Below are 115,343 nucleotides of genomic sequence, written 5' to 3'. Positions count from 1 at the left end.
TAAACAAATTTCAAGCCTTATGAAATATATCCACAAATCAATGCCGAGACTGTAAAACCTTAACTATGTCTTGAAGCTTAAAGCCTTTTGCCTGAAGCAATATTAGGTAGTGGAACAAAAGATCGGCGCTTTCATCCTTAAATAGTTGGTCGTTATTGTCTTTGGCCTCAATTACGACCTCTACGGCCTCTTCGCCAACCTTCTGGGCAACTTTATTGATGCCACTCTTAAATAGGGAGGAAACATAGCTTGGCTTTACGCCTTCAGGAATCTCCATCTTTCCTTCCGCTTGTTCTTTTCTGTTTTGAATAATATTTTCCAGTTCAGAAATAAATCCAAAGGAAGTACTGTTTTCTTCACCCCAGCAGGTACCTGTACCTTTGTGACATGTTGGCCCAACAGGGTCTACCATGACCAGTAGGGTGTCATTGTCACAATCCAGTTTAATATCCACTAGATTCAAAAAATTTCCACTTTCCTCGCCCTTGGTCCAAAGTCTTTTTTTAGTGCGACTAAAGAAGGTTACTTTACGGCTATCCACTGTTTTATTGTAGGCCTCTTGGTTCATATACCCGAGCATAAGTACATTTTTGGTAATTGCATCCTGTACTATGGCCGGTACTAGTCCATCGTTATTTTTGTTGAAGTCTATATTCATGATTTTGGATTCCATAATGGTTTTATAATCTTACAGGTATATTATTTCTTTTTAACTCTTCCTTTAAGTCCTTTATTTCGATTTCCTTAAAGTGAAAAACGCTAGCTGCCAAAGCTGCATCGGCTTTTCCTTCAATAAAGGTGTCCGTGAAATGTTGCATATTTCCTGCGCCTCCCGACGCTATTATGGGAATATTCAATTCGGTGGATAATTTTGCCAAAGCTTCATTGGCAAATCCGTCTTTAGTACCATCGTGGTTCATGGAAGTAAACAGGATTTCTCCGGCCCCACGTTCCTCCACTTCCTTAGCCCAGGTAAAGAGATTTAAGGTTGTAGGTACTTTTCCGCCTACCAGGTGAACAATCCATTCCCCATCTATTTGTTTGGCATCTATGGCTACAACAATACATTGCGAGCCAAATTTGGCAACCAGATCGTTGATCAATTGAGGGTTTTTTACGGCAGATGAATTTATGGATACCTTATCAGCTCCGTTATGCAATAATATATCCACATCTTCCACGGAAGAAATACCACCGCCTACGGTAAATGGAATATTGACTTTTTCGGCAACACGTAGGACTAAATCGGCCAATGTTCGCCTCCTTTCCTCTGTAGCGGAAATATCTAAAAAAACAAGCTCGTCCGCTCCGGTTTTAGCATATATTTCGGCTAGTTCCACAGGGTCACCAGCGTCTCGCAGATCTACAAAATTTATCCCCTTTACCGTTCTACCGTTTTTAATATCCAAACAAGGGATTATTCTCTTTGTTAACATTGGGTACTTTTATTTTTTCTTTGGAGATAAATCCAGTTTATAATTTTACTTCAATTACTGGCTTGTCGCCAGTAGACAGCATCAGTTTTATTGGTTAAATGTCAAGAATAAATTTTTCCAATTGTTTAAGACTAATTCTATTTTCATAAATGGCCTTACCAATTATGGTTCCTTCACAGCCCAACTCGGCCAATTTAGGGAGTTCATCAAAAGTTGAAATACCACCACTGGCAATAAGCAGTAGTTTTGGCCCACATTCCTCCAAAATCTTGCGGTACAAATCAAAAGAAGGGCCTTCCAACATGCCATCTTTACTAATATCGGTACAGATAACACCTCTAATTCCTTCTTTTTGATAACCCTGAATAAAGGGTATTAATTCCTCCTGGGATTCTTCCATCCATCCGGATACAGCAACCATTTCATCTTTGGCATCCGCTCCTAGAATTATCTTCTCGGGACTGTATTTGTTGATCCAGGAAATAAAGGTTTCCCTATCTTTTACGGCAATACTTCCTCCTGTAATTTGATTGGCCCCACTTTCAAACGCTATCCTAAGATCTTCATCTGTCTTGAGTCCGCCCCCGAAATCTATTTTTAAGTTGGTATTGGAGGCTATTTTTTCCAGCACTTTATGATTTACGATGTGTTTGGATTTGGCACCGTCAAGATCTACCAAATGAAGGTATTCTATACCGTGGGCTTCAAACTCTTTTGCCACCTCCAAAGGATTCTCGTTATATATTTTCTTGGTATCATAGTCCCCCTTGGAAAGTCTGACACATTTTCCTTCAATGATATCTATTGCCGGTATTATTCTCATTATTGTTTTTAATTAAATCCCGATTGGTATTTATTTGTATAGGGTCTATATAGTTTCGATAAAATTTCTAAGAATCTGCTCCCCTACCTCACTGCTTTTTTCCGGGTGAAATTGGGTTCCATAGAAATTGTTCTTTTTTAAAGCGGCACTATATCCCAAACCATATTCCGCTTCGGCTATGGTTTCCTCGCATAAAGGGGCATAAAAACTGTGAACCAGATAAATATGCTCTTTTTCTTTGACGTTCTTGAATAAATCGGACTTTAAATTGGTAATTTGATTCCATCCAATTTGTGGAACTTTTACGTCCTTGGAAAATCTAACCACATCTACATCAAAAATACCAAGGCCCTGTGTATCTCCTTCTTCCGAGGAATGACACATTAATTGCATTCCCAGGCATATCCCCAATACGGGCTGTTTTAAGGTGGGAATAATTTGGTCCAATTTACTTTCGCGTAATTTTTTCATGGCACTGCTGGCTTCCCCTACACCTGGAAAAATAACTTTATCCGCTGCCATGATCTCTTCTGCATCCTTGCTCAGTATAGCTTCGTATCCCAAGCGTTGAAAGGCAAATTTAATGCTCTGTATATTTCCCGCTCCGTAATCTATTATTACTATATTCATCTTCTTTGTCCTTCGGACATTTTTTTAACCCACTAAGTGGGATTTGAATCCTCCACGATCTCTTGCCCGTTCCATTCAGGCGGGCCTGCCCGTTCCGTTCAGGCGGGCGTCGAAATGTTATCGTTACTTTTCTTGCGATACCTCAATTGCCTACCGATGAAGGCAGGCTTGCCCTGGGGTAATCCACTATTATAATACTCCTTTGGTACTTGGTAGTACCATTTTTTCTACATCGCGTTTAACAGCCATCTTAATGGCCTTGGCAAATGCCTTAAAAATGGCCTCGATCTTATGGTGTTCGTTCGTGCCTTCTGCCTTGATATTTAGGTTGGCCTTTGCCCCATCGGTAAACGATTTAAAGAAATGATAAAACATTTCCGTGGGCATTTTGCCTATCATTTCCCTTTTAAATTCTGTTTCCCATACCAACCAGTTTCGTCCTCCGAAATCTATGGCGGCCTGTGCCAAACAGTCGTCCATGGGCAAACAGAAACCATATCGCTCTATGCCCAATTTATTGCCCAAGGCTTTGTGGAATACCTCTCCCAGCGCTATGGCAGTATCTTCAATGGTATGGTGCTCATCCACCTCCAAATCTCCCTTAACCTTTATTTCCAGATCCATTTGCCCATGACGTGCCAATTGGTCCAGCATATGATCAAAGAAGTCCAATCCCGTGCTGATATCACTTTTGCCCGTACCGTCTAGGTTGAGTCTTATAAAAATATCGGTTTCATTGGTTTTGCGAGTTATTTCAGATACCCGGTCTTTCAGCTTCAAAAATTCGTAAATTTTCTCCCAGTCATTGCTTTCCAGAGCTATGTAATTATCCAATTCCTCCCTCTTAACGGATATTTCCCCAGTGCCCAAATTGGTGTTGTCATTTATAAAGATGCCTTTGGCCCCTAAATTCTTGGCAAGTTCCACATCGGTCAAGCGATCCCCTATTACAAAGGAATTGGCCAGGTCGTATTCTTCTGAAAAATATTCGGTAAGCAATCCGGTTCCCGGTTTTCTGGTATTGGCATTTTCGTGGGGGAATGTCCTGTCCAGAAATACCTTGTCAAAAACTACACCCTCATTTTCAAATGATTTCATTATAAAATTATGTACCGGCCAAAAGGTGTCCTCTGGAAAAATATCGGTCCCCAATCCATCCTGATTGGTAATCATCACCAATTCATAATCCAATTCCTTGGCAATCTTGCCCAAATAGGTAAAGGCTTTGGGGTAAAAAACCATTTTTTCAAAGGCGTCTATCTGCTCATCTATAGTCTCTTTAATGATGGTTCCGTCCCTATCTATAAAGAGCACTTTTTTCGCCTTTTGCTTCTCTTGTGAAGAATTTGTATTTGTATCCGGACTCATAGTATTATATGGTTGTTATATTCTGCAATGCACTTATTAATATCTTGTTTTCCTCCTTGGTCCCAACGGTAAATCTCAAGGTATTTTCACAAAGGGGCTGGGTCGTCCGGTTGCGGACAACGATACCTTTTTTTAGAAGTTGATTATATCTTTTGGTAGCATCATCTACTTTGGCCAATATAAAATTGGCGTCGGAAGGATATATTTTTTCCACGAAATCAATTTGGCTCAATACAGCAATAAGCGCCTCACGTTCCGTTAAAATATCCGACACCTCCCCATTCACCGCATTTACGTCCAAAACCCTTTTCAAAGCTCTTTGTTGGGTTAATTCATTTACGTTGTACGGGGGTTTGATTTTGTTCAATACCGAGATTATTTCTTCTGAAGCGTAACAAATCCCCAATCTTATCCCGGCCATTCCATAGGCTTTGGACAAGGTTTGGGTCACCACAAGATTGGGATAGTTGGGTAATTCGGTAATCCAACTCTTCTCACTTGAAAAGTCGATATAGGCCTCATCTATGACCACCAATCCATTAAAATTGTCCAATAACTCCCTTATACTGGCATTTGAGAAACTATTGCCTGTGGGGTTATTTGGGGAACACAGAAACAGCAACTTGCTATGGTCGTCCGCTATCCCAAGTATTTCGGACACATTGGGCTCAAAATCCTTAGTCAAAAGAACCTCCCTATTCTCTATGTTGTTAATACCGGCAAGTACCTTGTACATGCCATAGGTTGGAGGTAAGCTAATAATGTTGTCCTCTTTAGGTTCACAAAAGGCCCTAAAGATTAAATCCAGTACTTCGTCACTACCGTTGCCCAATAGAAGTTGTTGGGAAGAAACTCCTTTTCTTTCCGCCAAAACCTCTTTTAAACGTCTTTGGTGCGGATCGGGATATCTATTTACCCCAGTTTCAAAAGGATTTTCATTGGCATCCAAAAATACCATTTTGGATCCGTCCGAAACATATTCGTCCCTTGCAGAAGAATAGGGGCTCAATCCCTTTACGTTTTCCCGTACTATATTGTTGATATTGAATATTTTCGTTTTCATTCTTTTTATGCTTTTCGCCATCTGGCACCACTTGTAAAAAGGTGATTTACCTTAATACATGGGTCCCCTTATTTTAAACTGTCCAATCTCAGGGTTACTGCATTTTTATGTGCCTGTAGCCCCTCGGCTTCGGCCATCAGCTCTATGGTACTGCCAATTTCCTGAATTCCTTTTTTGGATATTTTTTGAAAGGTCATGCTCTTCATAAAACTATCCAAGTTTACTCCACTGTACTGCTTGGCGTATCCATTGGTGGGCAAGGTATGATTGGTGCCCGATGCATAATCCCCGGCACTTTCAGGGGTGTAATTTCCTATAAAAACAGATCCGGCATTGTAGGTCTGCCCTAAATAAAACTCTTCGTTTTGGACACATAAAATGTAATGTTCCGGTCCGTATTCATTTATGAGATCTACGGCCGTCTGTTCGTCTTCCACAAAGATCAGCTTACTATTGGCAATGGCCTTAATCGCTATTTCCTTTCTGGGCAGGTCCTGAATCTGCTTGGCAACCTCCACTTCCACCGCATCTATTAGGGTTTTTGAAGTAGATACCAAAATGACCTGACTATCCACTCCGTGTTCGGCCTGACTCAATAGATCCGAAGCTACAAATGCGGCATTGGCAGTATCATCTGCCATAACCAAGAGCTCACTTGGGCCGGCAGGCATATCTATGGCTATTCCGTATTTAGTGGCAATCTGTTTGGCAACGGTTACAAATTGGTTTCCCGGGCCGAATATTTTATACACAGGAGGAATGGTTTCCGTTCCAAATGTCATACTGGCAATAGCTTGGATGCCCCCCACCTTGAATATTTTGGTAACCCCGCATAGGTTGGCTGCATATAATATGGCCGGGTGTACTTTCCCTTCCTTATTGGGAGGGGTACAAAGAATAATTTCCTTACATCCGGCAATATTGGCAGGAATGGCCAACATTAAAATGGTCGAAAACAAAGGGGCGGTACCTCCTGGAATATATAATCCTACTTTCTGTATAGGCCTTTTTTCTTGCCAGCAAAGTACGCCATCTGCAGTCTCTACCGTAATTTTTTCGGTTTTTTGGGCCTTGTGAAATTTTTCAATATTGTTTTTAGCTTGTTGAATAGCTAATTTTAAATCATTGGAAATCAATTTAATGGATTCCTCTATCTCTTTGGATGATACCAAAGCGTCCAGCAAGTCCACACCATCAAATTTTTTGGTGTAATTGCTCACCACGCTATCCCCACCGGCCTTAATTTCACTAAAAACGGCATTGACAATATCCTCGACATCGGAGACAGATTGTGTTGGCCGTTTTAAAACGGTCTTCCATTGTGATCTTTCCGGATTGTATATCTTGTTCATTACTATAATACTTTTTGCATGTGGTAACCTATGGTCTTGTATCCTTGGTTGTTCCAAAACTGAATTCCTTTCGTATTATTTATATAGCAGTTGATCTCTGTGGCATCGCATCCAATTTCCAAAGCATAGTTCAAAACATGGTCCAACATTAATTTTCCAACCCCAGCACTTCTATATTCCGGCAATACGAATACATTGTCCGGTTCCAGATGTTTGCCTACATATAATTTATTTAAAACCCAAATGCCACAAATACCGATTAATTCTTCTTTTTTATATGCGCCTAAACATTGATATCCGTCCAAAAGCATATCCTGCAATCGTTTTTTAAGGGTTTCGACAGGAACTTTATAGTTGTTGAGCATTTGTACCAAAGGCAAAATATCATTCATATTCTCCTTTGGAATGAACCCTATTTGAAATTCATTGTCCATAGCACTATTACAATACCATTTTTTCTATGGGGCAAACCAGTATTCCCTCTGCTCCTGCTTTTTTGAGCTCCTGGATAACTTCCCAAAACTTGTCCTTATTAATTACGGTATGTACGGAACTCCAGCCTTCTTCGGCCAAAGGAAGTACGGTTGGACTCCTCATACCCGGCAATAATCCAATAATCTCGTTTAGCTTTTCGTTTGGTGCGTTTAAAAGCACATATTTGGACTGTCTGGCACGTAATACGGACTGTATCCTAAATCTTAAGTCTTCCAATAAGACCGTTCTTTCTTGGGAAATTTGTGGAGAAACGGCCAGTACGGCTTCACTGGTCAACATTACCTCAACTTCCTTTAAATTGTTTTTGAAGAGTGTACTGCCGCTGGAAACAATATCGCATATGGCATCTGCCAATCCAATATTTGGGGCTATTTCTACGGAACCATTTATAATGTGAAGATCTGCTTTTACGCCCTTGCTATCCAAATAATTCTTTACGGTATTGGGATAGGAGGTAGCAATCCTTTTACCTTCAAAATCTGTCACCGATTTGTACTTGACCGATTTGGGGACCGCTAGGGAAACCTTGCATTTGGAAAAGCCCAATTTCTCGGCTATGGAGATATCCTCACCTTTTTCTATAAGGACATTTTCGCCAATAATGGCAATATCTACTACCCCATCCCTGAGATATTGGGGAATATCCCCATTTCTTAGATAGAAAACTTCTAAGGGAAAATTTCTGGAAGAAGCCTTAAGTTGGTCTTTTCCGTTGTCTATGGAAATACCACAGTCCTTTAGTATTTGAAGAGAGTCTTCATTTAAACGGCCGCTTTTTTGAATCGCGATTCTAATTTTTTTCATTTTTGGTATTTTGTTTTTGGCCTGAACAAATCTAACAGGTTGTTAAATACAAAACCCGTTTGATTGCTCAAACGGGTTAGAATATAGTTTAGATACAACAATACATTCCTAGCTCGCTTGATTGCAAGTGAAGAAATGATGATGATGTGTCCTGTTATTTTTCATGATAAGGCAAAATTAAAACTATTTTTCAACCTTGGAAAATTTATACGGAACAATTTATTTTAAAATTGTTAAATTATTATTGATTCCCTAGTATAATTGGCATTCCTGATTCCCCACTTCCAATAACGATTACCTTGGCATTAGGGGATTCCGATAATTTGATAGTAGCATCAATACCCTTGTCCTGCAATATTTTGTCGGTCAGGGAAGCACTTAAAATGCTATTGGCATCAGCTTTACCCTGTGCTTCAATACGCACCTTTTCAGCTTCTTTTTGCGCGGTAACCAACCTAAATTCATACTCAAGAGATTCTTGTTCCTGTTTAAGTTTACGCTCAATGGCTTCCTTAATAGTTGGAGGCAAGGTTACGTCCCTAACCAAAATTTCATTGAGCTGAATGTATTGGCCGTCAACAATTTTCTGGGTTTCTTCATAAATCTCCTGTTGAATGGCATCCCTTTTACTGGAATAAAGTTGTTCCGGGGTGTATCTTCCTACAACACTTCTTGCTGCCGATCTGATAGTTGGCAATAATACACGTTGTATATAGTCCGTACCTTTTTCCTGATGTAATTTTCCTAGAAATTCTCTTTTAGGCTCAAACCAGGCCGAAGCTTCCAACTTTATCTCAAGACCGTTTGAGGATAATACCTGCATTTTTTCCAAAACTTCCTGTTGACGTACTTCGTAGATGAATACCTTGTTCCAAGGAGCTACTAGATGAAACCCTTCACCTAGTGGTGCTTCTTCGGTGACCACCCCACCAGAAAAAGTTTTGTAAAGCACTCCCGCTTCACCTGAGCCAATGGTAACGGCCGATTTAGAAATTAATATTACAAGTACTATTAGGGCGAATATGGCCGGTAATGCAATTTTTGGTAATTTGTCCATTTATTATATTTATTATTTATTAAGTTAATCCGTTATATTTTCTGATAAACCACTCCAGCGATAGCGCTGCAATGATAATACCCAGAAGAAATTTAAAATCGATTAAAGGTACGACAATTTGTTTGCTTTTTTGAACTGGGACAAACTTAGGATCGTTTTCCAGAGCCATTATCAAGGAGTCTATTTGATCAGGAAAGTAAAGTTTTCCTGCAGTATTGTTAGCAAGTCGATCCATTTTATCATAATTGCTGGAGGTAAATTGTTTTTCGGCATCAAAATCCAATATGGAAAAGCTACCAGACCTGCTAAGATTCTCTTTGGTTACGGTAGCAACAAAATCATATTTGCCCGGGGATAAATTGCTAAGGTCCACCTCGTAGTATCCGTCTTTTAACAACATTGGAACTTCCATGGAGTTATTGGTGGATTTATTCACCACTTTTAGGTTGATGGATGCATTGGAGTCAAAGGCAAAGGCCTCATCAAAATAAGTGGCCTTAATTTTTGTTTCGCTACTATTGTTGTAAATGGGGCTATAATCCAATACAAATCTATTTTTGCCTTTGGTGGTCGATAGATAAAGGATCAGTTTTCCGAGAAAAGCATCAAAATTCTTAAATGTTTGATTGTTTCGGTAATCTTGAACCCTCCATTTCCATATATTTTCCCCGACCAATATGGCATGTTTTGCGCTCTCTTCCTCTACGGTGGTCATTAAGGGTTGATCCATGTCAACCCCTCGTATACGCATTTTTAACAGGGGTTCTCCCCTGCCCAAAACATTCACCGGACCAGCATCGGATACCAGGGGCGGAAAACCTTCCAAGGAGAATTCTGAAATATCGAACTTTGAAAATGCTGCATTCTGGATTGCAAATAATTCCTGTACCGGATAACCCGTTTCTATTAGGAAGTTATTTTGAATTTTGTTCAAAAAATTCAAGTCCGTATAAGTTCCCAATATGGCAAAGGTATTGGAATTTCGTAATTGAATTTGTTGGTATACCTTATCAAAAGAGGCATCGGGCTGATAAAGTATGTACATGTCCACCTCCTGTAATTTGCCCAAATCGGTATCGGGCTTATAAATGGTCACTAACCTTTGCTCATTGCTCTCTATGGATTTCTTAAGAGCTCCAATGTCCGGGTGTTGGACAGCAGAAATAATGGCTACATTCGTTTTTTCGTCCAATACTTCCAAGGCCATCAATTTTTCATTGTTCGCCGTATTTTTTTCATTCGGCAATGGGGATATAACCACCTTAATATTTTTCATTCCTACCGTACTGGCCTCTATCTGCGTATTGACAATCTTGGTGTTGGAAACATTGGACAGCGATATTTTTTCTTTGTATACCAAATTGTCGTCCATAAAAACCTTTAATTCCGAGGAAATTTCTTCCTTACCGTCATAAGAAATAAAAACTTCCAAGGGGAATTTGTTCTTTAGAAAGGCATATCTGTTGGCATTTATTTGGCCTATTACCAAATCATCGTATTTGGTGGTGTCGCCAAGAACCACTGGGTAAATAGCAAATTTTTGTCGCTTTCCGTAAAATTCATAGTCTTCCCCTATGGTCTGATTGCCATCTGTAAGCAATACTACTGCAGTATTTGTGCCTGTAAATATTTCGTTTAAACCTGCCAAGGCCTTAGTAATATTGGTGCTTTTTTCTGTAAGGCTAAGGGTGTCGGAATTGGATAAATCCGATCCAAATCTGTAATTGAGTATATTGAATTTTTCCGATAATGCTTCGGTTTTTTTTCTTAATGAGGAAAGGTCGGAGATTACTTGGGCCTTATCTTTGGGCATCATTGAAGTTGAATTGTCCGCAAGTAGCACCAAATTGGTCTTTTCCAGGGTATATTCGTTCTTCTTAAATTTTGGATTGATAATGAGTAATAAGGTTCCGAATATGGCCAAAAAACGCAAAAAGGAAAGGATTACCTGAAGTTTCCCCCTCCTTTTGCTTTTATAATAATATTGAAACAGTACGAGTGCCAGTGCCACAATGGCTGCGAGCAATAAAAAAAGTACTGTCTGTATTTGCATCATAAATGGTTGTTGGAATTAATGCCCTGTAGTAGCTACTTTATATACTTGGTATGCAACATATAGCCGGGTCGGCACGCTGCCAAGTTGTACCTATAATAAGTATTTTTTACAGCTAGTTCAAGGCTTATCTGGCTCAAAATAAAACCTAGGTGAGCATCCCTCCATCCACATTTAAAACTTGTCCTGTGATATAGGCCGAAAGATCCGAAGCTAAAAACAGACAGGCATTGGCTACATCTTCGGGTTGACCCCCTCTTTTTAATGGAATTCCATCCCTCCATCCCTGTACTACCTTTGCATCCAACTTATCTGTCATTTCTGTTTCAATAAAGCCGGGTGCAATAGCATTACATCTTATATTTCTAGAACCAAGTTCCAAGGCTATGGATTTGGTAAACCCGATCATTCCGGCCTTGGAAGCGGCATAATTTGCCTGGCCCGCGTTACCTTTTACCCCTACTACACTACTCATGTTTATTATGGAGCCACTTCTTTGTTTTAGCATGGTTCGCTGAACGGCCTTTGTCATGTTAAAAACCGATTTTAAATTTATTTCTATTACAGAATCAAAATCATCTTCGCCCATTCTCATTAAAAGATTGTCTTTGGTGATACCGGCATTATTGATCAGAATATCGATTACGCCCCCAAAATCTTCCAATACTTGGGCCACCAATTTTTCCGAATCCTCAAAACTGGCGGCATTGCTCTTATATGCCTTAGCTTTTACACCGTAGGCACTTAACTCTTTTTCCAAGGCCAAAGCCGGGGCTTCACTGGAACTATATGTAAAGGCAACATTGGCACCGTGCTTGGCGAAGACTTGTGCTATTCCAGTTCCGATCCCCCTGCTTGCTCCGGTGATTATTGCATTTTTTCCTTCTAGTAACTTCATCTGTCTTTAGTTTCTTAGTTGATAATCAAATATAAGTTATGTTTTAGCTGTTTTAAAATTTTTACCTTAAATGCTGGTATAAAATTTTAAGGTCCCGGTATTTCCAGGCAAAAAAAATCCCGTTTATCCTGAAGAATTCCGAAATAATCGGCACAGTATAAACGGAATAAAATTTATTGAACGGGAGTTATCCCAATACTTGCTTTACTTTTAAACCAATTTCGGCAGGTGAATCCACAACGTGGATTCCACATTCCCTCATAATTCTTTTTTTGGCCTGGGCCGTATCATCACTACCCCCAACTATGGCACCTGCATGCCCCATAGTTCTACCTGCTGGAGCTGTTTCACCGGCAATAAATCCAACTATTGGCTTCTTACTGCCACTTGCCTTATACCATTGTGCGGCATCAGCTTCCAATTGTCCACCTATTTCACCAATCATAACCACACAAGTGGTTTCTGGATCATTGATCAATAATTCTACCGCTTCTTTTGTGGTTGTGCCAATTATTGGATCCCCGCCTATTCCAATGGCAGTGGTAATCCCAAGACCCTGGCGTACAACTTGATCTGCAGCTTCATAGGTTAAAGTTCCGGATTTGGAAACAATTCCTACATTACCCTTTTTAAAGACGAAGCCGGGCATAATGCCTACTTTGGCTTCCCCTGGGGTAATTACTCCAGGACAGTTTGGACCTACCAATCGGCAGTCCATATGTTTAATATAGTCATATACCTTCACCATATCGGCTACGGGAATACCTTCTGTAATCGTAATTATAACTTTAATTCCAGCGCTAGCAGCTTCCATAATTGCATCTGCAGCAAAAGCCGGTGGAACAAAAATGATGGTGGTATCGGCCCCAACTTTTTGAACGGCTTCTTCAACTGTATTGAACACAGGTTTTCCCAAATGCTCTTGTCCACCTTTCCCCGGTGTTACCCCACCAACCACATTGGTGCCATATTCGATCATCTGTTCAGCATGAAAAGTACCTTCACTACCTGTAAAACCTTGAACAATAATTTTGGAATCTTTATTTACTAAAACGCTCATTATATATTTGGTTTAATTGATTCTTGCAAAAATAAAGTTTTGAAAAGGAATTCTAAACTATTCTCCTGCATATTTATTTTTCTAATTTTTTTAATATAAAAGGGATTTGCTTAACATAGGCCAGCTGTTTTAATTTTTCCCTTGATTCCTCTGCTGGACTCCCGAAATAATACGCTCCACCTTCCAAGGATTTGGAAACCCCTGTTTGTGCCAGAACAACGGCCTTTTTTCCAATGGTGACGGCACTTGTTATCCCCACTTGTCCCCATAAGGTAACTTCATCTTCTATGATGACACAACCAGCAATGCCGGTTTGGGAGGCTATTAGGCATTTCTCCCCAATTACGGTATCATGGCCTACCTGGACTTGGTTGTCCAACTTTGTTCCTTTTTTAATGGTCGTATCTCCAGTAACCCCGTTGTCTATAGTGCAAAGCGCACCAATGTCAACGTTATCACCAATGACTACCCTTCCTCCCGAGATTAGTTTATCGTATCCTTCCGGCCTTTTTTTGTAATAAAAGGCGTCCGATCCCAATACCGACCCCGAATGAATGGTAACATTGTTACCTATTACGCAATTATCATATATCGATACATTGGAATGGATAAGGCAGTTATCGCCAATTACTACATTGTTTCCAATAAAGCAATTGGGTTGTATCACAGTTTCCTTACCAATTCTGGCAGAGCTGGAGATGTTGTTTTGGGCCTTGATAAAAGGCTTAAAAAAAAGAGTTAGGATGTTGAAATCTCTAAAGGGATCATCGGAGATCAATAATGCCTTCCCTTCCGGGCAATCCACTTTTTTGTTGATCAAGACAATGGAAGCTGCACAGTTTAGGGCCTTGTCATAGTATTTAGGATGATCCACAAATACGATATCACCTTTTTCCACAACATGGATTTCGTTCATGCCCAACACGGGAAAATCATCATGACCTACATATTCGGCATTGATTATGGTCGCAATCTGGTTAAGCGTATAAGGAGATGGAAATTTCATAGTAAGGTTCTTATGCCATTATGCAGCAAAAAGCGTGGTGAAAACTGTTTTATTCCTTAACACGCTCCATATAAGCGCCTTTTTCCGTGTCAATTTTTATTTTATCGCCTTCATTGATAAACAAGGGAACATTTACGGTCGCTCCAGTTTCAACCTTGGCAGGTTTGGTTGCATTGGTCGCCGTATTGCCTTTAACTCCTGGTTCAGCATAGGTAACCTCCAAAATAACACTTGCCGGCATATCCACTGAAAGCGGCATACTGTCCTCTGTGTTGAAAAGTATGGTTACCACTTCGCCTTCCTTCAATAAATTAGGCGCATCCAAAGAACTTTCTTGAAGTGTAATCTGGTTGTAGTCGTCCGTGTTCATAAAATGGTAGTTTTCCCCTTCTGCGTATAAAAATTGATAGGAGCGGGTTTCTACACGTACATCCTCAATTTTTGAACCACCGGAAAATGTATTGTCCAATACTTTTCCAGTACTTACACTTTTAAGTTTGGTCCGTACAAAAGCAGGACCCTTCCCCGGTTTTACATGGAGAAATTCAATTATTTTGTAAATGTCGTTGTTGTACCTAATGCACAATCCTTTTCTAATATCTGATGTTGATGCCATAAAATTCTAATTAGTACTGAAATAACCTTTCATGATTCCTCTTTGGGAATCCCTTATAAATTGTAAAATTTCATCCCTTTCCGGAGTAGCCTCCATTTCTGCCTCTATAATTTGAACAGCTTGGGTATTGTTGTAATTCTTTTGATATAGTATTCGGTAAATGTTCTGTATCTCCCGAATTTTATCGGACTCAAAGTTTCGTCTTCTTAGTCCCACGGAATTGATACCGACGTAAGATAAGGGTTCCCTTGCTGCTTTTACAAAAGGAGGCACATCCTTTCTCACCAAGGAACCGCCCGTTACAAAGGCGTGGCGACCAATGGATACAAATTGATGTACGGCCACCAAGCCGGCCAATATTACATTATCCCCAATGGTTACATGTCCGGCCAAGGTGGAATTGTTGGAAAAAATACAATTGTTGCCTACCAGACAATCATGCGCAACATGGCAATAGGCCATTATTAGACAATTATCGCCAATAACCGTTTTCATCCTATCGGAAGTGCCCTTGTGTATGGTGGCACATTCCCTTATAGTGGTGTTGTTGCCGATTATGACCGTGGTGTCTTCGCCTTCATACTTTAAATCCTGTGGTGGTGCAGATATGACGGCGCCAGGGAAAATATTACAGTTTTTTCCAATTCGTGCCCCTTCCATTATGGTAACATTGGAACCAATCCATGTGCCATCCCCAATTACTACGTTATTGTGAATGGTTGTAAATGGTTCTACTACAACATTTTTGGAAATTTTAGCTCCAGGGTGAATGTAAGCCAGTGGTTGATTCATCCTTCTTATTTCTTTTTAACAATTTGAGCCATCATTTCAGCTTCGCATACCAATTTACCATTGGCATAGGCATAGGCCTGCATGTGACATATACCTCGTCTTATGGGTGTAATTAAACTACAGTGGAAAATTAAGGTGTCTCCGGGAAGAACCTTTTGCTTAAACTTTACATTATCGATCTTCATGAAAAGTGTAAGGTAATTTTCGGGGTCCGGAACAGTACTCAGAACCAAAATGCCTCCAGTTTGCGCCATTGCTTCAACCTGAAGTACTCCGGGCATTACCGGGGCGCCGGGGAAGTGACCTACAAAAAAAGGTTCGTTCATGGTCACATTCTTCATTCCTACCACATGTTCGTCGGACAGTTCCAGGATCCGATCTATGAGCAGGAAAGGAGGTCTGTGTGGCAACATGTCCATAATCTGATGGATATCCATCAATGGAGGTTTGTTTAAATCATATTGGGGTACATGGTTCCTCTTTTCCATTTTAATGATTTTGGACAATTTTTTAGCGAACTGTGTATTCACAAAATGTCCGGGCTTATTGGCAATAACCTTCCCTCTGATCCTTGTTCCGGTCAAGGCAAGATCGCCAATAACATCCAATAACTTATGTCGGGCAGCTTCATTGGGTTGGTGCAGTGTTAGGTTATCCAAAATCCCGTTGGGCTTTACCGATAATTTCTTTTTATTAAAAGCCTTTTCTAGCTTTTTCATGGTTGAATCGGAAATCTCCTTGTCTACATAAACAATGGCATTATTTAAATCGCCACCCTTTATCAAGCCGTTTTCCAACAACATTTCAAGTTCGTGCAAGAAACTAAATGTTCTGGCATCCGCTATTTCAGATTTAAACTCGCTCAAACTCTCTAAGGTGGCATTTTGGGTACCAAGTACTTTGGTGCCAAAATCTACCATGGTAGTTACCTGATATGTGTCTGATGGGATAATAGTGATTTCACTACCGGTTTCCTCATCTTTATAAGATATAACATCTTTTACAATAAACTCATCCCGTAAGGCATTCTGCTCTACGATTCCTGCTTCTTCCAGTGCTTCTACGAAATACTTGGAAGACCCGTCCATTATTGGAGGTTCCGGGGCATTCAACTCTATAAGGACATTATCTATTTCCAGACCTACCAAGGCGGCCAAAACATGTTCCGAGGTTTGGATCTTTACCCCTCGTTTCTCCAAATTGGTACCCCGTTGGGTATTCACTACATAATTGGCGTCGGCTTCTATTACGGGTTCACCTTCCAGATCCACACGCTTAAAAGCATAACCAAAATTTTCAGGGGCAGGAACAAACTTTAATGTTACATTTTCCCCTGTGTGCAATCCTACACCCTTAAGTGTAATTTCCTTTGCAATTGTCCGTTGTTTTGTAGTTGTATTACTCACCGTCAATCCTTTTTTTCAATGTGTTCTAATCTATTTATTATTTTGGGCAGATTTTTAAAATGTACATAGGATTTATTGTAATCCCCATAATTCAATGCCGGGGAGCCCTGTAATATTTCATCGTCCTTGACATTTCTTCCAATACCGGACTGTGCCTGTATTTTTACCCTGTCCCCTATTATAATATGACCAACAATACCTACCTGCCCCCCTATCTTGCAATACTTGCCAATTTTAGTGGATCCGGCTATCCCCGTCTGCGCGGCGATTACGGTATGTTCCCCAATTTCAACATTGTGGGCTATCTGAATTTGATTATCCAATTTTACGCCCTTTCTGAGAATGGTAGAGCCCAAGGTGGCGCGATCGATCGTTGTTCCCGCCCCAATGTCAACATTGTCCTCAAGAATAACGTTTCCGGTCTGTGGTACCGTTATATATTCTCCATTTTCACTTGGAGCAAATCCAAAGCCATCGGCTCCCAAAACTACTCCGCTATGCACCACGCAGTTGTTGCCAATAAGTGTTTCTGAATATATTTTGGCACCTGCAAAGATGACCACATTATTGCCTATGGTAACGTTGTCACCTATATAGACATTGGGATAAATTTTTACATTGTCCCCTATCTTGACGTTATTGCCCAAATAGGAAAAAGCTCCCAAATAAAAATCCTTCCCATGGGTAGCGGTATCCGCTCTAAAAACGGGTTCCTCAATGCCAACTTTGTTATTTTTTACCTGGTTGTAATATTCCAAAAGTTTGGAAAAGGATTTGTAGGCATCATCCACTTTTATCAAAGTGGTCTCTAAATGGTGATCTGGAACAAAGTCCCTGTTTACAATGGTTACAGATGCTTTTGTAGTATAAATAAACGAAGTGTATTTTGGGTTTGCCAGAAACGTAAGTGCTCCTTTTTCACCTTCTTCTATCTTCGCCAATTTATGTACAGCTATCTCTGGATTGCCCTCCACATCCCCTTCCAATATACCCGCGATTTGGCTTGCTGTAAATATCATGGAGACAAAAGTAAGAAAAATAGTTAAACGGAAACTTTAGGATAGCACATATAATATTTGGTAACGGTCTTGGAAAGCGTTTTCAAATATTGTTGATCTGAGGCCTTGGCTACATCCGTAGTTCTACCGTTACTCCGCAGAATGTTTATATTCTGACTTTTGGAGTTGTAGGCCTGGTTTTCAATTTTTCCTGAAAACACAAAATAGGCCGTTTCTTCATCTGTTAATTGATGTTCGTTTTTGAAACTTAAAAAGTGTTTGTTCAGTTTAGCTTCGTTAATAGGTTTATTCTTTAGTTTTACGTGTAACAACCTACGGTTAATGATCATCTTACATAGTTTTGACAATACAAAATCGTCATGATCCTGCCAGCTTTTAATGGCCCACAAAATATCTACATCATCCAATTGGGCAAACAAATCCAACTTATCCTGGGAAAATTCTTCTTTCGGAATTTTGTTTTCCATAAAGAATTTAAGGGCACCGTTAAATGGAACGTTTTCACCCTTGCCCAACAATTCCTTGGCCCTTTGCAATATTTTTATCAAAAGCTGTTCGGCTACCAATCCGGTTTTGTGCAAATAAACCTGCCAGTACATAAACCGCCTTGCCATTAGGAATTTTTCAACCGAGTATATTCCCTTTTCCTCTATCACCAATTCGCCATTTAGAACATTCAACATGGTAAGGAGCCTTTCGGAATTTATATTTCCTTCCGCCACCCCAGTGTAGAAACTATCCCTCTTTAAATAATCCATCCTGTCCATATCCAGTTGACTGGAGACCAATTGGTTTAAAAACTTCTTGGGATATTGCCCTTTAAAAATGGCAATGGCCGTGCTCAACTTTCCTTTATATTTTTCATTTAGGGCTTCCATGAACAATAGGGATATATGTTCATGATTTACCCCTTCCACTATACTGTGTTCCATGGCGTGGGAAAAAGGGCCGTGTCCAATATCATGTAATAATATGGCGCATAGGAGTCCGTCCTCCTCTTCCTTTGTAATTTCGATGGACTTGAACCTTAGGACCTGAATGGCCTGTTGCATTAAGTGCATACTGCCCAGAGCATGGTGGAAACGGGTATGATGTGCCCCTGGATAAACCAGATAGGACAACCCCATTTGGGAGATTCTCCTTAACCGCTGAAAATAGGGTTCAGCAATTAGATTAAAGATTAGTGCATTGGGTATTCCCATAAATCCGTAAATTGGATCATTGAAAATTTTGAGCTTATTTGATTTTATCAAAACCAGAATTCTTTACGCAGGCAAATATAAGGACTAAATGAACAAGATTACAATACTTTGGGTAGATGATGAAATAGATTTATTAAAACCCCACATCTTATTTTTAGAGGGCAAGAATTATAAAGTTATAACTTGTCTAAGTGGTCGGGAGGCTTTGGATGAATTAAAGGAAACACATGTCGATATTGTTTTTTTGGATGAAAACATGCCCGGTATTTCCGGCTTGGAGACATTGAACGAAATAAAGGTGATCAATAATTCCCTTCCAGTGGTTATGATAACCAAAAGTGAAGAGGAATTGATTATGGAGGAGGCCATTGGTTCTAAAATAGCGGATTATTTAATTAAGCCGGTAAACCCCAATCAAATTCTGTTGTCCCTTAAAAAGAATCTGGACCATTCCCGATTGGTCTCGGAAAAGACCACGGCCAACTATCAACAGGAATTCCGGAAAATTGCCATGGAATTGGCTATGGTGAATAGCCATGAAGAATGGGCAGAACTATATAAAAAACTTATTTCCTGGGAATTGCGATTGGAGGAAATAGAAGATTCCGGAATGTTCGAAATACTGGAGTCCCAGAAAACAGAGGCGAACCAACAGTTTGGAAAATTTGTGGAAAAAAATTATCCCAGTTGGTTTAATGATAAGGATGGTCCCATAATGTCCCACACCCTCTTTGGACAGTTGGTTAAACCAGAATTGAAGGATAACAAAACATTATTGGTGGTCATAGACAATTTAAGATATGATCAGTGGTTGGCTTTTGAAGATACCTTAAACTCTTTCTATAGGAAACGTAAGGAAGTTCCGTATTTCAGTATTTTGCCCACGGCCACCCAGTATGCAAGGAATGCTATATTCTCTGGGCTTACGCCATTGGATATGGAAAAAAAATACCCGCAATGGTGGAGAAATGATACAGAGGAAGGGGGCAAGAATCTTTTTGAAGCGGAGTTTCTTGAAGCACAAATAAAGCGTTTGGGACTGGAATTGAAGTGGGAATACCATAAAATAAGCAGTTTGAAACAGGGGAAGCACCTTTCCCAAAATTTTAGGTCCCAGAAGGAAAACGACCTTACGGTTATAGTTTACAACTTTGTGGATATGCTTTCGCATTCCAAAACAGAAATGGATGTTGTGAAGGAATTGGCCGCTAACGATAAAGCTTACCGTTCCTTAACACAGAGTTGGTTTAAAAACTCTCCTTTACTGGAAATAATACAGCAGGCACAGGGTCTAGGTCTAAAATTGATCATTACTACAGATCATGGTACTATTAATGTAAAACAGCCTTCCAAGGTAATTGGTGATAAGGAAACAAGTTTAAACCTTCGTTACAAGACTGGACGCAGCCTAACCTATGAAGAAAAGGATGTGTTGGAAGCAAAAGATCCTAAGAAAATATTCTTGCCCAATATTAATGTGAGCAGTTCTTACATATTTGCCAAAAATGATCTGTTCTTTGCCTATCCCAATAATTACAATCACTATGTTAGTTATTATAGGAATACCTATCAGCATGGCGGGGTTTCCATGGAGGAAATGATAATTCCCTTTGTCGTTTTGGAACCAAGGTGATCGTAGTATTATGGCATTAATGAAATTTGTATTTTAATAAATGGGGAATAGGATTTAACTTGCGCAAATTTTAATGTTTTAAAATGACTATTTCCTATACTATTTCCCAAATTTCCGACGTGGCCCAACAGCTGATTGCTAAAGTCCCTAATAAAACGCTATGCTTTTATGGGGAGATGGGGGCCGGAAAGACTACCCTAATAAAAGCTTTGGTAAAAGAGTTGAAAGGTAGTGGCTCTACAGGCAGTCCAACTTTTGGTATTGTAAACGAATATCATAGAGAGAATGGGGAGTTGCTGGGGTATCATTTTGACTTTTACCGTTTAAATGATGAATCGGAAGCCTGGGATCTTGGCATGGAAGAATACCTAAGTAGCGATACATGGATTTTTATGGAATGGCCAGAAAAAATAGAAGGATTACTTCCGCCTGACAGAGCCGAAATTAGAATAGAAATTTTGGATGAAAAAACCCGGCAGCTTTCAATGATGTAGTTGCTATTTGGTTTCATTTTTACAATCTAGGAATTGGGCCATGGTAAATTTCAGAAATTATGTTGGCCCAGCTGAATATCAGGGCTAAGCGGCAGGTTATATTTTTCCGATGAAATGTATAATTTTATCGATGTAATACATGTTATGTGGTTTTTTTTAATATTTTTGTTTTTACATAAACCCTTTATCGAACTTAAATTTAAAAAACCATGAACATCAAAAAAGTTACCCTAGGCTTTGCTCTTGCGGCATGTATTTCATTAATGAGTATCTCCTGTACCCCTAACACTGCTGCTGAAGACGATTCATTATATGAGCAAAATATTGATATATTAAAAATTAAGGTACCGGCGAATGGTATAGACATTTTAAAGGTAAAAGTGCCTAAGAACGGTTAAGGCATACTTTTCATATTTAGATGGGCTTCTATATACTAGAAGCCCATTTTTTTTGTTATAATAGGAGTAAAACAATTACCCACTTGACCAATATGTTCAAACCGTTCCGCAAACTCGACCAAAGCAACAAAACAAAGAAGTCGAGAAGTCTTCTCATAGGAAGTATTGTAGCGGTCATCATTGCCTTGACGCCCTTAATATTTTACTCTTACAAGTTCTTCCCTTCCGGAAGTACATTGGACCTCTATTTTTATACCTATGAAAGTAAATATCAGTTAAGTATAATTACCGTCATGTGGCTGTTTATGGCCAAATTTGTGCCCTTGGTGCTCTTGATATTATGGTTCTTTACCTGTAAGCACTGGTGGTATCACGTGTTGTTAATTCCGATAGCCATGTACGTCTTTCAGGTTGTTTCTTTAATTTACGAAGATCGGTTTATAGATGAGGTCGAAATATTTTGGTTGTTGCCTATTATGATAGTGGTAATACCCTTTGTTTATTTTATTCGCTTAAAATTGTTCGACAAGCATGTTCTTGGCATTGATTTGGAGGCAATGGACCGCGAATTAAAGGCCTACAAGGAAAAAGAACTTAAAGAAAAAGAGCGACTTCAAAAAGACGAAATGGCAAAAGAAAAATTATTGTAATTTTGATTTTGGATAGTTCCGATACATATCGGTATATATCCGACAGATTTACAGCATATGAGCCAACATTCCTCACCGTTTAGCAAGCAGCAATTACTGCCCCAAGAAGAAACTTTGGAAATCCTGAGACAAAAAGGAGAGCTTTTTATTGGGATTCCAAAAGAAAACCAATATCAGGAAAAGAGAATTTGCCTTACCCCTGACGCCGTAAATGCAATAACGGCCAATGGACACAGAATTCTAATTGAATCCGGAGCTGGAGATGGTGCCAATTATTCCGATGTGGATTATACCAATGCCGGGGGCGAAATAACAAGGGATACCAAGAAAGTTTTTGCCTGTCCAATAATTTTAAAGGTGGAGCCTGCTACCTTACAGGAAATCCAGTTGATCAACCCGCAATCCACCATCATTTCTGCCCTGCAGATCAAGACCCAAAGTAAGAAGTATTTTGAGGAACTTGCCAAAAAGCGGATTACTGCCATTGCCTTCGAATATATTAGGGACGACGATGGTAAATATCCGGCGGTGCGTTCGTTGAGTGAAATAGCAGGTATATCTTCGGTATTGATCGCTTCGGAAATTATGGCAGCTACAAACAAAGGTAATGGCCTTATGTTTGGAAATATAAGTGGTGTCCCCCCAGTTGAGGTGGTCATTATAGGAGCGGGCACTGTGGGTGAATTTGCGGCCAGATCGGCCATAGGACTAGGGGCCAATGTAAAGGTTTTTGACAATTCCATTACCAAATTACGGAGTATCCAGACCAATTTAAGACAGACTGTTTACACCTCCACCATACAGCCCAAAAACTTATTGAAGGCATTAAAGCGTTGCGATGTGGCCATTGGTGCTACCCGGGGAAAAGACCGATCGCCCGTTGTTGTAAGTACTACCATGATGGAACAAATGAAGAAAGGTGCGGTAATTATCGACGTGAGTATCGATATGGGTGGCTGTTTCGAGTCTAGTGAGGTTACTACCCATGACAAACCAATAAAGGTTAAAAATGGGGTATTGCATTATGGAGTCCCCAATATACCTTCAAGATATCCAAAAACAGCTTCCATTTCCATTAGTAATATTTTTACCCCCTATTTACTGAAGATTGGGGAAGATGGTGGTTTTGAGAATGCCTTGCGATTTGATAAGGGCCTGCGCAACGGTCTATATCTATATCATGGTATTCTGACCAATAAATCCGTTGGAGAGTGGTTCGACCTCTCATACAGCGATATTAATTTTCTTATTTTTTAATTTATGGCATTTTTAAAGCGTTTGGGCTTCTTTCTTTTTGGATTATCTATTGGCTTGGTTTTTTTGACGATTTTTTTAAAGAAAAAATCACAGGAAACCGGTACCGAATTCTGCTACTTTCCAAATTGTAGGACCTTAAAGGATATCAGGACCAAGCAAATTTCCTATTCGGACGCCATTGTTCAATTAATTCAACAAAAGGAATTGGACAGTACCGATATTAACGGTTTTTTATATAATGGTGATGTAGACTTTGGCAAAAGCGAAACCAAGACCAAACCTTGCAAAACTTATTTTATTGAGGGCATGGTGAAGGAAAAAACGGCTATCTTGAAAGTGAAAAATTGTTCCGAAAAGGCCATCATAGAAAGTGTTGCCTTTTAGATTTTTCTTCGCTTCCGTTCTTTTTTCAATAAGGTGAGTTCCCGGCTGGTTTGGCCCGCTACAGAGGTGTTTTCCTCCGCCCGTCGTATTAAATAGGGCATTACGTCCTTCACTGGTCCAAAAGGCAGGTATTTGGCTACATTGTATCCTTCTTTCGCCAAGTTAAAGGATATATGGTCGCTCATGCCATAAAGTTGTCCAAACCAAATTCTAGGGTCGTTGTGTTCAATATTCTTGGCCTCCATTTGTTCCATCAACCGGTAGCTGCTTATCTCATTATGTGTTCCTGCGAAAAGGGACATGGTATCCAGATTTTCCACCATGTAGGCTACTACATTATCAAAATTTTCGTCGGTTGCTTTTTTGGATTCACAGATCGGGGATGGATAACCTTTTTCCTCGGCCCTGTCATTTTCTTTTTCCATATAGGCCCCACGGACCACTTTCATTCCAATAAAATAATTGTTTTCTAGGGCATCCTTATGGAGTCTTTTTAAATAATCAAGGCGGTCCCATCTATAGGTTTGCAGGGTATTGAAAACGATAGCTTTCTTTTGGTTGTATTTCCGCATCATTGCTTCCGCCAGTTCATCTGCTGCCCCTTGCATCCAGCTTTCCTCCCCATCTATCAAAATAGAAACTTCTAGGTCATGGGCTTTTTTACAGACCTTGTCGTACCTATTAACAACGCGTTGCCATTCTTCTTTTTCATCTTTGTGAAGGCTGTGGCCCTCCGTAATCTTTTGATAAAGTTTAAAACGTCCAAAACCGGTTGGTTTGAAGACTATGAAAGGTATAGCCGCATATTCTTTAACAAAATCGAGGGTTTTTAAGGCTTTTTCATAGCAGGAATCCAGCTGATTTTCCACTTCTTGCCCTTCTACCGAATAATCTAAAATGGTGCTTACTCCCTTTTCGAACATTTTATCGGCTACCACCAAACATTCTTCCTCGTTTACTCCTCCACAGAAATGATCAAAAACACTGGCCCTGATAAGTTTTTCAACTGGTAAGTGTGCCTTTATAGCAAAGTTGGTTACGGCAGTGCCTATTTTAACCAAAGGTTCGTTGGCAATGAGTTTGAATAAAAAATATGCCCTTTCTAATTCTGAGTCCGTTTTAAGTGCAAATGCGGTTGCCGTGTCCTCAAAAATTTCCTTCATTCCTATGAATTTATTAAGGATTCAAATATAAGTACAGATTTTATATTCTTATCATTTAAAATAATGTTTATTTTGCCGTAAATAAATCAATAATGAATTCTATTACAACACCCTCCTACTCTGTACATTTTAATGAAACGGCCTATGTGGCCCTTAATAATCATTTGGCAAAATCCAATTACTCCAAAATATTTATTCTGGTAGATGAAAACACCCATAATTGCTGTCTGCCTATTTTTATGTCGAAAATTGAAGGCGAATACGATTTTGAGATTATCGAAATAGAAGAAGGGGAAATCAATAAAAACATAGCCACCTGTACACAAGTTTGGGAAGTTTTGTCCGAATTGGATGCAGACCGAAAAAGTGCAATGATAAACCTTGGCGGCGGTGTAGTCACGGATCTTGGAGGCTTTGTGGCTTCCTGTTTTAAACGGGGTATAGAATTTATAAATGTGCCCACTACCCTCTTGTCTATGGTGGATGCCTCCGTTGGGGGAAAAACCGGGGTGGATCTAGGCCCCTTAAAAAATCAGGTTGGGGTTATTAATCAGCCCCAATTAGTGTTGGTGGATACCGACTTTCTAAATACTTTGGACCAAAGACAATTGAATAGTGGTTTTGCCGAAATGCTTAAGCATGGCCTTATTAGCGATGCCGCCTATTGGGAAACCTTAAAAGGCCTTGCTGGTTTTGATAATTTGGATGAATATATCCTTAGATCGGTGGCCATAAAAAATGAAGTGGTACAACAGGACCCCACGGAACAGCATCTAAGAAAGATCCTGAATTACGGACATACCTTGGGACACGCCGTAGAATCCTATTTCTTGGAAAGCAAAGAACACGAGCTACTATTGCATGGCGAAGCCATTGCCGTTGGAATGATACTGGAAGGTTATCTATCACGTAAACTGACAGGGCTAGGCAAGAGTGCTTTGGAGGATATTAAGGCAACTTTTCTTGGGAGGTACAAAAAGGTAGAATTTGAAAGAAAGGATATCGATACCATTCTTACCTTGTTGAAATTTGATAAGAAAAATTCCCATGGTAATATCAATTTTGTTTTGTTGAAAAAAATAGGTGAACCCGCGATTGACATAAAAGTAACCCCAGATTTACTGGAAGAAGCCTTTGCTTACTACGCTGAATAAAGGATACGTATACTATAATTGGCGCTTTTACAACTCTTTATAGGGTTGATTGATAAAATTATATAGTTTAGGTAGTGTAATAACCGCCCTTATTTTTTGGGAATAAACCACCTGCTATGTTACGTAAACTTGTAGATTACAAAAAACTGAGTCATGAAGTGGCTGCACGCCTAATTGAAATGTATCCCTATGGCTATGGCGATGAAGACATCATTATGTTCAAAAACGTCCATGGTGAAATTATTGAAGCCGTGGAAGTAAAAACAGATGATACCATTTATCTTGTAAAAATCAGTAAAAGCCTGGCCAGTTTTATTTCAAATTTTGAGGATAATATGGAAAGGGAATTGGACGATCAGTCGGAATCCGAAACATTCGAATCTCCTTCGGGTGAAATGGAACTGGAATTAAACCATGAAGAAGAGGAATCCAAATTGGATTAGGTTTGTAGGTATTTATAGGTAATAATCTGTTGATGGTGTTTTAAATGACCACAGATTACGAATCCTAAAGTCCCTACGGTCCATTCAATATTACTGGCTATCCCGGTACGGGAAAGTTCTTCATTCTCCAAATTATTGAATAGGGTTATGGATGCCTCCCTAACGGCTTTAAATTCGGCTATAAGGCTATCCTTATCTCTAGTGTTGGCATTGGATTGTTTTACAAACAAGTCCTGATCAAAACCAGGCAAAGGAGTTTTGTCATTTCGTAGGAAACGCAGGGCCCTATACTGAAAAACACGTTCTGCATCAATAATATGTAAAATTACTTCCGCTATGGTCCATTTGCCCATTTCGTAGGTGCCATACAATTTTTTGTCCGGAATATTTTTAATAAACTTTGCAAACTCAGTTTTACCATTGGCCAATAAGACCTTTAATTCGCTTTCGTCCAATACGGATAAATAAGTTCCGTAAAACTGATCGTATGCCTCCTTGGGTAAATCGGATTTTATCATTTGGTAAATATTAAAAGTTTGCTTTGGGCAAAATATGCCTTATTTATTCCAACCTGCTTAAAAACAAAAAAATCCCAAACAAAAACTGCTTGGGACCTTTTACATTTTTTGTCTTTAAAAATCAATTACATTTCGTTGAAGATCGTGTGCATTAGACGTTTTTTGTCGTTGATGCTTTCTTCCAATGAAATCATTGTCTCTGTTCTATCGATACCATCAATATCATCTATCTTAAAAATAATATTTTTGGCATGATTGGTGTCCTTGGCTCGTATTTTACAGAAGATATTAAATTTCCCTGTAGTAATATGGGCAACAGTAACATTTGGAATTTGATTTAATCGCTCCAACACAAACTTGGTCTGATGCGTTTTTTCCAAAAATATACCCACATAGGCAATAAAAGCATATCCAAGTTTAACATAATCCAATGTTAGGGATGATCCTTTGATAATGCCTGCTTCCTCCATTTTCTTTACACGAACATGAACCGTTCCTGCGGAAATCAGAAGCTTTTTTGCTATATCGGTAAATGGTGTTCTGGTATTGTCAATTAACATGTCCAGAATTTGGTGGTCTATTTCGTCTAATTTTACTTTACCCATTAGTGTTTAATTTAAATGCAAAAATAATAAAATATAGAATTAAATGTAATGAATACATCATTTTTTTATGAAAACCGTAACTTTTTTAGATTTTTTGAAAAAATATTCCATTGGCGCGGAGTAAGTCGAGAAGTTCTGGATTGTCCTGAAGCTCTTTTAAGTCCTTAGAATATAGACAATTATATGTTCTGTGGCCAAATTTACCTTGTAAATCCCCTATTTCTTCCAGTTTCCCTTTGAATTCAATCTTCCCATTAATCAAGGTTTCTACAAATTGGATGGCAGCACTACTGCCTAATTCATACTTGGGTTCAAGAATGTGGATATTCTTTATTATTACATCAAAAAATAATTTGTTGTTGTCAGGGATATTGAAATAGGAATCCATATGGTATTGATCAATGGTCCCCTTTGAAATTACCTCAATGGCTTTTAGCATGGCGGTAAAAATATACTTCCTTGTCTCTTCCCTATCATAATCTCCAGGAAAATGGCCCGACTCAAATAATATGGTGGGTATATTCAACATTTGGAAGGTATCGCCAACACAGTTGCTGTTAAATCCATCATCATATCTCCCCACTTGACCAGGAATAAACTTTTGCAGTTCTTGGTTCATGGCTACAATCAATTGCATGCTAATACCCCTGGTTTTGGAAATACTGCGTTCGGGGTCATGGGCAGGTGCCAAAAAAGAAACCGTTGCGGGTTTTGGAGTATTTCCCACATTAAAAATAGTACGTTGGTCGTGAAGGTTAAAACAATAGTTGGGTTTAAAATCCTCGTATATTTTTCTTAAAACGATACTTTCCGGCTGGGTTCTATCCTGGGCATCCCGGTTTAGATCCACTCCGTTGGCGTTGACCCTAGTGTAGGCCATGGCTCCATCCGGATTTAATATGGGAACAATTTTAAGGGTACAGTTTTTTAAAATGCTACTGGCCAGATCTGAACCCGACTTTAAAAAATTTATTAAATCCAAAACAGCTTTTGTTGTGGTGGACTCGTTTCCATGCATTTGGGACCACATCAAAATTTTTAATTTCCCCTTTCCCAGCACTATACTTTTTATAGCCCGTTCTTCAACAGATAATCCCTCGATTTGGATAATAAAATCTTTGGCGACAGTATTTAGAAATGGGTCAATGTCCTTATCTGTAACGTATCTGCCTTTTATCGTTTCTTCCTTTATAGCATTATAATTTAACGGCATGCGCAAGACTATGGTTTTAATTGAACCGTGCAAAGGTAGCATCAAAATAATTTACATTTGTAAATTACATTAGTTACAAATATAAACTAATAAATCATGCTGAAAACTGAAGTTATTAGTTCTAATTTTTGCTATTGACCAAAAAATATGCTTTATCTATATTGTAAATACATATTATTATCAGTCAATTTGATTGGGTTAGTTATCTAAAGCATTAGATTAATATTCATTGCCTTAAAATAGGGTGCACCTTATGAGAATTAGATTGGTTTTAATTACTTTTGTAAATATAAATTTACAATTGTGAACACTACAGAATTTATAAATAGAATAGATCAGATTTTGAAGTTCCATGATCTGTCGGCTTCCGTGTTTGCCGATACCATAGGTGTTCAGAGATCTAGTATCTCCCATCTTTTAGCGGGCAGAAATAAACCCAGTCTGGAGTTTGTTCTGAAGGTTGTTACTTCTTTTCCGGATGTTGATCTGTATTGGCTGTTGTTCGGTGAGGGTTCTTTTCCCAAGAAAGCCAAAGCTGCTCCTATTGAGGAACCCGAGTCCAAAGAGGTTGTAAAGAATGAGGTGTCCCATGCAGACTTCCCACGTTCCGAGGCAATAGATAAAATAGTTATTTTTTATTCCGACGGAAGTTTTAAATCCTATTCGGAAAAAGGAAGTTGAATTATTCGTTTTTTGACTGTTTTCAGCATCAAATTTCTTTATTTTGTGTCATGACTAAAAACATGACTTTTGGGGTGCTGCTTCTCTTGATTGTGGTATGCTCTTGTTATCAGCCTGAGCGCAATTGCGCCGACTTTAAAAATGGAAAATTTTCCTTTACCGCAGAGATCAATGGTGAAAAGCTAACTACGACATTTGTCCGGAAAGACAGTATTGAATTGGATTATTTTCAGGGGAAAGTGGATACCTCTTCCATTAGATGGATAAATGATTGTGAGTATATCGTAAAAAAACTTCATCCCAAGAACATGTCCGAAGAGAAATCAATTCATATGAAGATATTGTCTACAAGCGATAATTCGTATACATTTGAATACAACGTTGTGGGTAGTACCAAAAAATCCAAGGGAACCGCAATTAAAATACAATAACTATGTTTGAAATCTTATCTACTCCCGATGCATGGGTGGCTTTGGTTACCCTTACCTTTTTGGAGATCGTCCTAGGAATAGACAATATTATCTTCATCTCCATAATCGCTAACAAACTGCCCAGAAAACTACAGGCCAAAGCAACGAATCTAGGGCTGCTTTTGGCTATGGTGCAAAGGATTATATTGTTGTTTGCCGTTTCCTTCTTAATTGGGCTTAAAAATCCGTTTTTCTATATAGAAAGCTCGTGGGTTTATATGGGAATTAGCGGTCAGGCTTTGATCTTGTTTTTTGGAGGGCTGTTCCTGTTGTACAAAAGTACCTCCGAAATTCATGAAAAAATAGAAATGCCCGAGCATGATGAGAACCAAGTGAGCGCCAAGGGTATTACCAGTTTGTCCAGCGCCATAGTGCAGATAATTCTGATCGACTTTATTTTTTCAATAGATTCCATCCTTACTGCTGTTGGTATGACCAATGGTATAGGCAACAAACCTGGTGATGCATTATTGCTTATGATCATTGCCGTTGTTATTTCCATCATTATCATGATGGTCTTTGCCAATCCAATAAGACAATTTATAAGCGCCCATCCTTCCATGCAGATTCTGGCTCTTTCCTTTTTAATACTTATCGGATTTATGTTGATCATGGAAGCTGCACATTTAAGTCACGCCAAATTCTTCGGCAATGAAGTGGGGGCAATTCCTAAAGGCTACCTTTATTTTGCTATTGCCTTCTCCTTATTTGTGGAATTTCTCAATATACGGATGCAAAAGAACAAGGAAAAGCCTTCAGAAGTCAAGAAATAAGGGCTTGTTTTAGGTGGGTTCTTTTTTTTTGCCATACCTGTTTTCTTTGCAGCTTGGTTTAAGAACAATTATTTAGGGCCTGGCTTTGGCTGAATAAAATGAATTATTGTTGATAAAGGGCTTATTGTTGTGGTGGACGTATGTATTGACTTGTGGTAATTCTATAGGCGTTGCAAGAAGGCCATAATGTTGTCCAGAAGTTATTGTTCCTCTGCAAGGTATCGCACCGATAGTTCTCTAGCTCGGGTTTTTTGGGTCATGGGCTTTAAGGTTTGTTCTTTAAATCAATTGTGAAATCATTGACCTAAAGAACGAACGAAGTTTGTTTGAAATGATGGAATGTGCTAATTGGGTCGACTAAAGGCTACTTCTGGATTTGAGCTCTTTTGTTTCTTAAATAGTCGCTGTTGTTGTTTCACGGTAAGCGTGCTCCCGTCCGGACTCCATCCTGGGGGGCCAAAAATATACATCAGGGCATGCGATAATTTCTTCGATTTCTTTACATCATTGTAAATATCCTTAAACTCGTGTGTTAGGATAACTACGGGATTGTGGGAGTTGGGTGCGTGAATAACCCCATACTTGACATCAATATCGTCATCAAGCTCCTTCCAAGTTCCGAACATTTTATCAAAAATATTTAAGAAACCACCGTGGTTTTTATCCAGATATTCCACATTTTGGGCGTGATGCACTTGGTGCATGGTGTGGGTGTTGAATATTTTTTCAATGAATCCCATCTTTGGGATGTATACAGAGTGTAGTTGAAATTGCCATAAAGCTTCGATTCCTAAGCATACAACGACCATTTCTGGTGGAAAGCCAATGGCGGGGAGCCACATGTAAAAGAGGGGCTTGTATAAAATGGTGAACCACCCGTTACGAACGGCTGTCCCTAAATTAAAGTTGTCAGAGGAATGGTGTACTATGTGGGCGGCCCATAAAATACGCACCTCATGATTGGCCCTGTGGAACCAGTAGTACGTAAAATCGTCCGCTAGCTGGCAAAGAAGCCAAACGTACCAAGCGTATCCGAAAGATTCATATCCAAGAATATTGGTCCTGACCCCATCGGTAATGGGGTTGAATAGATCATAGGTAAATTCAAATATTACAATGGCGGATATCACCTTGATCAAAGGTGCAATTATGGCCGATCCAACACCCATAAATCCGCTTGCGGCCAAATCTTTCCAATCATATAAATGATCGTCGCCATGTGTCTTGCTATAAGTAAGTTCCAATAAAATGAAAGCTATAAAACAAGGAACTCCGTATACCAGGGGGTTGGTAAAATCCATAAAAAAATCAATTTGTGCAAATATAGGCTAATATTAGGGTATTTCCTTTAGGAATTATCCCAATTAACCATTAATTAATATAATTAAAAGGGGTGCCAGCTTTTTTATTATAAAGCAGATACCCTTGTAAAGTCCTAGAAAAGAGCTGTCTGTCCGTCGTCATCCTCTTTATTCGGTTTTTTTCCTTTCTTGGATTCCTCTGTACTTGTGCCGCTATTTGAGGAATCAGATTTTTGATCAGCCTCTATGTTTTCTTCGTCTACAACCTCAATCTCACTGGTTTCGTTTTCTTGGGGTTCTTCAAAGGGAAGTGGTTCTAGGGCGTTTATATTTTTCACCTTGTCCGAAGTTAGTTGATTGCCTAAAGCTTTTATTCCTTTAATCGATATAAAATCTTCTAAATCAATAACTTGATTAGGTTTTGCGTCTTTACCTCTTGGTTTTGAAAATTCAATTTCCACTACTGGTCGCCAATCTGTAGAAACGAGTTCCAGGAACGATTTTGGGTGTTCTGAAATAAACAATTCCTCCTTGTTTTCGTTCTCTATCATAAAGCGTTTTACGTAGTAGCGGTCTTTTTCCCCTTCATAGTAAATGGCGGACAATGGTTTGTTGGGGTTCCATTTTTCCAAAACAACCATGTCTTCATCGAAATGGGTGGATAGGTTGGGGATAAAAGTTTTTGCCACCCCTTTTTGGGTGACGACCAATAGCATTTCATCCCCCTTGAATTCCCCAAGCAGTTCTCCGCGGCCATCAACATTGAGTCGTCTGACTATTTCGTCGAACCATATTTTTCTCGGCTTTAGGGTGGAAACTCCTTTTTCTTTTAACTCTATTCGCTTTACGGAATATTTGGTGACGATATTTCCTTTGGAGGCTCTTCCTTTTATTAGTACATCGGCGAAATCTATGTCCCACTTCAGTTTTTTAATGCTGCCTACTTGTCTTAAGTGGACGGTGATTACTTCGGCCTCCCCATTGGGGTTGGCGGAAAAATAAAGGACTTCGGATTGGGGTTTGCCGTTGGTAAGGTCGTACGGCTTGTCCCGGGTAACCCCTGTTACGTTAAATCGCTTAATATAGCTGGCACCACCCTTCCCGTCTTTATAGATCATGTTGTAGATGGTCCGTTTGTCTTTTTTCTTGAATACGGCCACGTGAATAATATTCTTGCCTATAAAGATTTTGGAATCCACCTTGGCAATCATCATTTTCCCTTCTTTGGTGAAAACGATAATATCATCAATATCACTACAATCGGTTACGTATTCATCACGTTTTAAGGATGTTCCAACAAATCCCTCTTCGCGGTTTACGTATAATTTTGTGTTTCTTATAACTACTTTGGTAGCTTCAATGTCATCAAAAATTCGGATTTCCGATTTTCTTTCCCGGCCCTTTCCGTATTTTTCCTTTAGGGATTTGAAATAGCTGATGGCAAAGTCGATCAGGTTAGCCAAATGATGTTTTACTTCGGCAATCTTTTCTTCAAGACTATCTAGATATTGTTGGGCCTTGTCCAAATCGAACTTGGAGATCCTTTTGATCCTAATTTCGGTCAAACGAACAATATCATCTTCGGTGACTTTTCTTTTTAAATGGGTTGTGTGTGGAGCAAGGCCTTTGTCTATGGCAGCTATGACTCCCTCCCAGGTCTCTTCTTCCTCAATGTCCCGATAAATCCTATTTTCAATAAAGATACGCTCAAGGGAAGCAAAATGCCATTGTTCCTCAAGTTCTCCCAATTGTATTTCCAATTCGGCCTTTAATAGTTCTACGGTGTAATCCGTAGAGCGCTGCAACATTTCGGTCACTCCAATAAAGAGTGGTTTGTTGTCTTCGATGATACAGCCCAATGGGGATATGGAAGATTCGCAGGAGGTAAATGCATAAAGGGCATCTATGGTTTTGTCTGGTGACAATCCTGATGGTAGGTGCACCAATATTTCTACTTCTGCAGCGGTATTGTCCTCAATTTTTTTAATTTTTATCTTCCCTTTTTCGTTGGCTTTTAGGATGGAATCTATTAAAGAAGAGGTGTTGGTACCATATGGTATTTCCCTGATTACCAACGTGTTCTTGTCTAATTGCTGTATCTTCGCTCTAACCCTGATCTTGCCTCCTCTTAATCCGTCATTGTAATTGCTGACGTCAATGATACCGGAGGTAGGGAAGTCTGGGTAAATGGTAAATTTTTGTCCTTTAAGATGTTTTATGGAAGCATCTATAAGCTCAATAAAATTGTGTGGAAGCACCTTTGTGGAGAGTCCCACCGCGATGCCTTCTGCGCCCTGCGCCAGTAAAAGCGGGAATTTAACAGGGAGATTTACCGGTTCTTTTTTTCTTCCGTCGTAAGAGAGCTGCCATTCAGTGATTTTGGGGCTAAATACGACTTCAAGGGCAAACTTGGTTAAACGGGCCTCAATATAACGGGATGCGGCGGCACTATCGCCGGTCAATATGTTTCCCCAGTTACCTTGGGTGTCTATCAAAAGGTCTTTTTGGCCAATTTGCACCATGGCATCCGCTATACTAGCATCACCGTGAGGGTGGTACTGCATGGTATGTCCCACAACATTGGCTACTTTGTTGTATCGGCCGTCATCCAATTCCTTTAAGGCGTGCATTATCCTTCGCTGAACGGGTTTGAATCCGTCCTCTATTGCGGGTACTGCACGCTCCAAAATAACATAGGAAGCGTAATCTAAAAACCAGTCTTTGTACATCCCCGTAACCTTGGTAAGGGTATCCTGGGTATCTTCTTGATTTTCTTTAGGTACTTCGTTCAGTTCTTCATTCTCTTCCATAAAGAAAGATTCGTATTAGTTTGGCCCGCCTGCCGGCAGGCAGGTTTATAATTGGTTTTCCTCTACTAGGTCTACCTCTACTTTAAGGTTGTTTATTATAAATTCCTGACGGTCAGGGGTGTTTTTGCCCATGTAAAACTCCAAAAGGTTTTCTATGGACATTGCTTTGTCCAGCATTACCGGTTCCAATCTAATGTCTTCGCCAATAAAATGTTGAAACTCATCCGGTGAGATTTCGCCCAATCCCTTAAATCGGGTTATTTCGGGTTTCCCCGTTAACTTTTCAATGGCCTGTAATTTCTCCTCATGGCTGTAACAGTAATAGGTGTCCTTTTTGTTACGAACCCTGAACAGTGGTGTCTGAAGTATATATAGGTGATTTTCCTTTATGAGTTCCGGGAAAAATTGTAGAAAGAAAGTTATCAATAATAGTCGAATGTGCATACCATCCACATCGGCATCCGTAGCAATTACTATTTTATTGTACCTTAAATCCTCCATGGATTCCTCTATGTTCAAGGCAGCCTGTAAAAGGTTGAACTCCTCGTTTTCGTACACAATTTTTTTGGACATGCCATAGGAGTTCAAAGGCTTACCCCTTAAGCTGAATACGGCTTGGGTGTTTACGTCCCTTGATTTTGTTATGGAACCCGAAGCTGAATCCCCCTCCGTGATAAATAAGGTGCTTTCCAGGCAACGATCGTTTTTGGAATCTGCCAAGTGTACCCTGCAGTCCCTTAATTTCTTATTGTGCAGGCTGGCTTTCTTGGCTCTGTCCTTGGCCAATTTTCTAATCCCGGAGAGTTCCTTTCGCTCCCGCTCTGCCTGCATAATTTTGCGCTGGAGCTTTTCTGCAGTATCCGGGTTTTTATGCAAGTAATTGTTGAGCTGGGTCCCAACAAAATCGTTGATATAGGTTCGCACCGTTGGTAGGTCGCCTCCCATGTCCGTAGAGCCCAATTTGGTCTTGGTCTGACTCTCAAAAACCGGTTCCATTACCTTAATGGCTATAGCGGAAATAATTGATTTTCTAACATCGGATGGATCATAATTTTTGCCGTAGAACTCCCTTACGGTTTTTACTATGGCTTCCCTGAATGCTGTTTGATGTGTTCCGCCCTGGGTGGTGTTTTGTCCATTGACAAAAGAATGGTATTCTTCGCTATATTGCGTTTTGCTGTGTGTTAATGCAATTTCTATATCGTTACCCTTTAGGTGTATAATTGGGTAAGTCATGTCCTCAATATTGTTATTGTCCTCCAAAAGGTCCTTTAATCCGTTTTCGGAATGGAATTTCTCCCCATTGTATATTATGGTGAGACCGGGATTGAGGTATACATAATTTTTGAGCATGCGTTCCACATACTCGTTCCTGTACTTGTATTTTTTAAAGATAATTTCGTCCGGAGTAAAGGATACCTTGGTTCCTTTTCTCTTTGAGGTGTCTTCCGGGCCTACTTCCGCTACAAGGTTTCCTTGTTGAAATTCTGCGGTTTTCAGCATATTATCCCTAGAGGACTCCACTTTGAAAAAGCTCGATAGAGCGTTTACGGCCTTGGTACCAACCCCGTTAAGGCCAACAGATTTTTTAAAGGCCCTTGAGTCGTACTTACCACCGGTGTTCATTTTGGATACAACGTCCACAACCTTTCCCAAAGGTATACCCCGGCCATAATCCCTCACATTGACCATATTATCCTTTATAACGATGTCTATGGTCTTACCTGCCCCCATTACAAACTCATCTATACAGTTGTCTATAACCTCTTTTAGGAGGATGTAGATACCGTCATCGGCAGAGGATCCATCGCCCAATTTGCCAATGTACATTCCTGGACGCATCCGGATATGTTCTTTCCAATCTAATGAGCGAATGTTGTCTTCTGTGTATTGGGCGTTATCTGACATGGTCTAGGGCTTTATCCAAAGTGTTGCTAATATAGCAAGTGTTATAAAAAGATGAAACCCCTAAGCGTTAAAGTAATTAACAAAGGAAACCAACGATTTGTTGATAGTAAGGGGTTGTTTGTATACTAAATTCTTAACTATAAGAAGAATAGCAATGGCAAAAGTATAAAAATTTATTGATTCTTTGGGGCAGCACCAAAGCATATCAATAATTGCCCTGCTTAAAGGAGTCTAATGGATATAGGGCTAAAAAATGCCCTGCTACCTTAAAGAGGACTTTTTAAGGTTCCGTATATTTTGGCTTAAAACTGTATTGTTTCTTATACGTTAAACCTAAAATGCATTACATCCCCATCCTTAACAATGTATTCCTTTCCTTCTACCCGCATTTTTCCTGCTTCCTTGACCTTGGCTTCACTACCATAGGAAACAAAATCGTTGTAAGCAATAACTTCTGCCCGAATAAACCCCTTTTCAAAATCGGTATGTATTACCCCTGCAGCTTGTGGTGCCGTAGCGCCCACAGGAATGGTCCAAGCTCTAACTTCTTTCACCCCAGCGGTAAAATAGGTCTCCAGATCCAATAGTTTATAAGCTCCCCTTATCAATTTGGCAGAACCAGGTTCGGTAAGGCCCAAATCTTCCAAGAACATTTGTCGTTCCTCGTAACTCTCCAATTCCGTAATATCGGCTTCGGTCCCTACGGCCAAAAAGATTACCTCAGCATTTTCATTGGCAACAGCTGCCTTAACTTGCTCCACGTATGCATTGCCTGTGGTAGCTGCGTCTTCATCCACATTGCAGACATACATTACCGGCTTATCCGTAATGAATTGTAAAGGCCTAACAAATTCCGCACGATCTTCCTTGTTAATATCCAAGGCACGTACAGAGGTGCCTGTTTCAAGGCCCTGTTTTATCTTCAATAAAACAGCCTCTTCTTTTTGGGCTTCCTTGTTTCCAGTCTTGGCCGCACGCTTTACTTTTTCAAGTTTTTTGTCCACGGTCTCCAAATCCTTTAATTGAAGTTCTATATCGATGGTCTCTTTGTCCCTGACCGGATTTACGGAACCATCCACGTGCACAATGTTCTCGTTATCAAAACAGCGCAGTACATGCAAAATAGCATCTGTCTCGCGAATATTACCTAAAAATTGGTTGCCAAGGCCTTCGCCCTTGCTGGCTCCCTTTACCAATCCCGCGATATCTACGATCTCTACAGTGGCAGGTAAAACTCTTTCAGGGTTTACCAGTTCCTCCAATTTTTGTAATCGTGTATCCGGTACATTGACCACTCCAATATTGGGTTCAATGGTACAAAAAGGAAAATTGGCACTTTGGGCCTTAGCGTTGGACAAACAATTAAAAAGAGTGGACTTTCCTACATTTGGCAATCCTACAATACCTGCTTTCATGGTCGAGATCTATATTAAACGGGAAACATAATTTTAAGTCTATTTCCCAGCCTTTTTTTAAAACAGCTGCAAAGATACTATTTATGTGCATTTAAGAACATACAATGACAATCTTAATTATGTAAAAATAAAATACCTAAATTAGAAGTTGAAACACTTAAAACCATTAATATGAAAAAAATCTTCCTTTTTACGGCATTTATGCTGGGCAATTTTATCTTGGCATTTGCCCAAAATTCGGTATCCGGTAACATAACGGATGACAGTGGCGAACCCTTGGTTGGGGTAAACATTGTGGAAAAAGGTACTACCAACGGCACAACCACCGATTTCGATGGAAATTATCAAATTTCGGTCATGGAAAATGCTACCCTTGTCTTTAGTTATATTGGATATGATACCAAGGAGGAGATGGTCTCCGGAAAATCAGTTGTTAATGTTACCTTATCCGGTGGAATGATGCTGGACGAGGTGCAGTTAGTGGGTTCCAGAAGCCCTAAACGTACTTCTACCGATACTGCGGTACCGGTAGATGTTATTGATATTGCGGAGGTTTCCACCCAAACTGGCCGGGTAGAAGTAAATGAGCTATTACAATATGCGGCCCCTTCTTTCAACGCCAATAAACAATCAGGCTCAGATGGTGCCGACCATATAGATCCCGCTACCCTGAGAGGACTGGGTCCCGATCAGACCTTGGTACTTATCAATGGAAAACGAAGGCATCAATCCTCTTTGATCAATATCTTCGGAACTAGGGGGCGCGGCAATACAGGTACCGATCTGAACGCTATTCCATCATCGGCCATTAAGCGAATAGAAATATTGCGCGATGGAGCCGCTGCCCAATACGGTTCGGATGCCATTGCTGGGGTCATCAATATTGTTTTAAAAGATCAGACCAATAAGGTTTCGGGCTTTGTGAATTATGGTGCATATAGCACCAATGCGCAAGGCGATTTTCCTGCGGGTACACCCAATACCGATGGTAACCGCTTGGATACGGAAAGGGATGGAAATGCCATTGGAAGTGACAAGAGTTTTGACGGGGGTTCTCTAAAAGCGGGAGTTAATTTTGGTGCCGCTATAGGCAATGATGGTGGTTTTGTAAATGTTACAACAGAATATATCAGCAAGAACAAGACCTTAAGACCTGGGTTCGATTTTAGGAGGGGTTTCGGGGAGGCAGCCATTGACGGTTTTAATTTAATGTTGAATGCCTCGGTTCCCTTATCCGATGATTCGGAATTATATGCGTTTGGAGGGAGGAACTATAGGGATACGGATGCCTATGCCTTTACAAGAAATGGAGGAAATAGGGTAATTCCTTCCATCTATCCCAATGGGTTTACCCCTAGGATTACGTCCAATATCATTGATAATTCCTTTTCGGCAGGTTTTAGAACGGAATTGGAAAATGGCTGGAAACTGGATATTAGCAATACTTATGGCAAGAATAATTTTCATTATTACATAAAAGGAACCCTTAACGCTTCTTTGGAAGATGTATCCCCCACCGATTTTGATGCAGGAGGGCACAGCCTTACACAAAATACCGTGAATTTGGATTTTTCCAAGTATTATGAAGATGTTCTGGAAGGTATGAACTTGGCTTTTGGTGCCGAATATAGAACGGAAAATTTTATCATTTTTGCTGGCGAGGAGGGATCTTGGGGTACTTATGACGTTAATGGTCTTTTAATTACGGATCCGGCCAACCAAACCCAGCCCATCGATCCGGATTCGGGTGATCCCCGTCCGGGAGGCTCCCAAGGTTTTCCTGGATACAGTCCCAAGAACGAAGTGGATAGAAGTAGGAGCAACTTTTCCCTATATGCGGATGGGGAGTTTGATCTCTCTGAGACCTTTCTATTGAGTGCCGCAGCGCGATTCGAAAATTTTAGCGATTTCGGAAGCACCCTAAACGGAAAATTGGCGGCAAGGTTAAAGGCATCGGACAATGTTAACATAAGAGGTTCTGTAAGTACGGGCTTTAGAGCTCCTTCCTTGGCCCAAAAATATTATAATCTACAGTTTACCAATTTTGTTGGTGGGGCGGCCTTGGAATCCTTGTTGTCTCCCAATAACAGTCCTGTAACAGCTTCCTTTGGGATAGATCAGTTAACGGAGGAAAAGGCCCTTAATGCTGGCCTTGGATTTACGGCAACTTTTGGTGATTTTACAGCAACTGTTGACGGTTATTATATTAAGGTGGACGATCGTATAGTGCTCACTGGTAATTTTGATGCACCCCAAATTCCCAATGTAGAGGCGGCACAATTCTTTGTAAATGGTGTGGATACCAAGACCACAGGTTTGGATATAGTTCTGGCTTGGAAGAGGAGTTTTGACGACAATAGGTTATCTGCCACTTTTACAGGCAATATTAATGATATGAAAATAGACAAGGTTAATAATGGCAGTCTGGATGCGGAAACCTTTTTTGGGGAAAGGGATAAGGGGTTTCTCTTGGCTTCGGCCCCAAAAAGCAAATTCACTCTAAATATGAATTACAATAGGGACAAGTTTGATGCAGGCCTGGCCTTTACCCATTTCAGTAAGGTGGAGTTGTTGGATTACCAAATGTATGAGCCTACCTCCGATTATGACAGTTTTGAGGACCAGATCAATCAGGCAACGGATACCTACGGCGCCAGACTGGTAACCGATCTGGTCTTTGGATATCAATTGTGTGAAGGTCTTAAATTAAATGTAGGTGTCAATAACCTATTTAATGTTTACCCAGACCAACAGGACGACTGGGTAGAAGGAGGAGGTTATTGGGACTCCGTGCAAATGGGCTTTGGTGGAGCCTATTACTACGCCAAAATAGGGTTTACATTTTAAAGGATTTAAATTCAAATTGAAAAAGGCTGCATAATAGCAGCCTTTTTTTATATTTAAACATGGACAAGTACCCTATCTGTAACTAGGGAAGCCATAAAATAGTTGGAAAAATTAAAGCACCTCCAATGATACTAAAATTTGGAAATGCCCATATGTCCTAAAATAGGATCTATTCAGGATGCATAAAACGTTGTTTGCCCAAAAGCTCTTCTTCTGTCTCAACGTGGCTGTCATCAGGTACACAGCAATCTACTGGACACACGGCGGCACACTGTGGCTCGTCATGGAATCCTTTACATTCCGTACACTTATCTGGAACAATAAAATATATCTCGTCGCTTACCGGCTCCTGGGATTCGTCCGCATTAACGGCCTTCCCGTTGGGCAGCACAACATCACCTTTTAAAAGGGTTCCGTCGCTATAGCGCCAATCATCCGCACCTTCATAAATTGCAGTATTTGGGCATTCAGGTTCGCAAGCTCCACAATTTATGCACTCATCTGTTATTATAATTGCCATATTTTATATTTCTTTTATGCTGATTTAATTTCAGTATCAATACTTTTGTACAAAGGTAAAGCCTAATAAAATCTTTTACAAATATAATGACTGACCTTAGACATAGACTTAATGCTTTTGTTAAACTTGGTAGTTTTTTTAAAGAATACTGCAAATATGCTAAAAACAAAACTCAAATAGATGATATTCAGTATGCATGGTTTGTAAAATTCGATGAAATACTTATACTGGCCGGACATAGAAATGGCTGGTTTACTCCAGAAAATATTTTATTTAGTTTAGAAAGTTGGGCAGATTTACTTACCCCTTCACAACTTGAAAATTGGTTATCCTCCTATGATTTGAATAAAAACAAGCCTAAGACCGTAGCCCTGATCATGGCGGGAAATATCCCTTTGGTAGGTTTCCATGACTTCCTAAGTGCTCTGATAACAGGAAACAAAGTCTTGGTGAAACTATCCTCCAACGATAAAATTTTATTGCCTTTTATTGCTCAATATTTAATTGAATTGGTGCCTTCTTTAAAAGATCAAATTTCTTTTTCAGAAGGTAAACTGGAAAATTTTGATGCCGTTATTGCCACGGGAAGCGACAATACGTCTCGCTATTTTGAACATTATTTTGGAAAAAAACCTAATATCATTAGGAGAAATAGGAATTCGGTGGCCATCCTTAGCGGGAATGAAACCAATGATGAGTTGGCCGCACTGGGCGAGGATATTTTTAGGTATTACGGATTGGGCTGCAGAAGTGTTTCCAAATTATTTGTTCCGGTAAATTATAATTTTGATGCACTGTTTAAGGCCCTTTACCCTTATAATACCATTATTGAACAACATAAGTACGCCAACAATTATGACTATAACAAGGCCGTGTACCTAATGAGTTTATATAAAATTTTGGAAAATGGTTTCCTTATGCTGAAGGAGGATAAAAATTATGCTTCGCCCATTGCGACCGTTTTTTACGAGTTCTATGAATCCCCGGAGGAATTAAAAATTAGGCTGACCAATGAAAAGGATAGGATTCAATGTTTCGTGGCCAAAGGATTTATAGAAGATGAGGTGGCATTTGGACAAACCCAAAAACCATCTTTAACGGATTATGCGGATAATATTGATACTGTTGATTTTTTGTTGAAAACATAATACAATAATTTAGCTAGCCACTACCCTATTTCCTAAAATATTTATGACCTTTATCCTTTGAAAAAAGTGTAACCAAAATTAAAAATAACCCAATAACCGGTGTAGTACGAACAATGGATGAAAATAATTAAGTTCCTTGCTACTTGGAAATTGCAATATTTTTTTAACCTCTCGGAGATGCAATGCAATCTTTGAATAACCCTAATTAGTGATAAATGAAGAAACATAATTTTAGTGCCGGACCTTGTATCCTGCCACAGGAAGTAATCATAAAAGCTTCTGAGGCCGTGTTGGATTTTAATGGATTGGGACTTTCCCTAATCGAAATTTCACATAGAAGTAAGGATTTTGTCGCTGTAATGGATAAAGCCAGATCCTTGGCCCTGGAGCTGTTGGATTTGGAAGGCAAAGGCTATCAAGCTTTGTTCCTACAAGGCGGTGCTAGCATGGAGTTTTTAATGGTAGCCTATAATTTATTGGAAAAGAAGGCCGGATATCTTAATACTGGTACCTGGGCCGATAAAGCGCTAAAGGAAGCTAAGCTTTTTGGAGAGGTCATTGAAGTGGGTTCATCCAAAGATGAGAATTTTAGCTATATCCCCAAGGGTTATTCTATTCCAAGCGACTTGGACTACCTGCATCTTACTTCCAATAATACCATTTTTGGAACACAGATAAAGAAATTTCCAAAAACGGAAGCTACTTTGGTATGTGATATGAGTTCCGATATATTTTCCAGACAATTGGATTTTTCACAATTCGACCTAATTTATGCAGGTGCCCAAAAAAATATGGGTCCCGCCGGGACCACTCTAGTAGTGGTGAAAGAGGAAATCCTAGGCAGGGTAAGCCGAAAAATACCGTCTATGTTGGATTATAAGGTGCATATAGAGAAGGAAAGTATGTTCAATACCCCTGCTGTATTTCCAGTTTATGTATCCATGCTTACGCTGGAGTGGCTCCAAAAGTTGGGAGGAATCGCTGCTATTGAAGAGGTAAATGAAAAGAAAGCCCAGCTATTGTATTCGGAGATAGATTTGAATCCGTTGTTCAACGGCTATGCCCATAAAGAAGACCGTTCCAATATGAACGCAACCTTTACCTTGGCAGAGGAAAAGCTGAAGGATGTATTTGAAGGAATGTGCAAGGAGGCTGGAATAAGCGGGATAAACGGACATCGTTCCGTTGGAGGATATAGGGCTTCCATGTACAATGCCCTTCCTTTGGAGAGTGTGGGAACCTTGGTAGATGTTATGAGCGAATTGGAGCGAAAAGCCTAAAAGTTCAGTTGTGGGGCTTGGGCCTGTTGTTGTGGAACGGCATTTTGCCTACACCAATAACAATGCAATACAACAAAATATTCCTTAAATAAACTGGATGGATCAGTTATGTTCCAATTCTAACTTTAAAGTATAATAATTAATATTTAGCATGAAAATTTTAGCAAACGACGGAATATCAAAAAGTGGCAAACAGACCCTGGAAAATGCCGGTTTTGAGGTTTTGGCGGTGAATGTGGCACAAGAACAGCTTATATCTTACATTAATCAAAATAAGGTTTCAGTGCTGCTGGTCAGAAGCTCCACTAAAGTTTTTAAAGATGTTATAGATGGTTGCCCTGCCTTGAAAATTATTGGCCGGGGTGGCGTGGGAATGGACAATATAGATGTGGAATATGCCAAATCCAAAGGCATACATGTCATCAATACCCCGGAAGCCTCATCTTCCTCTGTGGCCGAATTGGTTTTTGCCCATTTGTTCAGTGGAGTAAGATTCTTGCACGATGCCAACAGAAATATGCCATTGGAAGGAGATAGTAATTTTAAGAAACTTAAAAATGCCTATGCCAAGGGAATTGAACTGCGAGGTAAGACTTTGGGAATTATAGGGTTTGGAAGAATTGGAGTGGCAACTGCCAGAATAGCTTTGGGGATTGGTATGAAGGTTATTTTTACCGACCCTTTTTTGGATGAGGCCACTGTGACCGTTCCCTTTTTTGATAACCGATCAATTTCTTTTGATCTTAGAAGCACGCCCCTGGAAAACTTATTGAAAACGGCTGATTTTATTAGCCTCCACGTTCCTGCCCAAAAATCCTATATTATAGGTCAAAGGGAATTTGGTTTAATGAAAGACGGTGTTGGCATTGTAAACGCTGCCCGTGGGGGTATTTTGGATGAGGTGGCCCTGGTTGATGCTTTGGAAAGTGGGAAAGTGGCCTTTGCAGGTTTGGATGTCTATGAATCCGAACCCATTCCGGAACTAAGGATTTTAATGCATCCGGATATTTCCCTTAGTCCACATATTGGTGCGGCAACCGAAGAGGCCCAGGATAGGATAGGAATGGAACTGGCCACACAGATCATTGATCTTTATAAATAATGTGGTCGCGGAAAAAAATCGATCTGTTCAAACACTTTTTTGTATATTAAGGCATAATAAATATTAATTATAACACTAATAAAAATGTCAGGATTATTGGATCTTTTAAGTAGCCCAATGGGCAAACAATTAATTAGCGGGGTTGCAAGCCAAACTGGACAACCGGAAAACAAAACGGCAGACGTGTTGAGCATGGCTATGCCACTTTTATTGGGTGCCATGAAGAAGAACGTTTCTTCCCCAAAAGGGGCTGAAGGTCTAATGAACGCCCTTTCTTCCAAACATGATGGTGGACTGTTGGATAATCTTGGTGGTTTGTTTGGTGGTGGTGTGGATCAATCCGTTATAAATGATGGTGCCGGTATTTTAGGCCATGTTTTTGGAGGAAAACAGGCCAATGTTGAGAATGCCCTAAGTCAGAAATCTGGATTGGATGCAGGGACGGTTGCCCAAATCCTTAAAATTGCTGCACCTTTGGTAATGGCCTACTTGGGCAAACAAAAGGCACAAAGCAATGTAAATGATGCCAATGGGTTAAATAGCTTGTTGGGCAGTATGCTTGGCGGACAACCAGAACAGAATCAGAGCTTAATTACAACTTTGTTGGATGCGGACGGCGATGGCAGTGTACTGGACGATGTTGCTGGTATGGTTATGGGAACAAGCAAAAAGAAAAGTGGATTGGGAGGTTTGCTCGGCGGACTTTTTGGTAAGTAATAGTTTTAACATAATATAAGGAAAGCCATTTGTAACATAAATGGCTTTTTTTGTATCTTATAGGTAGGAATTGGAGAAATGGTTTACACTGTTCATCCAAGGCATTAGGCCTAAAAAAACTGTGTAATGAAACATTATATCCATGACCGTTTAAACATATACGCGATGAAAAAGATTTTATTTACCATAGGGGTTGTAACCCTGTTTGTTTTATCATTGGCCAATTGTACCAGTAGCAAGCAGGCTATTTCTGTGACGGACGAAGAGAAGGCAGCATTTTCCCAAACGGAGGGAGACACTATAACCATTAGGGATGATAAAACGGAATATGAAATAATCATAATAGAACCGGGCTTCGATTTTTGGCTTCAAAGTATCGCCAGGCCTGAAGGCTATTATTCCCAATCCTTTTTGGAAAATAGGAATAGGATTATGGTTATAGAATGGAACCAGAGGGTAATGCAACCCTTTAGATATAATTCCAATCTTTATGAGCTCCGAATAGATTATGACCCTAATATAGATTACGGGTACGAAGTAAATTATAAATTGTACAATTACTTTATTTATTTTCAGCGCAAATACAATCAAAGATTGGGACCATTTGTTCCCCGCGTATAAAAAGTTATCTTTGTAATGATTTTTTAAGGTATGAAGAAATTAAAACAACGTTGGGGAGTAAGCTCCAATTTCCAGCTCGCAATAATTTTTATAGTATTCTCCATTACTGGTTCATCTGCGGTTTATGCTGCAAAGCCCTTTCTAAATTGGATAGGACTGAATAGGGAGAATTTTTCCCCTGATTTTCTTTGGGGAGGCCTTATCTATTTAATCTTTAGAATATTGTTGATTTTTCCCATTTATCAATTCCTCTTGGTTATTTATGGATGGTTGTTCGGTCAGTTCAAATTCTTTTGGGAATTCGAAAAAAAGATGTTGAGCCGTATGGGCCTTGGCTTCATTCTTAAGTGAATGGAGCAATATCATAGGAGAAACCATTCATTCTACGGAAATACAGATCAAATAGTTCCGGGAAATTGTTTAATATCCAAGGTTTGTTAAAGCCACTAATTGGTTTTTAGCTTGGGCTTATGATAATAGTAGCAAAATCACAAATTATATTTTTCTTAACAATCATTTTGTTGGGATACAACTAGATTTGAAGGGTGAAGATATATTTCAGAAATATAACCTTTTCTTTTATTGCCGTCCTCTTGGTCGGTTTAATAGCCCTACCTTCCGTTTTAAAATTAAAACATGCCATCTTTGAGCACCATACCTTTGTTTGTAAAGAAAAAGGTAAGTTGCATATACATGAAGTAGAATTGGATTGTGATTACCATAAATTTAACCTTACCCATTATTACACGCATTCTCAACAGGAATTTACTACAATTACGGTCAAAAAGAAATCAGAGAAAATTATAAACTTTTATAATTTTTTAAATAAATATCAGAAACTTCATTTCTCCAGAAGGGGACCTCCATCCACTTTGTAAATTTATTCACCGGACTTATATAATCTCGGACATGCTTTCTTTATGTCCGTGAAACACTATATTAATTAAGAGCCGGCCCAGACATGTGGTATTGTATCTAAACCTCATTAGGTCTTAAACTAGGGCATTTTGGAGGATTTAAGGACTTACCATATAAGTACACCAAGCAATTTTAAACAATACTTTGGAGGTGATTCGCCACTAGGCAGTTCTCACCCTTACTTATAAAAAAAAATAAATGAAAAATTCAATTCTGTCATTGCTGTGCATTTTGACATATATATCCGTGAATTCCCAAAACACCTTAGCCGGGAAAATAAGCAATAAGGAGAACCAAGAGGGTCTGGAACAGGTCTCCATTTATTTTCCGCAAATGGAAAAGGGGGCTGTTACCGATAATGCAGGGGAATACAAAATTGAAGGTTTACCCACTGGTACCTATAAAATTGTAGCCTCATATATCGGTTTTCAAACGTTTTCCGGAAATATCACCATAGAAAAAGGCAGTAATACCTTGGATATTTCATTGCTTCCTAGTGCCATTGAAATGGAAGAAGTTATTGTATCTACCCCATTTCATAAATTACAGCGAGAAAACGTTATGAAGGTAGAGTATGCTAAACTTTCATCGCTTAAGAACCAAGGGGCCCCAACGCTTGTGGAAGGTATAGGCGCCATTCCCGGGGTGGATGTGGTTTCTACCGGTGTGGGTATAGGAAAACCAGTAATCCGCGGGCTTACATCAAACCGTGTTTTGGTTTATACGCAAGGTATTCGCTTGGAAAACCAACAGTTTGGGGCAGAACATGGTCTAGGGGTAAACGAGGCGGGAATAGAAAGTGTTGAGGTAATAAAGGGTCCCGCTTCCCTTTTATATGGATCCGATGCCATGGGGGGAGTACTTTATTTAAACCCTGAAAAATTTGCATCCCCTAACAGCACGGAGGGCGATATAAATTTCAACTACAATAGCAATACCCTGGGTATAAGCAGTGGTGCTGGAATAAGAACCTCAGGAGAAAAATTTAAATATCTTTTGCGTTTGGCAACCAATAACCATGTTGATTATTTAGGTGGGGATGGCAATAGGGTTACCAACTCCCGGTTCAATGAGAAAGATTTAAAAGCGGGATTGGGGTATCAGGCAACCTCCTTTAAAAGTGATATCAGATACAATTACAACCAATCCAATTTGGGGATTCCGGAAGAGGTGGGTTTGCAAACCACCTCCAGAACACCTGATCTGCCTTATCAAAAATTGGATAACCACATTTTGAGCTCCAACACCAAGATATTTTTCAACAACACCAATTTGGACATCACCTTAGGTTATATTGGAAATAACCGAAAGGAGTTTGAAGACCACGATCACCATGAGGAAGAGGAAGAGGACCACGAGGAAGAGGAAGAAGACCATGCGGAAGAAGAAGGTCATGAAGAAGCTGCTTTGGATATGAAGCTTAACACCTTTAATTATAACCTTCAGTACCATCTCCCTAAATCGGGCAAGTTTGAAACTGTTGTTGGCGTGCAAGGAATTTATCAAACCAATAAAAATTATGGGGAAGAGATTTTAATTCCGGATGCCACTACCCAAGATATAGGATTTTTGGGGACAACCCATTTCCACCTCGATCAAAACAACGATTTTCAAGTGGGACTGCGCTATGATCATAGGCAAATAGATGCCAAGGCCTATGGGAGTAGCTTGGAAGAAGGATATATTGCTCCTTTAAAACGTAACTTTAATAGCTTTAATGGCGCCTTTGGATACAAGAACAATATTTCCGAGCAATTTACTGGTAGGATCAATGTGGCTACTGGGTTTAGGGCTCCCAATTTGGCAGAACTTACTTCCTATGGTACCCATGAGGGTACCAATAGGTTTGAAATTGGAAATAGGGACCTAAAGAACGAGCAAAACCTTCAAATTGATCTGGCATTGGAATTTCAAAATGAACATTATGAATTTTTTCTAAATGGTTTTCACAACAGTATAAGGGATTATATCTACATAGCACCAAGTGGAACCGTTATGGATGAAACCCCTGTTTACAACTACCTACAACAAGATGCCATATTATACGGAGGGGAAATTGGATTTCATTTGCACCCCCATCCATACGATTGGTTGCATATAGAGAGTAGTTATCAAACGGTGTTCGGTGAATTGCAGTCCGGTGAAGCATTACCTTTGATACCCGCTAATAAATTGACCAATACTTTGAGGGTAGAGTTCAACAATGCCAAGGGATGGTGGCTAAGATCCAATGCGTTCGTTTCCTTGAATACCACCTTTAAGCAGGGGAAAGTGAGTGCTTTTGAAACAGTTACCCCTGGGTACTCCCTTTTAAATGCTGGTATTGGAGGGGATATTCAATTTTTGAAAAAATCTATGAATATCAATATTAGTGCTAACAACCTATTGGATAAAAAATACATTGCCCATCTATCCCGTCTGAAAAGTGATGGTATTTTGAATATGGGAAGATCAGTTGTGGTTGGTCTAAACATTCTACTGTAAAAGACTTCTGCAAATAGGGGTCTTTATTTTAAATAGGACCCCACAATTATTCCAAAATAAGAAATACCTACGGCTTAGACTTTTTTAGGCCGTAGGTTATTTGTTTCCAAAAAGAATTTGGAATTTTCTCATCCCCTTCAAAGCCCAGTTCAATGGTGCCACTATCTTCGGGGATATAATTGGTCTTAAAGATATAATCCCAGAGACTGAGGCTAATTCCAAAATTTACCCCATATTTTCCATCGGGCAAATCATGGGCGTGATGATATAAATGCATCACTGGATTATTTAGAATGTATTTTAAAGGACCCCAGGTAATTTTAATATTGGCGTGGTTGAAATGCCCAATGGCTATAGCAAAGAAATGGACAATATAGGCTTGTTCGGGTTCAAAACCTCCCAAGATCATTACACCAAAGGTTTTTAAGGGCTTATAGAATACATTTTCCATCCAATGATAGCGCAAGTGGGCTGCAAACCCCATCTCTTTTACGCTGTGGTGTATTTGATGGAATTTCCATAAAAATGGGTATTTGTGGAGCAAAATATGCGTAAACCACTGTACAAAGTCCAAAATAAGGAAAAAGATCAATAATTGAAGCCAACTGGGAAATTGGGACATATCGATAAGGGCAAGACTACTTTGCCTTATCCCCAAATCGCTGAAAAGAAGGCCCAATAACTTGTAAAACCCACTTATGGCAATGGCGAAAAGGAAAAAATTGAAGAACATATAAAAGCCGTCCAACCAAAAATCCCTTCTAAAAATAGATTGTTCCTTGCGCCAAGGAAACAAAATTTCCAGCATCCATACCAAAAGGGAAATAATTATAAGCCCCCAAAAATAATTGGTATACCAGGGAACCTCGAATATTATGGATTTCCATGTCCAGTTCGCAGTTCCTACAATCGCATTGATGAAACCTTCAAAATATTTTTCCACGATTTTTTTCCTTTACCTTTTGCCCACCATCCATTACTCTTCCAATGGGTACCATTCTATATTAGTCAGCGCTTCCCTCCTTCCCTTACTTTTGGGCGGATAATTGGTGACCAAATAATTCACAATAACCTTTTCGTTATCTCCTAGATCCCACAGGTTCTGAGTTTTTTGCATCCAGCGAATGGTCTCTATCCATCGCTCCTCGTTCATTCTATTCTGTATGACCAATTGGGCGGAATGACAATTGGTGCAGTTGTTGACCACCGTCATTAAGCCCTCCCCTTCCTTAAATCCCGTTCTTAGGTGGATACCGTTTTCTATTTTATCCCAGTCATCATCAGGGTTTACATCAACAACTTCTGAATTTGGGGTATCTTTTTTGGATGAAAATACGGACGGATCCATCATATAAATAACGCCCAAAACACCTATAAGCAATACCATAGCAAAGGAAACCACCAAAATGCTATAGAAAGACTTTACCTGTTTTCTAAAATTATCCTGTTTGCTCATTTAACTTACTTTTACGGCAATCCTATGGCATGCGTTATTCAAGTATCCTTTAGGGTTCCATCCTGGTAAAAGCATGGGTTGACTTACTCCATTGGAATCTGTAGCCCGCGCCCATACTTCGTAATATCCAGATTTTGGAAAACCTATACTCGCCTTAAAATGCTGCCAAGCCAATCGGTTTACAGGTTTTTCCAAAGAGCATTCGGACCAAGTGGCTCCAAAGTCGATGGAATAGGATACTTTGGAAATTTCCAATTCCCCGGCCCAGGCATGCCCCCTAATATTAAGTTTTTTCCCCTTGGGGATCATGGCGCCGGATTTGGGGTAGGTAATTAAGGATTTCACGGGCATGGATTCTATAATGCACATGTCCTCATCCTTTACCTCCGCACCCGGGGCAACGGGATTACAGGGCACTTTATAGGAGGATCCTGTCATTTTTTCCCCATCATGGACTATGTTTCGCACGCTGATCCTATTTACCCATTTTCCTGAAGTCGAGGCCGGCCATCCCCCGCAAACCAGGCGCAATGGATAACCGTGTACTAAAGGGATATCTTCTCCGTTCATTTTAAAGGCCAACAAGGTTTCATCCATCATGGCCTTGGAAATGGGAACCCCCCTTGAGATAGGTTCTTTGTTTGGATCTCGACTTAGGTGTTGGTCTGCGGCATGATAGCCTATATAAACGGCATCGTCCTTAATTCCAACTTCTTTAAGTACATCCTTTAGGCGAACCCCTGTCCAAGAGGCACAACCTACAGCACCAATGGTCCATTGGTTTCCCTTTGCAGGCGGATCAAATTCGCTTCTTCCATTGCCTCCGCATTCTATTGTTAGTTGATAGGTATGATTGGCGAATTTGGATTTTAATTCTTCCAAGGTGAAGGTTTTCTTTTCTTTTACGGATTCACCATCAAAAGTTATGGTCCATTCCTTTACATCGATATTTTCCGGAACCAGGCCATTGTTTCGGATAAACATATATTTATTGGGGGTAATCCTATCGTCCAACAAATGGGCCACTGCCTCCATATTCCAAGGTTTGCTGTTTAGGACCACCATTTCCTTATCCTTATCGAACATTTGAAATGGGTCTGGATCCTGAAGTCCCAACAGGGTGTAATTTTCCGGAATTTTAGCGCCATAGACAATATCCAAACCCAGTATTCCTGCCAAAGAACCCAAGCCGGTTTTTTTGACAAAATTTCTTCTTTTCATTTATTTAATATTATAATACTAGATAAATCTAAGAAAGATATCGGAAAACTTGAGTAACATAGGTCACTTAATAAGTTATTACCTATTAGTAGGGGACTTTAAAAACTTGATAATCAAATTACTTGGCCGATATAATTTTTTCGTTTTTAGAGGACTTAAAAACATAAGTATAAAGCCACATGATCGTAAAGGTTGGAATAATGTCCAAGCCAGGCAGCATTTCTTCAATAAAGGTTATCACCCCAGCAGCACGTCCTATCTTACCCTTGTACAATCTGGTCATTAGCCAACCGGCCACTGGAGCCCAGATAACGTCCGAAAACTCGCCGATTCCAGGAATAACGAAAGAAAGCATTCCTATCCCGTCAAAAAGTAACCCCAAAAATAGGTTTCTTAATTTATGGTCTTTCAATGTAGATATATTTACTAATTAATTTACAGTAGCTTCAAATCAAATAAGATGCCAAAATTTGGCATCTTATGTCGTACAAGGTCCTATGATAATTTTGAACTTATCAATTTCAAAAATTCGTTTCGAGTTTCTATTTTTTCAAACTGACCCCTAAATCCAGAAGTAGTAGTTACGGAATTTTGCTTTTGCACCCCCCTCATCATCATACACATATGCGAGGCCTCTATGACCACGGCCACACCCTGTGGTTTTAAAGTGTTGTTTAGGCACTCTAGGATATCATTGGTGAGTCGCTCTTGCACCTGTAATCGCCTTGCAAAAACATCTACCACCCTGGGTATTTTACTTAGGCCAACGATATGGCCATTGGGAATATAGGCTATATGGGCCTTGCCAAAAAAGGGCAGCATATGGTGCTCGCACAAAGAATACACCTCAATATCCTTAATGATCACCATTTCGTCATAGGACTCCTTAAACATGGCTCCTTTTAAAATTTCTACCGCATCCTGTTTGTAACCTTGGGTTAAAAAAAGCATTGCCTTCGCTGCTCTTTCAGGAGTCTTTAAGAGTCCGTCCCTGTTAAGGTCCTCCCCTATTTCATTGATAATAGATGAGTATCTGGACTTGACCTCATCGGTAATTTCCAGATTGTATTCTTCCAAATTTCTATATTGTGTCATAAAAGCCTTGTCCTAAAATTTATCTAATTGTCGCCTTCACAATATAATCATTACCGTATTATTAAAAAAAGAATATCTTATCGGAATTTCCTATAACTGGATGTGACAGGACGACTACTAAGTAAATTGGACAAGAAAAGGGCTTGTACCCAATAACTATTTTGTATTCTTCTAGGTAATGTTTACTTTCAACCCATAATTTATAATAATGATCAAGGCTACAAACATCAATAAGTTTTACGGCAATCTCCAAGTACTCAAAGGAGTTGATTTGCACATTAAAAAAGGAGAGGTGGTATCTATTGTAGGCCCTTCTGGAGCTGGTAAAACTACTCTCTTGCAAATACTGGGCACTTTGGATACCCTAAGCAATAAGAATGACAGTAGTTTGTTGATTAATGATGAGGACATAACTAAATTGTCGGATAAGGCCATGGCCAAATTTCGAAATAGCCATATTGGTTTTATTTTTCAATTCCATCAGTTGTTGCCGGAGTTTACGGCCTTGGAAAATGTCTGTATCCCAGCATTTATAAAAGGTACAAAAAAGGAAAAGGCAGAATTAAGGGCTGCAGAACTTCTGGAGTTCCTAGGGCTTTCCCATAGATTACAGCACAAACCCAATGAACTTTCTGGCGGAGAGCAACAGCGGGTGGCAGTAGCTAGGGCTTTGGTGAACAACCCTTCTGTTATTTTTGCGGATGAACCCAGTGGCAATTTGGATTCGGAGAGTGCCGATAATCTTCATAAATTGTTTTTTGATCTTCGCGATGCCTTTGGACAAACTTTTGTCATTGTAACCCATAATGAGGAACTTGCCAATATGGCCGATAGAAAGCTGACTATGGTGGATGGCTCCATTACGCGATGAAAATACTTGCCAAGGTCTGGAAATTTACAAAGGTTCCTGATTATAAGAGCTTGGACCATGTTCCAAACCCCTTAAAATTAAGGATTGTTGTAGCACTTCTGCAGTGGGGTATTGTTATAGGAGTCACAGTTGGTATAATTAATCAATGGTTGATAGGTCTTTTGAAAATGGATCTAGGCGAACATGCCATTGAAAAATTTTTGGAGAACTATTCTATTTTTACTCTTTTTCTTATGGCGGTAGTTATTGCTCCGGCCATTGAGGAAATTTTGTTTCGGGGCCCCTTGATCTGGTTCAAGAATAAGACCTATTTCAGATATATTTTTTATGCTTCTGTTTTATTATTTGCGGCCGTTCATTTGAACAATTTTGAAATGTCCGGGCAAGTATTATATTTAGCTCCGCTATTGGTTGCGCCACAATTGATTTTAGGTGTATTTTTAGGCTATGTGCGGGTTAAATTAGGACTATTGTGGTCTATATGCTTGCACTCTTTATATAACGGTATATTGATTACTCCTATGCTTCTCTATAAATTTTTAAATTTCCCATTGGCATGACACAGGAAGAATTGAAAGAATTTTTGGATGCGAAGGTAGAACAATACAATCGGCCGGATTTTTTATCCACAGATCCTCTCCGGATTCCGCATGGATTTACGAAAAAGGAAGATATTGAGATCAGTGGATTCTTAACCTCTACTATTGCCTGGGGCAATAGAAAAAGTATCATCAACAATTCGGAAAGAATGATGGAATTGTTGGAAAATTCCCCTTTCGACTTTGTAATGAACCACCAAACAAAAGATCTGGAAAAACTTCAAGGGTTTGTACATAGAACTTTTAATGGGGTGGATCTAATGTATTTTATACGGAGTTTAAAAAATATTTACAGGCAACATGGGGGATTGGAGAACACATTCGCCTTGAAAGGGGATATAACATCCCTACAAATGTCCATTTCCCAATTCAAGACCGTTTTCTTTGAGCTGGACCATCTGCCACGAACCACAAAACATGTTTCCGACCCTCAAAAAGGCTCCGCAGCCAAAAGAATCAACATGTTCTTAAGGTGGATGGTAAGAAACAATAACAACGGAGTGGATTTTGGAATCTGGAAAAAAATTTCACCTTCCCAACTGTCTTGCCCTTTAGATGTTCATTCGGGCAATGTGGCCCGCAAATTGGGGTTGATCCAACGCAAACAGAACGACGGCAAGGCCCTGGCCGAATTGGATGCCAATCTAAGACGATTGGATCCCCACGATCCGGTAAAATATGATTTTGCCTTATTTGGTCTGGGTGTTTTCGAGAAATTTTAGTTCCGATCAAAATTAATTATCCCCTCTCCTTTAAAGGATTGCCTTTTGTATGTAATTTGCCAACTACATCATTTTTCGTGGTCCTGTAGGGATTCCAAAATTTCCATTTCACTGTGTTTTTTGGAGAAATTCATAGCACATTCTATTAGCGCCAAGTGCGAATAGGCTTGTGGGAAGTTCCCCAGTAACCTTTTGGTCTTAAAATCTATATCCTCACTGAACAAGCCCAAATGGTTGCTGTAACTTAACAATTGATCAAAATGTTTCATGGCCTTCTGTTCATGACCTATCTTAAAGAGGCTATTTATAAACCAAAAGGTACATATGGTAAAAGATGAGGATGGCAATCCAAAGTCATCTTCGTTTTTATACCTATATAATAACCCGTCATTGCACAGTTCTTTTTCAATGGCCAGTACCGTGCTTACATATTTTGGGTCTTTGGGGTCAATAAAGCCGTAGGATTCCATCAATAATACCGAAGCGTCCAAATGCGGCGAACCATAGGATTGTGTAAATGCCTGTTTTTCTTCATTCCATGCATGCTGATGGATATCTTCCCTGATCTGTTGTTCCAGGGTACGCCATTTATCCACTTTTCTCTGTTTCCCAAAAAGTTCGGCCACTTTAATGGCCCTATCAATAGCCGTCCAGCACAGAATTTTGGAAAACGTAAAATGCCTATCTTCAGTACGGAATTCCCATATTCCCTTATCGGCTTCTTGCCAATGTTTGTTTACTATCCACACGATTCCCTTGGTAATTCCCCAAAGCTCTTCCCCATTTTCTATTTCCGTGTCGAACTTTTCCAATTGGGTATAGATGACGTCCATTAGGATACCATAAATATCATTTTGTCGCTGTTTGTAAGCGGCATTACCTATTCTTACAGGTTTGGATCCCTTGTACCCTTGCAAATGGTCCAAAGTTTCTTCGGTCAATTTTTTTTCTTTGTTGATACCGTACATGATCTGCAATTTCTCATCCTTGTCGGGGATGAGGTCAATTATAAATTGTAAATAACGTTTGGCAATATTTTTATGTCCTAATTGTCCAACAACCTTGATTACCATTGAAGCATCCCTGATCCAACAAAAGCGATAGTCCCAGTTTCTAACTTCTCCTATGGTTTCCGGAAGTGAGGTGGTGGCGGCAGCGAGAACCGCCCCGGACTTATCGTAACTCAACATTTTCAGGGTTAGGGCACTTCTTTTTATCTCGGCGTCATATTTCTTATAAGTGGGTGTCTTGCTGGACCAATTTAACCAGTAGACTTTGGTACGTTCCAGTTCCAGATACACCCTATCCAAGGTTGGTTCCAATATCTTTTCATTATAACCCAAGAGAAAATAGGCGTCGCTTTCCAGAACTATTTCACTTTGGGACATGATATCCTCCTTGTTCAATGAAGTATATAGAAAAAAGGTGTCGAACTTAACCTCATGAGTTAAACTGGCAATAAAATTTTCCTTGACATAGGTATTTGTTTTCCCCATGGCATACTCCAATTTTGGGTCGTACAAAACCTTGAACACAGGTTTGCCGGAAAGGTGTTTTACATACCTAACAATTTCAGGTGGTGCATTGTAGCCTCCGCTAGGTTTGTAATAACGGGGCATAAAATCCTGTATCTCAAAACTATTTTCACCATCGGAAAATTTGGTGACCAAGATTGCAGTAAGGGGAATATATTTTTGTTCTATGGTATAGGTATCATCAACCAAGATTTCAAAGCTACCCCCTATTTCATCATCTAGAATTTTTGCAAAAATAGAGGAGGAATCAAATTCTGGTAAACAGCACCAGTCCAATGAGCCCTTCTTGGAAATCAACGCCGCACTTCTACAATTCCCTATTATACCGTAGTCTAAATTATCCATATATCATTTTATTCTTTAAATAAACCTAATTAGTAGGTTTTACACATCATTTTACCGAAATTTAAGGAAATTTAATGCGAATAACCTTTAAAAAAAGCAAATTATGGACAAAACTATCATAATCTCAAATAGACTACCCGTACAATTACAAATTGACAATGGAAGTATTACTGCAATACCAAGTGTAGGCGGTTTGGCTACGGGTATGAAATCCGTTCACTCGGGAGGTGATAGTTTATGGATTGGTTGGAGTGGTTTAACGGATGAAGAGATTCCGGACGGACTTGCTCCTGAAATTGATAAGGCATTGGCAAAACATGGTTCGTCCAAAGTAAATCTAACTTCTGAGGAAGTGGACGGGTTTTATTATGGATTTAGCAACCGTACCATATGGCCTCTTTTTCATTATTTTTTGGAATATTCAGAGTTTGAGCTGCAAAGTTGGGAAACCTATAAAGCCGTTAATCAAAAATTTGCAGATGCCATTCTGAAGGAAGCTGGGGAAAACGATACTATTTGGGTACATGACTATCAATTAATGTTGGTGCCACAAATGGTAAGGGAAAAGCGCCCCAATATTTCCATTGGCTTCTTTTTACATATTCCCTTTCCATCCTATGAAATCTTCAGAACCATGCCTTGGCGTAAGGAAGTTCTAATGGGGTTGTTGGGATCGGATTTGATAGGTTTCCATACCTATGATTACGAAAGGCATTTTCTAAGTTCTGTACGCAGATTATTGGGGCTGGAGGTAAGTTTTAACGATATCTATTTGGAGGACAGGGTCATAAAAGTGGATTCCTTTCCTATGGGAATCGATTACAAAAAATTTAGCGATGCGGCAAAAAAACATGATGAAAACAAGACTGGTCAACGATCCGAATTACAACGCAGGCTGGACATGCACAAGGAATCGGACCCGGAGGCCAAATTCTTTTTATCAATAGACAGATTGGATTATTCCAAGGGGATTGCCAAAAGACTTAATGCCTTTGAATACTTTTTAACCAAATACCCACAATATAAGGAAAAGGTTAGGCTTATTGTACTGGCGGTGCCCTCAAGATCCAATGTCCCACAATATCAATTACTGAAAAAGGAAATAGACGAATTGGTGGGGAGGATCAATGGGGAATTCTCCACAGTGAGCTGGACACCCATATGGTATTTCTACCGCTCCATGCCCTTCGAGAATCTAATAGATCTTTATACTTCCAGTGATATAGCCTGGCTAACCCCTATACGGGATGGAATGAACTTGGTAGCCAAAGAATATATTGCAACCAGAACCGATAAAACTGGTGTCCTTATCCTTAGTGAAATGGCTGGTTCTGCCAATGAAATGAATGAGGCCCTGCTCATTAATCCCAATAATTTTGAAGAGATTGCCGACACCCTTTACGAGGCAATTAATATGCCGAAGGAAGAACAGCAGGCAAGAAATGCCATTTTGCAAAAAAGATTGGAAAGGTATAATGTTGAAAAATGGGCCAATGATTTTATGACCTCCTTGAAAAATCAGAAACTAATAGACCATTCCTATAAGTCGCGCAGGTTGTCCAATGACATTTTGGGCGATATAAAAAAGGAATATGGGAAAGCTAAAAAAAGATTAATGTTCCTGGACTATGACGGCACCTTGGCCGGATTTCACGGAGATCCACAAAAGGCAAATCCTGATGAGGCATTATATAGCTTGCTAGACCGGATGTCGGCATTGGAAAACACGGATGTTTATTTAATTAGTGGTCGCGATAAGGATACCTTTACCAAATGGTTTTTGCCAAAGAAGTACAATATGATCGTAGAACATGGCGTGTGGATTTCCGAAAATGGGGAAGATTTTAGAATGTTGGAGAATGTGAAAAAGGATTGGATGGAAAAAATTCACCCAGTACTGGAATCCTTTGTGGATAGGACTCCGGGCAGTTTTATTGAAGAAAAAAACTATTCCTTGGCATGGCATTACCGAAAGACCGATCCAGATTTTGGGCAGAAGCGGGCCACCGAACTCAATACGGTACTTACAAGTCTAATCGCCAACGACGATCTTAGTATACTTAATGGAAATAAGGTTATAGAAATTAAGAGCAGTAATGTTAATAAAGGTAGGGCTGCAATGCGGGTATTTTCGCAAAAGGAATATGATTTTGTATTTGCTATAGGTGATGACTGGACCGATGAATTTATGTTTCAGGAATTACCGGAAAGCGCTATTACGGTAAAAGTAGGTCGACAAAAAACCCAGGCCAGCTATTATATAGACAGCATTAAAAATGTACGTGGATTATTGGAGCATTTTATAGAATAGGAATAAAGAAAATCTTTCATTAAAAATGATGGATTATTATAGTCATTTTTGATCATATTTGTTCTTGCATGTCCAATGTAAAACACAGTGCTAAATTGAAGTTAGGGGCGTATATATTGCCCATTATAATTGTTTCGCAGTTTGCGTGCACCTCCTTGTGGTTTGCTGGTAACGCCGTTTTGGATGATCTAGTCCTAAAAACAGGATTGGGAACCGAAATTATTGGTTATGTATTGTCTTCGGTCCAAATAGGTTTTATTTTGGGCACCTTGGTGTTTGCTATTTTAATGATTGCGGATCGCTATTCCCCTTCCAAGGTCTTTATGATCAGCGCCTTTTTGGCCGCCTTGTGCAATATGGTGCTTCTGTTTCAGGATATCTCGAATGCAACACTGTTTATGGCCAGACTGGGCACCGGTTTTTTTCTTGCGGGCATTTACCCTGTAGGGATGAAAATTGCGGCCGATTATTATGAAAAGGGTTTGGGCAAGGCCCTAGGATATTTGGTCGGAGCCTTGGTGTTGGGCACGGCATTCCCGCATTTGCTACAGGGTCTTAAATTGGGGGAAGATTATACCATTGTAATTAAAATAACCTCCTTACTGACTATTCTTGGTGGGGCGTCCATCTTTTTTATGGTACCCAATGGTCCATATAGAAAACCAAGTAAGGTGTTGCAATTAAGAGCGGGAATGACACTTTTTAGGATTCCTGCCTTTAAGAAAGCGGCCATAGGCTATTTTGGGCATATGTGGGAATTATATGCCTTCTGGGCCTTTATTCCCTTTGCTGTAAAAACCTATAATTCCATTCATAATATCCATCTTCCATATTCTTTGTGGACGTTTTCTATAATTGGTCTGGGCGGTATTTCATGTGCCATTGGCGGACATTTTGCACTTAAATGGGGCAGTGGGAAAGTAGCCATCATCTCCTTGCTGCTATCCGGATTTCTTTGTATGGCCTCCCCATTATTTTTTCTTATGCCCCCTTATTTATTCCTATTGGCTTTTTGTCTTTGGGGATTGTTTGTGGTTTCGGATTCGCCCCAATTCTCTACCTTGGTTGCCTCTGCAGTACCTTTGGAGTTGAAGGGTACGGCACTTACCCTTGTAAACTGCATTGGTTTCTCCATCAGTATTATCAGCATACAATTGCTAACTTTCTGGTTGGAAGTTGTAGATTCCAGCTATATTTTTACAGTTCTGACCATTGGCCCTGTTCTAGGAATATGGGCGATGGGAAAAGGAGGACTTAACAAATAATTAAGAAGCTAATTTTACGGATAAACGTAAATTACCAAGTTAAAAATCAAGACGAATGCACAAATTTGCTATTGCCTGTATATTTCTATTTTCTTTTGGCCTAATGGGACAAACAGACCAGCGTATTTATGATATTATGAATAAGGTTTCGGCCGAAAGAATCAAAAAAGATGTTACAACTTTGGTAAACTTTGGTACACGACATACCTTGAGTGATACCATTTCCAAAACAAGGGGCATAGGGGCAGCAAGACGATGGATTAAAAGTGAGTTCGATGTAATTTCCAATAAATGTAATAATTGCCTTGAGGTAAGCTATCAAAGGAATCTGGTCAAAAAGGAAGAAAGCAATCGGATACCCAAGGATGTCTATATAGTTAATGTCATGGCAATTCAAAGGGGTACCAAATATCCGGATCGCTATATTATTATGAGCGGGGATATTGATTCACGTGTCAGCGATGCCAATAATTACACCTCAGATTCGCCGGGAGCCAATGATAATGCCAGTGGTATGGCAGGAACCATAGAGGCTGCAAGGGTACTATCCAATTATAAATTTGAGAACAGTATAATTTACTTAGGACTTTCGGGCGAGGAACAAGGTCTTTTCGGAGGCCAGGGCCTGGCAAAATATGCGAAAGAAAATGGATGGGATATTATTGGAATATTCAATAACGATATGATAGGCAATATTAAGGGTGGGGATGGAATTATTAGCAATACCGATTTTAGGATTTTTTCTGAACCTGTGCTCCCGACCGAGACCGAAAGGGAAAGAAATATGCGAAGATTTTATGGAGGGGAAGTGGATGGTATTTCCAGACAATTGGCCAGATACGTATATAAGAACGTGAAAACCTATATGCCGGAAATGAACCCAATAATGATCTATAGATTGGATAGGTTTGGGCGTGGTGGCCACCACCGTCCTTTTAATGATTTGGGCTATGCAGGAATAAGGATAATGGAGGCACATGAAAATTACACCCAACAGCATCAGGATATTCGCGTAGAAAATGGAATTGCCTATGGTGATGTTTTGGAACATGTAAATTTTGACTATGCCAAAAAACTAACTACGGTGAACGCCATTAATCTGGCTTCGTTGGCTTGGGCACCACCAGCTCCCAAAGAGGTAAGTATCGGAGGTATTGTAGAACCTTCGGCAAAGTTTCAATGGAGCAAGGTTCCAGGGGCTATCGGATATAAGATCTATTGGAGGGATACCACCTCCCCTACTTGGGACCATAGTAGGTATGTAGGTGACGTTTCTGAATTTACCTTGGAAGGTGTGGTATTGGACAATTTTTTCTTTGGGGTGTCCGCTGTCGGGAAGGACGGTTTTGAAAGTGTGGTGGTGTTTCCCAATGCCATTTTAAGGTAATATAGGACGGTTAGAACTAAATTTTATGAAGTTAAATTTGCAATTACTTGTCCTCGTATTGGGCTTTGGCGGTATTATGCAGGCCCAGGGACCACAACAACTTGCCGAAACTCCCAAATACGGGGAATGGGTAGATTTTAAAAGGGATAACGGAAGCGTGCTAAAGGCTTTGGTGGTATATCCTGAAAGTGGGGAACCTAGAAAGGCGGTCATAATAGTTCACGAAAATTTGGGGTTAAACAAATGGATAAGGGACTTTTCAGGGAAGCTGGCTGATCAGGGATTTGTGGTAATAGCCCCAGATCTGATATCGAATAGTGTTGAGGGTCTTGAAAGAACGACCGATTTTGAAAATACGGATAAAGTTAGGGATGCCATTTACACCTTGGAACAAGAGCAAATTACCAAAGATTTGAACTTGGTGTTCGACTATGTAAAGAATGACACTTCCGTTAATGGGAAAATTTCCATTGTGGGATTTGGTTGGGGAGGTACACAAAGTTTCAATTATGCGGCACAAAACCCAAATCTAGAGAGTGTGATGGTTTACTACGGCACCGCCCCAAAAGATTTAACTTCATTAAGAAATATTAAATCCCCGATATATGGTTTTTATGGTGCTGCCGACAATCGGGTAAATGGGACGATACCCGACACTGAAAAGGCAATGAAAGAATATGGCAATCTTTATTCTTTTGATATTTATGAAGGTGCTGGACATGCTTTTATGAGTAGGGGTTCCGAAGAAGCTTATGGACCCAATACAATGGCTTATGAGAAGTCATGGAAAAAATTAATAACTCTTTTGAAATGAAAAAAATTACCACAACATTGTTGTTGGCCATTGGACTTTCGTCCTTTGCGCAACAAAAAAATTATACGGAACAAGACTCACTAAGGGGCAGTATTACTACTGAGCGTTCTTGGTGGGACCTTAATTTCTATAATTTAAGTGTTGAAGTGAAACCAGATGAAAAATACATTTCTGGTAGTATTATTATTCGTTATACGGTATTGGAGGAACAACAGCGGCTGCAAGTAGACCTTCAAACGCCCTTAATTATTGAAAAGATCACCCAGGAAGGAGAAGATTTAAAATGGGAATCAAATGGGAATGCCCATTTTGTTACCCTTAAGAAGCCACAACGGAAAGGGGACGTAAATGAAATAAAAGTATATTACTCCGGCCATCCAAAAGAAGCCGTCCGGGCCCCATGGGATGGAGGTTTTTCATGGAAAAGAGATAACAATGGAAAACACTTTGTAGCTACTTCCTGTCAGGGTTTGGGCGCCAGCGTCTGGTGGCCGAATAAGGACCATATGTACGATGAGGTAGATAGTATGGCCATAAACATTACAACTCCAAAAGATTTGATGGATGTTTCCAATGGTAGGCTTCTAAAAGTGGTGGAAAATAAGAATAGTAATACCTATCATTGGTACGTGTCCAATCCTATCAACAATTATGGGGTAAATATAAATATTGGCGATTATGTTCATTTTGGCGAATTCTATAATGGGGAAAAGGGAAAATTAGCGATGGACTATTATGTACTGCGGGATAACGAGGAAAAGGCCAAAGAACAGTTCAAACAGGCTCCAATGATGATGGAAGCCTTGGAACATTGGTTTGGCCCCTACCCTTTTTACGAAGACGGCTATAAACTGGTAGAAGTGCCATACCCCGGGATGGAACATCAAAGTTCTGTTACCTACGGAAATCAGTTCAAGAACGGATATTTGGGCAGGGACGTTTCAAAAACAGGTTGGGGGTTAAAATTCGATTTTATCCTTATCCATGAATCGGGTCATGAATGGTTTGCCAATAATATAACCTATAAGGATATAGCGGACATGTGGGTACATGAAGGGTTCACCGCCTATTCGGAAAATTTATACGTGGATTACCACTTTGGCAAAGAAGCTGCGTCGGAATATGTTATTGGTACCAGGGGCAATATTCAAAACGACAAGCCTATCATAGGAACCTATAACGTTAATCAAAGAGGGTCTGGGGACATGTACTCCAAGGGTGCCAATATGCTACACACCATAAGGCAATTGGTGGATGATGATGAAAAATGGCGGACTATTTTAAGGGGGCTCAATAGGGAGTTCTACCATCAGACCGTGACTACTAAACAGATAGAAGAATACATTAGCAACACTTCTGGCATAGATCTTACCCAATTTTTTGACCAATATTTGCGTAACGCTAAAATACCTATGCTGGAATATCAGGTGAACGGCAAACAACTGCGATTTAGATATACCAATATTGTCAATGGTTTTGATATGCCTTTAAAACTAAGTATAAATGGTACTGAAGAATGGGTGTATCCTACCTCTGATTGGAAATCAAAATCTTTTAAAAAAGATATACAATTGGTTAATGTGGATAAAAATTTTTATGTTGAGTATAAGAAAATTTAATTATTGAAAGGAAAAGATCAGTTTTATTTTAAATCGGACATCGAATGGCGCGCTTGGTTAGAGACCAATCACGCCATAAGTACTGGGGTACATCTAATTTTTTATAAAGTAGCCCACGAAAAGGATAGTATGCGTTGGGAAGATGCTGTAAAGGTTGCCCTGTGCTTTGGATGGATAGACAGTACGGTTAAAAGTCTTGGGGAGGGAAAACGACGACAATATTTTTGCCCTAGAAAACCAAAAAGCGTCTGGAGTAAATTAAACAAAGCCTATATAAAAGAACTCAAAGCTAAGGGGGAAATGCATCCAAGCGGACTGGCTAAAATTAAGGAGGCAAAAATAGATGGTTCCTGGAATGCCATGGACGATGTTGAAAATGGTGTTATCCCAGAGGACTTGCAAATTGCATTCGATGCGGAGCCAATAGCCTATGTTAACTTTCAGGGTTTTGCAGCCAGTTACAGAAAAAACTATCTTTATTGGCTTTACCAAGCCAAACGGGAAGAAACAAGGCAGAGGCGGATTGGAGAAATTATATCGCTTTGCAAAGAAAATAAAAAGGCCCGCGACCAATAAATGGTTAGCTTCGTAAAATTCTAAATCCAATAATTATTTAAAATGGACATAAATCTAGCAGTACTAATAGACGGTGATAATATTCCCTCGGCATATGTAAAGGAGATGATGGAGGAAATTGCCAAATACGGCAACCCTACCATAAAAAGGATATATGGGGACTGGACCAATCCCAAACTATCCAAATGGAAGAATTTGTTATTGGAAAACGCCATAACCCCAATTCAACAATATGCCTATACCACCGGTAAAAATGCAACCGACTCTGCGATGATCATTGATGCCATGGATATCCTGTATTCTAATAAGGTTAGTGGTTTTTGTATAGTTTCCAGTGATAGCGATTTCACCCGTTTGGCCACAAGGTTAAGGGAGGCAGGTATGAATGTGATTGGTATTGGGGAAAAGAAAACCCCCAACCCTTTTATTGTTGCTTGCGATAAATTTATTTATATTGAAATTCTGAAAAACCAATCGGAGGAAAGTTCTTCGGAAACTGCAGATAGCAAGAGGGACAAGAAGGACAATGTGGACAAGATTACCCAAAAGGAAATTAAACTTATAGCCTCTACTATTTCAGACCTTGCCGATGAGGATGGATGGGCCTTCTTGGGAGATGTGGGTAGCCTATTGCAGAAGAAGCAGCCCAATTTTGATTCGCGTAACTATGGTTTTCAAAAATTAACGCCATTGATAAAATCCATTAAAAACTTTGAAATAGATCAACGTGAAAATGTCAAGGGACGCTTTAAATTAATTTACGTTAGAAACAGGTAGATCCCTTTTTTTCAAGTTAGTTGAATAAATAGTTCAGGACAATTCAGGTTGTCCATATTGGTTAATCCCCTCTGTCACCAATACAGGCATAGTGTATTAACTTAAAACCTATATCAACATGAAAAAAATTAGTTTACTCATTTGTATTGTGACTTTTCTTTCCTGTTCCCCAAAAAAGAAAAGCATTAGTCCCACAGCCATATTGATAACAGATGTCAATATTGTTGATGTTAGTAATGGTGATATCCTAAAAAATAGACAGGTAGTAATCGACTCCGGGAAAATTAAAAAAATTGTAGAGTCGGTCGAGAACGCTCAGGAATATCCAAATAAAATTGAAGCTAAGGATAAATATATTATTCCCGGACTGGCAGAAATGCATGCGCACATCCCCCAGCCTCCTACCAGCGACACCCGCATTGAGGAAACTTTATATCTATACCTTTCCAATGGTATTACCACTATTAGGGGAATGTTGGGTCATCCAACCCATCTGGTTTTAAGGGAAAAAGCTTTAAAGGGCGAGATTTTGAGCCCTCGTATTTTTACTTCCAGTCCTTCATTTAATGGCAATTCCGTAACCACCAAGGAAGAAGCTGTGCAAAAAGTTACCGCTTATAAGAATGAAGGATACGATTTTCTTAAAATACACCCAGGGATGCAGTTGGAAGTTTTTGATCAAATGGTGGAAACTGCCAATGAGCTTAACATTCCCTTTTCCGGCCATGTACCGGTAATGGTTGGTATTCGTCACGCCTTGGAAAGTAAATATGCTTCCATAGACCATGTAGATGGCTATTTGGAAGGACTTGTACCGGAATCTGAAGGTGTTGATCCTACTGCCAATGGGTTTTTTGGATTCTCTTTTACCCCACTGGCCGATACTACCAAAATTGATGAATTGGTGGCACTGACCAAAAAGAACCAGGTATGGGTTGTTCCCACACAAAGTTTATTTGAGAGGTGGTTTGCCCCGGTAAGCTCCGACGAATTGTTAGAACAGCCGGAAATGAAATATATGCCCGTTTCCACCTTGAAGGATTGGAAGAGAAGAAAGGATGAATCCACAAAACCTGAAACCGGTTTTAACGAAGAGCAATGGAATAAGTTTACAACCATAAGAAGACAATTGATCCGAAAATTACAGGAGAATGGACATGGGATGTTATTGGGATCGGATGCTCCACAATTGTTCAACGTACCTGGCTTTTCCATTCATCATGAGGTTGCTGGGATGATAGAGGCCGGACTCACTCCTTTGGAGATTTTGCAATCGGGTACCATTAATCCAGCTATTTTCTTTGGCATGGAGGATACCTTTGGAAGCGTAAAGGAAGGTCTGGATGCAGATTTGGTACTCTTAAATGGCAATCCTTTATTGGATATTTCGGCCTTAAAAGATATTTCTGGTGTCATGGTACACGGAAAATGGTTGTCCAAGGAATCTATAGCGGAGAAGTTGGAGCAAATAGCCACTAATGCCAAAAACAATTAATGTCCATTTTTACCGTAATAACCTCTACTTGGATTTTGAAAATGTATTCATGATTTTGGATGTTTGCTTCGAATCTGGAATCATGACGAAATCGAATGCTTTTGATTGGATATCCCCCAAAAAAAAGGTCATTTCTGTAGAAACTGTATTTTTGGGACTTGGGCGGCATATACTCGCTTAAAACGAAACTTAAATAATAGATATAAACACAAAAAAGAAACGCGTTAACATTATGAAGAAAATTTTAGGCTTACTTATCCTTATTTCAACCTTTACAATGAAAGCACAGGAAAATGGCGAAAACAAATTGGGATCTTGGCATATGTATTTCGGTACCAATAAGATAAGCAACAAACTAAGTATCCACACAGAAGCCCAGCTTCGCTATTATGAACAGGCCAAAAATTTCAACCAATTGCTTTTGAGAACCGGGTTAAACTATCATATTGATGCCAATGCATGGACCACATTTGGATATGGATATATTGTTACGGACGGCAGTTTCGAGGAATTCCCGGATGAAACGAACTCTATAGAGCATCGTATTTTTGAGCGATTTTTTCTTAAAAATAAGGTGTGGGAATTTAACTTTGAACACAGATATACCTTGGAACAACGCTTTTTGGATTTTGGGGATAGTAATGATGTACAACATAGGATGCGGTATCGTTTGCAGATGACCCTTCCCTTGACCAATACCTTTTTCCTTAATTTCTATGACGAAATCTTTATAAATCTTCAAGATGATGCCTTTGGTCAAAACCGCCTTTACGCTGCCCTTGGAATTAATGTGACCAATAATTTGAGCGTACAGGCGGGCTATTTAAAAAATCATTTTTCAGAGGCACATTATGACCGACTTCAGATAGGTGTTACCTATAATCCCGACTTAAGGGGTGTATTGAAGAAAAAATAGTATTATGAACCAGCAAAAAGTAAGTTTTAAAAATGCGAACGGAGAAACTTTGGTAGGGCGCTTGTCCCTTCCTGCCAACCAACATCCACATAATTTTGTACTATTTGCCCATTGTTTTACCTGTAATAAAAACTTCGCCGCCGTTAGGAATATTAGTAGGGCCCTAACTGCTGAAGGCTTTGGGGTTTTACGATTCGATTTCACGGGTCTTGGTGAAAGTGAGGGTGAATTTTCAGATTCCAATTTTTCTGGAAATGTGGAGGATTTATTGGAGGCGGCCAAATATTTGGAAATGCATTATTCCTCGCCAACATTGATTATAGGTCATTCCTTAGGTGGGGCCGCGGCCATTCTTGCCGCGCAAAAAATATCCTCTATAAGGGCAATTGCAACTATAGGTGCACCATCGAATCCTTTACATGTAAAACATATTTTTAAAAATGATATCGAAACCATTAAGGATCAAGGAAATGCCGAAGTAAATATTGGAGGAAGAAGCTTTACCATAAAAAAACAGTTTTTGGAGGATTTAAAATCACAATCCTACCAGGAAACCTTAAAGAATAATAGAAAGTCTATTTTGATTCTTCACTCTCCCCGGGACAAAGTAGTTGAAATAAAAAATGCAGAGGAGATTTATATTGCCGTTCACCATCCAAAAAGCTTTATTTCCTTGGACGGGGCCGATCATTTGCTTGGGAATCCCAAAGACGCCACCTATACCGGGGAGATTATTGGAAAATGGTCTCAAAGGTACTTGGAGATGCCCGGTGCCATAGCTTTGGACACTGAAAAAGAAGTAGTGGCCAGTTTGGATAGTGCCGATGGATTTACCACTCAAATGAAGGTCGGGAGCCATTACATCACGGCCGATGAACCTGTGTCATATGGGGGCAATAATTTTGGACCTTCCCCTTATGAATTGGTATCCGCTGGCCTGTCTGCCTGCACTGTAATGACCGTTCAGATGTATGCCAAAAGAAAGAAATGGCCTTTGGAAAATGTAGAAGTGCATACCTCCTATCAAAAATTACATGCGGACGATTGTCAGAACTGCGATTCGAGCGAGGCAAAAATAGATACATTTCAGAGAGCCATAAAACTTACTGGTGACCTTGACGATAAACAAATTGCCAGAATAATGGAGATTGCGGATAAATGCCCGGTTCACAGAACCTTAAAAAGTGAAATAAATATAGTGACTACCCTATTGAGCAATTAATATTACCCATGAGGAGCGTTAAGATTGCATAGCATTAATAAAATATGATTATTTCATTTTAAAGAATAGTTCGACAACATTTTTTATGCTTAACTTTATGCCTATAATTTCAAAAAAAATAACATGAAAAAAATCGCTTTTGCATGCTTAAGTTTACTCTTAATTACCGGGATAAGCTGTAAAGATGCCAAAAAAGAACAAGATGGTGGGGCCGTTGAACTGGAGGCCGCCTCTACTGAAAAATTTAGCCTGGTCAAAGATTCAACCAAAGTAAGTTTTACGGCTTATAAGACTACCGAAAAATTACCGGTTGGTGGCAAGTTTACCAAAATTAATATTACAAATACCACGGAAGGAAGTACCGCTATGGAAGCCCTAAATGGTACCACTTTTAATATTCCCGTAAGCAGCCTGTTTACAAATGATGCTACAGGTACCAGGGATCCCAAGATTTTGGAATTCTTTTTTGGTGTTATGGATAATACAGAACTTATTTCAGGAGTATTTAAAGTTTCTGGCGATGATAAATGTAGTATAGATGTTACCATGAACGGGAAAACTGCCAATATTCCTCTAGAACATGAAATGTCCGGAGATAATGGCCATTCCTTTAGCGGTGTAATGAATTTGGAGAATTGGGACGCCTTGAATTCGGTGGCATCCATAAATAAAGCCTGTGAAGCATTGCATACTGGTAAGGACGGTGTAAGTAAGACTTGGAGCGAGGTTGCCATTCATGCCGATGTCCTGTTGCAAAAAAAATAACTCTTAAATATTTAAGGAGGGTGCATTTTGCAAAATCCCTTTCCTTGGAATAAAACGGCTTAATAAAAACTCCCCGTATTTGTACTGAACAAATACGGGGAGTTTTTATTTATTGGCACCGCCAAAGGGTATAATACCCCGAGGCTTGTCTCGAAATTTAAAGTTCGTTTCCTTCGAATGCCTCGAGGGCTTGCCCCGAGGTAGCTTACTTAGACCAATTTTTAACTCAATTCAGGTATAAAATAACGCGTTTCCCTTCTAGGCTTGACATCCTTTTACAAAATTGGTAATTTCATGGGAACCTAAAAAAAAATGAAAGATGAGAAATATTCAAATATTGTCTTTGGTATTACTATTCCTCGGCTCCTATAGTTGCAAGGAAGCAAAAAAGGAAACCAAGGATACCATGGAAAATGTAGAGGCAATGGCCGAGGAAGTAATAGAGGAAGTTGAGGTTAAGACTCTTAAGTTTTCACTGGAACCTAAAAGTGACAGTAATGTTAAAGGAGAGGTAAGCTTTACTGAGGAAAATGGAACCGTAAGCATGAATGTTGGATTGTCCGGACTAACACCAGGAGAGCACGCAATTCATATTCATGAAAAAGCGGACTGTTCTTCGGCCGATGGGAAATCTACCGGAGGACATTGGAATCCAACCTTTGCCCCCCATGGTAAATGGGGTTCCCAAGAAGGTTATCATAGGGGAGATATTGGAAATTTTACAGCAGACGAGAAGGGTAACGCAACTGTTGATTTTTCTACGGACGAATGGTGTTTGGGATGTGGGGACGAGACCAAAAACTTAATAGGAAAAGCCGTGATAGTACATCAAGGTAAAGATGATTTTGTAACCCAACCCACTGGCGATGCGGGGGGAAGGATAAGTTGCGCCGGTATTATTGAATAATGATCAATTTGGAAAAATTATTAAGCTGCCTTTTTGGGCAGCTTTTTTTATCTTTAAAAAAATTCTTGAATGGAATTAGAAATAATTGTAGAACAATTTCAAAAAAGGGATGCTGTCGCTTTTCAAAAGCTGTACAATATGTATTCCGAAAATATTTGTGGGGTAATCAATACCATTGTCAAGGATACCAATGTTTCCGAAGAGATATGTCAGGATGTTTTTATGAAGGCTTGGAACAATGCCGAGAGCTATAATGCCTCCAAGGGGCGGTTCTTTACTTGGATACTAAATATTGCTAGGAATGCAGCCATTGATGAAATACGCAGCAAGTCTTATAAAAACAGTAAAAAGAACCTTTCCGCTGATTACTTCGTAGGTATTTTAGAAAGTATGACCGATAGTGAAGAAGGTAAGGAAGATGTTGTTGGCTTAAAAAAACTATTGGTAAATTTAAAGGACAAATGTATCGAGCTTATAGAGTTGCTATATTTTAAAGGACTAACACAGAAAGAAGTATCAAAAGAATTGGACATTCCATTGGGAACGGTGAAGACAAGAAATAGAAGCTGTATTACCCAAATAAGGACCAACATGGCATTGTAATATGGATACAAAGGAATACATAGCATCAGGTATATTGGAACTTTATGTTGCCGGTACCTTATCCGAACTGGAAAATTTGGAAGTGTATATCAATGCGCAAAAGTATCCTGAGATAAAGAAGGAAATAGAGGACATTGAAGCTTCCGTTCTGTCCTTGTCAAAATCCGTTTCCCCTGGGACAAAAGGATTTGGTGATATGAAGAACAGAATGGCCAAGTTAGGTGCCGCCAAAACCGAGCTGATCAGTAACAAAGTAAGTTGGACTGCCTATTTGGGCTGGGCCGCATCCTTGGTGTTTATGGGAGGTTTAATCTGGCTCTATCAACAAAACGATCAATTGAAATTGGATCTGGAAGTGGTATCCAAGGAAAATAATACCATGGAACAACAGATAGCCGATTCCCAAAATTCTTTGGAAAAAACCGAGGAATTATTGAATACCATTCGTGATAAGAATGTTACGGTAGTGGCACTTGGTGGACAGACCGTCTCCCCTACCTCCTACGCAAAGGCTTATTGGAACAAGGTAGAGAAGAAGGTGTTTATTGATGCTCAAGGCCTGCCCGATCCTCCGGATGGATTCGTATACCAAGTGTGGTCCCTGAAATTAAATCCGTTAACGCCTACCAGCATGGGGCTTTTGGAGGACTTTGTCAATGATGAAAATAAGGTGTTTGCTTTGACCAATCCCAATGAGTCGGAGGCATTCGGAATTACTTTGGAACCAGCAGGCGGTAGTGAAACTCCCACTTTGGAACAGCTTTATACTTTAGGCGTGGCCACATCTTAGTATTTGGGGTGTACCTATAGGAAGAGGAATTTGTATGAAAGGTTTGTGGTGGAGTTATTCTAATAGACCTATTTCATTCCCTACAATTTGCCTTTTTCTACATGACCCTTTTAAAATAGGTCCCTTTGGTAAAGAATGCGCTAAAAATCTACTTTTTTGAATGAATTGAACCATTGCCTTTTCTGAAAAGAGCCTAAACTTGAGGATAATACTTTAATCATTAAAAGATAACATTATGGCAAGGACACTTTATAACAGATTAGGCGAAATAAAAGGGATTACAAAGTTAGTGGACGACGTGGTGGATCTACACATGGGCAATCCAACCATAAGTCCGCGGTTTGTACCTTATAGGGATCAACCGGACCGACTAAGGCTTATAAAGCAACATACAGTCCACTTTTTTTGTGCCGGTGCAGGTGGGCCCCAGGAATATAAGGGAAGGGATATGGTTACAACTCATAAGGGAATGAATATTTCTGAGCAAGAGTTTATGGCAGTAGTAGATGATATTTTGGAAGCGATGGATGTTAATAATTATGGGGATGAAGAAAAAAAAGATGTTTTGGCAATTCTCTATTCCCTTAAAGGTGGGGTAATTCGGTTATAGTTGATAATATAGTTATGGTTTATGGTAGATACATGCACAAGCAATTGGTACTCAATTTTTATGGATGGCCCCGATTATAGGGGGCCATTTTTGTTTTACAACCTTAAGAGGATTTTGCCTCCCACCTACTCCCCCAATTCAAATTGAATTTAGAAAGATTTCAGAAAAAACAAAAACCTATGAAATTTTGCTAATAATTATTCCTACAAAATAATAGACCTTTGTCTAGTTTAACACCCCAATATCTAATAATATGAACCTACCCAATAGCACTAAAGGGATACTCGGCTGCATTATTACGTTATTCTTCTGTTCTTTGTCCGCCCAAGAATCAAAGGTTTCCGATTACAATAATTCCGATGCCTACGCAAACAGTAAAAGAGCTGACAAGTATCAACAACTTCTAAAACTAGGTTACAAGGAAAACGAAATATTCGAGGATCTTGGTAATGCCAACTTTTTGGTCGAAAATTACGAGGAGGCCATATTTTGGTACAATAAGTTAATTGATGCAAAAACCAGTTCATCAACAAAGGCAAGTTATTATGAAAGATATCTTTTCGCACTAAAAAAAATTAGATCTACAGGAGTGGAAAGTACTTCAGGAGATAAGGATTGGCTGGCACAAATTAAAGGGGACTATCAAATCAATAAATCCCCAGTAGAAAATAAGACTCATCCTGAAAAAATAAGTAAATACAGGGATTTCAACTTTCAACAGCCCGAAGAACCTGTGGTATCCAGGGAAATGACATTGGAAGATCTAGGCTTGGAAAATGAGGTGGCATCTGATATTGAGGATAAGGAAAAGTATAAATTTGCCTATAACGCGCCAATTGCGATTACCGCAGATGGCCGTACTGCTTATTTTAGTAAGGCCGTTTATACAAAACCTTTATACGGGGTCTTTTCAAAAAAGGTATTGGTACACAGAATATTCAAGGCCAATAAAATAAAGGGGGAATGGCAGAACATAGAGGAAGTTGCACTGGCACCAAAGCATTATTCGGCTATCCACCCTACCATTTCGCCGGACGGAAGTAGATTGTTCTTTGCCTCCAATATGCCGGGTACTTTTGGAAAATATGATATCTACGTAGCAGACATTCAAAACGACGGATCCTTTAGTACAGCCAAAAATTTAGGTCAGAAAGTGAACACGGACGATAATGATCTTTATCCTAAAATATTAGGAGGCTCTTCCTTGGTCTTTGCTTCGGAAGGAAGAAAAGGTTTCGGTGGACTGGACGTCTACATGGTTCAGGTTGATCATAGGAAAGTGGGGACTTCCGTTAACCTGGGAACCGACATCAATAGTGTGGAAGATGACTTTTCAATTTTACTAACCGGAAATAACGGAATGGGGTACGTAATGTCCAACAGAGGTGAAAGCAAAAGTAATCCGCAAAAGGTAGCGTTTACTTATTCCAAGGAAAAAAGGGACAAATTATTGGAAAAAAGGCAGTTCAATATATTGGAAAGTATTGATGACAAGGCACAAATACATTACTCAAATACTGTTTTTGAGGAGTAAGGGCTTTCATTAATTATATACAAGCAAGAAATGGTGCACGGATAATACTGTGATAAATTCATAGTAAGAATTTACCTACAAAAATGTAATTTGGTCCTCAATATTTTTTTGGACCATTTCAACTAAATTTTTCTAAAGCCCCGACCAGGTTTAAGGTCCACTTAAGATGAATGATCCAAGTTAAGCGAGAGACACGCACTATATGATTATAAGAAACAATTTATAATCGGATTAACATAATTTTTCCCCTTGGATGAACTGCAGAGGTGCCATTTTTAAGAAGGTATTACTCCTAATATTATTTTGCATTGTACTCTGCAATGATGCCGTGCTTTGTCAAGAAGCCAATTCCGATTTTGATTCCTCTACTTCCTATCACAACCAATTGGTCTTCAATAGGTTTTTAATTCATCCTGCTTTTTCACTGGTAAGGGAAAACAAATCCTATGTAAATATTCTACACCAAAATCAGTATGCCACTTTTAACGACAATAATCAAAATTATTTTCTGGGATTTGGCAACAAATTGAATGACAATACCGCCATGGGATTAGGTGTTTATACCAATCGGGCGGGTGTTATGCAGGAATTTGGCATAAACGCCAATTATGCTACTTCAGTGCAATTGGGAAGGAATAGTAATTTAAGTTTCGGTACCAATGTCACTTATCTAAATTCGGGAATCGATAAGAACAGGATTATAGCTTCAGAAAACGACCCGGAAATATTGGATGCCAGAAAAGAGACTAGATTGGCCCTACAACCCGGGGCTGTACTCTCTATAGGTCAGTTCGATTTTGGCCTGTATGCCCAAGACCTTATCAGTTATAATCAAACCACCAATAGTGTTATCACGGATTTTAGCGACAAAACGCTAAAGGCCTCACTTCAATATACACATGAACTGGACGCCAGGCGTGGATTGTTTACCAACGGTAGGATAATGCCTTTGTTACAGGTCCATAGGGATGATGAGGACAACTTTTCTATTGCCGGATCGGTATTGTTGGACTTACCGGATTATGGATGGCTACAGTCTACCCTTGATGATAGATACGGCTTGTCTGTTGGACTTGGATTTAATCTTGGTAAAAAGATGACCCTGGGATATGTATTTGAAAAGAATTTTTTAAAATACGGAGCCAGCCTTGGTTGGAACCATGAACTATCCTTGGCCTACACCTTTAAAAATGACTTTGGGGATACCAGAAAACCAATTGTAAACTCCACCTACAGAAAACCCACCACTACCAAAAAGAAAAAATCCGACCCAGTAGTAAAGAACTACGAGAAAGAGATTAAGAAATTGAAAGCTGAAATACAGCGAAGGGATCAAGAGATAAAATTAAGTAATTCTGAATATTCAGAAGATATTGATGATTATACCGTTAACACGGGCTCCGGTAATGATATGTTGAGATTGGGTTCCGGTAGTGACAATGGTAGCAATAGCAATTGCGAATGTCAAAGTACATTGGCATACCAAAATCACTTGCTCTTAAAGGAGCTGTTAAAAAATCAATACGCCAAAAATGACGACTCCAAAGATCATATAATAAACCTCACGGTCAATACCGCCAATGCGGACAAAGTCGATAAAAATGATGGGTGCCAAAATACTCTTGCCTATGAAAACCGTTTAATACTGGATGGACTAATTCTAAGGCAGGATTCCTTGGAATCTGCAAATAAAAGGGAGATAGAGAAGAGGTTCGATATGTTGGTGAGAATACAGAAAGACGAAATACAACGAAGTATGAAAACCGACCTTCAGAAATTAAATAGTGAACAATACGAAACTGCAGTTGCAGATGTCCAAGAAAAAACCATATACCGAATAAATAATGCCGAGAAGAAAGATTACGCAAAATTACCAATAAGAATGGAGCAGCAATCGGGTATAGCCGGGGTAAAAACTGGTTATTATTTGATAGCCAACGTTTATAAGAATAAAGAAAACGTGGATTCCTTTATAAATGACCTAAAACACAAGGGGATTAGTGCCAAGCAATTTTTCAATAAGGAAAATGGCTTGTACTATGTGTATTTGGCAGATTACAATAAGAAAAACGAGGCGGAAATGGCTTATACAACGGATTTGAACGGCAAATATCTGAGTGAAAAATGGATTATGAAGGTGAATAACAATACGGCTACCGCCGAAAACCTATATGAAGACGGAGATGAGTTGATTGATCGCTTTGAATAGCGCAAATCCCGTTGGAAGGGCGGGGTGTATTTTTCTAGACCATTATAAATGGTGCATAGTCTTTATTAATTTTTGTGTTTTATCACATTTTTACCATTTAAATGGACTTGCCCTTCCCGTTGATTGCAAGGTCAACACGATAAATTTTGAAATTACCAATATGGATGTTTGGACCTATTAATTTGGTTGTGAGTTACATACAGATGCAATTATAATAATTCAGTTAAATCGATTAATTTTTAGCAATAATTCATAATAGTACTTACAATTTTATTTTGTAGGAAAATACATCTATTTTTTATGGAGATTCTAGATTTTATATCTATATTTAAATTTTATTAACATAATTTTAAGTTTTTAAAACAACAACCGGAAGACGAGGCCTAACGTTTAAGATTTACCTACGGTCTTAATATGAAGTATTGCAGCGTGTTCCATATTATCCAATAAAAAAGTATAACGGAAATAAAATAAATATTAATTACATCCCAAATTAACAAAGCATGAAAACTAACCCTTACCTATTTAAAGAACAAAAGGATTATATCCATATTGTAGCCAACAAATCAGTTCATTACCACCTCTTGCAACAGTAGTTCTTATTTTGGATCAAGTGTTGCTCAGTTCCGAGGATAACACCTGATTTTTATTGAAAAAAATGAAGTAATCCCCCAAATCCCAAATGATATGAAACCTAACGTACTTAAAATTATTGTAATAGACAATGACCTGTCGTTCCACGAGACCTACAAATATTATTTCGACACTTATGAAGAATATTCACTAGTTGGAATATATGACTCTGTAAAGGAAGCGCTGTTGGATTATGACAATGTATTACCAGATATTATTGCTTCAGAAGTTACTATGCCGGATGGCTGCGGTATTGAAGGTATAGGCCTCTTTCGCAAAAAAGATCCTGAAGTTAAAATCATTATGATCAGTGGCCAAAGCGATTTTGGAATCGTAAAAAAGGCCTTCAAGAATATGGCCAATGGTTATGTTTCCAAACCTGTTGGCATAAAGAGTTTGTACCATGCCCTGAATGCCATTAAGTACGAAGGTGCAACCATAAGCAACGACATCGCCAAGAAAATAATTGCTATGTTTCAACCAAAATCTTACGCTTCCTTTTCGGAAAGGGAAAATCAGATTATTGATTATTTATGTCAGGGAGCTACCTATAGGACAATCGCGGATAATTTATTTGTTACCCCGAGTACCGTAAATTTTCACATACAGAATATATATCTAAAATTAAATGTAAACTCTAAATCGGAGGCCTTGTCCAAATTGAGGGAAATGGAATATTCTGCCCATTTAATTTAAATAAAAAAGGTATTGTGTATGGTAAAATAACTACTCTAAATTTTATTTTTCAAACCTAATTTCAATGGCCGTAGGCCCGTTGAAATGTAATGTTGGAACGGACCCCGTCTCTTGTTCCCATAAATAAAAAAGGTGCTCTAAGGCACCTTTTTTATTTATGTATTTTTAAAACTATTTGTTACGAATTCATTGCTGAAATAATAAATTCCTTAAATTCCTTGGATATAGGAATAAGCGTATTGTTAATTAATATATCCTTGGAGTTGATGGCATCAATATGGTCTACGTTAACAATATAGGATTTATGTGCCCTGTAGAACTTCTGTTGTGGCAACTTCTCCAAATAATCCTTGAGCGGAGATCGAACCAAAAACTTTTTATCTACTGTATTTACCTCTAAATAAACATTATCGGCTTTGATAAACTGAATGTCCCCAAATTGGATTCGATAATACAAATGTTGTTTTTTAACGAAAATGGAATCCTTCAATACCTTGTTGGACATTAACCTGTCATCTTCCTCCTCCTGGCTTTCAGATGCTCCATTATTCTTAACGGAAGTGAAGTTGGATAGGGCAATTTCAATGGAGGTATATAAATCCTGTTGCTCAAATGGTTTAACCAAATAGCCATTGGGCTTAACGGTCTTGGCATTTTCAACGGTGGCCCGATCGGAATTGGAGGTCACGAATATAAAGGGGATATTATAATTTTCCCTAATGTGCTTGCCCAAATCAATTCCGGTTTTATCGGAGGCTAAGATAATGTCGATCAACACAAGGTCAACTTCCTTGTTCTTTAAGACTTCAACTGCCTGCTCATAAACAATAACATTGTCTACGATTTCGTATCCAATCTCTTCCAACATAGATTGCATGTCATCTGCAATTATCACGTTGTCCTCTACAATAAGAATTCTAATCGGTTGTTCCAAGGTGTATTTTTTTGATTGGTTATTATCTCAAAATTACGAAAAATTATTAAAACTAAAATAAAACAGAATCGACAATAAAAAAGTGCTCAAGGCCAACTTTTTCAATTCTGGATCCAGCAAAACCGTATTCTTAATTTTCCACATTTTGTTCAGATGTATAAATATAGGTACAAATGCCACTAAATGGATAGTATTTTTCCAATTATGGTAATGTATAAAGGTAAAGGCTAAAATGCTTATAAAACTAATTACAATAAGAAAAACATGGTATATTTTTCCATTCCTAATGCCCATCTTCACTATTAGGGTGTTTTTATTGGAAGTTTTATCGGATTCATAGTCCCTTAAATTGTTAAGATTTAATACTCCTGTACTCAAAAGACCTATTGTTACTGCCGGAAAAATGGCCATTGCATTAAGTGTTTTGGTATACAGGAACATGGAACCCATTACACCCAGCAGGCCAAAAAAGAGAAACACGAATAAATCCCCAAGCCCTTTATATCCATAGGCCGATGATCCAACCGTATATTTTATGGCCGCCCATATACTTAGTATTCCAAGTGCTCCGAAAATTAGGGTCAATATAAGGTTCTCGGTACCAAATGAAAGATATAAAAGGGCAACTGTAAAAAGAATGCAGATAATAATCGAAATAATAATCCCTACTTTAAGTTCCTTTCGGGATAATTGTCCACTTTGCAGAGCGCGCTTTGGTCCTACCCTATTTTCATTGTCGGTGCCCTTAACACCATCGCCATAATCATTGGCAAAATTTGAAGTAACCTGGAATCCGACGGTGGTTAAAAGTGCAAATACAAAAATATCCCAACGAAACTCGCTGTACATACTCCCAAGTGCGGTACCTACAATTATTCCGGACAACGAAAGAGGGAGAGTCCTCAAACGGGCCGCGCTAATCCAAACTTTAATTTTAGGCAATTTAATACGGGTCTTCTATTTCTAAACGCTTTCCTTCTTTGTAGGAAGCAACGAATGCATCCTCAAAACCCATTTTTACCAATTGGAACCTAAAGGATCTAGCCTCTTCCAAGGTTTCAAAATTTCCCAGAGAGTAAGAATAAAAAGGATTGGTTTTAACAAATATTGTATTGTTAAGCGATTCCGAAGCAAGAGTTATGTTGTTGTCTACAAAGGATTTAACCTGTACGGAATAAATCTTTTCTTTATCCAAAAACTTTTTGGCCAAATAGAACTCCTTCACCAAACTCAGTTCTTCGTTCTGTTCCTTAAGATTATCTATTCTTGCCTTTATCACTTCCAAACTATCTATGGATACCAAGAGGTTATTGCTCATGTTATTCCTGTTCTCATAATTGGAAGACCTAATAAATCCCGCATTGTAGGAGAAAATGGCCAGTGTTCCAATTAAGAAAAGCACCGTTATACTGCCAAATAAATTTCGCTGTATCTTACTGCGCTTTAATTCCTTGTTCTTGTATTTTATCTGATCCAATAGACGCTCATTAATAATTTGAGCCTTGTCTATATCTTTATGCAATTCCAATAAATCACTTTCCTCAATGAATGGCATAGTCTTAATTGTTTAGGGGATGAGTTCTAAAATTAGTAAAAATAAATCGACTATTTATGTTTTTAAACTTGGTTGTTGTAAAAGTAATGGTTTTTGTTGCAAAACGGCAAATAATTAAAACTAAAATGCTTAAATAATTGGACGCCATTAGATTAAAGTATGTTATTTAAAGCTGGTAAATTATAGCAACTTTATACTATCTGGCTTTATTTCTATTTTACGTTCCTTGTACAGAGCACCTATCCCCTTTTTAAAAGTCTTCTTGCTCATCTGCATTATTCTTTTTATATCCTCTGGGTCGGATTTGTCGTGTAAATTTAGGACCCCACCATTGGCAACAAGTTTTTCATAAATTAGGTTCGCTGCAGGTTCCAAGCTTTGATACCCTATAGGTTGTAGGCTAACATCTATTTTGTTGTCCGGTCTTATGTTCTTAATATATCCTTTTAGTTTGTCCCCAACGGCCACTTTTTTAAAAATCTCATTGGAGTAGACCAATCCTTTGTGCTTATGGTTAATGATTACCTCCCAGCCTAAATCCGTCAGTCTTGTAACTACAAGATCTACCTCGTCCAAGGCCTGTACTGTTAAGTTCTCATTGGACAAAAATTTATCCAGTTTGTTGGAAGCTACCAGTCTATCTGTTTTTTCATCCAAATAGCAATAGACAACATACCATTGGCCTTCTTGCATTTTGTTGCGTTGTTCCCTAAAAGGCACCAACAAATGCTTTTCCAGTCCCCAGTCCATAAACGCGCCGTATTCATTTACTTCTGCAACCTGCAGCAATTGAAACTGGTCTACAGTTACAAAGGGCACCAAGGTGGTGGCTACGATTCTCTCTTCATGGTCCAGATAGCAAAATACATCCAAATAGTCCCCTATCTCAAATTCTTCCGGCACATACTTATTGGGCAAGAGTACATCATTGCCTTCATCATCGCCCAAAAAGAGACCCACTGTGGTGTCCCTAAGTATTTCTAAGTTGTTGTATTTTCCAAGTGCTATCATTGGGCAAAAATACGTTTAAAAAGAATCTCCATAAAAAAAAGCCACTCTTTTTAAGGGCGGCTTAGATATAATAAACTAGAATTAATAATTATTTGTAGACAGACTCCTTTTTAAAGTGTTTCGCCAACATGTAATAAACTACCGCCCTGTGCTTACTCTTCACGGAACTTCCGTATTTATCAGTTACGCTTTTAATGGCATCCATTAACTGTGGGCTGTCTTTTAATCCAAGTTTTTTAATTAGGAAGTTATTTTTTACCGTCTGCAATTCTTTGTCATCAGACCCAGAAACTTTCGACGCATCCATGTTGTAGATGGAAGGTCCTAATCCGATGGTAACTTTCTTAAGTAAATCCATATTTGGTGTTTCACCAAATTTGTCCTTTATGTCTGCAGCATATTTTTCGATTAACTCATCTCTCTTGCTCATAATATTAAATATTGTTAATGATTAGATTTATATCCTTCTAAGATATGAAATCAAAGTAACTAAGCAAAATATTGTCATTCAATAATCTTGGGGTCTTTATTTCCAGGATTTTTGGTTTTTCGGACTCTTGATAAAAACTATCCAAGGCCTTGTTAAAGTCGTTTTTGTTTGTGACGGATTCAAATTCAAAACTGTACATCTCAGCTAGGGATTGGATTTTAAGGTCCTGTGTTGTTTCAAAGAAAGTATTGAAATTGTCGGTTTCCTCTTTGCCTGGTAAAATCCTAAAAATGCCACCGCCACCGTTATTGATTACGATGATCCTGAAGTTGGGCTTAATGTAATTATTCCATAAACCATTGCTGTCATAAAGAAAACTTAAGTCGCCCGTAAGCAGCAGTGTTGGACTGGGCTCATAAATTGAAGCCCCTATGGCCGTTGAAGTACTGCCGTCTATGCCACTGGTGCCTCGATTGCAGAAAACACGTATAGAGGGCTCCAAATCGAATAATTGGGCATATCTAACAGTAGAACTGTTGGACAATTGTAGTTGATAATTACTTGGAATGCTTTTCAAGGCCTTGTGGAAAACCCACATGTCCGAAAATGGTATTTCCAGCAAGTACTGTTCCCTTCTTAATTTGTAATGTTCTTTCCTTTTTGCCCAATAGTCATAATAATCACTTTCTTGGGTAGAAGGTTGGGCCAAAAGGTTTTTAAACACTTCGTTGGGACTAGTTTTAAAATGCTTTGTTAGGCAGAAAAAGGTATTGTAGGCCTTTTTGGGATTTACATGCCAATGCATTAAAGGGGTATAGTCCCTTAAAAATGCCTTTATTTTTTTAGAAACAATGAGTCCCCCAAAAGTTAGGACAATTTCAGGTCGCAACATTTTAAACAGTTCATCCCTTTGCGCCGATTTCTCAATCGGGGCTATGATACTGTCAATATTGGGGAAAAAGTTGGGGTGAAATAAGTTGGAGGTACATTCCGTCATTACTACGACCGTTGGGTCTTTTGCCAAAATTTCCAAATACTTCTGTTCAACCGCGTTGGGCGGATTTACCCCGACCAACACCATTTTTCGGGAGGCATTATACCAGTGATGAACATATTCCTGCCATTCTAATTGATCATTTTGCGCTTGGTCCTTTAGTAGATTAATTTCTGGCAACAGTGTGGATTCCTCCACTGTTTCGTACAAGGGCTCTTCGAACGGAATATTTATATGAACGGGAGTATTATCGCTGAAGGCTATATTTAGCGCCGTGTTAAGTAATTTATCATTGTACTTTTGGACCTGAATTTGGCTCAGATCAATATTTTCTTCCGTTAATTGATCTGGGTCATATTTTATAATTTTCTGGGTTGCATGACAAACATCCTGTTTAAGGTTCGCGGAAAAACCAATATGTTTCTCAAACACATTTTCCTGCCTTATGGTTTGCCCGTCCCCAATATCCACTTTATAGGGTGGTCTATCCGCTGAAATGACGATGATGGGTATATCGCTATAAAATGCTTCCGCTATGGCGGGATAATAATTTAACATTGCGCTACCGGAGGTACACAAAATTACCGTGGGTTGCTTCAGTTGCTGTGATATGCCCAGGGCAAAAAATGCAGCGCAGCGCTCGTCAACAATACTGTAACAATTAAAATAAGGGTCCTCCGAAAAACTTATGGTCAAAGGTGCATTTCTTGATCCCGGAGAAATAATTATATTTTTAATGCCCCTTGCTTTGCAATGATGAACAAGTGACTGTGCGGAGGGAATGTTGGAATATTTCATTATTGCAAAATTACAACTCAGGTATTTCTAAAACCAATTCAATGTTGCTTTTTGGTTTACATTAAAATTATATTTAACATGGTCTTACTTTTATCATTCGTCTCCTGCCATTCCTTTTCAGGGACCGACCTACTGGTTATACCGCCTCCAACATAAACTTTGACCCTATTTCCCAAGATCTGCATACATCTTAAATTTACAAACAAAGAGGTTTTGTTCTTTATGGTCCTATAGGCCATATTTTCCTGATTTCTTCTTTTGGAATGCCTTCGGATATCCTCCTTAAGGTTTAGCTCCCCTAAAAATCCGGTATAGAATTGCCGTTCATAGTTCTCATTTTTCAAAATAAACGCTTTGGCGGCATTTTTGGGCAGTCCACAAACGGCCGGCGTTGGGTGTAGGACATCTATAATATCTATGAGTCTGGAATTGTTCATATTTCCGGAAACGGATGATTTAATATGCCAAAGATTTCCAGCTTTAAAGGACATGGCCTCTGATACTTCTAGGGAGGAAACCTTGTCTTCCAGTGAGTTATGGATAAATTGGGTCACCATCTCCTGCTCTTCCAGTTCTTTTTCTTTCCAAATTGGTGCTTCGCCAACCTTGTGTAATTGGGTACCAGCCAAGGACATGGTCTTGAATTTATTGTTTTCGGTTTCTAAAAATATTTCGGGTGTGGCGCCCAACCACATCCCAATTTTTGGGTGGAACCAGATATAGCAAAAGGCCTTTGGATATTGGTAGAGCAAATCGCGAAACATAACAAAAGGAGTCTTGGAGGTCTCTACTTCTATATTTCTGGATAGCACTACCTTTTTTAGATTTCCCGAATCAATGTTTTTGATTGCCCTTTCTATTATTTCAAGGTAAAAATCTTTATCGGAGTCTTCATCCAATGCAGGGAAAATTGGGTTTTCGGTATCTTTGGATCCCAATTCCAAGGCTTCATCAAAAGCCTCATCCTTTTTTATTAGCACTGCAGGCATTACCCCATCGAAGGGAGCGAACACAAAGCCGCTTTCAGTATAGTCCGAAACATAATGTAATTCCTGGTCATTTTGAAAAATCACCTTTACTTCAAGCTCGTTGGGCTTTCTATAGGCGACAAAAGGCAGACCTTTAAGGAACTGTTCTTTAATAAGATCCAAAAAACCTAAGGACATACTATTTTTTAGATAAGGCAATGGTGGTAAGTTTGCAAATTGAAATTAAGTTTCCATCTTTATCGGTGACTTTAATATCCCAAATCTGTGTGGTACGCCCTTTATGTACCACCTCTGCCCTAGCGTAAACATCCCCCTCCCTGATGCTCTTCACATGGTTGCCGGATATTTCCAAACCACGAACAAAAAATTCTTTGGTATCCAAAAAAATATGGGAAGCCATACTGCCTACACTTTCGGCCAACGCCACCGTTGCCCCTCCGTGCAAAACTCCGTCCGGTTGGTGAACCTGCGGGGTAACAGGCATTTTTGCCACTAAATAATTCTCTCCCACATCTATATATTCTATATTCAAGGTTTCCATTAAAGTAGCCTTGTTGGACTCATTACAAATTTTTAGAATTTTCTCTTTGTATTCGTTCATGAACTATTTTTTTGTAAAATTAAGCATTAGAAATTCAACAATAGAATTACTTTATCCCTTATCCCAAAATTTATGGAACCAGAAGAAAAACAAATTTCATATACTTCCACCAACACCTATAGTACCATGAATACGCTAAACACAAGCACCAAGAATGTTTGGATAGTTTTTCACGGGATAGGATTTTTGAGCAGATATTTCATTAAATATTTTAGTGAACTGCCTAAAGAAGAAAATTATATTATTGCCCCGCAAGCACCCTCAAAATATTATTTAAACAAGGATTTTAAGCATGTTGGAGCTAGTTGGCTTACCAAGGAAAAAACGATGTTGGAAACGACAAACGTTCTAAATTATTTGGATAATCTGTTTGCATCGGAAAACATACCGGCCCATTGCCAGCTAATTGTATTGGGATTTTCCCAAGGGGTGTCCATAGCTACCCGTTGGACAGCGAAAAGTAAAATTAACCTTGACCAATTGATTTTGTATGCAGGTGGTATTCCGGAAGAACTAACTCCGGAAGATTTTAAATTTTTACTTGCCGGAAATGCCAAGGTTAAGTTGGTGTTGGGCGATAATGATGAATTTATAACGGAGGTCCGACTAGAAAAAGAGAAGGAAAAAATGAATTCCCTTTTTAGCGGAAAAGCCGAATTGATTAAATTTGATGGCGGACATGAAATAAAAAAGAATGTCTTAATTGGCCTAATTGAATGAAAAGCTTTACCCCTATCCTAGAAAACGATTTGGTGAAACTGACGCCACTTTCGTTAAGTAACTACCATTATTTGATTCCTATTGCTGGTCAGGAAAAACTTATTGAATATTCCCCGTCTAATATTGGGACTGCCGAAGCTCTAAAAAAGTATGTGGAACAAGCGTTGGAGAAAGAAAGAAATTCTGCGGCCATGCCCTTCATTATCTATGATAAAAGGAGTGAAAAGTTTGCAGGAAGTACCCGATTTATGAATATCGACCAAAAAAATAAGGTTCTTGAGATTGGGTCAACATGGATAGGAAGGGAATTTCAAGGCACTGGTCTAAATGGTCAGGCAAAACTTCTAATGCTTGATTATGCTTTTAATGAAATGAATTTTGAAAAGGTTGAATTTAGGATTGACGAGCGTAATATTCGTTCCCGTAAGGCAGTTGAAAAATTGGGGGCGAAATTGGAAGGCATATTGCGTAAAAACGTTTACCTATTGGATGGATATAAACGAAATACCTGTTGCTATGGCCTTCTAAAGGAGGAATGGAGTTGATTTTTTGGAATGAAGTATTTACGACTTGATTTCCTGGACCTGTATAGGTTCCTTTTCGTAATATTGAATCTTTCTGGTTTTATAGGTGTTGTCCGGGGTAATGATCTGTTTTATCCAGTTGCCGGATTCATGGCTATCGTATTGGTAAATAAATTCTTGGGCACTTACAGATTTACCTTTCGCTGTTTTTAATGAAATTAGCATTCCCTTGTCATTATACGTATAGGTCATACTCTCTGTGGGGATAAATGTTTTTTTACCATCGTTGTAAACGAACTTTTTTTCCGATATCAGTTTGTTATTACTGTCATAAGTTTGTTCCAGCGCCTTCTGAGGTAGACCTTCCAGAAATTCCTTGGAAAGAATCAATTTGTGGACCGTATTGTCCTTCCCCTTTATTTTTGAAGTCCTGATAGATTTAAATATGATATCGTTTAAATAATATGTTTCCGTAACCTCACCTTTGTATACTTCATATTTTAGTGCAGTTTCGTCAATACCGCTATCATTGATACGTTTTATGGTGGAGAGCTTCCCATCCTCGCCATAGTTGTATTCATACTGATCCAAGAACTCCTTGTTATACGAAATTATTTTTTCGGTAATCTTTTTGCCATCTGTGGTGTCCAATTCATAAAAATTGGCAATGGAGGTGTTCTTTACAAATATACCGTCCCTATAATTCTCTATTCGTTTTTCCAATAGTACGGATCCATCCAATTTATAAATTGTTATGTCATAATCTGTATCGTTATAACGGGTAACAGCCTTTGTTAGAAGTCCTTCTTCATTAAAGGTATATTCCTCCTTACCGTAATCGGTCGCAACCAAACAGAATTTAACCGGTCCTTTTAAATCAAAATCTTCAACGGAAAAAATCTTTATTTCCTGGGCCAACAGTTCTATTGGAGAGGCTATGCCCAATATCAAGGAAGTACACAAAACAAAATGGACTAAGTAGTTCTTCATCATATGCCAAAATTAGTCTATAAAAAGTCATAATAAAAACAAAATGGTACTAAACAAAATAAGAGCATGGAGCTTTGGTTTTGTTGGGTTCCAAATGTATTATGATCTCAATCACAAAATGTAGACACTAAGGTAGCAAATTGGAAGTTTTTGTTGAAATTGAAGATGGGTTACAAATTGGGGTTAACCATTGCAATTATGATTTAGGGCTTGTTTTTTAAGCATTCGGACTTTGCTTGCAATCAACCCAATACCTAAAGATTTATTGTTTGACTTTTTCCTTTTTTTGAAAATTTGCTAAATTCTCCTGCGCCCTAAATTTTACAATTTTCGCGATTAATGCAAAAGGCAAGGGTTGGTTTAGCGGAAATTGAACCGAGCCTTTCCCTTGCTTATACGGAGCCAATTCTTTTTCAAATTCTTTATGGCCCGTTGGGGTAGCATAGAATCCGATATGATTTTGATAGGCAGCGAAGTACACCAACATTCCATAATACTTATAGGCCGGCATCTTGTAACTAATCGTTTCTTCAGCCTCAGGGGCCGCTTTAAGGATGGTGGTCCGCAATTTTTCCAAAACCTCCTGTACCGATACTGGACAATTGGCAATGTATGTTGTGACATCTTCCGCACCGGTATTTAATTTAGCATTTGACATTATATTTTATATTAAATGGAAAGATTATATTGTTTATCATAATTAATTGATTTTCAAGTATTTGAATATTTAATAAGAATTGGGTAGGTCTGGTCTAAAACCTTTGGAAATTGACCTATCACGACTGGTTTTCGTTGAAACTTATCATCCAACGAATGCCAAACTTATCAATGAAACTTCCAAAATAATCGCCCCAAAACATATCGGCCATGGCCATTTCCACCTTACCTCCTTTGGATAACCCATTGAATAAACGATCAGCTTCCTGTCTACTTTCGGGAGCCAACATAATGTATGTCTGGCTGCCCGCTTGTAAAACATGTCCGGCAGATGGCATAATATCCGAAGCCATTAACAAAGTGTCTTTGCCTATGGGCAATGCAATGTGCATGGTACGATTTTGATCTTCCTTGGAGAGTTTATCTCCATCCGGAACTTCGGACATTTTCATATTTGCCAGAAACTCCCCTCCAAAGACAGATTTATAGAAATTAAAGGCTTCTTCTGCCCTACCATCAAAATTTAAATAAGGATGTACTTTCATAAATATGGGAATTAGGTTTACAGTTTTAAATATAAAATCCGTGCCAGTTATGGTTTGTTACTTGTATGGTGAACATAACCGGCAACTGTGGGTTTCGGGGAAAGATATCATAAAGATAATTCAAAAATGTAAATTATTAAGTGCCGGAAATAAGTGGATTTTTCCAAAATATTGGTAATATGGCAACTTTACAAAATTGAACAAAATTTGATTAAAAAGCCTATTGGCCATCTATGGATAATGCAAAGTTTTTTAGGTGAATAACTGTTTTGAAAATCCATAAAAGTCTTTCTTTGGGTTCATAATTTTAAGCGTTTAATGGTCTTAGGCCTTATTCTATTTGGGCTGGGCGATTTATAATAATTTAGATTTACTTTTAGTATAACATGCTGTATATTTGTTCCTTATAAAATGCCAAACACTAACCATAGGCATTAAAGTTTTTAATATTCCTGTTGCAAAAGGGAGCAGGGAAATTTTGGCTATTCCTTTCTTGTGGATTGTAGCCAACTTTAATATTATATGGTGGTTTGTTTAAATTTCGACCATGAAAAAAACTAAATTAAAATGCATTTTAATAGACGACTCCACGGTACAACGCCGTGCAGTGGCCAAAATAATAAAGGAACACTCCAAGCTTGATCTTATAAATGAATACGATAATGGTGTAGATGCCAAGAATGACATCGGCAGCAATATTGTGGACTTAATTTTTTTGGATATTGAAATGCCAGGTTTCAACGGCTTCGAATTCCTGGAATCCTTGGAACATAAACCACAGGTTATTCTTATTTCAGGCAACCCCAATTATGCTATGAAGGCCTTTGATTATGACGTTACCGATTATTTACAGAAACCAGTGGATAAAACCCGATTTGATGTTTCCATAAGAAAGGCGATCAACAAATATGAACTTGAAAATGCGGAGGAGATAGAGCTGGAATATATTTATGTTAATAGTAACCTCAAAAAAACTAAATTATTCCTGAACGAGATTTTATGGATAGAAGCTTATGGGGATTATGTGAAGATTATTTCCACGGATAAAAAGACTTTAATACTCTCTACCATGAAGGCCTTTGCCAAACAATTGCCCAAGGATAAATTTCTTAGAATACACAAATCCTATACGGTTAATTTGGAAAAGATTGAAAATTTTAACGGTTCCACGGTAGAAATAAACGAACAGGTTATTCCTTTAAGTAGACATAAAAAAGAGGCTTTGATCAAAGCCTTGGTGGTAATAGAATAAGGTTTGCCAAAAAGTTGTTTAAGTCTTCCTAATTGGAAGACTTATTTTTTTTATCTTTACTAGAGAAATGAGCAAATTATTTTCCATAACGCTGTCTGTTTTATTACTCTTCCAAAGTTTTAATTTGGATATGGTAGATGTTGCCCAGATCGATGACTTCCTTACCCATGCTGAGTTTCATAAACAGAAATACGGGGATAATTTGTTTGTTTTTATTTCCAAACATTACGGGGAACTTAAAACGCAACACGATTTGGAACACAGGGAAGAAAAGAAGGATCACGAAGAATTGCCCTTCAATCATCAAACCTGTTCCCATGTTTCCACTGCCTTTGTAATGAACGGTGCTGATTTTATGGTGCCTAAAACCCCTCAAGTTGCAGATACCACTTCAAACTTTTTTTATCAAGAGTCCTATTGCCAAATAGAAAATTCCGATATTTTCCAACCTCCCAAGACCGCATAATTCACTACTGATTAAAATCATTATTTAACAAGCTGTTTTGCAATAGCTTGCAATCTTTTTATCAAATGAATTATGTTATCCAATATTATACAATTTAGTATAAAGAACAAATTGATTGTTTTTTTGCTTACATTATTTATTATAGGTTTTGGACTGTATTCCTTAACCCAAATACCCATTGGGGCTGTTCCCGATGTTACCAATAATCAGGTACAGGTAATTACCACCTCCCAGAATTTGTCTACTCAGGATATGGAGCAATTCATAACCTATCCCGTGGAACTGGAAATGGCCAATCTACCCGGGGTAATTGAAATTAGGTCGGTGTCAAAATTTGGACTTTCGGTGGTCACCATTGTTTTTGAGGACAATATGGGAACTTTTTTGCCCCGACAGTTAATTTCCGAAAAATTAATCTCGGCCTCCGAGAAAATCCCCGCAGGTTTCGGTACTCCCCAAATGGGCCCTATTACCACTGGTCTTGGAGAAATTTATCAATACATTCTGGACACCAAGCCAGGTTATAAGGACAAGTATTCCGCTATGGACCTGCGTACCATTCAGGATTGGGTGGTGAAGAGGCAACTTTCGGGAATTCCAGGTGTGGTGGAGGTGAATACTTGGGGCGGCTATTTAAAACAATATGAAGTAGCTATAAACACTCAAAAGCTTCACGCCATGAATATTACCACTGCCGATATTTTTACGGCCTTGGAAAAAAATAACAGCGTTTCTGGAGGTGGTTATATCGAAAAAGTAAACCAGGCCTACTTTATTCGGGGCGAAGGGCTTATATCTTCGCTTGAGGATATAGAGAATATTGTAGTTAAATCAACGGGCAATCTCCCTATATATATTAAGGACGTAGCCGAGGTTGGTTTTGGCAGTGCCACCCGTTTTGGGGCTATAACGGGAAATGGTGAAGGAGAAAAGGTTTTGGGTCAGGTAATGATGCTAAAGGATGCCAATTCCAAAAAGGTTATCGACGCAGTCCACGAACGTATAGACCAAATTTCCAAGACCTTGCCTGAAGGTATTTTTATCAATGGTTTTTTGGAACGTAGCGAGCTCATTCAAAAAACAACCTTTACTGTGGCAGAGAACCTAATCCTTGGTTGTTTGATCGTAATTTTTGTGGTTGTCCTCTTGTTGGGAAATCTTCGTTCTGGGTTGGTAGTGGCGTCCGTTATCCCACTTTGTTTGCTATTTGCGCTTTCACTAATGTATATTTTTGGGGTAGATGCAAACCTTATGAGCCTTGGAGCCATAGACTTTGGTATCATTATAGACGGTGCGGTAATTATTGTTGAGTTCATAGCCTATCAAATAACCGCTAAGAAGGGAGAATTACAATTGCTGGGAACAAGGGCCCAACAGCAGCTAAAAAATGAAATCACCTTTAATGGCGCTTCCAAGATGATGAACTCGGCCATTTTTGGGCAGCTCATCATACTCATTGTATTCATTCCTATACTTTCCTTAAGTGGTGTTGAGGGGAAAATGTTTAAACCCATGGCGCTCACCTTTAGTTTTGCCTTAATAGGTGCCATGATTTTATGTTTTACATATGTTCCGGTGGCCGCCTCCATTTTTATAAAACCATCTACCAAGTCCCCAAAAAACATTTCGATACGTCTGATGGATTTTTTAAATAGATCTTATGACCCCATTATTCGTTGGGCACTCGCTAAGAAAAAGTTAGTGTTGGCTATTTCATTTTTGCTATTGGGAGGTTCTATATACTTATTTACCACAATGGGTGGAGAATTTGTGCCTACCTTGGACGAAGGGGACTTTGTAATACAACCCGTTTTGAAAACAGGGACCTCTTTGAGCGAAACTGTTGAAATTACCACCAAGATAGAACAGATTCTACTTGATAATTTTCCAGAGGTGAAACAAGTGGTCACTAGAATAGGTGCGGCAGAAGTACCTACAGACCCTATGTCTATGGAGGAGAGTGATGTTATCATCATCTTGAAATCCAAAAAGGAATGGGTATCTGCAGAAAGCAAGGATGAACTTGCTGACAAATTCAAGGAAGCGTTGGGAGTGATTCCGGGGATGGAGGTAGAATTTACCCAGCCTATTGAAATGCGGTTTAACGAGCTTATCACTGGAGTCCGCGCGGATATTGCCATTAAAGTTTTTGGTGAGGACCTGGAAATCCTAAATAAAAAAGGAAATGAAATAAGAAACCTAATTCAGAATGTAGAGGGTGCAGCAGACATAACGGTGGAGAAAATTGCAGGACTTCCGCAAATGAACGTAAAATTCGACAGGGCTAAGATTGCTAGATATGGTCTTAATATTGCCGATTTAAACAGCCTTATCTCTATGGGGTTTGCCGGTACCAATTTGGGGAGCGTCTTTGAAGGGGAAAAGCGATTTGACCTAACCCTGAGGTTGGATCTGAAAAGTAGACAGGATATTTCCAATTTAAGGAATTTGTATGTGGACACCCCTAATGCCGGTAAGATTCCCTTGGGAGAGTTGGCTCAAATCTCCTATACCACGGGAGCGGCCAAAATATCTAGGGATGATACAAAACGTAGGATCGTTGTAGGTATCAATGTGCGGAACAGGGACCTTCAATCGGTAGTGGATGACGTTCAAAAGCTGATCGAAACAAATATAAAACTACCTACGGGCTACACCATCACTTATGGGGGGCAGTTCGAAAATTTGCAAAGTGCCAAAGACCGACTGAAAATTGCAGTGCCAGTGGCTTTGGTCCTTATTCTGATATTGCTCTATTTTGCCTTTAATTCCATCAGGGAGGCTTTAATTATCTACTCGGCCATTCCCCTGGCAGCTGTTGGCGGCATACTTCTTTTATTTGTTAGGGACATGCCGTTCAGTATCTCTGCCGGAGTTGGTTTTATAGCTCTTTTTGGGATTGCGGTTCTGAATGGAATTGTATTGATTGAACATTTTAAGGAATTAAAACATGCAGGTATGGAAGATTCGGACGAACTTATTATTCAGGGGGCAAAAGATAGGCTAAGAGCGGTTTTGCTAACCGCATCCGCTGCAGCGCTGGGATTCCTTCCCATGGCTATTTCCACAAATGTTGGCGCAGAGGTACAGAGGCCTCTCGCCACAGTGGTAATCGGCGGGCTTATAACCGCTACTATATTAACATTGGTGGTATTGCCCATACTCTACTCTATTTTTCACTTGAAAGATAAAAATGAGCCCCTAAAATCCAAGATCAATGCAAAGATCCTGAGTTTGATAATCCTATTCTTTGTTGGCGTTAGTGGTGTTCGGGCACAGGATGAAGGACTCAATTTTGATGAAATACAGGACTTGGCCTTAAGTAACAATTCTGGTCTAAGGGCATCCAAACTTAAGGTGGATGAATCCAAAGCGCTTATAGGCAGTGCCTTCAGTTTTGATAAGACAGATCTATACTATCATTACGATCAGAATAACATAGCCTTTAACAATAAGCCTTTGGAAGTATTTGGTGTACAACAGAACTTCCTGTTTCCAACCGTTTATTTTGCGGAAAAAGGTGTTAGCAAGGCCAGTTATTTTATGGAAAGAAGTAGTTATGAGCGCAAAAAACGAATCCTGGAGCAGGAACTGGCTTCCAATTATCACGCATTGCAATACGCTAGGCAGAAGGAAAAGACCTATAGCGAACTAAACGATTTGTATGAACGATTTTCCTATTCCGCCCAACGCAGGTTTGAACTTGGAGAAAGTAATTATTTGGAAAAAATAACAGCTCAGGCCAAACAAAGGGAACTACAGACGATTTACACAAAAGCGGTTGAAGATGCCCACTTGGCATATCAAGAACTAATTAAAACGGTGCAACCAGATTCAACCCTCATCGTTAAGACGATGCCTATGGAAAAGCTTCAGATATGGGATGTAAATATTGAAAATAACGCCGGGATGTCATTTTTTGAAAATAGAACAAAAATGTTCGATGCCAAAAGTTCTCTGGAACAGCAGCATTTATTACCGGATCTGAACTTCAATTATTTCCAGGGAACCAATTCCACTTTGGGAGAGAACCTTTATGGTTTTCAAGTAGGGATTAAGATTCCGTTATTTTTTAGTGGTAATGCCTCCAAAATTAAGGCGGCTAAAATAGCCAAGGATGTATCCCGGGCAGAAGCAGAGGATTACACAGTTCAGTTAAGGGCCAAATACCTGGCACTGTTGGGGCAATTGAAAAAGTATCAAGAAGTGCTTTCCTATTACGAAACGGAAGGTCAAGGACTTGCTGATGAAATTATAAAAACGGCGACACTAAGTTATCAAGGCGGGGAAATAGACTTTTTTCAGTATATCCAAAGTATGGAAAATGGCTATAATATTACCCTCAGTTATTTGGAGAATCTAAATGCCTACAATCAAACGGTCATTGCCATCAATTATTTAAACTTATAAAAAAAAATACTATGTCACGATTACTATATATACTTCCTGTAACAATCCTCTTCCTGAATTTATCGGCTTGTGGGGATTCAATCGAAAAAAACGTCGGTACCAGCAATAGTGCGGACAATGAACCAAATGCAAATAGGATAACCATTTCCAAAGCCCAGTTTGATGGGGAGAGCATGGAGTTGGGACATTTTAGTCTACAAAACTTTCCAGTGGAGGTAGAGGTTACGGGGACTATAGACGTTCCTCCGCAAAACAAAGCAATAGTAAGTGCCTTTATTGGCGGTTATATAAAGAGGACTCCCCTTTTGATAGGTAATAAAGTAAAAAAAGGACAGCCCTTACTTACGCTGGAAAATCCCGAATTTGTGCAAATGCAACAGGAGTATCAGGAAAGCTTTGAACAGCTTAGTTATCTTAAATCCGAATTTGAACGCCAAAAAAGTCTGGTGGCCGAGCAGATAACTTCGCAAAAGAATTTTCTAAAGGCAGAGAGCGAATACAAACGGAATCTCGCAAGATACAACGGGTTCCGAGAGAAACTAAAAATGTTGAACATCTCCCCCGAAAATGTTGAAAAGGGCATTTTGGTGTCGGAGGCAACCATTTTTGCCCCAATAGATGGCAGTATAACCAAAGTGAATGTTAGTAAAGGAATGTATGTTTCCCCTGCCGATGATATTATGGAAATTGTAAACACAGATCATATTCATTTGGAATTATCCGTCTTTGAGAAGGATATCATGAATATCAAAAAAGATCAAAAGATACGTTTTAAGATTTCGGAGGCTTCAACGGAATTTTATGAAGCCGAGGTATATTTAGTGGGAACCTCTATTGATGCGGATAGTAGAACGGTAAAGGTCCACGGGCATTTGCACGATGATGAAAACCACAATTTTGCCGTTGGTATGTTTGTGGAAGCGGCTATTATCACCTCTAACAAAAGTATTAATGCTTTGCCCAACGAGAGCATTGTAATTCAGGATAATAATCAATACGTTTTATCCTTGATCTCCGAAGGGAATGAAGGGTATGTTTTTGAAACCAAAGCGGTTGGCGTTGGGGATAGTTATAATGGATATACCGCCATTACCGAAATGGGCGACTTAAAGGATAGCGATCAGGTTATTGTTAAAGGAGGATTTAATTTGCTGGGTGAGACTGGAGGAAGCGACCATTAAATAATTTTAATGTTTGTCAGCGCTGATAGCAGTCCAAAACATTAAATTCCAAATCATGAAAAAGAATATGTATATCCGATTTCATGATTTGGAATTTTGTTTTTGTTCTAAGATCTAGAATCGTCTATTTGGGGAAAATCCGGTTATATCCATAGAAGTTTTTCTTTCCGATAATATTTCCGATACCAATTTTCCGGTCACTGGTCCAAGACTCCAGCCCATCATGGCATGTCCTGTTGCCACGGTTAAATTTTTTAGGTTGCTACTCTTGCCAATATAGGGTAGTCCGTCTGGCGATACGGGGCGCAGGCCACTTTTGGCATCCGCTTTTTCTGCTTCACTTATTTTTATTTCCGGATAGAATTCGGAGGTGGCATTTGCAATGGCTTCAACCCTTTGTTTTCTAATAACATCGTTGATTCCCGAAAATTCCATGGTACCTGCAAAACGGGTATATTCTGTCATCGGTGTTACCGCTACCTTGGCCTCCATCAAAATGGCTGGAATAGTTATGCCTGTGGGTCTAGGTACATTTATCCGATAGCCCTTCCCTGCCTGAATAGGAAGTTTTATATTCATTTTCTTGGATAAATTATCGCTCCAAGAGCCTGCTGCCAAAACAACTTCTTCTGGGGAGTATTCATTTTTGTTGGTAGTTACCTTGCTTATTCGTGCATTTTCCATGGCAAGATCGATAACCTCTTCATTGGTCTTAATAGTTACCCCGCTCCTCTTTAAATAATCCAGCATTTTTTTCATGAATTCCGTCGGAGTGGTATGCCCGTCACATTCATAATGGACAGCTCCCTTAACGTCCATGGTAACGTTAGGTTGAAGTAGGTCCAGCTCTTTTTTGTTCAATGAGCTAACCTCCAAGCCTAAGAAAGAAGCTTTTTCAGCGACTTGCATTTCGTGTTCGCCTTCCTTTTCGGTTTTATATAACATTAATAGGCCCTTACGTTCCAATTGAAAATCACCTAGATCTCCTGAATTCTTTATGGAGGTAAAGAGTTCCCTGCTAATTATATTTATTTCCTTGATCAAAGGTATGGCCAAGGCTACTTTTTCTTTAGTGGAAGATTTATGAAAATACCATGACCATTTAAAAAAATCAGTATCCCAACGGGGTTGCATATAAAAAGGACTGGACGAATTGAACATCCATTTAATTCCTTTTGAAATCATTCCCGGTGAGGCCAAAGGAATAATATGGCTTGGGGTAATATACCCAGCGTTGACAAAAGAAGCTCCGGATGTAATATCCGATCTGTCCAGTACGGTAACCTTATGCCCCTCTTTTTGTAAATAGTAGGCAGAACAGAGTCCTACAATTCCCCCACCTATGATCAAAACATCTTTTTCCATGATATCAAATTACTTGAAAACCGTGGGCATAGGGATCATCATCATCTATTATGATATTATTATAACCATAAACCTGTGCCCATCCTTTAATACTGGGGATGATGGCTTTCATCCCGGCCAATGTAGTCTCTTCCTCTACTTTTCCTATAAATTGGGATCCAATAAAACTTTCATGGATAAACTCATCCCCCACTTTTAGCTTTCCCTTGGCATGCCATTGTGCCATTCGGGCAGAAGTTCCGGTACCGCAGGGAGACCTATCTATGGCCTTATCCCCATAGAAAACGGCATTTCTTGCCGTGGCCTCCGGTGATATGGTGTTGCCGGTCCATTCTATATGGCTGACACTGTTGATAGTAGGGTTCTCTGGGTGGATAAACTTGTTGGGATATTTAAGATTAATTTTCTCCCTTATTTCTTGACTGTATTGTATCAACTTGCTGGCGGAATAATCCTGAATGCCCTTAAAATTCTTTTGGGGGTCAATAATAGCATAATAGTTGCCTCCATAGGCGACATCAAACACAAGTTCCCCTAAATCTGAGCAATTTACAGTAAGTTCGGATGCGGCCAGGTATGATTTAACATTCGTTAATTTTACCCAATCCACCTTTTTGCCGGTTTGTTGGTATTGAATATTTACCAAGCCGGCTGGGGTTTCCATTCTTATTTTTCCAGGCTCCTTGGGAGAAAGTAGTCCTTCCTCTATTCCTATGGTTATTGCTCCAATGGTACCATGCCCGCACATGGGGAGGCAGCCGCTGGTTTCTATAAACAGGATACCAAAGTCGTTTGCTGGATCTGAAGGCGGATAAAAAATACTTCCGCTCATCATGTCATGGCCACGAGGTTCGAACATTAATCCTTTTCGGATCCAATCGAATTCCTTTAAAAAATGCTGGCGTTTTTCGCTCATGTCCACGCCATAAAGATTAGGTCCACCCCCGGCAACAACCCTAACAGGATTCCCACAGGTATGGGCATCCACACAAAAAAAAGTTTTTCTACCCATTGTGCTAGAGCTGCTTTTTCGTGTGCTCACCATTCACTAGCCGCATAATGTCTAAAGGATTGTTGTTCTTTAGGGCATCCGGTAATAATTCTTCAGGCCAACTTTGGAAAGACACTGGTCTTACCCATCGTCTTATGGCCGAAGTACCAACGGAGGTAAACCTACTGTCCGTAGTGGACGGAAATGGCCCACCATGCATCATGGATGGACAAACTTCCACACCAGTGGGCACGCCATTGAAGATGATACGCCCTACCCTATCTACCAAAGCATTTACTACCTCTGGACTTGTTTTTATTTCGGTTTCGGTGCCTAGAATAGTTCCTGTCAACTGTCCTTCCAAATGCTGGATTACGGTAACCAATTCGTCTTTGTCCTGGCATTGTACAACAATTGAAAACGGACCAAAAACCTCCTTATGTAACACGGGATTGTCCAAAAAGTCTTGCGCGGCAACGGTCAATACTTTTTGTTCACCGAAATTAGGGGTAGTTTCGCCTTTATAAGCAGCCACTTCCGCTGTTTTGGGTTGTGAAGACAATTCCTTTTTACCTTTTTCGTAACCTTCGTATATGTTTGGATGTAACATGCAAGTAGGCTCCAGTTTTTCTATTTCCTTGCCCAAGTTGGCTATAAAGCCATCCAAGGCCTGTCCCTTGATACCTAATATAAGTCCTGGATTAGTGCAAAATTGTCCCGCTCCCAACACAATGGAACCTGCGTATTGGGCTGCCCATTCGGACCCTTTTTGCTCCAAGGCAGAAGGTAGGACCACTACCGGATTAATACTGCCCATTTCGGCAAAAACCGGGATTGGCTCTTTTCTTTGCGAGGCCAATCTATAAAGGGCCATTCCTCCATTGGTACTACCGGTAAAACCTACGCCTTTTACTTTTGGGTGCATGGTCAATAACTGACCTACTTCAGAATCCCTACTGTTTAAGTTGGAGAAAACACCATCTGGCATCCCCGTCTTTTTAGCTGCTTTTGTAATGGCCGAGGCTACCAACTCACCCGTACCGGCATGCAATGGGTGACTTTTTACAATTACGGGACATCCTGCTGCCAAAGCACTGGCGGTATCTCCCCCTGCAGTAGAAAATGCCAATGGGAAATTACTGGCGCCAAATACGGCAATGGGACCAATTGGAAGCAACATTTTTCTAATGTCTACTTTTGGCAAAGGTTCCCTAGTTGGCTGTGCGGTATCTATAGTGGCCTCTACCCAAGATCCCTCTTCCAACAAGGTGGCGAAAGCCCGCAGTTGTCCCATAGTTCTTCCTCGCTCTCCTTTTGCCCTACCTTCCGGTAATCCGGATTCCTGGACGTAAACTGAAATCAATTCATCGCCCAAGGCTTCAATTTCACTGGCAATGGCCTTTAAAAATTCGGCTTTTTTGGCGTCTGAGAATTTGCCATAGGTTTCAAATGCTATTGCTGCCTTTTCTACCGCGGCATTTACCTCTTCCTGGGAAGCCTCATGGAAAACCCATTCTGTAGGTTTGTTTAATTTTGGATTGAAAGTTGTATATGTTCTATTGTTCTTGGCAGATGTATCAACACCAATATAGTTTTTACCTGTTATCATTATGATTTTGTTATAATTATACGCCCAAATGAGCTTGAATTTCCTTGACTAAAGTAACACTTTAGCAGGTTATTTATGTTATAATTAGGTTAAACCAATTGTGGTTTATATTCGGGAAGGGTTGGTCTAGTCTTCATCCCTTCTTCAATAATTGTCAAGACCCTTTTTCTTTCTTCACCTTGCAAAGGTAGTCTAGGGGCCCTTACTTGCTCAGTTCCAATGCCTGTGGCTACTTCGGCCAATTTTATATTTTGTACCAACTGGGGGTTGATGTCCAGTTCCAACAATGGTAAAAACCATCTGTAAATAGCTAGTGCTTCCGGAATTCTCCCAGCTTTGGCCAGGCTGTATATAGCTACTGTTTCTGCAGGAAAGGCACAGACCAGTCCAGCAACCCAGCCGTCAGCACCCATAAGAATGCTTTCCAATCCTAAGGTGTCCACACCTGTCAACACCTTGAGGCGGTCGCCGAATCTATTTTTAATCCGTGTAATGTTGGAAATATCGCGGGTAGATTCCTTTACCGCTTGTATATTGGGCATGGTCAATAATTCTTCGAACATATCCAAGGTTACCTCTATACCGTAATCTACAGGATTGTTGTATATCATTATAGGTAAATCCGTACTCTTGGCTACCTCCTTAAAGTAGGTTACCGTTTCAAAATCATTGGCCTTATATCGCATGGGAGGAAGCATCATTAATCCACTGGCCCCATATTTTTTGGCTTTATAAGCTGCTTCAATGGCACCCTTTGTGGTCTGTTCAGCTATGTTTATGATTACGGGAATCTTACCGTTGACAATTCTCACAGTCTCCTGTATCAATATCTTTTTCTCTTCATCTGTTAGAGTACTGGCTTCCCCAAGTGTACCTCCCAGGATGATAGCACTGACCCCAGCTTCCAGCTGTGCCTGAATATTGGTTTCGAACATTTCAAGGTCCAGGGTGTCCTCTTTTGTGAATTTTGTGGTAACTGCTGGCATTACGCCTTCCCATTTTATTTGCATAACAAAGATTTTAATAATGAATTACAAATTTAATACAACCATAAACCTTAAAATAGAGAAATATTAGCCGAATTTGAGAGAATATTAACTTGTTGGGCTTTCTTTTGGCAAAAACTGGTTAAAAAACGATGTGGCCATTACCTTGTTTAAAATAAACGGAATTCCAACCGGTCTTGGTCATAATCCTATATGTTAGGTATTTATGCTACTTATGAAATAACAACAATAACAGACTAAGTACTTTTATAAAAATACTAAGATTCTTTCTTAAAGATTTCCCTATTTTTGAAAAATTCTCAATTAATTAAAAATAGCTGAATGAAAAAGATACTGTTTGTTGCGTTAGGACTTTCCTTGGCCTGCAACTCATCGCAAAAAACCATTTCCCAACAAATTGAACCGGTAGAAACCAGTGTAGACCCCATGGTTTATGCGCAATCCATTACAGAGGCCGAATTAAAGGAGCACCTCTATACTTATGCTTCGGATGAATTTGAAGGAAGGGATACTGGAGAACCGGGACAAAAATTGGCAGTGGAATACCTTAAGGCGGAATATGTTGAGCTTGGCATTCCAGCCGCCCAATCTGATGGAAATTATTTTCAAAATGTTCCGTTGGTCATAAGTAAACTACCTAAGGGATCTGTTTCCATTAATGTAAAGGAATACCAAAATGGAGAAGGGTTGCTGACATTTACAGCTGCCACGGGTAGCTTTGATAATATAGTATATGTAAGCTATGGTATAGAAGAAGAGAATTACTCGGATTATGCCGGGGTGGATGTAAAGGGTAAAATAGTTTTGATAAAGGCAGGGGAACCTATGAACACTGACGGAACCTATACCCTATCGGGCTCCAATGAGGCATCTGTATGGAGCAATATGTCGGAATCTATTGGAAAAAGAATGGAATTGGCCTCGAGCAAAGGCGCCATTGGGGTAATGTATTTTGATGAGGGCAACTACGGTCGCTTTAAAAATAGGTTTAATTTTATGCAAAGCAAGGATAGCGGTAGCATGGGGTTAAAGGATGAAGTCCAAAATGATTTTTACAGCTTTTTTATTGATGCCGATGTAGCAAATGCCATTCTTCCTAATATTAAATCTGAAAACACTTCCAAAAACGTTTCCACTAAACTGGTCCTGAATATTGAAAGTGATTGTAAAGACGTGGAGTCGGAGAATGTAGTAGCTGTAATTAAAGGGTCTGAAAAGCCTGATGAGTTTGTTATTATATCGGCCCATCTAGATCATGTTGGCGTAAACAACGAGGGGGAGATTTTTAACGGTGCTGACGACGATGGTTCAGGAACCGTTGGTCTTTTGGAGATTGCCGAGGCATTCAAAAAAGCGGCGGATGATGGCAATGGTCCAAAACGTTCCATAGTTTTTCTTCATGTTACCGGTGAGGAAAAAGGTCTTTTGGGATCAAAATATTATGCTGATCACGATCCAATTTTTCCTTTGTCCCAAACGGTGGCCGATTTAAATATTGATATGATAGGGAGAATAGACCCGAACCGTACTGGCGATAGGAATTATATCTATTTAATCGGTTCCGATAAATTGAGTACCGAACTCCATGAACTGTCGGAAGAGGTCAACAAAAAATATATGAATATTGAATTGGATTATACATTTAACGATGAAAATGATCCTAACCGCTTCTACTATAGAAGTGATCATTACAATTTTGCAAAAAATAATATTCCTATCATATTCTACTTTAATGGAACCCATGCGGACTATCACCAGCCTGGGGATACTCCAGACAAAATAAATTATGATCTATTGGAAAATAGAACTAGACTGGTTTTTCTTACCGCTTGGGAAATAGCCAATAGGGAGGCCCGTCTAAAAGTGGATAAGGCCGCTAAGTAATTAATAAAAAGTAAAGCTTTCAAAATGGGTGGATGAATTGGATTTGTCCACCTTTTTTGTTCTCAATAATTAAATACTAGGTTACACTTTGTCCATCCCTAAATTATCGTTTCAAAATCTTGCGGAGAAAGCTAAATGCCATATCAAAAAAAGAACAGGTTATATTCTAAACATTCGGCAACTTTTATGTTGAACATCGTAATTATTCCTATATTAATTTCAATGATTTACAAGATAGTCTTAATTTTGCATGCTAGTAAAAAAGTAGGCAATGTGCCTCTTTAAGAATATTTAATCTAAGATCATAAATCATAACCCTATAAAATGAAGAAAACGTTATTTGATAAAGTATGGGATTCCCATGTTGTTCATAAGATTGAAAATGGGCCGGATGTCCTGTTCATAGACCGTCACATGGTACATGAAGTGACTAGTCCGGTAGCATTTCTAGGTTTAAAAAGTAGGGGTATTCCAGTAATGTATCCAGGGCGTACTTTTGCTACTGCAGATCATAACACTCCTACCATTAACCAGCATTTGCCAGTTAAGGATCCGCTTTCGGCCAATCAGCTTAAGGCATTGGAGGAAAATTCCAAGGCTCATGGTATTTCCTATTGGGGACTTGGGCATGAAAAAAACGGAATTGTGCACGTAGTAGGTCCGGAATATGGAATTACCCAACCTGGAGCTACCATTGTATGTGGTGATTCGCATACCTCTACCCATGGTGCTTTTGGAGCTATTGCATTTGGTATTGGAACTTCCGAGGTGGAAATGGTATTGGCTACCCAATGCATTATGCAGCAGAAGGCTAAATCCATGCGTATCAATGTAAATGGAAAGCTAAGCAAAGGTGTTACGCCAAAAGATGTGGCACTTTATATAATTTCCAAATTAACGACTTCTGGTGCAACTGGGTATTTTGTGGAATATGCAGGTGATGTTTTTAGGAACATGACCATGGAAGGTAGGATGACCGTTTGTAACCTTAGTATTGAAATGGGTGCGCGTGGAGGAATGATTGCCCCGGACGAAAAGACCTTCGAATACATCAAAGGACGGGAGTTTACTCCTGTAGGTGCCGATTGGGACAAGGCTATGGAATATTGGAAAACCCTTAAAACGGATGAGGGTGCCACTTTTGACAAAGAAATCACATTTGATGCTGCCGACATAGAACCTATGATTACCTACGGAACCAATCCAGGAATGGGTATCGGAATTTCCAATGGTATCCCGCAGGCTGAATCTGTGGAGGGTGGTGTTGCCACTTATAAAAAATCACTTCAATATATGGCCTTCAACGAGGGCGACAATATGATTGGAAAGCCAATCGATTTTGTGTTTTTGGGAAGTTGTACCAATGGCCGTATTGAAGACTTTAGAGCCTTTGCCTCCATTGTAAAAGGTAGAAAAAAAGCAGATAATGTAACTGCTTGGTTGGTACCTGGATCGCATAAAGTGGAATCCGCAATAAAGGAGGAAGGAATTTTGGACATCTTGCACGAAGCTGGTTTTGAACTGCGCGAGCCTGGATGCTCAGCATGTTTGGCTATGAATGATGACAAGGTTCCGGCAGGGAAATATGCTGTTAGTACCTCCAATAGAAATTTTGAAGGTAGGCAAGGCCCTGGTTCCAGAACACTATTGGCAAGTCCGTTGGTAGCAGCAGCTGCGGCAGTGACCGGAATGGTAACGGATCCAAGGGAGTTAATGCAAGAGGAATTGGTTTAAAACGTTAAAAAACTTTTAGCAAGATTTTAAAGCATTCCGCATAAATTTTGACATCCTGGAATGATATTTTTTGGAAGCAGTTTCTGGAGAATTTTAAGGAGATCAAAAATAATTTGGCGATAAAATAAAGTTTAATTTTTGTTTAGTGCTGGGCGCTGAGCATATAAGTTTAAATAACATGGCATACGATAAGTTTAATATACTTAAAACAACAGCAGTTCCTCTTCCCATTGAAAATGTGGATACGGATCAAATAATTCCGGCCCGTTTTCTTAAAGCCACCGAACGCAAGGGCTTTGGGGACAATTTGTTTAGGGATTGGCGCTACAATCCGGATAATACTCCAAAAGAGGATTTTGTTTTGAACAATCCTACCTTCGGAGGTAAAATATTGGTTGGGGGCAAAAATTTTGGATCCGGTTCTTCTAGGGAACATGCTGCTTGGGCTGTTTACGATTACGGATTCAGATGTGTGGTATCCAGTTTTTTTGCGGATATTTTTAAGAATAACTGCTTAAACATCGGTGTGTTGCCAGTACAGGTAAGTGCCCCGTTCTTGGAAAAAATATTTGAGGCAATCTATGCGGATCCAAAAACAGAATTGGTAGTCAATTTACCGGAACAGACCATTACGTTGACATCAACTGGTGAGTCAGAAAGTTTTGACATCAACAATTACAAAAAAGATAATATGCTTAACGGCTTTGATGATATTGATTATCTTTTAAATATTAAGGAGAATATAAGGGAATTTGCCGAAGATACTCCATTGTAAAGTATTGGTTTTCAGTGAATGTAACACATTTTGAGACGAGGTTTTCCTTGGTCTTGATGGGTTACAAAGGCATTTACTTTTTTTAAGTTATTGGACAATAGAGTTACGGTTACTAGTTCTGCATAAATGAAACGAAGAATAATTGAAATAATGGACACCACCCTTCGGGATGGGGAACAGACCTCAGGGGTGTCCTTTTCAGCATCCGAAAAGCTTACCTTGGCTAAGTTATTGTTGGATGAGTTGAATGTAGATAGAATTGAAGTAGCCTCCGCCCGAGTATCGGAGGGAGAACTTTCGGCGGTACAACAGATTACCGAATGGGCCAATACAAAAGGCTATATTAACCGTGTTGAGGTATTGACCTTCGTTGATGGAGGTGTTTCCATTGATTGGATGAAAAAATCCGGTGCAAAGGTCCAGAATCTTTTAACTAAAGGTTCTATGAACCACCTAACGCACCAGCTTAAAAAAACGCCACAGCAACATTTTAGTGAAATAGAAAAGACCATTGCAGAAGCGGCCAAGGAAGGTATTTCTACCAATGTCTATTTGGAGGACTGGAGCAATGGGATGCGAAATTCAAAGGAATACGTATTCCAATTTATAGATTTCCTATCCACACAGCCAGTTAAAAGGGTTTTGTTGCCGGACACTTTGGGTATCCTTACCTATACCGAAACAAACAAATTTATATCGGAAATAGTTCAGGGTTATCCCAAAATGCATTTCGATTTTCATGGGCATAACGATTATGATTTAAGTGTTTCCAATGTGATGGAGGCTATAAAAGCAGGTTGCCACGGACTTCATTTAACCGTTAACGGAATGGGTGAAAGGGCAGGTAATGCCCCAATGGCAAGTGCTATAGCCGTAATCAATGATTTCATGCCAGAAATAGAGGTGGCGGTGAACGAATCTTCCCTTTACAAGGTGAGCAAGTTGGTATCTGCCTTTACTGGATTTGGTATTCCTGCCAACAAGCCAATAGTTGGGGATAATGTTTTTACCCAAACTGCTGGAATCCATGCCGATGGGGACAGTAAAAAAAACCTGTACTTCAACGATTTAATGCCGGAGAGATTTGGTAGGAAACGTAAATATGCCTTAGGCAAAACTTCGGGAAAGGCCAACATTCAAAAAAATCTACAAGAGCTTGGACTTACGCTGAATGATGATGAATTAAGAAAGGTTACGGCCCGTATTATTGAATTGGGAGATAAAAAGGAAAAGGTAACCAAGGAGGACCTGCCCTATATTATTTCCGATGTTTTGGATAGCGATACCTATCAGCAAAAAGTTTTTGTTAAATCATACGTACTTACGCATTCCAAAGGTTTAAAGCCCTCCACTACCCTAGCCCTCGAAATTAATGGAGAACTTATAGAGGAACATGCTCAGGGAGACGGACAATATGATGCATTTATGAATGCCTTGAGAAAAGTATACAAATCCAAAAAATTGGAATTGCCCACTTTGGTGGATTATGCCGTGCGAATTCCGCCGGGCAGTAATTCCGATGCTCTTTGCGAAACCATTATTACTTGGAAAAGAGGTGATAAGGAATTTATATCCAGGGGGTTGGATTCCGATCAAACTGTTTCGGCCATAAAAGCGACCGAGAAAATGTTGAACATAATCTAGGAAAATCACAAACAATTATAACCATGCCAGACGCAAAACGTATGGCAAAAAGCGAAAATAAATGAAATTAAATATTGCCCTTTTAGCAGGAGATGGAATAGGTCCTGAAGTAATAGATCAAGCGGTAAAAGTATCCAATGCCATAGCCAAAAAATACAATCACGAGATAAGCTGGACGCCTGCCCTTACCGGTGCAGCTGCAATTGATGCGGTAGGAGAGCCTTATCCGGATGAAACCCATGCCGTTTGTGAAGCTGCGGATGCTGTTTTATTTGGGGCTATAGGTCACCCAAGATTCGACAACGATCCATCTGCTAAGGTACGTCCAGAGCAGGGATTGTTGAAAATGAGACAAAAATTGGGCTTGTTTGCCAATGTTAGGCCTACTTTTACCTTTCCTTCACTTATAGATAAATCACCTTTGAAACGCGAACGTATTGAGGGTACGGATTTAATTATTCTAAGGGAATTAACGGGCGGAGTATATTTTGGAGAACGTGGACGAAAGGACAATGGGAACACCGCCTTTGACACTATGACCTATACCCGTGCCGAAATACAACGTTTGGCCAAAAAAGGTTTTGAAATGGCCATGACAAGATCTAAAAAGCTTTGTTGTGTAGATAAGGCCAACGTTTTGGAATCTTCCAGATTGTGGAGAGAGACAGTACAGGCAATGGAAAAGGATTACCCAGAAGTAACTGTTTCCTATGAATTTGTTGATGCTGTGGCCATGAGATTGGTACAATGGCCAAAAGGATATGATGTAATTATAACTGAAAATCTTTTTGGAGATATTTTAACCGATGAGGCTTCGGTAATTTCCGGGTCTATGGGACTAATGCCATCGGCTTCCGTAGGAACCAAAACAAGATTGTATGAACCCATTCACGGATCATATCCACAAGCGGCAGGTAAGGACATTGCCAATCCATTGGCCACCGTACTTTCTGCTGCCATGATGTTCGAAGATTTTGATTTGAAGGAAGAAGCGCAGGCCATTCGTGATGTTGTAAACAAATCCTTGGCTGAAGGTGTGGTTTCGGAAGATTTGGCGGAGGGCGGAAAAGCCTATAAGACCAGTGAAATTGGAGATTGGCTGGCTAAAAATATCTAGAATATTTTAAATAATAATTATAAAGCCCCTTATTTGAGGGGCTTTATTGCATCTAGTATATATTGAAATGGTACGCCTTAATTTGGAAAAACAATAGTATCATCGATGATTACTTCATCATTTAAAGTAACTATCAAATTTAATCCGGTCGTAATTTCATTCTGCTCTATGGAAATGTTGTAATGCTCGTTCGCGCTAATGCCCATGTACCATTTTGAGGCAGTGACAGGCAAACCTGAATTATTTGTGGCTGTTATGGAAATTTCCAAATCCCCACCTTGGTCTCCTAGAGTTCCTGTAATCCAATCTCCATCATAAGTCATAAAATAGCCAGTTTGACCGCTCTGAGCTGTATTCCAAGTCAATTCCGATTTTTCATTACTTCCAAAGATATTGGTCCATTTCCGGACATCTACTTCAATATCAGGGAAGGAAGAGCTTACCTCGGGCGAAATAGTAATGGTAGTTGCCATATCCAACAAGGCCAGATTGGCGTTTATCGTAGTAATAGCACCGCTGTTAATAAGTACGCTGGAATTATAATAGCCATAACTTCCAGTATTAAATAGGGCATCCAATGCGGAGTAATTACTGAAACTGCCTATTAGGAGATTATAAAAACCGGCAGGCAATTCAATAGTTTCAGGAGATTCATTGTATGGGCGGTTATATACTTGTTCAGATCCATTACTGATATATATCCTCATTGCTGCCAAAACATCTTCCAAAGGGGGCTTTCCAGTAGTAATTTGGATAATCTCTTTTACAGTTGCCTTAAGGGATAGAAACCCAGGTTCGGTCTCTTCAATTGCGTCTATAGTGGTGGGTTCACCTATGGCCTCTAAGACATTATCCTTGTCACAGCCTACAAAGAATAGCCCAAGGATCAACATTCCAAAAATAAGTTTTGCTTTCATAATCAAAATATTTAGTTGTTAATACTTTTGTTTATGATTTAATGTCTAAAACAACAAGAGGTTAACAGGTCTCTGAGAATTTATTTTGAATATGGACATCCAAGCTGGTCGGACATAATTTTGGTAGATGATCAAAAAAAAGAAACAGGCGAAATGCTCGGTTTGGAAGATTTAATTATCAACTTGCGACTGGATATTTATGTAAAGGACTTTAGGTGCTCGCATAAAAAAATCCCCAATAATGATTGTCATTATTGAAGATTTTTAGATACGATATTATGTTATTTTAGACCTACAACTATGAATTGAATGCCATTTTTCGTTTGGTATTGACGGCTCTGTTTTTAGAAAACACCAAGATCAAAACTGCAATGGTTATCCCGGTACCGGCCATTAGGGCTCCTACCAAGCTTGCGGAGGTAAATCCAAATCCCATGGCTATGGGTAATCCTGCAAAGTACGCTCCAGAGGCGTTGCCCATGTTAAAGGCACTCTGATTCATGGAAGATCCGAGCATTTCAGATCCTTTGGATGCCCTTATTATGGCTAATTGAATTGGTGTACCTACCATAAAGGAAACGATTCCTATTATGAAGGTTAAGATTAATATGGCTACTGGATTTGCGGCAACCAAGAAGTTGATCAGAAGTACCATTACCATTAAGGATAAGCTGATGATAACTGCTTTCAAGGGGCTAAATATCTCAGCCATCTTAGCGCCAATAAAATTACCGAATACCATTCCTACCCCGGCTAAAATCATGGCATAACTTACCATACTTTCTGAATGTCCGGATACATTTGTCAATAGAGGGGCAATATAACTATACCACGCAAAGAAACCTCCTGTCCCAATAGTGGTAAGTAAAATGAGCAGCCAAATTTCCACTCTCTTAAAAACCTTCAAATCTTTGAAGAATCCGTCGGAAGACGATTTTTCCATTTTAGGCATCCAAAAGTAGATACTGAGCAGAGCTATTACACCTACAATACCAACCATTAGAAACGATAGGTTCCAGTTATAATGATGACCTAGGTAGGTACCAATCGGGACCCCTATAACGTTGGCTATGGTTAGGCCGGCAAACATGGTGGCAATGGCCTGGGCTGCTTTCCCTTCTTTCGCCAACTTTCCTGCTACTACGGCACCAATTCCAAAAAATGCTCCATGTGGCAATCCAGACAAGAATCTAGCAATCATTAAAGTGACATAGTTTGTTGAAAATGCCGATAGGGTGTTGAAAACCGTAAACCAGATCATTAGATAAAGTAACACTTTATGCGCAGGCCACTTACCACTCAGAGCTGTTAAAGTGGGGGCACCAATTACTACGCCCAAGGCATAGGCCGATATGAAATGACCTGCTTGAGGTATACTTATTTGAAGAGAATTGGCCACGTCCGGTAGAATACCCATAATTACAAACTCGGTCATTCCTATACCAAAGCCTCCTACCCCTAGGGCAAGCAGTGCTTTTTTGTTCGATTTGTCCATACTCATAATATTATTATTTAAGACATTAATACAGGTACAATATTACTACAAGGTATTTTCGTACAGCTATGGATAATTATCCTATTTATATGCATTTATATCCTGCAAAAAAGCGGCAAAAGTAATACTCTTTACCGATATAGTGCGTGTTTATAGGAGTTTTCGCGTTTTATTGGGAAACTTTTAAGACTTAATGGGGTTGACTTATTTACGCCTTTTTTGATATAAATGTTTATCAATCACAGCCAAAAGGCCCCTTTGCCCTTTAAGAAGGGTTAGAGAATTTATGGCATAAATTTTTAAAATCTCATTGACCAAGTGATCTGTGCATTAAATTTTTAAATCTATACGATTTAGGAATATTAAACGTTGATACCATATACAAAGGAAGATTTTTCTTACAAATTATTTCATCATGAAAATTTATCAGCATAAGATACTTCATCTCGAAGACCTTAACCATTTGGAATTGGATTTTGTTCCTGATGTATTTTTTCTCTTCGCATCGCCCACCTTTATTGGTACAGAAGAATTTGTAAACCAATTGTCACATAAATTTGAAAATACAAAACTAATAGGTTGTTCCACTGCCGGAGAAATATTGGGAAATGAGGTGTTGGATTCTACGATTGCCCTAACGGCGGTTAAGTTTGAAAAGACGAAACTTAGAATAGAGGAAGTTGATCTGTTATCCTACAACACAGATAGTTTTGAAGCAGGGAAAGCTATAAGTGGCAAATTACACGGACCGGGTTTGAGGCATATTTTCGTACTCAGTGACGGGCTCATTGTAAATGGGGCCGAATTGGTAAAGGGATTGCATGCCGATTTGGACAAGTCTGTGAGTATCACTGGGGGTTTGGCTGGGGATTGTTCAAATTTCGAGAATACCTTCGTGATATCGGGGAACCAAGTGGCTTCCAAAAAGATTGTTGCCTTGGGTTTATATGGCCCTGAACTAAGTATCGGATTTGCATCCAAGGGAGGTTGGGACAGTTTTGGTATTGAAAGATTGGTAACAAAATCTACCAATAATGTACTTTATGAATTGGATGGGCAACCTGCATTGGAGCTATATAAATCATTTTTGGGAGACATGGCAAAGGATTTGCCCGGTTCGGGTCTTTTATTTCCTTTGAGCATGAGGGATGAGGATAATCAAATACCAGTGGTAAGGACCATTTTATCCATTGATGAAAAAAATGGAAGTCTCACTTTTGCGGGAAACATACCCCAAGGTTCCTATGTTAGATTAATGAAGGCGAATATCGATAGAATTATTGGAGGAGCCGAGCAATCGGCCTTATCTGCAAAAGGTAGTACGGAAGATCAGCATCAGTTGGCTTTTTTGATAAGCTGTGTAGGGCGTAGATTGGTTATGAAACAGTTGGTGGAAGAAGAAGTAGAAGCGGTAAATGAAGTGTTTGACAATGACATCTATACCACAGGCTTCTATTCGTACGGGGAAATTGCTCCCTTTGATAAGTTTTCGCCATGTACACTACACAACCAAACAATGACGATAACCACGTTTTCTGAATGAGAAATAATTACCATAGACTACTTAAAAGGCAGTTAAAAAAGATAGATTTGGATGGCGACACTCTAGATCTTATAGCTCCCTTATTGCATCAAGTGGACGAGGCTTATAAGGCCTATGATTCTGATTTGCAACAGGTGGAAAATGTATTGGAGAAAAGTTCGCAAGAATTGTTTCAGACCAACCAGCAGTTAAAAAACAGTGTGGAATCTATTTCTGGGCAATTGTCCAAAGTAGCCGGAAACATCAAGGATGTTATTTTTGAGATGGACCTAAATGGCAATTGGTCCTATCTAAACCCTGCCTGGCGAAAGTTGACGGGATATAAGGTTAAAGATTGTTTAGGAAAACCCTACTACCAATTCTTGAAAGATGACCAAGGAAACGATTTCAAAAATCTTATAGATCTTAAGAAACCTAATTTTAAGACTATAAGCAAATCATTTAAGTCCCAAATTATTACAGGAGAATATAAGTGGTTGGATTTTTCCTTAAAGGTCATTATGTCCGAAGAAGGACATATTGAGGGGTACATTGGTGCCATTGTGGATATTACCAAAATAAAGGAAACGGAACTGGCCTTAATTGAGGCCAAGGAAAAGGAATCTATGGCCAATAAGGCCAAAGATGAGTTTTTGACCACCATGTCCCATGAGATTAGAACACCCTTAAATGCAGTTATAGGTATTAGCCACTTGCTTCTGTTGGAAAATCCTAAAATGGAGCAGTTGGAGAACCTAAGTACTTTAAAGCATTCCTCGGAACATTTACTGTGTTTGGTAAATGATATATTGGACTTTAATAAAATTGCTTCCGGACAGTTGGAATTGGAAGAAAGGGATTTTAGTTTAAATCAGGTGCTGAACGGTTTGCGGAGTATATTCCACAATACGGCAAAAGAAAAGGATATTAGGTTACTAATCAAAAAAGACACCTCCCTTCCCAAAACATTTATCGGGGATAGTACTAGATTGTCTCAAATCCTTACCAATCTGGTTAGTAACGCCATTAAGTTTACAGAAGAGGGCAAGGTTATGGTGGATATAGAGGTGCTGAAAGTAGAAGCGGATTTCTACGTTTTGGAATTTGTAATATCCGATACGGGAATTGGTATTCCCGAAGACAAAAAGGATAAAATATTTCTTTCGTTCGCCCAGGCCAATTCGGATACCACAAGAAAGTATGGTGGTACCGGCTTGGGTCTGGCCATCTGTAAGCGATTGTTGGAAATTATGGATAGCGATCTTGAACTGGAGAGCGAGGTTGGGAAAGGATCTACCTTTAGTTTTAAGTTAAAACTGCAAAAGAGCAGCATGACAGATTATCAAGAGGATAACAATGCCTTTGATGCAAGATCAATTCATGACCAGGATAATCTTAAAGGAGCAAGAATTTTAGTGGCCGAGGATAATAAGGTGAACATAATGGTCATTGAAAAATTTCTCTCCAAATGGCAGGTAGATTTTGATATAGCCGAAAACGGTCTAATAGCACTGAACAAAGCTTTGGAAAACACCTATGATATGATTTTAATGGACCTTCAGATGCCGGTAATGAATGGGTTTGAAGCCAGCAAGGCCATTAGGGAATCCAATAACCCGCTTAATAAAGTCATGCCCATCTACGCGCTATCGGCATCTACGGGAATGGATATAAAGAACCAGTTAGGGGAATACGGAATAGATGGTCTTATATGCAAGCCTTTCAATCCAACGGAATTATTCAAAACATTGACGTCTATCCTTCAGCAAAAGTATATACAGTAATAGAGCAGTTTAAAAGTTAGGTGTTTATGGTTTTAAATCGGAATCACTTATCTTCTAAAACAAAAACCTCTGTAAAGTGTAAAGAAAAAAAATAAAGCCCACTAGATAGATATCAAGTTGGGCTTTAATTTTTAGAAAATTCTTTAGATTCAGATAATCTATATCGAATATCGGTTATAGAATATAGTCGGTACTGATAAAGTTGGACAATTTGGATTCCAACAACTGTTCTACGGTTTCAATATTAAGTTCGTTGTCCTTAAAGGCTACAAAGGTCCTAATGGAGAAGGAACGCAATGCATCATAGACACTTAAAGTAGCTTGGGCAGAGTCCTTTCGCCCTGTAAATGGATAAACGTCCGGGCCACGTTGGCAAGAACTGTTCAGGTTTACCCTACACACTAAGTTCACCAAAGTGTCTATTAACGGAGCAATGGCATATACATCCTTTCCGAACAAACTTACCTGTTGTCCATAATTGG

At 39.3% G+C, this 115,343-nt stretch carries 105 protein-coding genes (1 of these 105 only partly in view); 53 read left to right on the top strand and 52 right to left on the bottom strand.

Going from position 1 to position 115,343, the window contains the following annotated elements:
- Positions 1–37: 37 nt before the first annotated feature.
- The 19 genes from hisIE to BUA60_RS08650 form a co-directional block, all read right to left on the bottom strand.
- Complete coding sequence (hisIE, locus tag BUA60_RS08740; RefSeq protein ID WP_072861626.1) at positions 38–658, bottom strand: bifunctional phosphoribosyl-AMP cyclohydrolase/phosphoribosyl-ATP diphosphatase HisIE; 621 nt, start codon at positions 656–658, stop codon at positions 38–40.
- A gap of 22 nt (positions 659–680) precedes the next feature.
- Positions 681–1,436 (bottom strand): imidazole glycerol phosphate synthase subunit HisF, encoded by a 756-nt coding sequence (hisF, locus tag BUA60_RS08735; RefSeq protein ID WP_072861359.1) that lies wholly within the window; start codon positions 1,434–1,436, stop codon positions 681–683.
- Positions 1,437–1,530: 94 nt separating this feature from the next.
- Positions 1,531–2,259, bottom strand: a complete 729-nt coding sequence (gene hisA, locus BUA60_RS08730) for a 1-(5-phosphoribosyl)-5-[(5-phosphoribosylamino)methylideneamino]imidazole-4-carboxamide isomerase (RefSeq protein ID WP_072861358.1) — start codon at positions 2,257–2,259, stop codon at positions 1,531–1,533.
- A 45-nt stretch (positions 2,260–2,304) separates the two neighbouring features.
- Entirely contained in the window at positions 2,305–2,889 is a 585-nt protein-coding gene (gene hisH, locus BUA60_RS08725; RefSeq protein WP_072861357.1) for an imidazole glycerol phosphate synthase subunit HisH, read from the bottom strand.
- Positions 2,890–3,078: 189 nt separating this feature from the next.
- Positions 3,079–4,257: a bifunctional histidinol-phosphatase/imidazoleglycerol-phosphate dehydratase HisB gene (gene hisB, locus BUA60_RS08720; RefSeq protein WP_072861356.1), complete on the bottom strand. Its 1,179-nt coding sequence runs from the start codon at positions 4,255–4,257 to the stop codon at positions 3,079–3,081.
- A 4-nt stretch (positions 4,258–4,261) separates the two neighbouring features.
- Positions 4,262–5,320 carry a histidinol-phosphate transaminase gene (hisC, locus tag BUA60_RS08715; protein WP_072861355.1) on the bottom strand — a complete coding sequence of 353 codons (1,059 nt, stop codon included), beginning with the start codon at positions 5,318–5,320 and terminating at the stop codon, positions 4,262–4,264.
- A 68-nt stretch (positions 5,321–5,388) separates the two neighbouring features.
- The gene (gene hisD / locus BUA60_RS08710; protein ID WP_072861354.1) at positions 5,389–6,672 is read right to left on the bottom strand and encodes a histidinol dehydrogenase; all 1,284 of its coding nucleotides are present in this window, start codon (positions 6,670–6,672) and stop codon (positions 5,389–5,391) included.
- A gap of 2 nt (positions 6,673–6,674) precedes the next feature.
- Positions 6,675–7,106, bottom strand: coding sequence for a GNAT family N-acetyltransferase (locus BUA60_RS08705; RefSeq protein ID WP_072861353.1), 432 nt, complete (start codon positions 7,104–7,106; stop codon positions 6,675–6,677).
- A gap of 7 nt (positions 7,107–7,113) precedes the next feature.
- The gene (gene hisG / locus BUA60_RS08700) at positions 7,114–7,971 is read right to left on the bottom strand and encodes an ATP phosphoribosyltransferase (RefSeq protein ID WP_072861352.1); all 858 of its coding nucleotides are present in this window, start codon (positions 7,969–7,971) and stop codon (positions 7,114–7,116) included.
- A 241-nt stretch (positions 7,972–8,212) separates the two neighbouring features.
- Positions 8,213–9,028 (bottom strand): prohibitin family protein, encoded by an 816-nt coding sequence (locus BUA60_RS08695; protein WP_072861351.1) that lies wholly within the window; start codon positions 9,026–9,028, stop codon positions 8,213–8,215.
- A gap of 19 nt (positions 9,029–9,047) precedes the next feature.
- Positions 9,048–11,084 (bottom strand): VWA domain-containing protein, encoded by a 2,037-nt coding sequence (locus BUA60_RS08690; protein ID WP_245802513.1) that lies wholly within the window; start codon positions 11,082–11,084, stop codon positions 9,048–9,050.
- Positions 11,085–11,229: 145 nt separating this feature from the next.
- A complete protein-coding gene (gene fabG / locus BUA60_RS08685; RefSeq protein WP_072861349.1) occupies positions 11,230–11,979 on the bottom strand; it encodes a 3-oxoacyl-[acyl-carrier-protein] reductase in 750 nt (249 codons plus the stop codon).
- Between the two features lie 187 nt (positions 11,980–12,166).
- Positions 12,167–13,039 carry a succinate--CoA ligase subunit alpha gene (gene sucD / locus BUA60_RS08680; protein WP_072861348.1) on the bottom strand — a complete coding sequence of 291 codons (873 nt, stop codon included), beginning with the start codon at positions 13,037–13,039 and terminating at the stop codon, positions 12,167–12,169.
- A gap of 73 nt (positions 13,040–13,112) precedes the next feature.
- Entirely contained in the window at positions 13,113–14,045 is a 933-nt protein-coding gene (locus BUA60_RS08675; protein WP_072861347.1) for a UDP-3-O-(3-hydroxymyristoyl)glucosamine N-acyltransferase, read from the bottom strand.
- Positions 14,046–14,094: 49 nt separating this feature from the next.
- Complete coding sequence (gene efp / locus BUA60_RS08670) at positions 14,095–14,661, bottom strand: elongation factor P (RefSeq protein ID WP_031444160.1); 567 nt, start codon at positions 14,659–14,661, stop codon at positions 14,095–14,097.
- Positions 14,662–14,667: 6 nt separating this feature from the next.
- Entirely contained in the window at positions 14,668–15,453 is a 786-nt protein-coding gene (gene lpxA, locus BUA60_RS08665) for an acyl-ACP--UDP-N-acetylglucosamine O-acyltransferase (RefSeq protein WP_072861346.1), read from the bottom strand.
- A gap of 5 nt (positions 15,454–15,458) precedes the next feature.
- The gene (locus BUA60_RS08660; RefSeq protein ID WP_072861345.1) at positions 15,459–16,859 is read right to left on the bottom strand and encodes a bifunctional UDP-3-O-[3-hydroxymyristoyl] N-acetylglucosamine deacetylase/3-hydroxyacyl-ACP dehydratase; all 1,401 of its coding nucleotides are present in this window, start codon (positions 16,857–16,859) and stop codon (positions 15,459–15,461) included.
- Between the two features lie 2 nt (positions 16,860–16,861).
- The gene (gene lpxD, locus BUA60_RS08655) at positions 16,862–17,878 is read right to left on the bottom strand and encodes a UDP-3-O-(3-hydroxymyristoyl)glucosamine N-acyltransferase (protein ID WP_072861344.1); all 1,017 of its coding nucleotides are present in this window, start codon (positions 17,876–17,878) and stop codon (positions 16,862–16,864) included.
- A 23-nt stretch (positions 17,879–17,901) separates the two neighbouring features.
- A complete protein-coding gene (locus BUA60_RS08650) occupies positions 17,902–19,080 on the bottom strand; it encodes an HD domain-containing protein (protein WP_072861625.1) in 1,179 nt (392 codons plus the stop codon).
- Between the two features lie 88 nt (positions 19,081–19,168).
- On the opposite strand from BUA60_RS08650, the gene porX reads away from it, so the two are divergent.
- The 6 genes from porX (at position 19,169) to BUA60_RS08620 (ending at position 23,896) form a co-directional block, all read left to right on the top strand.
- Positions 19,169–20,713 carry a T9SS response regulator signal transducer PorX gene (gene porX, locus BUA60_RS08645; protein WP_072861343.1) on the top strand — a complete coding sequence of 515 codons (1,545 nt, stop codon included), beginning with the start codon at positions 19,169–19,171 and terminating at the stop codon, positions 20,711–20,713.
- An 83-nt stretch (positions 20,714–20,796) separates the two neighbouring features.
- Positions 20,797–21,207, top strand: coding sequence for a tRNA (adenosine(37)-N6)-threonylcarbamoyltransferase complex ATPase subunit type 1 TsaE (gene tsaE / locus BUA60_RS08640; protein WP_072861342.1), 411 nt, complete (start codon positions 20,797–20,799; stop codon positions 21,205–21,207).
- 209 nt (positions 21,208–21,416) lie between these two features.
- Entirely contained in the window at positions 21,417–21,605 is a 189-nt protein-coding gene (locus BUA60_RS08635; RefSeq protein WP_072861341.1) for a hypothetical protein, read from the top strand.
- 92 nt (positions 21,606–21,697) lie between these two features.
- Positions 21,698–22,255: a hypothetical protein gene (locus tag BUA60_RS08630; protein ID WP_072861624.1), complete on the top strand. Its 558-nt coding sequence runs from the start codon at positions 21,698–21,700 to the stop codon at positions 22,253–22,255.
- Between the two features lie 57 nt (positions 22,256–22,312).
- Entirely contained in the window at positions 22,313–23,512 is a 1,200-nt protein-coding gene (locus BUA60_RS08625; protein ID WP_031444151.1) for an alanine dehydrogenase, read from the top strand.
- A 3-nt stretch (positions 23,513–23,515) separates the two neighbouring features.
- Positions 23,516–23,896: a hypothetical protein gene (locus BUA60_RS08620; RefSeq protein ID WP_072861340.1), complete on the top strand. Its 381-nt coding sequence runs from the start codon at positions 23,516–23,518 to the stop codon at positions 23,894–23,896.
- Here BUA60_RS08620 and BUA60_RS08615 read toward each other — a convergent pair.
- Complete coding sequence (locus BUA60_RS08615) at positions 23,893–25,059, bottom strand: proline dehydrogenase family protein (RefSeq protein WP_072861339.1); 1,167 nt, start codon at positions 25,057–25,059, stop codon at positions 23,893–23,895. The genes BUA60_RS08620 and BUA60_RS08615 overlap by 4 nt on opposite strands.
- Positions 25,060–25,151: 92 nt before the next feature.
- Here BUA60_RS08615 and aroB point away from each other — a divergent pair, with 92 nt between their 5' ends.
- Positions 25,152–26,213, top strand: a complete 1,062-nt coding sequence (gene aroB, locus BUA60_RS08610) for a 3-dehydroquinate synthase (RefSeq protein WP_072861338.1) — start codon at positions 25,152–25,154, stop codon at positions 26,211–26,213.
- Between the two features lie 116 nt (positions 26,214–26,329).
- A complete protein-coding gene (locus tag BUA60_RS08605) occupies positions 26,330–26,656 on the top strand; it encodes a hypothetical protein (protein ID WP_072861337.1) in 327 nt (108 codons plus the stop codon).
- Here the strand turns inward: BUA60_RS08605 and BUA60_RS08600 are convergent.
- The 3 genes from BUA60_RS08600 to BUA60_RS08590 form a co-directional block, all read right to left on the bottom strand.
- Complete coding sequence (locus BUA60_RS08600) at positions 26,653–27,174, bottom strand: DinB family protein (RefSeq protein ID WP_072861336.1); 522 nt, start codon at positions 27,172–27,174, stop codon at positions 26,653–26,655. The two genes, BUA60_RS08605 and BUA60_RS08600, sit on opposite strands and share 4 nt — an antisense overlap.
- A gap of 125 nt (positions 27,175–27,299) precedes the next feature.
- On the bottom strand, positions 27,300–27,779 hold the full coding sequence (locus BUA60_RS08595; RefSeq protein ID WP_031444145.1) for an Lrp/AsnC family transcriptional regulator: 480 nt from the start codon (positions 27,777–27,779) through the stop codon (positions 27,300–27,302).
- Positions 27,780–27,864: 85 nt separating this feature from the next.
- Positions 27,865–28,992, bottom strand: a complete 1,128-nt coding sequence (locus BUA60_RS08590) for a M14 family metallopeptidase (protein WP_072861623.1) — start codon at positions 28,990–28,992, stop codon at positions 27,865–27,867.
- A 303-nt stretch (positions 28,993–29,295) separates the two neighbouring features.
- Here BUA60_RS08590 and BUA60_RS08585 point away from each other — a divergent pair, with 303 nt between their 5' ends.
- Genes BUA60_RS08585 through BUA60_RS08575 form a run of 3 tightly spaced genes read left to right on the top strand, consistent with a single transcriptional unit; the run spans position 29,296 to position 30,916 of the window.
- Complete coding sequence (locus tag BUA60_RS08585; protein WP_317043187.1) at positions 29,296–29,673, top strand: helix-turn-helix transcriptional regulator; 378 nt, start codon at positions 29,296–29,298, stop codon at positions 29,671–29,673.
- 50 nt (positions 29,674–29,723) lie between these two features.
- Positions 29,724–30,104 (top strand): DNA topoisomerase IV, encoded by a 381-nt coding sequence (locus BUA60_RS08580; RefSeq protein ID WP_072861334.1) that lies wholly within the window; start codon positions 29,724–29,726, stop codon positions 30,102–30,104.
- Between the two features lie 2 nt (positions 30,105–30,106).
- Entirely contained in the window at positions 30,107–30,916 is an 810-nt protein-coding gene (locus BUA60_RS08575; protein ID WP_072861333.1) for a TerC family protein, read from the top strand.
- A gap of 344 nt (positions 30,917–31,260) precedes the next feature.
- On the opposite strand, the gene BUA60_RS08570 is transcribed toward BUA60_RS08575, so the two are convergent.
- From BUA60_RS08570 to ychF, 4 genes are all read right to left on the bottom strand, one after another.
- Positions 31,261–32,217, bottom strand: coding sequence for a sterol desaturase family protein (locus BUA60_RS08570; RefSeq protein WP_072861332.1), 957 nt, complete (start codon positions 32,215–32,217; stop codon positions 31,261–31,263).
- Positions 32,218–32,351: 134 nt separating this feature from the next.
- Positions 32,352–35,027 carry a DNA gyrase/topoisomerase IV subunit A gene (locus BUA60_RS08565; protein WP_072861331.1) on the bottom strand — a complete coding sequence of 892 codons (2,676 nt, stop codon included), beginning with the start codon at positions 35,025–35,027 and terminating at the stop codon, positions 32,352–32,354.
- 45 nt (positions 35,028–35,072) lie between these two features.
- A complete protein-coding gene (locus tag BUA60_RS08560) occupies positions 35,073–36,935 on the bottom strand; it encodes a DNA topoisomerase IV subunit B (RefSeq protein WP_072861330.1) in 1,863 nt (620 codons plus the stop codon).
- A 320-nt stretch (positions 36,936–37,255) separates the two neighbouring features.
- Complete coding sequence (gene ychF, locus BUA60_RS08555) at positions 37,256–38,350, bottom strand: redox-regulated ATPase YchF (RefSeq protein WP_072861329.1); 1,095 nt, start codon at positions 38,348–38,350, stop codon at positions 37,256–37,258.
- 171 nt (positions 38,351–38,521) lie between these two features.
- Between ychF and BUA60_RS08550 the strand changes: the two genes are divergently transcribed.
- On the top strand, positions 38,522–41,197 hold the full coding sequence (locus BUA60_RS08550) for a TonB-dependent receptor (RefSeq protein WP_072861328.1): 2,676 nt from the start codon (positions 38,522–38,524) through the stop codon (positions 41,195–41,197).
- Between the two features lie 169 nt (positions 41,198–41,366).
- Here BUA60_RS08550 and BUA60_RS08545 read toward each other — a convergent pair whose 3' ends face one another.
- Positions 41,367–41,717 (bottom strand): 4Fe-4S dicluster domain-containing protein, encoded by a 351-nt coding sequence (locus BUA60_RS08545; RefSeq protein WP_072861327.1) that lies wholly within the window; start codon positions 41,715–41,717, stop codon positions 41,367–41,369.
- A gap of 86 nt (positions 41,718–41,803) precedes the next feature.
- Between BUA60_RS08545 and BUA60_RS08540 the strand changes: the two genes are divergently transcribed.
- The 7 genes from BUA60_RS08540 to BUA60_RS08505 all read left to right on the top strand — a co-directional run bounded on the left by BUA60_RS08540 (position 41,804) and on the right by BUA60_RS08505 (position 49,987).
- On the top strand, positions 41,804–42,865 hold the full coding sequence (locus BUA60_RS08540; protein WP_072861326.1) for an acyl-CoA reductase: 1,062 nt from the start codon (positions 41,804–41,806) through the stop codon (positions 42,863–42,865).
- A 215-nt stretch (positions 42,866–43,080) separates the two neighbouring features.
- Positions 43,081–44,145 (top strand): 3-phosphoserine/phosphohydroxythreonine transaminase, encoded by a 1,065-nt coding sequence (serC, locus tag BUA60_RS08535; protein ID WP_072861325.1) that lies wholly within the window; start codon positions 43,081–43,083, stop codon positions 44,143–44,145.
- 151 nt (positions 44,146–44,296) lie between these two features.
- Positions 44,297–45,247, top strand: coding sequence for a D-2-hydroxyacid dehydrogenase (locus tag BUA60_RS08530; protein ID WP_072861324.1), 951 nt, complete (start codon positions 44,297–44,299; stop codon positions 45,245–45,247).
- Between the two features lie 84 nt (positions 45,248–45,331).
- Positions 45,332–45,964: a DUF937 domain-containing protein gene (locus tag BUA60_RS08525; protein WP_072861323.1), complete on the top strand. Its 633-nt coding sequence runs from the start codon at positions 45,332–45,334 to the stop codon at positions 45,962–45,964.
- 165 nt (positions 45,965–46,129) lie between these two features.
- Positions 46,130–46,585 carry a DUF6146 family protein gene (locus BUA60_RS08520; protein ID WP_072861322.1) on the top strand — a complete coding sequence of 152 codons (456 nt, stop codon included), beginning with the start codon at positions 46,130–46,132 and terminating at the stop codon, positions 46,583–46,585.
- Positions 46,586–46,615: 30 nt separating this feature from the next.
- Entirely contained in the window at positions 46,616–46,936 is a 321-nt protein-coding gene (locus tag BUA60_RS08515) for a DUF6787 family protein (protein WP_072861321.1), read from the top strand.
- A gap of 765 nt (positions 46,937–47,701) precedes the next feature.
- Positions 47,702–49,987 carry a TonB-dependent receptor gene (locus tag BUA60_RS08505; protein ID WP_072861319.1) on the top strand — a complete coding sequence of 762 codons (2,286 nt, stop codon included), beginning with the start codon at positions 47,702–47,704 and terminating at the stop codon, positions 49,985–49,987.
- 67 nt (positions 49,988–50,054) lie between these two features.
- Here the strand turns inward: BUA60_RS08505 and BUA60_RS08500 are convergent, their stop codons facing one another.
- From BUA60_RS08500 to folE, 5 genes are all read right to left on the bottom strand, one after another.
- The gene (locus BUA60_RS08500; protein ID WP_072861318.1) at positions 50,055–50,930 is read right to left on the bottom strand and encodes a sterol desaturase family protein; all 876 of its coding nucleotides are present in this window, start codon (positions 50,928–50,930) and stop codon (positions 50,055–50,057) included.
- 33 nt (positions 50,931–50,963) lie between these two features.
- Positions 50,964–51,443: a monoheme cytochrome C gene (locus tag BUA60_RS08495; RefSeq protein ID WP_072861317.1), complete on the bottom strand. Its 480-nt coding sequence runs from the start codon at positions 51,441–51,443 to the stop codon at positions 50,964–50,966.
- The gene (locus BUA60_RS08490; protein ID WP_072861316.1) at positions 51,444–52,664 is read right to left on the bottom strand and encodes a sulfite oxidase; all 1,221 of its coding nucleotides are present in this window, start codon (positions 52,662–52,664) and stop codon (positions 51,444–51,446) included.
- A gap of 118 nt (positions 52,665–52,782) precedes the next feature.
- Complete coding sequence (locus BUA60_RS08485) at positions 52,783–53,085, bottom strand: hypothetical protein (RefSeq protein ID WP_072861315.1); 303 nt, start codon at positions 53,083–53,085, stop codon at positions 52,783–52,785.
- A gap of 74 nt (positions 53,086–53,159) precedes the next feature.
- A complete protein-coding gene (folE, locus tag BUA60_RS08480; protein WP_072861314.1) occupies positions 53,160–53,759 on the bottom strand; it encodes a GTP cyclohydrolase I FolE in 600 nt (199 codons plus the stop codon).
- Between the two features lie 208 nt (positions 53,760–53,967).
- On the opposite strand from folE, the gene BUA60_RS08475 reads away from it, so the two are divergent.
- The 3 genes from BUA60_RS08475 to BUA60_RS08465 are packed head-to-tail and all read left to right on the top strand — an operon-like array spanning position 53,968 to position 55,951.
- Positions 53,968–54,630 carry an ABC transporter ATP-binding protein gene (locus BUA60_RS08475; protein WP_072861313.1) on the top strand — a complete coding sequence of 221 codons (663 nt, stop codon included), beginning with the start codon at positions 53,968–53,970 and terminating at the stop codon, positions 54,628–54,630.
- Entirely contained in the window at positions 54,627–55,190 is a 564-nt protein-coding gene (locus tag BUA60_RS08470; protein WP_072861312.1) for a CPBP family intramembrane glutamic endopeptidase, read from the top strand. The genes BUA60_RS08475 and BUA60_RS08470 overlap by 4 nt, the downstream gene beginning before the upstream one ends.
- Entirely contained in the window at positions 55,187–55,951 is a 765-nt protein-coding gene (locus BUA60_RS08465) for a TIGR02757 family protein (protein ID WP_072861311.1), read from the top strand. The genes BUA60_RS08470 and BUA60_RS08465 overlap by 4 nt, the downstream gene beginning before the upstream one ends.
- A 68-nt stretch (positions 55,952–56,019) precedes the next feature.
- Here BUA60_RS08465 and BUA60_RS08460 read toward each other — a convergent pair whose 3' ends face one another.
- A complete protein-coding gene (locus tag BUA60_RS08460) occupies positions 56,020–57,831 on the bottom strand; it encodes a glycoside hydrolase family 15 protein (RefSeq protein ID WP_072861310.1) in 1,812 nt (603 codons plus the stop codon).
- 103 nt (positions 57,832–57,934) lie between these two features.
- On the opposite strand from BUA60_RS08460, the gene BUA60_RS08455 reads away from it, so the two are divergent.
- From BUA60_RS08455 to BUA60_RS08365, 18 genes are all read left to right on the top strand, one after another.
- Complete coding sequence (locus tag BUA60_RS08455) at positions 57,935–60,142, top strand: bifunctional alpha,alpha-trehalose-phosphate synthase (UDP-forming)/trehalose-phosphatase (protein WP_072861309.1); 2,208 nt, start codon at positions 57,935–57,937, stop codon at positions 60,140–60,142.
- A 68-nt stretch (positions 60,143–60,210) separates the two neighbouring features.
- Complete coding sequence (locus tag BUA60_RS08450; protein ID WP_072861308.1) at positions 60,211–61,407, top strand: MFS transporter; 1,197 nt, start codon at positions 60,211–60,213, stop codon at positions 61,405–61,407.
- Between the two features lie 55 nt (positions 61,408–61,462).
- Positions 61,463–62,794 (top strand): M28 family peptidase, encoded by a 1,332-nt coding sequence (locus BUA60_RS08445; RefSeq protein ID WP_072861307.1) that lies wholly within the window; start codon positions 61,463–61,465, stop codon positions 62,792–62,794.
- 25 nt (positions 62,795–62,819) lie between these two features.
- Positions 62,820–63,608 (top strand): dienelactone hydrolase family protein, encoded by a 789-nt coding sequence (locus BUA60_RS08440; protein ID WP_072861306.1) that lies wholly within the window; start codon positions 62,820–62,822, stop codon positions 63,606–63,608.
- Entirely contained in the window at positions 63,605–65,227 is a 1,623-nt protein-coding gene (locus BUA60_RS08435) for a M1 family metallopeptidase (RefSeq protein ID WP_072861622.1), read from the top strand. Before BUA60_RS08440 ends, BUA60_RS08435 begins: the two co-directional genes overlap by 4 nt.
- 3 nt (positions 65,228–65,230) lie before the next feature.
- Complete coding sequence (locus BUA60_RS08430) at positions 65,231–65,803, top strand: YdeI/OmpD-associated family protein (RefSeq protein ID WP_072861305.1); 573 nt, start codon at positions 65,231–65,233, stop codon at positions 65,801–65,803.
- Between the two features lie 42 nt (positions 65,804–65,845).
- Positions 65,846–66,580, top strand: coding sequence for an NYN domain-containing protein (locus BUA60_RS08425; RefSeq protein WP_072861304.1), 735 nt, complete (start codon positions 65,846–65,848; stop codon positions 66,578–66,580).
- A gap of 118 nt (positions 66,581–66,698) precedes the next feature.
- The gene (locus BUA60_RS08420; RefSeq protein WP_072861303.1) at positions 66,699–68,075 is read left to right on the top strand and encodes an amidohydrolase family protein; all 1,377 of its coding nucleotides are present in this window, start codon (positions 66,699–66,701) and stop codon (positions 68,073–68,075) included.
- 232 nt (positions 68,076–68,307) lie between these two features.
- Complete coding sequence (locus tag BUA60_RS08410) at positions 68,308–68,991, top strand: DUF2490 domain-containing protein (RefSeq protein ID WP_072861301.1); 684 nt, start codon at positions 68,308–68,310, stop codon at positions 68,989–68,991.
- Positions 68,992–68,995: 4 nt separating this feature from the next.
- A complete protein-coding gene (locus BUA60_RS08405; protein ID WP_072861300.1) occupies positions 68,996–70,213 on the top strand; it encodes a bifunctional alpha/beta hydrolase/OsmC family protein in 1,218 nt (405 codons plus the stop codon).
- 123 nt (positions 70,214–70,336) lie between these two features.
- A complete protein-coding gene (locus BUA60_RS08400) occupies positions 70,337–70,978 on the top strand; it encodes a YceI family protein (protein WP_072861299.1) in 642 nt (213 codons plus the stop codon).
- 319 nt (positions 70,979–71,297) lie between these two features.
- A complete protein-coding gene (locus tag BUA60_RS08395; RefSeq protein WP_072861298.1) occupies positions 71,298–71,885 on the top strand; it encodes a superoxide dismutase family protein in 588 nt (195 codons plus the stop codon).
- A 69-nt stretch (positions 71,886–71,954) separates the two neighbouring features.
- Complete coding sequence (locus BUA60_RS08390) at positions 71,955–72,488, top strand: RNA polymerase sigma factor (RefSeq protein WP_072861297.1); 534 nt, start codon at positions 71,955–71,957, stop codon at positions 72,486–72,488.
- A gap of 1 nt (position 72,489) precedes the next feature.
- Positions 72,490–73,278: an anti-sigma factor gene (locus tag BUA60_RS08385; protein WP_072861296.1), complete on the top strand. Its 789-nt coding sequence runs from the start codon at positions 72,490–72,492 to the stop codon at positions 73,276–73,278.
- Positions 73,279–73,513: 235 nt separating this feature from the next.
- Positions 73,514–73,888: a group I truncated hemoglobin gene (locus BUA60_RS08380; RefSeq protein WP_072861295.1), complete on the top strand. Its 375-nt coding sequence runs from the start codon at positions 73,514–73,516 to the stop codon at positions 73,886–73,888.
- A gap of 253 nt (positions 73,889–74,141) precedes the next feature.
- Positions 74,142–75,422 (top strand): TolB family protein, encoded by a 1,281-nt coding sequence (locus BUA60_RS08375; RefSeq protein WP_072861294.1) that lies wholly within the window; start codon positions 74,142–74,144, stop codon positions 75,420–75,422.
- A gap of 253 nt (positions 75,423–75,675) precedes the next feature.
- Positions 75,676–77,631, top strand: coding sequence for a PorP/SprF family type IX secretion system membrane protein (locus BUA60_RS08370; protein WP_072861293.1), 1,956 nt, complete (start codon positions 75,676–75,678; stop codon positions 77,629–77,631).
- Positions 77,632–78,318: 687 nt separating this feature from the next.
- On the top strand, positions 78,319–78,960 hold the full coding sequence (locus tag BUA60_RS08365; RefSeq protein WP_072861292.1) for a response regulator transcription factor: 642 nt from the start codon (positions 78,319–78,321) through the stop codon (positions 78,958–78,960).
- Positions 78,961–79,138: 178 nt separating this feature from the next.
- Here the strand turns inward: BUA60_RS08365 and BUA60_RS08360 are convergent, their stop codons facing one another.
- From BUA60_RS08360 to BUA60_RS08325, 8 genes are all read right to left on the bottom strand, one after another.
- The gene (locus BUA60_RS08360) at positions 79,139–79,894 is read right to left on the bottom strand and encodes a LytR/AlgR family response regulator transcription factor (RefSeq protein WP_031444099.1); all 756 of its coding nucleotides are present in this window, start codon (positions 79,892–79,894) and stop codon (positions 79,139–79,141) included.
- A gap of 33 nt (positions 79,895–79,927) precedes the next feature.
- On the bottom strand, positions 79,928–80,836 hold the full coding sequence (menA, locus tag BUA60_RS08355; protein WP_072861291.1) for a 1,4-dihydroxy-2-naphthoate octaprenyltransferase: 909 nt from the start codon (positions 80,834–80,836) through the stop codon (positions 79,928–79,930).
- Between the two features lies 1 nt (position 80,837).
- A complete protein-coding gene (locus BUA60_RS08350; RefSeq protein WP_031444097.1) occupies positions 80,838–81,449 on the bottom strand; it encodes an SPOR domain-containing protein in 612 nt (203 codons plus the stop codon).
- A 180-nt stretch (positions 81,450–81,629) separates the two neighbouring features.
- Positions 81,630–82,460, bottom strand: coding sequence for a CvfB family protein (locus BUA60_RS08345; RefSeq protein WP_072861290.1), 831 nt, complete (start codon positions 82,458–82,460; stop codon positions 81,630–81,632).
- Positions 82,461–82,548: 88 nt separating this feature from the next.
- On the bottom strand, positions 82,549–82,890 hold the full coding sequence (locus BUA60_RS08340) for a DUF2853 family protein (RefSeq protein ID WP_072861289.1): 342 nt from the start codon (positions 82,888–82,890) through the stop codon (positions 82,549–82,551).
- A 37-nt stretch (positions 82,891–82,927) separates the two neighbouring features.
- Positions 82,928–84,682, bottom strand: a complete 1,755-nt coding sequence (gene menD, locus BUA60_RS08335; RefSeq protein ID WP_072861288.1) for a 2-succinyl-5-enolpyruvyl-6-hydroxy-3-cyclohexene-1-carboxylate synthase — start codon at positions 84,680–84,682, stop codon at positions 82,928–82,930.
- Positions 84,683–84,738: 56 nt separating this feature from the next.
- The gene (locus BUA60_RS08330; protein WP_072861287.1) at positions 84,739–85,848 is read right to left on the bottom strand and encodes a chorismate-binding protein; all 1,110 of its coding nucleotides are present in this window, start codon (positions 85,846–85,848) and stop codon (positions 84,739–84,741) included.
- Between the two features lies 1 nt (position 85,849).
- Entirely contained in the window at positions 85,850–86,272 is a 423-nt protein-coding gene (locus tag BUA60_RS08325) for a PaaI family thioesterase (protein ID WP_072861286.1), read from the bottom strand.
- A 72-nt stretch (positions 86,273–86,344) separates the two neighbouring features.
- Between BUA60_RS08325 and BUA60_RS08320 the strand changes: the two genes are divergently transcribed.
- On the top strand, positions 86,345–86,992 hold the full coding sequence (locus BUA60_RS08320) for an alpha/beta hydrolase (protein WP_072861285.1): 648 nt from the start codon (positions 86,345–86,347) through the stop codon (positions 86,990–86,992).
- Positions 86,989–87,537, top strand: a complete 549-nt coding sequence (locus BUA60_RS08315; RefSeq protein WP_072861284.1) for a GNAT family N-acetyltransferase — start codon at positions 86,989–86,991, stop codon at positions 87,535–87,537. Before BUA60_RS08320 ends, BUA60_RS08315 begins: the two co-directional genes overlap by 4 nt.
- 18 nt (positions 87,538–87,555) lie before the next feature.
- Here the strand turns inward: BUA60_RS08315 and BUA60_RS08310 are convergent, their stop codons facing one another.
- The 3 genes from BUA60_RS08310 to BUA60_RS08300 form a co-directional block, all read right to left on the bottom strand.
- Entirely contained in the window at positions 87,556–88,509 is a 954-nt protein-coding gene (locus tag BUA60_RS08310) for a hypothetical protein (protein WP_072861283.1), read from the bottom strand.
- Between the two features lie 259 nt (positions 88,510–88,768).
- Positions 88,769–89,164 carry an iron chaperone gene (locus tag BUA60_RS08305; protein WP_084532540.1) on the bottom strand — a complete coding sequence of 132 codons (396 nt, stop codon included), beginning with the start codon at positions 89,162–89,164 and terminating at the stop codon, positions 88,769–88,771.
- 118 nt (positions 89,165–89,282) lie between these two features.
- Positions 89,283–89,708 carry a VOC family protein gene (locus BUA60_RS08300; RefSeq protein ID WP_072861282.1) on the bottom strand — a complete coding sequence of 142 codons (426 nt, stop codon included), beginning with the start codon at positions 89,706–89,708 and terminating at the stop codon, positions 89,283–89,285.
- A 547-nt stretch (positions 89,709–90,255) separates the two neighbouring features.
- Here BUA60_RS08300 and BUA60_RS08295 point away from each other — a divergent pair.
- The 4 genes from BUA60_RS08295 to BUA60_RS08280 all read left to right on the top strand — a co-directional run bounded on the left by BUA60_RS08295 (position 90,256) and on the right by BUA60_RS08280 (position 97,017).
- A complete protein-coding gene (locus BUA60_RS08295; RefSeq protein ID WP_072861281.1) occupies positions 90,256–90,960 on the top strand; it encodes a LytR/AlgR family response regulator transcription factor in 705 nt (234 codons plus the stop codon).
- A 67-nt stretch (positions 90,961–91,027) separates the two neighbouring features.
- Positions 91,028–91,426, top strand: coding sequence for a hypothetical protein (locus tag BUA60_RS08290; RefSeq protein ID WP_072861280.1), 399 nt, complete (start codon positions 91,028–91,030; stop codon positions 91,424–91,426).
- Positions 91,427–91,498: 72 nt separating this feature from the next.
- Positions 91,499–95,836, top strand: coding sequence for a CusA/CzcA family heavy metal efflux RND transporter (locus BUA60_RS08285; RefSeq protein WP_072861279.1), 4,338 nt, complete (start codon positions 91,499–91,501; stop codon positions 95,834–95,836).
- A gap of 11 nt (positions 95,837–95,847) precedes the next feature.
- The gene (locus tag BUA60_RS08280; protein ID WP_072861278.1) at positions 95,848–97,017 is read left to right on the top strand and encodes an efflux RND transporter periplasmic adaptor subunit; all 1,170 of its coding nucleotides are present in this window, start codon (positions 95,848–95,850) and stop codon (positions 97,015–97,017) included.
- Between the two features lie 114 nt (positions 97,018–97,131).
- Here the strand turns inward: BUA60_RS08280 and BUA60_RS08275 are convergent, their stop codons facing one another.
- The 4 genes from BUA60_RS08275 to BUA60_RS08260 all read right to left on the bottom strand — a co-directional run bounded on the left by BUA60_RS08275 (position 97,132) and on the right by BUA60_RS08260 (position 101,992).
- Positions 97,132–98,382, bottom strand: coding sequence for an NAD(P)/FAD-dependent oxidoreductase (locus tag BUA60_RS08275; protein WP_072861277.1), 1,251 nt, complete (start codon positions 98,380–98,382; stop codon positions 97,132–97,134).
- 4 nt (positions 98,383–98,386) lie between these two features.
- Positions 98,387–99,394: a 4-hydroxyproline epimerase gene (locus BUA60_RS08270; RefSeq protein ID WP_072861276.1), complete on the bottom strand. Its 1,008-nt coding sequence runs from the start codon at positions 99,392–99,394 to the stop codon at positions 98,387–98,389.
- Positions 99,395–99,398: 4 nt separating this feature from the next.
- Positions 99,399–100,982, bottom strand: a complete 1,584-nt coding sequence (locus BUA60_RS08265; RefSeq protein ID WP_072861275.1) for an aldehyde dehydrogenase (NADP(+)) — start codon at positions 100,980–100,982, stop codon at positions 99,399–99,401.
- An 89-nt stretch (positions 100,983–101,071) separates the two neighbouring features.
- The gene (locus tag BUA60_RS08260) at positions 101,072–101,992 is read right to left on the bottom strand and encodes a dihydrodipicolinate synthase family protein (protein WP_072861274.1); all 921 of its coding nucleotides are present in this window, start codon (positions 101,990–101,992) and stop codon (positions 101,072–101,074) included.
- Positions 101,993–102,310: 318 nt separating this feature from the next.
- On the opposite strand from BUA60_RS08260, the gene BUA60_RS08255 reads away from it, so the two are divergent.
- The 5 genes from BUA60_RS08255 (at position 102,311) to leuB (ending at position 109,143) form a co-directional block, all read left to right on the top strand.
- Complete coding sequence (locus tag BUA60_RS08255; protein ID WP_072861273.1) at positions 102,311–103,873, top strand: M28 family peptidase; 1,563 nt, start codon at positions 102,311–102,313, stop codon at positions 103,871–103,873.
- 324 nt (positions 103,874–104,197) lie between these two features.
- Positions 104,198–105,607, top strand: coding sequence for a 3-isopropylmalate dehydratase large subunit (gene leuC, locus BUA60_RS08250; RefSeq protein WP_072861272.1), 1,410 nt, complete (start codon positions 104,198–104,200; stop codon positions 105,605–105,607).
- 178 nt (positions 105,608–105,785) lie between these two features.
- Positions 105,786–106,382, top strand: coding sequence for a 3-isopropylmalate dehydratase small subunit (gene leuD / locus BUA60_RS08245; protein WP_072861271.1), 597 nt, complete (start codon positions 105,786–105,788; stop codon positions 106,380–106,382).
- A gap of 126 nt (positions 106,383–106,508) precedes the next feature.
- Positions 106,509–108,026 (top strand): alpha-isopropylmalate synthase regulatory domain-containing protein, encoded by a 1,518-nt coding sequence (locus BUA60_RS08240; RefSeq protein ID WP_072861270.1) that lies wholly within the window; start codon positions 106,509–106,511, stop codon positions 108,024–108,026.
- A gap of 61 nt (positions 108,027–108,087) precedes the next feature.
- On the top strand, positions 108,088–109,143 hold the full coding sequence (gene leuB, locus BUA60_RS08235; RefSeq protein ID WP_072861269.1) for a 3-isopropylmalate dehydrogenase: 1,056 nt from the start codon (positions 108,088–108,090) through the stop codon (positions 109,141–109,143).
- Positions 109,144–109,220: 77 nt separating this feature from the next.
- Here leuB and BUA60_RS08230 read toward each other — a convergent pair whose 3' ends face one another.
- Positions 109,221–110,060 carry a DUF4493 domain-containing protein gene (locus tag BUA60_RS08230; RefSeq protein ID WP_072861268.1) on the bottom strand — a complete coding sequence of 280 codons (840 nt, stop codon included), beginning with the start codon at positions 110,058–110,060 and terminating at the stop codon, positions 109,221–109,223.
- Positions 110,061–110,358: 298 nt separating this feature from the next.
- Positions 110,359–111,555 carry an MFS transporter gene (locus BUA60_RS08225; protein ID WP_143153161.1) on the bottom strand — a complete coding sequence of 399 codons (1,197 nt, stop codon included), beginning with the start codon at positions 111,553–111,555 and terminating at the stop codon, positions 110,359–110,361.
- A gap of 415 nt (positions 111,556–111,970) precedes the next feature.
- Between BUA60_RS08225 and BUA60_RS08220 the strand changes: the two genes are divergently transcribed.
- Positions 111,971–113,098 carry an FIST signal transduction protein gene (locus BUA60_RS08220; protein WP_072861266.1) on the top strand — a complete coding sequence of 376 codons (1,128 nt, stop codon included), beginning with the start codon at positions 111,971–111,973 and terminating at the stop codon, positions 113,096–113,098.
- Positions 113,095–114,861 carry a PAS domain-containing hybrid sensor histidine kinase/response regulator gene (locus tag BUA60_RS08215; RefSeq protein WP_072861265.1) on the top strand — a complete coding sequence of 589 codons (1,767 nt, stop codon included), beginning with the start codon at positions 113,095–113,097 and terminating at the stop codon, positions 114,859–114,861. Before BUA60_RS08220 ends, BUA60_RS08215 begins: the two co-directional genes overlap by 4 nt.
- 174 nt (positions 114,862–115,035) lie before the next feature.
- Here the strand turns inward: BUA60_RS08215 and BUA60_RS08210 are convergent, their stop codons facing one another.
- Positions 115,036–115,343: the 3' portion of an NADP-dependent glyceraldehyde-3-phosphate dehydrogenase gene (locus BUA60_RS08210; protein ID WP_072861264.1), read on the bottom strand. Its footprint extends 1,279 nt past the window's final position; only the last 308 of its 1,587 coding nucleotides appear in the window; the start codon falls outside the window, past its right edge; it ends in the stop codon at positions 115,036–115,038.

The sequence above is a fragment of the Arenibacter palladensis genome (genome assembly GCF_900129275.1).
GTDB lineage: Bacteria > Bacteroidota > Bacteroidia > Flavobacteriales > Flavobacteriaceae > Arenibacter > Arenibacter palladensis.
The sequence above is the reverse complement of the archived record's forward strand: the minus strand, read 5'-3'. Positions and strand labels throughout refer to the sequence as shown.

What these genes read in the sequence shown, in the direction of transcription:
- BUA60_RS08605 (WP_072861337.1), top strand. Translation starts at nt 26,330, where the DNA reads ATGTTACGTAAACTTGTAGATTACAAAAAACTGAGTCATGAAGTGGCT.
- BUA60_RS08270 (WP_072861276.1), bottom strand. Translation starts at nt 99,394, where the DNA reads ATGGGTAGAAAAACTTTTTTTTGTGTGGATGCCCATACCTGTGGGAAT.
- BUA60_RS08265 (WP_072861275.1), bottom strand. Translation starts at nt 100,982, where the DNA reads ATGATAACAGGTAAAAACTATATTGGTGTTGATACATCTGCCAAGAAC.
- BUA60_RS08300 (WP_072861282.1), bottom strand. Translation starts at nt 89,708, where the DNA reads ATGAAAGTACATCCTTATTTAAATTTTGATGGTAGGGCAGAAGAAGCC.
- BUA60_RS08330 (WP_072861287.1), bottom strand. Translation starts at nt 85,848, where the DNA reads ATGTCCTTAGGTTTTTTGGATCTTATTAAAGAACAGTTCCTTAAAGGT.
- BUA60_RS08650 (WP_072861625.1), bottom strand. Translation starts at nt 19,080, where the DNA reads ATGGGAATACCCAATGCACTAATCTTTAATCTAATTGCTGAACCCTAT.
- leuC (WP_072861272.1), top strand. Translation starts at nt 104,198, where the DNA reads ATGAAGAAAACGTTATTTGATAAAGTATGGGATTCCCATGTTGTTCAT.
- BUA60_RS08445 (WP_072861307.1), top strand. Translation starts at nt 61,463, where the DNA reads ATGCACAAATTTGCTATTGCCTGTATATTTCTATTTTCTTTTGGCCTA.
- BUA60_RS08365 (WP_072861292.1), top strand. Translation starts at nt 78,319, where the DNA reads ATGAAACCTAACGTACTTAAAATTATTGTAATAGACAATGACCTGTCG.
- hisH (WP_072861357.1), bottom strand. Translation starts at nt 2,889, where the DNA reads ATGAATATAGTAATAATAGATTACGGAGCGGGAAATATACAGAGCATT.
- BUA60_RS08455 (WP_072861309.1), top strand. Translation starts at nt 57,935, where the DNA reads ATGGACAAAACTATCATAATCTCAAATAGACTACCCGTACAATTACAA.
- BUA60_RS08345 (WP_072861290.1), bottom strand. Translation starts at nt 82,460, where the DNA reads ATGATAGCACTTGGAAAATACAACAACTTAGAAATACTTAGGGACACC.
- hisD (WP_072861354.1), bottom strand. Translation starts at nt 6,672, where the DNA reads ATGAACAAGATATACAATCCGGAAAGATCACAATGGAAGACCGTTTTA.
- folE (WP_072861314.1), bottom strand. Translation starts at nt 53,759, where the DNA reads ATGACACAATATAGAAATTTGGAAGAATACAATCTGGAAATTACCGAT.
- BUA60_RS08580 (WP_072861334.1), top strand. Translation starts at nt 29,724, where the DNA reads ATGACTAAAAACATGACTTTTGGGGTGCTGCTTCTCTTGATTGTGGTA.
- BUA60_RS08400 (WP_072861299.1), top strand. Translation starts at nt 70,337, where the DNA reads ATGAAAAAAATCGCTTTTGCATGCTTAAGTTTACTCTTAATTACCGGG.
- BUA60_RS08460 (WP_072861310.1), bottom strand. Translation starts at nt 57,831, where the DNA reads ATGGATAATTTAGACTACGGTATAATAGGGAATTGTAGAAGTGCGGCG.
- BUA60_RS08350 (WP_031444097.1), bottom strand. Translation starts at nt 81,449, where the DNA reads ATGCCATTCATTGAGGAAAGTGATTTATTGGAATTGCATAAAGATATA.
- BUA60_RS08305 (WP_084532540.1), bottom strand. Translation starts at nt 89,164, where the DNA reads ATGTCAAATGCTAAATTAAATACCGGTGCGGAAGATGTCACAACATAC.
- BUA60_RS08420 (WP_072861303.1), top strand. Translation starts at nt 66,699, where the DNA reads ATGAAAAAAATTAGTTTACTCATTTGTATTGTGACTTTTCTTTCCTGT.
- BUA60_RS08490 (WP_072861316.1), bottom strand. Translation starts at nt 52,664, where the DNA reads ATGAAAAGAAGAAATTTTGTCAAAAAAACCGGCTTGGGTTCTTTGGCA.
- ychF (WP_072861329.1), bottom strand. Translation starts at nt 38,350, where the DNA reads ATGAAAGCAGGTATTGTAGGATTGCCAAATGTAGGAAAGTCCACTCTT.
- BUA60_RS08220 (WP_072861266.1), top strand. Translation starts at nt 111,971, where the DNA reads ATGAAAATTTATCAGCATAAGATACTTCATCTCGAAGACCTTAACCAT.
- BUA60_RS08590 (WP_072861623.1), bottom strand. Translation starts at nt 28,992, where the DNA reads ATGCCGTTAAATTATAATGCTATAAAGGAAGAAACGATAAAAGGCAGA.
- hisIE (WP_072861626.1), bottom strand. Translation starts at nt 658, where the DNA reads ATGAATATAGACTTCAACAAAAATAACGATGGACTAGTACCGGCCATA.
- BUA60_RS08410 (WP_072861301.1), top strand. Translation starts at nt 68,308, where the DNA reads ATGAAGAAAATTTTAGGCTTACTTATCCTTATTTCAACCTTTACAATG.
- hisG (WP_072861352.1), bottom strand. Translation starts at nt 7,971, where the DNA reads ATGAAAAAAATTAGAATCGCGATTCAAAAAAGCGGCCGTTTAAATGAA.
- BUA60_RS08600 (WP_072861336.1), bottom strand. Translation starts at nt 27,174, where the DNA reads ATGATAAAATCCGATTTACCCAAGGAGGCATACGATCAGTTTTACGGA.
- BUA60_RS08240 (WP_072861270.1), top strand. Translation starts at nt 106,509, where the DNA reads ATGAAACGAAGAATAATTGAAATAATGGACACCACCCTTCGGGATGGG.
- BUA60_RS08375 (WP_072861294.1), top strand. Translation starts at nt 74,142, where the DNA reads ATGAACCTACCCAATAGCACTAAAGGGATACTCGGCTGCATTATTACG.
- BUA60_RS08435 (WP_072861622.1), top strand. Translation starts at nt 63,605, where the DNA reads ATGAAAAAAATTACCACAACATTGTTGTTGGCCATTGGACTTTCGTCC.
- BUA60_RS08325 (WP_072861286.1), bottom strand. Translation starts at nt 86,272, where the DNA reads ATGAACGAATACAAAGAGAAAATTCTAAAAATTTGTAATGAGTCCAAC.
- serC (WP_072861325.1), top strand. Translation starts at nt 43,081, where the DNA reads ATGAAGAAACATAATTTTAGTGCCGGACCTTGTATCCTGCCACAGGAA.
- BUA60_RS08505 (WP_072861319.1), top strand. Translation starts at nt 47,702, where the DNA reads ATGAAAAATTCAATTCTGTCATTGCTGTGCATTTTGACATATATATCC.
- hisC (WP_072861355.1), bottom strand. Translation starts at nt 5,320, where the DNA reads ATGAAAACGAAAATATTCAATATCAACAATATAGTACGGGAAAACGTA.
- fabG (WP_072861349.1), bottom strand. Translation starts at nt 11,979, where the DNA reads ATGAAGTTACTAGAAGGAAAAAATGCAATAATCACCGGAGCAAGCAGG.
- BUA60_RS08690 (WP_245802513.1), bottom strand. Translation starts at nt 11,084, where the DNA reads ATGATGCAAATACAGACAGTACTTTTTTTATTGCTCGCAGCCATTGTG.
- BUA60_RS08540 (WP_072861326.1), top strand. Translation starts at nt 41,804, where the DNA reads ATGACTGACCTTAGACATAGACTTAATGCTTTTGTTAAACTTGGTAGT.
- lpxD (WP_072861344.1), bottom strand. Translation starts at nt 17,878, where the DNA reads ATGATATTTACAGCAAGCCAAATCGCGGGTATATTGGAAGGGGATGTG.
- sucD (WP_072861348.1), bottom strand. Translation starts at nt 13,039, where the DNA reads ATGAGCGTTTTAGTAAATAAAGATTCCAAAATTATTGTTCAAGGTTTT.
- BUA60_RS08295 (WP_072861281.1), top strand. Translation starts at nt 90,256, where the DNA reads ATGAAAAAAACTAAATTAAAATGCATTTTAATAGACGACTCCACGGTA.
- BUA60_RS08280 (WP_072861278.1), top strand. Translation starts at nt 95,848, where the DNA reads ATGTCACGATTACTATATATACTTCCTGTAACAATCCTCTTCCTGAAT.
- BUA60_RS08285 (WP_072861279.1), top strand. Translation starts at nt 91,499, where the DNA reads ATGTTATCCAATATTATACAATTTAGTATAAAGAACAAATTGATTGTT.
- BUA60_RS08340 (WP_072861289.1), bottom strand. Translation starts at nt 82,890, where the DNA reads ATGAGCAAGAGAGATGAGTTAATCGAAAAATATGCTGCAGACATAAAG.
- BUA60_RS08565 (WP_072861331.1), bottom strand. Translation starts at nt 35,027, where the DNA reads ATGGAAGAGAATGAAGAACTGAACGAAGTACCTAAAGAAAATCAAGAA.
- BUA60_RS08495 (WP_072861317.1), bottom strand. Translation starts at nt 51,443, where the DNA reads ATGAGCAAACAGGATAATTTTAGAAAACAGGTAAAGTCTTTCTATAGC.
- BUA60_RS08575 (WP_072861333.1), top strand. Translation starts at nt 30,107, where the DNA reads ATGTTTGAAATCTTATCTACTCCCGATGCATGGGTGGCTTTGGTTACC.
- BUA60_RS08315 (WP_072861284.1), top strand. Translation starts at nt 86,989, where the DNA reads ATGAAAAGCTTTACCCCTATCCTAGAAAACGATTTGGTGAAACTGACG.
- efp (WP_031444160.1), bottom strand. Translation starts at nt 14,661, where the DNA reads ATGGCATCAACATCAGATATTAGAAAAGGATTGTGCATTAGGTACAAC.
- BUA60_RS08405 (WP_072861300.1), top strand. Translation starts at nt 68,996, where the DNA reads ATGAACCAGCAAAAAGTAAGTTTTAAAAATGCGAACGGAGAAACTTTG.
- hisA (WP_072861358.1), bottom strand. Translation starts at nt 2,259, where the DNA reads ATGAGAATAATACCGGCAATAGATATCATTGAAGGAAAATGTGTCAGA.
- BUA60_RS08390 (WP_072861297.1), top strand. Translation starts at nt 71,955, where the DNA reads ATGGAATTAGAAATAATTGTAGAACAATTTCAAAAAAGGGATGCTGTC.
- hisB (WP_072861356.1), bottom strand. Translation starts at nt 4,257, where the DNA reads ATGAGTCCGGATACAAATACAAATTCTTCACAAGAGAAGCAAAAGGCG.
- tsaE (WP_072861342.1), top strand. Translation starts at nt 20,797, where the DNA reads ATGACTATTTCCTATACTATTTCCCAAATTTCCGACGTGGCCCAACAG.
- BUA60_RS08635 (WP_072861341.1), top strand. Translation starts at nt 21,417, where the DNA reads ATGAACATCAAAAAAGTTACCCTAGGCTTTGCTCTTGCGGCATGTATT.
- BUA60_RS08550 (WP_072861328.1), top strand. Translation starts at nt 38,522, where the DNA reads ATGAAAAAAATCTTCCTTTTTACGGCATTTATGCTGGGCAATTTTATC.
- leuD (WP_072861271.1), top strand. Translation starts at nt 105,786, where the DNA reads ATGGCATACGATAAGTTTAATATACTTAAAACAACAGCAGTTCCTCTT.
- BUA60_RS08440 (WP_072861306.1), top strand. Translation starts at nt 62,820, where the DNA reads ATGAAGTTAAATTTGCAATTACTTGTCCTCGTATTGGGCTTTGGCGGT.
- BUA60_RS08425 (WP_072861304.1), top strand. Translation starts at nt 65,846, where the DNA reads ATGGACATAAATCTAGCAGTACTAATAGACGGTGATAATATTCCCTCG.
- BUA60_RS08385 (WP_072861296.1), top strand. Translation starts at nt 72,490, where the DNA reads ATGGATACAAAGGAATACATAGCATCAGGTATATTGGAACTTTATGTT.
- BUA60_RS08465 (WP_072861311.1), top strand. Translation starts at nt 55,187, where the DNA reads ATGACACAGGAAGAATTGAAAGAATTTTTGGATGCGAAGGTAGAACAA.
- BUA60_RS08310 (WP_072861283.1), bottom strand. Translation starts at nt 88,509, where the DNA reads ATGATGAAGAACTACTTAGTCCATTTTGTTTTGTGTACTTCCTTGATA.
- BUA60_RS08225 (WP_143153161.1), bottom strand. Translation starts at nt 111,555, where the DNA reads ATGGACAAATCGAACAAAAAAGCACTGCTTGCCCTAGGGGTAGGAGGC.
- BUA60_RS08705 (WP_072861353.1), bottom strand. Translation starts at nt 7,106, where the DNA reads ATGGACAATGAATTTCAAATAGGGTTCATTCCAAAGGAGAATATGAAT.
- BUA60_RS08320 (WP_072861285.1), top strand. Translation starts at nt 86,345, where the DNA reads ATGGAACCAGAAGAAAAACAAATTTCATATACTTCCACCAACACCTAT.
- BUA60_RS08515 (WP_072861321.1), top strand. Translation starts at nt 46,616, where the DNA reads ATGAAGAAATTAAAACAACGTTGGGGAGTAAGCTCCAATTTCCAGCTC.
- BUA60_RS08230 (WP_072861268.1), bottom strand. Translation starts at nt 110,060, where the DNA reads ATGAAAGCAAAACTTATTTTTGGAATGTTGATCCTTGGGCTATTCTTT.
- porX (WP_072861343.1), top strand. Translation starts at nt 19,169, where the DNA reads ATGAACAAGATTACAATACTTTGGGTAGATGATGAAATAGATTTATTA.
- BUA60_RS08615 (WP_072861339.1), bottom strand. Translation starts at nt 25,059, where the DNA reads ATGAAGGAAATTTTTGAGGACACGGCAACCGCATTTGCACTTAAAACG.
- BUA60_RS08620 (WP_072861340.1), top strand. Translation starts at nt 23,516, where the DNA reads ATGGCATTTTTAAAGCGTTTGGGCTTCTTTCTTTTTGGATTATCTATT.
- aroB (WP_072861338.1), top strand. Translation starts at nt 25,152, where the DNA reads ATGAATTCTATTACAACACCCTCCTACTCTGTACATTTTAATGAAACG.
- BUA60_RS08275 (WP_072861277.1), bottom strand. Translation starts at nt 98,382, where the DNA reads ATGGAAAAAGATGTTTTGATCATAGGTGGGGGAATTGTAGGACTCTGT.
- lpxA (WP_072861346.1), bottom strand. Translation starts at nt 15,453, where the DNA reads ATGAATCAACCACTGGCTTACATTCACCCTGGAGCTAAAATTTCCAAA.
- BUA60_RS08475 (WP_072861313.1), top strand. Translation starts at nt 53,968, where the DNA reads ATGATCAAGGCTACAAACATCAATAAGTTTTACGGCAATCTCCAAGTA.
- BUA60_RS08625 (WP_031444151.1), top strand. Translation starts at nt 22,313, where the DNA reads ATGAGCCAACATTCCTCACCGTTTAGCAAGCAGCAATTACTGCCCCAA.
- BUA60_RS08525 (WP_072861323.1), top strand. Translation starts at nt 45,332, where the DNA reads ATGTCAGGATTATTGGATCTTTTAAGTAGCCCAATGGGCAAACAATTA.
- BUA60_RS08470 (WP_072861312.1), top strand. Translation starts at nt 54,627, where the DNA reads ATGAAAATACTTGCCAAGGTCTGGAAATTTACAAAGGTTCCTGATTAT.
- hisF (WP_072861359.1), bottom strand. Translation starts at nt 1,436, where the DNA reads ATGTTAACAAAGAGAATAATCCCTTGTTTGGATATTAAAAACGGTAGA.
- menD (WP_072861288.1), bottom strand. Translation starts at nt 84,682, where the DNA reads ATGAAATATTCCAACATTCCCTCCGCACAGTCACTTGTTCATCATTGC.
- BUA60_RS08380 (WP_072861295.1), top strand. Translation starts at nt 73,514, where the DNA reads ATGGCAAGGACACTTTATAACAGATTAGGCGAAATAAAAGGGATTACA.
- BUA60_RS08395 (WP_072861298.1), top strand. Translation starts at nt 71,298, where the DNA reads ATGAGAAATATTCAAATATTGTCTTTGGTATTACTATTCCTCGGCTCC.
- BUA60_RS08675 (WP_072861347.1), bottom strand. Translation starts at nt 14,045, where the DNA reads ATGAAATTTCCATCTCCTTATACGCTTAACCAGATTGCGACCATAATC.
- BUA60_RS08570 (WP_072861332.1), bottom strand. Translation starts at nt 32,217, where the DNA reads ATGGATTTTACCAACCCCCTGGTATACGGAGTTCCTTGTTTTATAGCT.
- BUA60_RS08255 (WP_072861273.1), top strand. Translation starts at nt 102,311, where the DNA reads ATGAAAAAGATACTGTTTGTTGCGTTAGGACTTTCCTTGGCCTGCAAC.
- BUA60_RS08290 (WP_072861280.1), top strand. Translation starts at nt 91,028, where the DNA reads ATGAGCAAATTATTTTCCATAACGCTGTCTGTTTTATTACTCTTCCAA.
- BUA60_RS08595 (WP_031444145.1), bottom strand. Translation starts at nt 27,779, where the DNA reads ATGGGTAAAGTAAAATTAGACGAAATAGACCACCAAATTCTGGACATG.
- BUA60_RS08560 (WP_072861330.1), bottom strand. Translation starts at nt 36,935, where the DNA reads ATGTCAGATAACGCCCAATACACAGAAGACAACATTCGCTCATTAGAT.
- BUA60_RS08215 (WP_072861265.1), top strand. Translation starts at nt 113,095, where the DNA reads ATGAGAAATAATTACCATAGACTACTTAAAAGGCAGTTAAAAAAGATA.
- BUA60_RS08530 (WP_072861324.1), top strand. Translation starts at nt 44,297, where the DNA reads ATGAAAATTTTAGCAAACGACGGAATATCAAAAAGTGGCAAACAGACC.
- BUA60_RS08520 (WP_072861322.1), top strand. Translation starts at nt 46,130, where the DNA reads ATGAAAAAGATTTTATTTACCATAGGGGTTGTAACCCTGTTTGTTTTA.
- leuB (WP_072861269.1), top strand. Translation starts at nt 108,088, where the DNA reads ATGAAATTAAATATTGCCCTTTTAGCAGGAGATGGAATAGGTCCTGAA.
- BUA60_RS08450 (WP_072861308.1), top strand. Translation starts at nt 60,211, where the DNA reads ATGTCCAATGTAAAACACAGTGCTAAATTGAAGTTAGGGGCGTATATA.
- BUA60_RS08260 (WP_072861274.1), bottom strand. Translation starts at nt 101,992, where the DNA reads ATGCAAATAAAATGGGAAGGCGTAATGCCAGCAGTTACCACAAAATTC.
- BUA60_RS08545 (WP_072861327.1), bottom strand. Translation starts at nt 41,717, where the DNA reads ATGGCAATTATAATAACAGATGAGTGCATAAATTGTGGAGCTTGCGAA.
- BUA60_RS08630 (WP_072861624.1), top strand. Translation starts at nt 21,698, where the DNA reads ATGTTCAAACCGTTCCGCAAACTCGACCAAAGCAACAAAACAAAGAAG.
- BUA60_RS08370 (WP_072861293.1), top strand. Translation starts at nt 75,676, where the DNA reads ATGAACTGCAGAGGTGCCATTTTTAAGAAGGTATTACTCCTAATATTA.
- BUA60_RS08695 (WP_072861351.1), bottom strand. Translation starts at nt 9,028, where the DNA reads ATGGACAAATTACCAAAAATTGCATTACCGGCCATATTCGCCCTAATA.